Source organism: Bradyrhizobium sp. USDA 336 (genome assembly GCF_044908355.1).
Lineage (GTDB): Bacteria > Pseudomonadota > Alphaproteobacteria > Rhizobiales > Xanthobacteraceae > Bradyrhizobium > Bradyrhizobium yuanmingense.
In genome coordinates this window covers 7884238-7999580 of the sequence record NZ_JBIYDC010000002.1, presented here as the reverse complement: position 1 = coordinate 7999580, position 115343 = coordinate 7884238, and the positions used below count along the sequence as shown (strand labels likewise).

Below are 115343 nucleotides of genomic sequence, written 5' to 3'. Positions count from 1 at the left end.
GTACAGCGCTGTCCATTGAACGAGAGCGCGCCTAGTAGGCATTCCTTTGCTGCGAGTGCGATATCAGCATCAGGCATAACGATCGCCGCGTTCTTTGCGTCGAGACCGAGAATGGCACGCAGGCGGTTGGTTTTTGGGTGGAGTTTTTTAAGGTGGTCGGCCACTCGGCTCGAGCCGATTAGCGTAAGGACATTGATTTGGCCGGTCTCAAGAAGTGTCGGGACGATTTCCGCGCCTTCACCGTAGGCGAAGTTGACTACTCCAGGCGGGAACGCGGCCCGGAACACCTCCAGCAGCGGTTCGAACAAGAGAACGCCGTGTCGGGGCGGCTTGAAGACGACGCAATTGCCCATGATCAACGCCGGAATGAGCGTCGCGAAAGTTTCATTCAGGGGATAGTTGTATGGCCCCATGCAGAGGACAACGCCGAGTGGCGTTCGGCGTATCAGGGCAATCACTCCTTCAACGATTTCGAACCGCGAGTTGGCATTGTCGAGATTGCGCACCGCGTCGATTGTTTGCCGGACGTAGTCCACTGTGCGGTCAAATTCCTTTTCTGAATCCGCGAGCGTTTTGCCAATCTCCCACATGATAAGCCGTGTGACTTCGGCGCGGCGCGCACACATTCCGGCGAGAAATCTTTGCATCGCCAGGATGCGCTCTGAAACACGCATGGTGGGCCACGCGCCGCGCCCGCTGTCGTATGCAGCAACCGCAGCGTCGAGTGCGGTTATCGCCGTCGCGACGTCGCCGGACGGATGGCTGCCGATCCGCATCTGCGTCAACCCGCCATTACTTCCGCGGACCATCACGGGAGACAGAACGTTCTTGACCGGCCCTATCCAGTCCCGCATTTCGCCGTTAACGAGGACACTCCGCTGTTCAATGGGCGCAATGGCGGCCTCGTGCAAAGCCGCGTCATCGGCAGTCGGAAAGAGCAAGCTGAGATTATCGCGGCTCATCATCATGATTCACAACAAGGACTGGTATCCGAAGAGACAACGAAGTCGCGCAGATCACAGTGCCGCGACGGCCTCCCCCTTTTCTGACGGCCTAGCATCAAGACTATCGGCTCACACTTATAGCGCCCTTCGGCGCGTCGCCGCCCCGCTCGAACGGAACCGCAAGCATCGGCAAAATTTCCGCGATCGCAGGGCGGCAATCTCAATCCTCCCTTTAGGAAGCCACTCGTTTCTCGGTATTGGAGGCGGCGAGGATATCCGCCACAGCACGGTAGCTGAAGACGATCGCGGGACCGATTGTGATCCCTGCTCCCGGGTAGATTCCGCGCATTGGCGAAGTCATGTCGTTGCCGCAGGCGTAGAGACCAGGGATCGGCTTGCGCTGTGCGTCCAGAACTTTACCGCAGCTATCGGTTGCGAGGCCCGACGCAGTGCCGAGCGTTGCCGGAACGATCGGCAGCGCAATGAAGGGGCCCTTTCGGATCGGTCCGAGATTTGGGTTCTTTGCTCCGACCGATGGATCCCCAAGCGTGCGGTTGAAGGCCGACTCACCACGCTTGAAGAGTGGATCGATCCCTGTGGCGGCGTGGGCGTTGTGCTCCTCGATCGTTCTCTCGAGCTCGGCTGGGTCGAGTCCGATTTCCCTGGCAAGCTCTGGGATTGTTCGGCCCACCTTGATATATCCAAGCCGCGCGTATTTCCGGATGCTCAGCGTCCATGGCCACGGCAACAGATGTCCCATGCCTCTGAGGCGAACGAAATCGTAATCACAGACGAAATAGAACCGCTTGTCTGCGGGGTATCCGTTTGCGAACATCGCCAGGCAAATGTCATGGTAGGAGTTGGACTCATTTACGAATCGGCGCCCGTTCGGCGCGACCGCGATGACGCCGGGACGCCCCCGATCGAGCCAGCCATACGGGACAACTTGTGAGCTGCTCCTGGTCTTGAGGATCGATACTGGTGTCCAGAACCCTGCGGACGCGACATCCTTATCGACTGCGGCTCCGACCTTCGTTGCAAGCTCAATGCCATCGCCGGTGACATCGGGATGAGCCAGGGTGTCGTCATGCTGATGCGGTCCGCTCAGCTCGGCTCTCAGCTGGGCGTTGCGCGCGAAGCCGCCGGTTGCGAGGACGACGCCATGGGAAGCACGCACGCGAAGCTCGGAATTGGCGTGTTTGATGATTGCCCCCGTGACGCGCCCATCCTCCTTGATGAGTTCAAGAAGAGTAGACGCCGGCCATATTTCGACATTGAGCTTGCGCAAGCTCACCAGCAAGCGAGCGATCAACGCGTTGCCTCCACTGAATTCCGTGCCGCGCCTATAGCTCAAGCGATCCCGTGCGTAGCGGCTGACGCGGCGCAGGACGTGCTTGAGAGACGAGAAGGATTGAAACGGATTCAGGAAGCTTCGGACCTCGCCGGACGAGATCATCATCCCTCCGAGTACAACACGAATGGGATCCCCGATGAGATTGAAGTCTTTGCCGAGAAGGCGCGCATCGTAGGGGGCAGGGCTGAGTGCCCGGCCCTTGTCTACGCCGCCGACTTGGCTCGAGTGATAATCGGGCGCTGAGGCCAGTGTGAACTTGACCTCTGTCCCGTTCTCGAGCGAAGCAAGCGCGGTTGGACCGTCCTCCAGATAGGCTTCGATGAGGTCTGGCCGGTAGTAATTGCCCAGCTCATGCTGAAGATAGGTCCGGGCCTTGGCAAACGAGTCCTCGATTTTTGCGGACCGCGCCTGGGGCGAGCAGGGAATCCAGATCATGCCGTTTGAGAGAGCCGTCGTTCCGCCAAGTCGCGGAGATTTTTCACAGACGGTCACTCGAAGTCCAGCCTTCGCCGCATAGAGGGCGGCTGACAGACCGGCTGCGCCGCTACCGATCACGAGGACATCGGCTTCCCTATCATCCGCCGATCTGCCCGCTCGGGAGAGCGTCACCTTGTTCTGCTTGCCTGATTGGCTGATTGGCTCGTTCATTCCAGCCTCTTTTTTATTTGCGATGAACATCAGTTTTGCTGCGGCAGAGGAACGGCTTTAAATTCCTCTGCCGCTGCCTTCACTGCACGTTCGATTGGAATCCGTTCGATGGAGGAGGCGCCAACGAAGCCGACACATTCGGTCGAGCGGTAAACTTCATACGTATCCTGTGGCTCGGCGATTGCCCCACCGTGGCAGAGGAGAATGATATCCGATCGGACCCCCTTGGCTGCCGCGTTGATCTCGTTGATGCGCCTGATCGCCTCCTGGATCGACTGTCCTTCCTCGTGGCCCACGAGCCCGCCCCGGGTAGCGCCGACATGAGGGACAATGCAGTCCGCTCCGCTACTCGCCATGGCTTTGGCGTCGTCAGGGCTCGCTACGTAGGCGAGCGAGAAGATGTTCTTCTTGCGGGCAGTCGCAATCATCTCGACCTCGCGCTCGAAGCCGAGCCCTACACGACCGCGGCGGTCACGCCATTTTTCTCCCATGGTGGAGATGGTCGGGTAGTTGATCACGCCGGAGAACCCGGCAGCAGAGAACTTGTCCAGAAGAGCATCAAGATCAAGCCGGAGAGGATCCCAAGCTTCAACGCCGCCAATCACCGGCACAGAAGATACGACGTTGCGGATTTCCGCAGCGAGCTTCAACGTTCGGTCATTGGAATCACCGATGCGACTGGTGGGAAGGCCCATGAGCCGCGAGAGACCTGTGCTGTAGACCACCAGCATATCGGCCCCTCCGAGCGCAGCACATTTTGCGACCAACCCACAGCTGCTGGCCGCGGCGAGAATCGCTTTTCGGTCCGCGACTTGGCTTGCGATCCTCGAAACAATTTCCGCTCGATCAAATATTCGCACGAAATAGACCTCCCAGGTCCAAGTGCTCGAGGATCCACGTCACGGCGGCCTCGGCAAATTCGGGGTCGTTGATGTGGCAGCTGAGTTCGCGGACCGCGATCTCTGGCCGGAGACTGGTCTTGATTGCCTGCAGCCAGGCCTGGTCGGCTTCCGTGTCACGAAATACGCCGCCCTCCCGGTCGTAGTCCGACACGCCTTTGGCTGGCCAAAGCACGATGGCAGGCCCCTGGGCCTGCGACAGCCGCTCGGCCGTAAGCTCGCCGATACTGGCATTCTCGGCAGGCGTCGTACGCATCAATGTCGTGTAAGGAGTATGGGAGTAGAACCGGCGGTTTCGGAATTGATCGGGTACGCTGGAGGGCGGGCCGAAATTAACCATGTCAACCGCGCCGGGTGCGATGACTTGCGGGATCTGTTGGTGCGAGGCCGCCTTGAGCCGATCGGGGCCGGCGCTGGCTGTGCCTCCCACGAGTTCATCGGCCAACTCCGTTGTAGTCAGATCGATCACGGCATCGAATTCGCCGGCAGCGATCAGCTGCTCCATTTTCCGGCCACCGGCTCCGTTGGCCGGAAACACGATCGCGTGCAGGCCGGCATCGGCAAGCAGGGACACGCACTGATTTGCTGCAGGCGTCGTCACGCCGAAGGCCGTGATCGCAACGACCTTCCTCTCGCGTTCACGCTTGCTGGGTTGATAATGCATGGCGGAAATAGCCCGCCCTGCATTCTCCAGCACTCGTGCCGTGAACGCGTTGATACCGAAGAGATCGACCAGCGTTGGGTACAGGACGATGTCGTGATGGGTCGCGAGTTCAGCGAGGAGCGCTGGCCGCGCACTCGTCACCAGCAGCTTCGGAAAGCCATAAGGCAAATCAGACGCGATCTCGCCGAAAACAGCGCTCCCCTTGCCTCCCGCAATCGCCACGATCGCGCTGATCTCGCCGGAGGCCAGGAGCCCGGCAACTCGCGTGCGCGTAGTGGCGGCTATCTCTTTCAGGAGCTCGGCTGGTGACGCCAGGCGCGCTCCCGCACCGTCAGCTGGCCGCGCCAGATTCCGATTGGCGGACGTGCCAATATCGATCTGGACGGTACTTCTGCCTTGTCCCTTGATGACATCCGCAAGGAAAGAGGCTTCCTTCCCCTTGGTGTCCATTGTGGCCACGACCGCGACCGCGCCCAAGGCCGCAGTCGCTGGCTCGAATAGATGGCCATCCCGGACCGACCTCTGGCCGTCCGCGCAATGGTGAGACACGGTTGTCCTCCCGGACCATTTGTAACAGCAGGTGGTCTAGACCGGGCCCAAACCGGGTATAAGATCGACGAAGCGCGTAAATGGGTAAGATTGGGTAGAAGCCGTGAGAGCGACAATTATCGGCAAACTTGCCACAGACCTCTTGGTTCGCCGCGGCATGTCCCTGCAGATCTATGCCCCGTCGCTGCGCAGCCTTCCTGAGGACGCTATGCTCGTCATGGCGACCCTGCCTGTCATCGACTGGAACAACTGCCTATTGCGGGACTTGCACATTATCAAAAAGAGGACGCCCGTTCCTGCTTATGCGGCGATCGTCATGATCGATCCCTTTGCATGCTGGGAGGATTTCGCCGACTTGTTGAAAAATGCTGAGATCACCGGGATCATAAACTTTCCACCTGCGTCGATACTTGAACGGTCGAGCGGAGGCGTGCCCGTCGACACCGGACAGGAGCTCGAGCTTCGGCGCATGGAATGGGTTCGCAAGCCTCGGGTTCAAGGCGTTGTTCGCGGCCGCCAACGAGTCGGACGTCACGGCGGCGGAGCGGCGGTTAGGTTCGCAACTGGATGGCGTAGTCTATTTGCCCCCGGAGGCGCTCGCTCTGACGATTGGAACCGACATGGGGCTGGTAAGCCTTGGACCTCAGGGGTCGCCGGTACCGAAGTTCGCGCTCCTGGAGGCAACCGCTTCAAGGCGGCCACTTCCAACGTGAGAAGCGCAGCGCTATTCGAGGATCCGCAGCTTCTTGATCTTGTTATATAGCGTTTTTCTTGAAAGCCCGAGAGAGCGGGCGGTCTTGCCTCGGTGAAGCCGGTTTCTTTTCAGGCCTTCAATGATCCACTCGCGTTCGGACAGCGAAGCCGAGGGCTTGGCATGTGACTGGGCATCCAGAAGCGGTCTTAGCACATCGGCCGTGATGTGGGTTTGCCGCAGGGTCACGAGCTGGTTTACGATCCGGCGCAATTCCCGCAAATTGCCCGGCCAGTCATGACCGGCGAGCGCCAGGAATGCTGAATTTTCAATTGCAAGCGTCTGGGCCCTCGAATCTCCCTTCGCCTCGACCGTGAAGTGTTGAATCAGCTGCGGAAGATCCTCGAGCCGGTCTGGCAAGGAAGGCAGCTCAATATCGAGTCCCGCAAACAAAGCGAGCAGCCGGGGACATAACACAGTTTCAAGGCCAGCCCCCCGGGAGACGGTGGCGGTCGCGATGATCCGCGCCGTGGAGCGGACAACCGCGATACCGTTCAAAGGTGTGAAACCGCCAGTCTCGAGGTAATCGGCAAGACGCTCCTGCCCCTCGCGCGAAAGCTGGTCCACATGCAGCAGCAAGACCGCACCATCGCTTGACGTTTCCAGGAGCGACAATTGGCGCCTTCTGGTCTCATCGCGCTCGGCGCCAAACAACGCTCCCAGCGTATCGATCGCGGGGCCTGGCCGGCACTGAAACAGCGCCGCCTTGGCGTGCTTTCGATCGCTAAAGGCGAGTACGAGACCTGCTATTCTTCGTTTCCCCGAGCCGGCTTCGCCCCAGACAAGCACTGGATTGGGGTTGGCGGCCAAGCGTTTTGTCGTCTCGAGGATGCGCTTCATCGAAGACGCCTGGGCGATGACCCCGTGCCTGAATCCGCTCAACTGGAGCTGCCGTTCAAGCAGATCGACCTTCTCCCGCAATAAGTGGATGGTTTTGAAGCCCGAGGTCACCTCAAGGACGGACATCTCCAACGGCACGCGGTCAAGCGAAGAGCCTCCGATGAAACCTTGGATACCCGTCTCTCGGCAGATATCCAACAATTCGTCGGGCTTTGTAATCGGTCCGCCGCCAAGCAGGCAAATGGCACTCTTGTCGATGGATTGAGCAACGCGCGCAACAGCACTGGTGCGTGCTGCAAGCTCCGACAGGCTGATCGACGGGTCCGACGTGCTTTCGACACCGCGGTTTAGATTGAAGTTGATGCAGATCGCCTCAGCACCCGCTTCAACCATGCGCCTGGCCTCGGCTTGGGTGCGCGTATAGGCGATGGTCATCAGGCCGCGTTTTGCGGCCTTCACCAGAAGCTCGGTCTCTCGAGCGTAACCAAGGCCGCACTTCTCGAGCAACGACCTCCGGTAGTCATCGATGTGTATGACTGACGGAAAGTTGGTGACTCCGGAAAACCCCCATCTGATGATCCGATCGAGCCAGCGGTCAAGATCGAGCTGCGGATCGAACGTGCAGGCACCGAAGAATACGGGCAGTTTCGTGCTAGGCAGGATTTCGGTCCGTCCAAAGCTGGCCACGAACTCGTTGCAATTGCGGATTGGAAGAATGGATGCAGGCGAGGAGCCGCCCATCGCACGAAAACGGCCCGCATTGAGCGCAAGTACGAAATCTGCGCCCGCCCGTTCGGCCGCTCGTGCGGTCATGCCTGAACCGATTCCCGCCCCAAGTACAAAAGAGCGGGAATTTCGGAAGAACTGCCTGATACCGGCTCCCTTCACCTCATCCGTCCGCTATCCAAAACTCGAGCCCGGCTTGAGCGAAAGACTAGCTCCAATTCGCCGGCGCATGCAACCGCCGAAGCGCCCTGCCGTTGCTCATGAACAGGTGGCAATCCGCGGGAGCAGCAGCAAGACGAAGCTTCCCCGCCCTCTTGAGCGGCTCTTTTGGCGCCTTGGCGACGACAGCTTCGTTTCCGGCGTTGCCGTAGATGTAGGTAACGCTGCCGAGATGCTCGACGAAATCGACATCGAGCTCGATGGCGATATCCTGCTGCGTCTGCGAGGACGCGGAGAAATCGTCGGGCCGAATTCCGAGCGTGATCGCCTTGCCGACCAATTCTTTGTCTGGTTGGACCGGGACGCAGACGCTGGTGCCGGCCTGAAGGCGCACGTCCATACCTCCCTGGTGCGCCGCCTCGACCTCGCCACCCAGGAAGTTCATTTTGGGCGAACCAATGAACCCTGCCACGAAGCGCGATGCCGGATTGTGGTAGAGGTCGTGCGGGCTGCCGACTTGCTCGATATTTCCGTCCTTGAGCACGACGATCTTGTCCGCCATGGTCATCGCCTCGACCTGGTCGTGTGTTACATAGATCATCGTGTTGCCGAGCTGCTTATGAAGTTTGGCAATCTGAACCCTCATCTGCACCCGCAATTCCGTGTCCAGGTTGGAGAGGGGCTCATCGAACAGGAACACCTTTGGTTCGCGCATGATTGCGCGCCCGATTGCGACGCGCTGCCGTTGTCCCCCTGAGAGTTGTCGGGGCTTGCGGTCCAGCAGATGATCCACCTGCAAGAGCGAAGCAGTCTCCCCTATCCTGGTGGCGATCTCGCCCCTCGCAGCCTTGGCCATACGCAGCGGGAAGGCAAGGTTCTCTCTCACGGTCATATGCGGATAGAGAGCGTAGCTTTGAAATACCATTCCGATGTTGCGGTCCGCCGCGTCGATATCGTTGACGAGCTCATTATCGATCAGGAGCCGCCCGCCGCTGATGGGCTCCAGCCCCCCTATCATGCGCAACAAAGTGGACTTGCCCGACCCAGATGGACCGACGAAGGCAACGAACTCGCCGTGATCTATTTTCAGGTCAATGTTGCGCAGGACTTCTATCGTTCCATACACCTTCCTAACGCCTTGCAGGCGCACATCGGCCATCATACCCTCCTCTGTCGTGACGGCCCCGAGAGAGTCGCGGTCACATCGATCTCGCCCAAGCTCGACACGATGAAATCGGGCGGTTTCAAAGACGGGTCCTCTCGGGCCGGCACACCGGTCGTGACAAGCACGCTCGGTAGACCTGCCCTCTTTCCGGCCTGAATATCGGTCTGAATTTGATCGCCGATTAGAATAGTCGAATCGCGAGCGGTACCAAGCCGCGAAAGTGCCGTTTCGATCATATGCGGTTCGGGCTTACCGGCGATCAACGGTCTCACTTGCGTGGCAGCAGCAATAGCTGCGATCGCTGCACCAGCTCCTGGTTCGAATCCGCTCGCCGTCGGCAGCAGAAGATCCGGATTGGTGCCGATAAAAGCGGCTCCATTCAGGATCGCGTCAACCGCGATCCGCATCTTCTCGTGCGTGATCTCGCGATCGAGCCCCATCACTACGGCTTCGGGTGTTCGCTCGGTGACCTCGAGTCCTGCGCCAACCAAGGCCTTCACGAGGGAGGGAGCACCGATAACATAGACGCGTCTCAATTCTGGGTATTTCGCACGGATGAGCTCCGCGGCCGTGACAGCGCTTGTAACCACCTGCTCGGGCGCAATTGCAAGACCGTGTCCTTCCAGCTTGCGGACGACGTCCTCTGGCGTGTGCGTCGAATTGTTCGTCACGAAACAAAATCGCAGGCCGGCTGTCTGCCACCGAGCGAATGCTCCTATCGCATCTGCGATTGCTGCGTGCCCGCGATAGACCACCCCGTCCAGATCCGAGATGATGCCTTGGATTGGTGGCCAGCTGAGGTGAGAGCCTGCGCTAGCCATTCATCAGCATCCCGCCGTTCACATGAACGATCTGCCCGGTCATGTAGGAGGCTGCGGGACTTGCGAGGAAGACCGCAAGCCCAGCGATATCCTCGGGCAATCCGACCCGCCCCAAAGGAATTCGGCCACTATGCCGTGCCTCGGTCTCCTGCCGCGGACGGCCGTGCATGGGTGTATCGATGATGCCGGGCGCGATTGCGTTGACGTTGATGTTGAGAGGAGCGCATTCGTAGGCGAGGAGCTTGGTTAAGTCGTGGACGATCGCCTTCGACAAGCAATAGTCGGCTCCGCCGGCCTGATAGTTGAAAACGGCGCCTTGCGAGGACAGTGAGGAGCCGACATTGACTATGCGACCGCCTTTGCTGTTCATAAAACGCTCGATGGCCAGCTTCGAGCAGCGCAGCACGGCGACCGAGTTGATCTGTATGGTACGCTCGATCTTGTCAGCATTGCCGCTGAGAAGCGGCTGGGCCGATTTTATGCCGGCGTTGTTGATCAACACGTCAAGCCTGCCGAACAGCCTGGCGATCTCGTCGAGAACCCTTGCAACGTCTTCCTCGCGCGCCACATCCATCGCCATTGGCAGTATGCCGTTCCCGTGAGGTAACCTCGTCAGAATGTCCCGGAGGTTCTCCAGGTTCGCGTCTGTCGCCAGGACGTTTGCTCCGCCTTGGCGGAAGGCATTGGCAATGGAGGAGCCTATGCCGCCGCCGGCCCCGGTGACGAGCACGGTCCTGTCTGCAACTGAGAACTGTTCGGTCATTACAACTCCAAGATCGTTTGGGATTTCAGGAACTCGTCGACGGCCTCGCCGGTCGGCATGGAGCTTTGGGCGCCGCGTCGTGTCACGCACAATGCGGCCACTGCCAGCGCCCTTTTGACGGCTTCTCGCAACGGCAGCCGCTGGGCGAGTGACGCTGCGAAGCCCCCATTGAACGCATCGCCCGCAGCGGTCGTGTCAACGACCTTCACGGGAAATGCCCGCAGGGCAAAAGCCCGCTCCGCATCGGCGTAAAAGGCCCCCTGCGCGCCGAGAGTAATCAGCGCTGCGTTTGGACCGAGGTCGAGTAGTTTTCCGGCGGCGTGAGCGGCACTCTCAAAGTCGTGCACCTCGACCCCGGTTAACTCAAAAGCTTCGGTCTGGTTCGGAGTGACGAAATTGACGTTTCTCCATGCCGCTGATGAAAGCCCGGCTCTAACGGGCGCTGGATTGAAAATGAGTTCAAATCCCTTTGCCCGTTTCATCTCAAAGAGGCGATTAAGAGCGGGAATCGGCATGCCCATCTCGGCAACAACGATCGCGCCGTGCTCAATGAATTCCGCGGCTCTATCGATCATGGCGGGGGTGACGTTCAGATTAGCGCCGGGATCTATGACGATCATGTTGGAGCCATCGTCACCGACCAGAACGAGAGCTGATCCCGATATTTCTCCTGGGCACACTTCGATAGCGTCAGCGCGAACGCCCGCATCCCGCAGGGACAGCGACAGCGATCGACCGGCATCATCGTCTCCGAGCCGCGTGTAAAAGTGTGGGCGCAGTCCAAGCCGAGCAGCAGCAACAGCCTGGTTGGCGCCCTTGCCTCCGGGGTTGCGATTCAAGGCTCCCATGAGGCTTTCGCCCGGTGTCGGAAGCCGCTCGACATTGAAGCAGAGATCAAGATTGGTCGTTCCGAAGAACATCAATGGCCTGGGGCTCATTTCACGGCACCGAAGGTAAGACCACGTTCAAGATGACGCTGGCCGAGGACGATCAGAACGACGGGAATGACCATGGTCACCACAAGTCCGGCGGCCATGACGGGGTAGAATTGGACGCCCGGATTGAGCAGCTTGAGAAGAGCTACCGTCACCGGCGCCCTGGTCGAGCTCAAGATCAGACCGAGCGCGAAGTTGTGCCATGCGAGCAGAAAAATGAGCAATGAGGCGCCTATCAGACCCGGCTTTAAGAGCGGCAGCACGATGTGCAGCACGATGCGGAACGGCTTTGCACCATCCATGGCGGCCGCTTCCTCGATGTCCTTCGGGATGTCTTCGATATAGGAGCGGCTCAGCCAGACGATCATCGGCAGGGTGACGACCTGGTAAACCCAGATCATCCCGAAATAGGTATCGTACAGCCCAATTCTCTGGAAAACGCTAAAGAGCGGGATGACGACCAGCAACGCCGGAGCAAAGCGGAAGCCCAGGATAAAGAAAGCGATATCTTCCTTGAAAGGTACGTCGCGCCTCGCCAGCACGTATCCGGCGGGCACTCCGACGAGCACAGAGATCGTAACGGCGCCAAACGCAATCACTACGCTGTTCGCGATCGGTGTCAGGAAATCAACCTTGATGGTACCGTAACTGGTCGCGCCGGCCTGGGCGACGTCAAAGAGGACGCGAAAGTTCTCCAGCGTTGGCGTGAATATGAACGTCGGCGGCCACGTCATGACCTCGGACTGCTGTTTGAGCGACATCATCACGATCCAGACGAGGGGAAACGTCAGGATCAGCGCGCAAGCAGCGACCAGGACATTCAGCATCAGACTGGTAGAGGTTGATCGTCTCAAACGCATTGGCGACCTCGTTCAGCTTACACGCTGCCTAACGAAGCGCCACAGCTTGACCATGGCAAACGCTCCGACGAGCACTATCAACCAATTGATTACCATGAGCGCGGCACCGCGCCCAAAGGCAAGATTCTGGAAGGCGACAATGTAGGCGCGTACCGAAAGCACGGCGGTGCTATCGCCCGGCCCTCCTTGCGTGGTCCCAAAAATGATGTCGAACTGGTTGAGGGATTCGATCAGCCGAAATACCGCGGCAATCAGAATATATGGAGCGACGAGCGGTAACTCGATATACCGGAAGGTTGCCCAACCTTTCGCGCCGTTGACCCGAGCGGCCTCCCTCACCTCGTCGTTGATGCCCTGTAGACCGGCAAAGATGATCAGTGCGAAGAAAGGCGTGTAGGTCCACACGTCGATGAGAACCAGGGAGAACATCGCCGTCGTTGGATCCGAAATCCATGCAAAGCGGCTGATCCCAACAAGCGAGAGCAAATAATTCAGAATCCCGTTTTGCGGGTCCATCATCGTCGTCCACATGAGGGCGACGCTCATCGGCGGAAGGACGAGTGGCAGCAGAATGACAGGCCGCATCAAACGTGCAAGGAACACCTCCGTGGCGAATAGCTTTGCAAGCGCAAGTCCAAATATGGCTTCTACTAGTACAGCCAATCCCGCGTAGCCGAGGGTCGCGCGAACGCTGCTCCAGAAATCTTCAGTCTTGATCAGGGCTGTATAGTTGTTGAACCCAACTAAGTGGACCAGCGGTCGTCCAAACCGGAGATCTGTAAGAGACTGAAAGATTCCGTAGAAGAACAGGAAAAGAAAGCCGAGCAGGACGACGATAGCGGGTACGACCGCGGCAATGCTCCACCAGTCGAGACGCCACTCGCCGGCACTTTTCACCGGCTCGTCCTTCGACGAGGCAAGTTGACCGGCCGTAGGCTGTAGCGTCACGGTCCCGTTAATCCCTCGAGGATCCATCACTCTAACTCTAGGATGCGAGGCGGCGGCAACTGACCTTGCCGCCCCTTTTCGGCTTCACATTGACGAGCGGATTCCCGAGGCGAGATCGGTCAGCGTCGTTTTCACATCGGCGCCATTGACCATCTTCTGCATGGCGACGGCCCAGGCGTTCATTGCTTCGGCGAATCCGACCCGCGGCGTGAAAGCGAGCGCTGCTCGGTCCTGCACGCTCTTGAACGTATCGACAAAGTTATTGAATTCGGGCTTTGCCGCATATTCCAGCCAAGCCTTGTCGCTCCATGTGGAGGCGCGCGGAGAGTTGACGAGCTTGCCGGCGACCGCGCCGTTCAACTCTACCTGCTTCGACGTTGCCCACTGGATGAACAGCCAGGCGGCACCCTTCTTCTGGGAGGCAGCATTCATCGCCAAAGACCAGATCCAGATGTTCGATTCGAAGTTCTTGCTGTTCGGAGCGTGCAATGGAGGTGCGAATGCGATCTTGCCCGAAGCGGGCTTGCCGGCCACGTTGTTCCAGAACCCGAACATATTGGAATCAATTGCCATCGCCGTACGTCCGGAGCTGATGCCATCGACCACCTGGTACCAGTTGTCGTTGGCGAAGGATGGAGCCGCACACTTCTTGATCATGTCCACATAGTCTTTGTGGAAGACGATCGACTCGGGCGAGTCGAGACCTGTTTCCAGCTTTCCGTCCTTGAGGATAAAATCGTGGACTCCGTAGGACTTGGCGATCGAGATTGCGGCTGTGTGGATGCTGCTCCAAAAGCGCACGCCGCGTACGCCCAATGGCGTGATGGCAGGATTGGACGCCTTGAGTTTCTCGCAAGCGGCCGACATCTCAGGCGGCGTTGTCGGAACCTTGATCCCGTATTTGTCCAAGATGTCCTTGCGGTAAAACAGCTGGATGTTCTCGAATCCATGCGGGATGCCCCATACCTGACCGCCTCCCGGCTCGATCTGCCCTTCCTTCACTTTCCAGGTGAGTGCATTCCGCAGTGCAGGGAAGAAATCCTTGTAGTCGTAGCTGGACGCCGTTAGTTTTGGATCGTTCAGATAGCGATCGAGCGGCTCAAGCAACTGCCCTGGTGCGAGATCCCAGGCGGGCTGAATCCCCGTCCCCACAACATCCCAGCTCGGCGACTTGGTGCTCAGTTGAATGGTGAGCTTATTCCAGTACGCATCATCCGGATAAAGCTCCGGTGTCACCTTGATGCCCGTCAGCTTTTCGAATTCGGGCAACTGGGCCGCGACCGCATCCGCATATGGATGGATGTCGTATGCCCAAACAATCGATGTACCTTCGAACTGCCGCCAATTGAGGTCGTCGGCTTTGGTTGGGCTGAGTGTTCCGACCGCTCCGACCAAAAGCGTCGAGCAGATGAGAGCGTTTCTGGCAAAATTCGTCGAATGGTCGCGAAGAGCGGCGAGCTTCCTTGGCATCAATCCCTCCTCTGGGCTCTTTGGCCCGGAAATCCACGTGCCCCTTCGGTTCCAGGCCGCGGCAGGGGAAGGCTAGCCATCATTGTTTCGTCCGAGCGTCCCTTTCACTCAAAGGTTTGGGTAAGATTGAGTAAGATCAAAAGATTGGCCTCACTAAAAAGCAGCCGCCGATTGGGACAAAGGCAGACACCCGCCAGCTTCAGATAGTTGGAAGAACGGAAGAGCCCCGATAATTCAAGATCTTCCTTTGCTTTTGGCTCATAAACTGTCAGTGACTCGCCGCCCTCGGCCTTCAGCCGCGCGCTCTCGCTGGACAGCAGTTTGGCAAGCGACTGGCCTGAGGCAGGCTCGCGAAGGATGGCGTCACCAAAATGAATATTCCCGACCGGTTCTACCCCTTTCATCGATTGAAAGATGCTTCCGATCAATTCGGAAGGACATGCCAGTGCCAAGTTGAATTTGCGATTGACCCAACTCCGATTTGGAATGGTAGCATTTGACTGAACCACGCGAGTTCGGGTTGCTCTTCGAGAGTGGCGGTGGAATTTCGCGATCTACGCTGGACAATCACCGTTTCTCAGCATCGAAGCCTGCGCCAAGCCGAGGGCACTCCGAATCCAACAGTGGACGCTGAGTCGCTGATTGCGCAACTTCGAACACAAGGTGGGTAGCACCCTCTTGGAGCGCACCAACGGCGGCACGGGACCAATTATCCAAGGTCAGGAATTCCTCAATGCTGCCCGGTGTATCGTCGACGATCCGGAGCACTGACGGCTCTCCTCAATATCCATTCGCGCAGCGAGAACGGCCGATTGATCACCGGCGTTCACACTTCCCTCTTGGCCGGCAATCTGCGGGCCACGCTCCTCGAGCACCGGCGGCGCTAATTTCGATTCTCATCTAGTCGACCGAGCGAGAGTCCAACTGATCTCCGATCTCATCAGTCCTGCAATTGATATTGCTTTCGTAGCAGAGCCCAATCCAATCGGTCTGGAGCGAACGCGTTGTCCCCGCTGTCCCGAGAACCATCCATTTAGGGCGCACAATGTGGTTCATTGGGGGGAGTTGAGGATTGAGACGCTCTTGTTGCCACGGCACGGAGCGGGATCGGAATTCTATAAGCTGCTCATCAGCAAACTGGGGAGTACCGATGCAAGCCTGGGGCTGCGCGATGATGTGGCGCTCGACCGGCTGCTCACGTTGGTTGGCGCAGGCTGGGGTGCCCTGCTGGCTTTGGGAGGTGCGACCGCCGCTGCCTATCCAGGTGTCTCCTTCCGACAGGCCCATCATGCCGGGCTGCTGCCGGTTGGATAGACACCGAGATTAGGTGTGTCTGAAGCCGGAGATGGGCGGTGAAAAGACGGAAGTTTCAATCGTGAGTTCAAAATCGAGGCGGTGAAGCTGGTCAGGGAGCGTGGGTGTTTCGGTGGCGCAGGCTGAGCGCGACCTGGATGTTCATGAGAGCGTTCTGCGCGAGCGGGTGAAGGCGTTGGGCTCCGATGCAGTGCAGGCCTTTCCCGGCCACGGGCAGTTGAAGCCGGCAGCAGGAGATCGATCGGTTGCGCCGTGAGGTCGCCAAATTGAAGGCCAAGCGGGATATCCTAAAAAAGGCCCGCAGCCTTCTCGCGGAGGAAGCGACATGAAGTTCGTTTTCATCGCAAAGCACCGGGCGGTCTGGCCGGTGGAACGGCTACGCGATGCGCTGAGGGTTTCGCGCTCGGGCTTCCATGCCTGGCTGAACCGCTCTCCCAGCGCCACATCCCGCGGCGACGAAGAGCTCGGCGCCAGGCGGTCAGTTCGCGCAACGATCCAGCGACGGCTGCCCGCAGAGCGGCTTCAACCGGTCTGCCTGGTCACGCCCAACACGAGCGATCGGCGCCTCGCCAAGTCGTGTCGTAGGTACGCACGTTCGCCACCTTACGTTCCCACTTGGCGAGATGCGCCTCGAATGCCTCCCAGCCCGCGAAGGAACGCCCGCGAGCGCGTTCTTCTTCAAGTCGCCGATGCCATTCTCCGTCTTGCCTTCGTGTACGCCCGACACGGCGCACAGGCGCGAGGACAGAAGCCCAATGCTTCGCGAGCGCGATGAACTTGCGGCTAAACTGAATCGACTCTTCGCGGCTCGAAACGCACCGACATGCAGCCGCCGCGAATGCCCAGGCGTCGCCAGATACGAATGCCTTGATCTACACCTCCCCGATCTCGACGAGACGCTCGCCGACGTCCATCTGCCGCTGCCCGTCTCGAAACCGCGTCGTCGCCAGCGCTTCGGCCTTCAGCACCTAACGATAGGGCTGCACGGCAGGGTTGCCACGTTCGCGGGCTGACAGCCACGCCTTTTCCGACCAACAGGTCCTGGCGCACCAGATCCGCATCGCCGCCGTGCCGAATGAACCTCTTGCGCAGCCTACCCTCGAGTCCATGGAGCCATTTCCGGCGCTCAGGCGACCGCCGCCCGCCGCCACGTAGTCCTTCACCCTAACGCCCGTCGCCCAGCTGTGGCGCAATCCGCTACAGACCCCACCCGCACGCCACTTGGCGCAACATCTCCACCACATCATTCGATGTCTTCGTCAGCTCCCCCGGTGGATCAATCCGAGACGAGCCTTCCGTCGTTCGTTCTCGTTCCTTCGCTCTCTCCCGCGCTATCCAAGCAGGGGCAATTTCTCGTGATGCCGAGGGCCAGTTTTCCATGGCCCGCGACGCGCTTCCCATGATCAGCCTACGGTCGCTCTCGATAGTCGACCGTTGCGTTCTCCAGCTTCTACTTGAGAGGGCACATCGGATGCCGGCGGCGGTCTCGCGCCTTGCGTGCCAGAACGTTCCCTCTCGATAAACGTATTGCAAACTCTCGCCGAAAACATACGCCCAGATGTCAGAACTCTTACAAATTGTCTGTGATCACTCGATGCAGCCGTGAAATCGCAAACAATTCTCCAACTCGACTGGCCTCAATTTTGCTCTGCACCTCGCGCGGCACCTACTAATCGGATCTTTGCGATGAGATCAGCGTCCCCTAACGGTGGAACAGACGTGAACTTGGAGTTTCAAGCGTTGATGGAAGTCCCCGCGAGCAGTGCCTTGGGCGGTGACTACGTACCCGCATACTTCCGAAGCGGCTCTGATAACTTCAAAATCATGGAGGCACTATGCGCATCTGCGGTATCAAGCTGACGCATGACGGAGCTGTCGCTCTCGTCGAGGACGAACGGCTTATCTTTTGTATCGAGCAGGAAAAGCGTAACAACAACCCTCGGTATCAAACGATCGACAATCTCGATGCAATCGTCCTTGCCTTGGCGGAACACGGCCTGCATCCAGGGAAAGTTGATCAGTTCGTCGTCGACGGCTGGGTAGGCAAGCGCGAGTCGCAATTCCGGGTCCTCAGCGGGACAGCACCCATCGCCCTCAAAGGCGGTCCCTATGTTGAAAAGGACGCAGTGAGCGTCCTTGCTTCACATGAGGGCTTTGGTCTTAGACTCGACGGCGCGGACTATCCATACATAAGTTTTCCACATGTGACGAGCCACGTGGCCGCCGCATATTGCACCAGCCCCTTTGCCAAAGCTGGGCAGCCCGCTTTCTGCCTTTTATGGGATGGCGGCACATTTCCACGTCTCTATCACGTAGAACGCAGGAGCGCTCGATTCGTCGAATGTCTTTTCCCTATGATCGGGCACGTCTATGCCGCTGCGGGCCTTCACTTTGGACCATACAAGCAGGTGAAGCGCGCCAACTGGGACTTGGGTGATCCCGGCAAGCTAGACCCCGGCGGTGCGGGCAAACTCAATTTAGGTGTTGCCGGGAAACTGATGGCCTATATCGCGCTCGGGTCTGTTAATGAAGACATTGTCGCGGTCTTTCAAGATCTCTATCATAAGGTCTTCGCGGCTGAGACGAACCTTGCCAAACTACCGCACGGACGTTCCGAGCATGGAGTCCGCACTTGCGACCACGCATGAGTTCTTTGATGCTAGCGCGCGTCGCTTGGAGACTTCGTCCCCCGAGGATGTGCTCGCATCCTTTCATTGCTTCCTCGAACGTCTGCTCGTCCAGGAGATGTCGAATGCAATACAGCGCCATTCGGACTTTTCAGCACGCAATCTGTGCATTACTGGTGGCTGCGGTCTCAATATCAAATGGAATAGCGCGTTACGAGCGGCAGGCCTGTTCGATGCTATCTGGGTGCCCCCGTTCCCAAATGACAGCGGCTCCGCAATCGGTGCGGCTTGCTGTGCGATGGTGGCGGATAAAGGTTTCGCGCCCTTAGATTGGTCGGTGTATAGTGGGCCGGCCTTGGAACATTGTGATGTACCACCAGAATGGAGGTCCACGCCGTGCAGCTTGCATGAACTTGCTACCATCCTCGCGAGCAACAAGCCGGTGGTTTTTCTTTCCGGCCGCGCCGAGCTCGGACCTCGCGCATTGGGCAGCCGAAGCATTCTCGCAGCCCCAACATCATCGAGAATGAAAGATCATCTCAACGACATCAAACTTCGCGAACACTTCAGACCAGTGGCGCCGATCTGCTTGGAGGATCGTGCGCCCGATATCTTTGATCCTGGAACGCGGGACCCTTACATGCTTTTTGATCACGAGACGAGAGCAGAGTGGCGAGACAGAATCCCGGCCATTGTACATCTCGACGGCTCTGCGCGGCTACAGACGATTTGCAGAACCTCTCAGCACAAAGTCGCCGAGCTTCTAATCGAATACGAAAAGCTGACTGGCATTCCGCTGCTTTGCAATACAAGCGCCAACCACCATGGACGTGGATTCTTCCCAAGTGTCGCAGCGGCTTGCGAGTGGGGGCGCGTTGATCACGTATGGTGCGATGGTACGATGTGGACGAAAGCCCCGTAGGCGAGTCACTGGGAGCTAACAAGGTTGTTCACGCCAAACGGTTGACTTACGGACGCATGAAGTCTTACTACGCGGATTGTTGTTGACGTTCCAGCAGAAGCGCGCTCCTGCCAGTTAGTAAGGGAATTCACGCTCATTGGAGAGCACTAGCCAGTCGTCCGTTAAGAAGCCGTATTGAGCTTGGCTGGACATGCGGTCGCCGTAGGGGTCCCACGGCGCGGCCAGGAATTCTCTGAGAGGCGTCAACGCCGCGGAAGTTGTTGCGGACAGCCGAGAGGAGCACGTTGGCACCCTCGCCGGCCCGTCATTTGAGCTAGCCGCGCCTGGATGACCTCGGCCTCCGGTGACCTGATGATGATGGAGGAGCGTGACGCAGCTCTGGATTGATGATGCAGAATCTGGCCCGAGATGAAGACCCCGGCTTGAATTTTGCGCAATGCGGCCGACCTACCATTGCCGACATGCGCCCGCTCGATCGACAGAGGCGGCAAGCACTTCAGTGCGGACGATAGCGTCCGCAACGCGCGACCATCACAGGGATGGCCGAGTGGCCCTCTGGCGCGTGGCAGGAACCAGTCATATCTCTGACCGATCGCTTCATTGGAGCCTCGATCAGGAGCCGTGATCGCCAGAAGCTGCGGCGGCTCTCGGGTTCGATTTCACAATCCAAGCGACTCTCGGTCTTAAGGCCACCGGCACTACCCACGCCGCCATTTCATGGCCTGAGGCTGTTATTCATATCGATGTCTTCCGTGTGATGAGATCGGACTTATGGTTCTTCAAGACTAAGGCTATTCAGCGCTTGAACGATACGCTTCAGTCCGATAGCCACTGCTTCAGGCGGACTGCCGAAGGAGAGACGCAGGCCGTTGACGTCGCCAAACGTGTCACCGGCAACGCATCCTACGTTAGTTTCTTTCAGAAGCCGCCGCGCAATATCATTCGTCGCTCCAATTCGACCGTCGGCCTGCAAAGCTGATGCAAGCCTATTCAGATCGAGGTAGAAGAAGAACGCACCATCGGCGCGAGGCGGGGCTACGTCACGTAAATCAGAAAGAATGTGAAGACCAATGTCGCGAGCGCTGACCAGCCAGTTGTATGTCTCCCGCTCAACATGGCCCTCGGTTACTTTAAGGTGGTAAAGAGCAGCCTCCTGGACGGCTGGACTTGGAGTTGTCCCTGCACGACTCTGAAGCTTTCCCACAGCTCGCGCGATAGGCGCGGACGCCGCCAAATAACCCAAGCGAAATCGAGCCATTGCTAGGCACTTTGAACGTGGATTGACGATGATTGTCCGCGACCGTACGCCAGGGTGGACGGTGACGATCGATTCGTGGCGATGGAAACCAGTGAATACGAAACTAGAGTAGCACTCATCCGAAATGATCCATATCCGGAGTTCGATAGCGAGCTCGCCGATATTGTGCAGTGTTGTTCGGTTGTAGACTGCGCCAGTCGGATTGTTAGGGGAATGAATAATTATAGCTCTCGTTCGTGGTGTGACAGCAGCTCGAATAGAGCTGACATCAGGAGTATATCTTGGTCGTTGAGCATCGACGAACACTGGTACTGCGCCAAGGGCAAGAATCAGGGGAGGGACCTCCGGCTGCCAGGGGCGAACAATGATAACCTCATCGCCCCCCTTCAGGACGGCCAAGGCAGCATAGAGCAGTGCTTTGTTTGAACCTGCAGTGATTACGATCTCTTCCGCTGTCCACTCAATGCCTGTTTGGGCGGCGAGCCTTTTGGCGACAGCTTTCCGGAGCGGCATGAGGCCGGTAGGATCGAAGTAGCCGCTCGGCCGTGAATTGACCGGCTCCATTGTCTTTTCGCGCGCTGATAAGAGTGGCTGGACGATTTCGTCATTTCCTAGATCGATGAATCGGCCTCCGATAGCGGCAGACCCCGTAACCACGTACTGGTCACCGGGCATATACTTTCTAGAACTGAACGATGTCGAGCGCGACAGCATAGTGTGACCTCCTGCAGTCGTCGAAACTGATGGGAGTGAACCAAGACACGCTAACGCCTTTATCTTAGTGGTTTGGCAAACCGGCCACACTCGGCGGGGTTGAAAGGTTCACGTAAAACGGCACATTTTTCCTCCATCACCAGCAGCCTTGTTGTCGCGGCTCACAGTCCGATAAGATGAGAGACAGCGTGACGAACTTTCCGCGGCGGCACCGGACTTCTCCGAGGCAGGCGAGACAGATTGTGCCGAACACTAAATAGTGTGATCATTGATCCGACTGTCGTTGCACAAAGCGCCAGCCTGTCTTCGCCCGCGAAAGAACAAGGTTCTGCCCTCCTCGAAGTTGCTGAGCTTTTCGCGCAAATGAGATTGCGCACGATTACACAGCATCAACACCTTGTGGATTGTGTAACTACCAGGGTTACGCTGCCCCGCCTCGGCAGGGCCCGTCGAGGATGACACAATGCAGCTCGCCTTCTATGCTACGCTTGTAGACGGTGCCTGGTCTTGCGTCTCACTGAGAAATGCCATGCACTATTCCGCTGATCAATCGCCATTATTAGTAGTTGATCCGGCCAGCGTCGACGACGTGCGTCCAGGGCTCGCTTCGGTCGATGCAATCAAACACTACGTCGTGGTGATGGCAAAGATGCCATGTTCGAGTTGAATAGAAACGACACTTACAATGGCGTGAGTTGGATGGTCTCACTCCATCGCGCCAAAGATTAACGAAGCCGATCTGCTCGACATTCCACCGCCCGGCTCAGACCAGCGCTCGTGTATATCAAGTCCGACTGCCTTATCTCGATTTCTCACCTATGCGAGAAAAGAACATCACCAGTGCCGCGATTGGACTTCTCAACCGATATCCCCCGGAGCCGCTAACACGATCCATTCCTAACTGCGCCCGCCGAAAGCTATCGCCACATCGCGCAAGATAAGCTCTAGAGTGTCTCGCATTTTGACGGAGGCATAACCGGCGTTGGCGAGGTCGCTTGCGCATTCGCGAGACAGAATACCCTCGATGAGGTGACCGATGTAGCGTCAAGTGTCCTCGATGGTGCGGTTCTGCGCTTGCCGCAAACAGTGTTTGGTCTTTGGAGAATGCCTGCTCGATCAGGTTGAGGTCTGGCGGGTATAGCGGAGAGTACCAGAGCCTGCCGTCGCAGCCTGGATCATCTGCCTGACGACTTGTGGCTTCCGAGAACATCGAGACTTGACGGTGTCGCCTTCGCTCAGGGTTCGTAGGAGACGGTGCTTGACATAAGCAAGCGCACCAGGAATCACCCTTGATCGGGCCGTCGTTCCGTCCACCAGATAGCCCTCATCAAGCATCTGCCAGTGATAGTCCCAGCCTTCGGACCTTCCCCCGCCCGTCACCAGCGTAGTCGATGTTCGACTGAAATAGTGAGCGTGAGCGCGGCCGACTTTTCGTGACGCGAAGAGACCGCTCCAGATGCATTTGGACCGTTCGAGCGAACGGCATGAACATGCGCTAGCCTTCTCTGCACACCGTCTTGGGTGCCTTTCATCGGTCTAGATCTGCTCTTGCTCGGTATTGACGAGACACGGCGGCACCTTTTCCTCGTCATCTCTGCCGATGCTTGCTCGAAAAAACGAAATGCCGCCGACATTAAAGACCTGCTGGGATGTCGTGACTCCCATTTTTGATCCTGGGTCTTGCGTGAAGACCGCCTCGGCTCACTGCAAAATCGAACGCACAAGTGGCAAATCAGAAAGCCTCGGGCGGCTTGCACATGTCCGAGGAAACTGCCTGGCACCCGAGCTCGCGGCAGACTTTGTCTCTGGGCTCCGGAGGGCGCCGCCCTGCGTGGTGCTTTTCGTACGACCTTGTACCATCTCCGACAAAATGTCTGGACCTGAACGACCCATAGTAATCGTTGCCCGACTAAGATGGCACTTATCCCGATTCTTCGCGATCTCGAGGTGGCGAAGCAATGGTACGACGCTTGCTTAAGGATGAAGCGAAGTCCCGGCTTCATAAGCACATTAGGCATGGAAACGACCCGCCAGATCGGCTCCTTAAAAAATTGGGTGACTATATGTCCGGTGTCGCCGGTGCGTTTCTCTGCTCTTCAACCGAACCATCGCCGCGTGTTGTAAATCAGTTGAAGACTATGATTCCGACACTTGCACTGCGTGGGCAAGCAGGTGTCGTAGTCGCTGCTTTCATGCAAGAGCGTGGGATCCGATATGGAAGGGCATTTCAATCGGCCGATAATTCAGTACGCATTGACTGCATCGAACAAGATCCGCGCTTTCGGCCTCATGTTGCAATCGCGCAGATCCGTAGCAGATCCTGTGGATCTGGAGGTGATGGCGATATGCAGCCAATTCCCGCCGGTACAGGCACCAGCGGCTATTTTGCAATTTCTCTGGATGGTGCTTTTGTCAATGCTGATGAACTAAGGGACGAATTATTGGCGCACGAGCAACTGACAGACGCCAACACAGACTCCGATCTCTTGCTAAAGTGGATTGAACGCTTTTGTGAACGAGACTACTGGCGCCACGGTTTACCCGCAAACTACGAGGCCATCTTTCGCGAAATTGATGATCGTGTCGACGGCGCCATCAGCGCGCTCTTGATAGATAGGGACGGAAATCTTGTTGCATACCGCAGTCGAAGTGGTTTGCGACCATTGGAGACTATGCGCACGGACAACGGATTTTTGCTCTTTGCCTCTGAAAATTGTGCCTTCGCCGGCTTGAAAGGTAAGACCCAGCAGCTCTTGCCTGGGAGCATACAGCGTGTGGACGCGAAGACGGGCGACAGCGTTGACCATGCCCTGAACAGCCGACGATATAGGGCCAAACTCTGCGCCTACGAAACTCTTTATTTGGGAAGTCCGAACACGTCGGTCGAGGGCCATTCACATCTTCATACCCGTTACAACATCGGGCTCGCCTTGGGGAGAATCGTTGCCGAGCGAGTTCAAGCAGAGCCACTCGTGACGCCGCCAATCGTGTCCTCCATGCCAAATACTGGGGGGCCGTACGCCGATGGTCTGTTTGACTCTCTCGCCGAACAGGGCGTGCTCGCCGAGCGTGATGACGTAGTGGCAACGCACTTTCTGGAGCGAACGCTCCTCGGCAGACCCAGGGGCCGGCAAGCTCGTATCGCTCAGAAGTATCGGGTGTCGGAACCTGCCGTCGCTAGACGGACCATAGTAGTCGTCGACGAGGCACTCATTCGAGGCGATACCAGCCAAGCCGTCACAACAATGCTCCTTGCCGCCGGAGCCAGAGCCGTACATTGGGCGATCGGTTCGCCACCTATAGTTGCTCCAAACTACTACGGCATGGGTATTGAAACGCTAGATGAGCTCGCATTCTGGCAGGCATTGAAGCGACTGCCGCCTGAACTGCGCGCCCAGTGCCTTCGCTTCCACAGGATGGACTTGCCAGTCCTCAGAACCATTGAAAGCAACATTGCGACAGCGATCCAAGCAGCGACAATAACTTATCTGCCCTTCCGCGCCCTAGTATCCGTACTGGCCGACAGGCTAGAGGGCATCGATTTGTCACCCTTCACGTTCGAGATGCCGACCCCCGCTGGACGGCAGCGCGCGGACAGAAGCTTGGAGGCGTTGCTGGCCGCTCTTCCTGTTAATCCTTGTCTGGGGTCAGGATCATGAAACCCGCCCTCGTATTTGACTGGAACGGAACACTGCTCGATGACACGTACGCGCTGCTCGAAACGACCAATGTAATTTTGGGCCATTTTGGTCATCCGCGCATCGATATAGACACCTTTCGAGAGCATTGTGATGTCCCCCTCTCTCGTCTCTTTCGTAGCCTTGGAATGTCGCAGGAGGAGATTGCGGCAGTAGAGCGTGACGAGGGCGCACTGTTCCACGACACATACGAGCCTCTTGCGGAAAAAGCCGATTTACGTGAGGGGGCGCGCAGAGTGTTCGAGTTAGCGCGCCGGGAATCCGCTCTACTCATCATCGTTAGCAACCATATAGTCGTGCCTCTACAATCCCAGCTGAGGAGACTTGGAGTTGATAACTACATCACCGATGTGCTCGCCTTTGAAAGCCGCGCCACGCAGTACAAATCGATGAGCAAAGGAGAGCGGCTTCGCCTTTATATGCACAGGTACAACCTGAATCCGTCCTCAACCTTCATCATCGGCGATATGCCCATCGAGACTGATATTGCGCGCAATCTCGGGCTGACAAGCATATCCATTACAGGTGGATTTGTTTCGGCGGCGCGCCTGGAAGCCGCGCGTCCAGATTACACCATCAACAACCATCACGAGCTATTGCCCATCCTACAAAGGCATGGCTTTTTTCGGAATGCTAAATCATGAGCAAGGGATCATCAGCATACGCCTCTCCCAATACGATCAAGCAGAGCATAGGCCTAATCGGAGCTGGGCGCATGGGAACAGGTATAGGCATCAGCCTATTACGTCGCCAATGCGAGCTCTATATCAAAGCCAACAGGAACCGGTGTGGTGCTGATCGTCTAACTCGTGCAGGGGCCCGCGAACATACTTCGATCGCTGAGTTGGCGCAGCATGTAGGCGTCGTCATTTTGTCCTTACCATCCAGCCGTGAAGTTGAGGCGGTGTGCCTGGAGCAAGATGGACTGTTTGTCCATATGTCCCAAGGCGGTTTGATAATCGATTGCACGACCTCTTACCCTGCTTCGACGATTGCATTGGCCAAAACAGCCGAAAAGCTAGGTCTGAGCTTTATTGATGCACCGGTAACACGGAGCCCCGAACAAGCGGAACTCGGCCTTCTCAACGCGATGGTTGGCTCGGATCCAAAGCTCTTTCCTATCGTTGAACGCATTCTCGCTGCATTTTGCGAGACCGTTATGCATGCTGGAGATGTTGGAGACGGCCACAAGCTCAAGCTTGTTTACAACAGCATGACTATGGGCATAGCTGCGGTCGCCGCCGAGGTCTGCCAATTTGCTAATAGTCTTGAGATGGATCTTGTAACCCTCCGCTCTTTGGTCGGACGCGGCTCCACAAACAGCGGGATATTCCAAGCTTTCGCGGCCTTTCTGCTGGGTGAGAAACCAGATGTATTGGCAATCTCTATTGCGAATTCTGCAAAGGATATTGAGTGTGCTGTGCGCCTAGCGCGGGAGAGTGCCGTTTCCGTGCCGGTGCTCGGCGCTGCCGCCGAGAAATTGAACCTCTCGGTTGCGGCGGGTAAAGGTGAACTGACCCTACCGCATTTGGCTCGATCGTAAACTCTTACGTAAGAGCGCGAGCAATGCTACTTTCTCACGTTGCGGGTTCGTGTGTCGTTGTGCGCAATTCCCAACCGTGAGCGATGATCTTGCAAAGCTTGAGCGTAAGCTTGAAAGCGGGGCGGTGGCATCATGGGTACGCATCCGGCGACGGCCCCCGGCTAGGCCGTTTTTGGCGGAAGGCTGATCGCACTTAAGCGGCGTGAGCGACGCTTTGAGGCTGCCACTTCCAAGGCAGCAGTTCGTCAATGCGCTTGGTAGGGTGATCCGGCAGGCGCGCCAGCACATCGGCAAGCCAAGCCTGCGGGTCGATGTCATTGAATTTGGCGGTGGCGATGAGACTGTAGATGGCAGCCACACGCCGGCCGCCCTCATCGGACCCGGCGAAGGTCCAATTTTTTCGCCCCACGGCGACCGCCCGTAGCTCACGCTCAGTAGCATTGTTCGTCATGCAAAGCCGTCCGTCATCAAGGAAGCGGCCAAATGCATCCAAGCGGTTGAGACAGTAATTGATCGCTTTGGTCGTATCGTTGTTCCTGGAGAGCTTGGCGCGCTGCTCGCGCAACCACGACTCCAGCTCGACGATCAGGGGCCGGCTACGCTCCTGGCGCACACGCAAACGCTCCTGCGCAGTAAAACCATTGATTTCGCGCTTGATGGCGAACGGAACATCGATGCGCTTGACCGCCTCGGCCGCGATCGGCGCCTTGCCGAGCCGCGCGAGACCAAAGAACTTGCGTCTGCCGTGCGCCCAGCACGCGGCCTCGATGGTCGGGCCGCCCTTGCGATTGGCCTCGTAGAGCCTGCCAAAGCCGGCGTAGGCGTCGGCCTGCATCAGTCCGGCATAGCCTGCCAGATGCTGCTCCGGATGCGCACCGCCACGGTCGGGCGAGTAGAAGAACATTGCCGCCGGCGGGTCTGGGCCGGCAAACGGACGTTCGTCGCGCACGTAGGTCAGAGCCGGCCGGTTCGGGTCAACGCTCACGACCGCGCCTCTTAAGCGAAGCCGCTTGAAGTGATTTGGGACCTACTCCTGAAAGTCGATCCCGAGGGGCCTACCCTCATCGCTGCCACAGCTTGTGCAGACAGATTTTCAGATTATTTCGATCATCCTTTCCGTGTGCTCCTGCAGCACACTGTCGTCCCCGTGGATGCGCTCGGCTGCGAAGACATGGCTCCGGATCGCGTCGACCAGAGGCATCAGGGTTACCGCGGAGGCACCTACCCAGTCCGCGAGCGTCGATACGTCGAGATCGATGCCTTCACGCTGGTAGACGTCGCCCTGACGATGAAGCGGCAGGTGCAGGCCGTACTTGGGGCACCATCTAAGCTGTTGATATTTCTCGATGTAACAGTCATTCCCGCTCCTTTTTTTTCCAGTGTTCGGGGCTGCGCGCCGCTATGGCTTATGTGTCAGGGGTTCGAGCCAGTGGAATCGCGTTTCCCGTGGCGCATGTTTGTCGTCACGTTCGTGTAGCCAGCCGCAATCGCGGAGACTATCTCCACTGGCTGCGCAGCTTCTATTCGGAAAGCACCGGGCGCGTCGCGCGTCGGCCGACCGTTGCGCTCCGAACGCAAGGTCACACGTTCGAACCGGTGTCGGGTGCGCCAATTCCCTAGGTTGTACAATGCGATATCGCGCCGGTACCGAAACTTCAGCTTCGCCATATTCGAGCGAGCAAGCAATCTGGAGAAAAATCGCACTCCTGTCCGCACTGCGCTTGCACAACTGTCTGCGCAGACTCGATCATTTCTCTAAGACTGCGGCCAATGAAATGGCCCGAAAAAGAAACGAGGGCCGAGGGCCCTCGCAGTTTGGGAGAAAGAGAAACATGCAGCTTCGAGACGCCGTCATGACATGGTTGGCATGACAAATTCAGCACCTGCTCGTATTCCTGTCGGCCAGCGGCTGGTCACGGTCTTCATTCGCGTATTGAAGCGGACGCCTTCAGGGCCGTGCATGTGGTGGTCGCCGAAGATCGATGCTTTCCATCCACCGAAGGAGTGAAAGGCCATCGGCACCGGAATCGGAACGTTGATGCCGACCATTCCGACCTTAATCTGATGGGCGAATTCACGCGCGGCATCACCATCACGTGTGAAGATGGCGGTGCCATTGCCGAATTCGTGTTCATTGATCATGCGCGCGGCTGTCGTGTAGTCCGGCGCTCGAAGGACTGACAGCACCGGTCCGAAGATCTCTTCCTTGTAGATCTTCATGTTCGGCTTGACATGGTCGAACAGGGTACCGCCCACGAAGAAACCATTCTCATAGCCCTGCATCCTGAACTTGCGTCCGTCGACCAGCAACTTTGCACCCTCGGCGACACCGGCATCGATATAGCTCCTTACCTTCTCCAGGTGCTGCCTCGTGACGAGAGGCCCCATCTCCGCTTCGCGGTCGGTACCCGGCCCGACCTTCAGGCCTCGAACCTTGGGTTCGAGCGCAGAGATCAGCTTATCCGCCGTCCCCTCGCCGATCGGCACGGCAACCGAGATCGCCATGCAGCGTTCGCCGGCGGAACCGTAGGCGGCCCCCATCAACGCATCCACCGCCTGATCCATGTCGGCATCGGGCATCACGATCATGTGGTTCTTGGCGCCACCCAGCGCCTGGCAGCGCTTCCCGGTGTTCGCGGCCGTCGAATAGATGTACTGCGCGATAGGCGTGGAGCCCACGAAGCTGATCGCCGAAATATCTGGGTGATGCAGCAGCGCATCGACAGCTTCCTTGTCGCCTTGCACCACGTTGAACACACCGTCCGGCAGACCGGCTTCCTTCAGCCACTCCGCCATGATGAGCGACGCCGATGGGTCGCGCTCAGATGGCTTCAGAATGAACGCATTTCCGCAGGCGAGAGCCACCGGGAACATCCACATCGGAACCATGACCGGGAAATTGAAAGGCGTGATTCCGGCGACAACACCGAGCGGCTGGCGAGTAGAATAGCTGTCGACGCGGGTACCGACATTCTCGGTGAGTTCGCCCTTGAGGAGCTGCGGAGCGGCCGTGGCAAACTCGACCACCTCCATTCCGCGCTGAACTTCCCCGAGAGCGTCAGAGTGAACCTTGCCGTGCTCGGAGACGATTACGTCGGCAAGCTGATCTGCGCGATCCTCGACGATCCGCAGAAAGCGATTGAGGACGCGTGCACGCCGAAGAGGCGTCGTGTCGGCCCAACCCTGCGCCGCCCTCTTCGCGGCGGATACCGCGTCCGCCACCACGGCCGCGTTGGCGGCCACAACACGGCCCGTCTGCTCACCCGTTGCCGGGTTGAAGACGGGCAAACTGCGTTCAGTGCCGCTCGGGACCTGCTTGCCATCGATGAAATGATTGATCTGCGTGACCACGAACGTCTCCCTGTTGATTTTGGTCAGATGCGCGCCCTCGAGTCAGGCCGCTTTCATTCCCGCCATGTATTTGCCGATCACGCGCTTGTCGGCGCCTTCGGCTGACACTTCATGGACTATGCGACCCGCGCTCATGACGAGGACCCTGTCGACTAAGCCAAGCAACTCGTCGAGATCCTCCGAGATGAGTAGCACTGCGGTTCCGCGATTCCGCGCCTCGAGGATCCGGCGGTACGTTTCTTCGCACGCAACGAAATCAAGCCCGAACGTTGGATTGGACGCGACCAGCAGGCGAACGTCCTGCGTGAGCTCCCGCGCCAGTACGGCCCGTTGCACGTTGCCACCGGACAGCGTGCTCATGCTTGCGGTCAGGCTAGGCGCCTTGACACGAAATTGAGCGACCAGCCTCTCGGCCTGCTGGGCGAGCGCGCCGTAGTTCATTGCGATACCACGGCAGAGCGGCACCCGATCGAAATTACGCAGGGCAAGGTTCTCGGCCAGCGACATGCGGTCGATGCAGGCGTTCTTCAGGGGCTCTTGCGGCAGTCCATAGACGCCGAGGCGGGCGATTTCCCTTCGCGTACCGTTGAACGGCGAGCCGGACACGGTCATCGTACCGCTTCGATCCCGCTGCCCCATCAGGGCCTCGACCAACTCCAACTGTCCATTTCCGGATACCCCGGCAATCCCGACAATCTCCCCTGCCCGCACCTCGAGCGAGAGATCTTTCACAGCGGGAAGACCATTGTCGCCGTTCACGCGGAGGTCGCTGATGGAGAGGATAATATCGGACCTCGGCGGCGATTTCGGCGCGTGCTGCACCATCTTGCTGACGGGCTCTCCGATCATAGCTTCCGCCAGAGCGTCGTCCGTCAAATCGGCGACGGCGCCCGTTCTCACCGACGCGCCTCGACGCAATACCGTCACGTCGTCGGCGAATCGGCGCACTTCATGGAACTTGTGGCTAATCAGGATGGCGCTGAGTACGCCCGTCCGTGTCAGGCTGCGAACATGGCCGAGCACTTCATCGGCTTCTGCCGGCGTCAGCACCGACGTCGGTTCGTCCAGGATGAGTAGCTTGCGCCCGAGATAGAGCTGCTTGACGATCTCGGCCTTCTGCTTCTCGCCCGCAGAGAGCTGTGAGACGCGTACATCGAGTGGCACGTGAAACGGAAGCTTCTTGGTGACTTCGGCCAGCCGCCTCAGCTCGCTTTGCCAGTTGATATAGGCCGGCAATCTCGCACCGCTGACGACGAGATTCTGCGCCACCGTCATCGACGGCACGAGAGTGAAATGCTGATACACCATGCCGATGCCGAGCGCATCGGCATCCTTCGGCGAGTTTAGCCGGTGCTCGCGCCCATCCACCTGGATGTGACCCTCGTCCGGATGATAAAAGCCCACGAGGCATTTGACCAACGTGCTCTTGCCGGCGCCGTTCTCCCCTAGCAGCGCATGGACGGTGCCCGAGCGGATCAGTAGCGACACGTTGTTCAAAGCGAGATTCGCTCCGAAACGCTTCGTCATGTTCCTGAGCTCGACTTGCGGAGCGGTCATCGGACTATCCTCCCAGGATGAATTCCCGTCACGGCGCTTCTCACCGGTGCAGCTTGAGTTCGCCCGGCGCATCGGCGAACGGAGCGGCGCGCGACGTCGAGGCAACCATGATCGCCAGCGTCAGGATGTAGGGGGCTGCATTGAACAGGTAGTAATAGCCGGTCACGCCAATGCCCTGGAGCGCAGGACCGAGAGCGCCCGCCCCGCCGAACAGCAGCGATGCGCCCAGCGCGTTGACCGAACGCCAGCGCGCAAAGATGACGAGCGCGACGGCCATGATGCCTTGGCCACTCGACAGGCCTTCGCTCCAGCTTCCCGGATACGAAAGCGACAGGAAGCTGCCGCCGATGCCGGCGAGAAAGCCGCCCGCCATGGTCGCGATGATTCGTACCCGCAGTACGGGAAAGCCAAGCGCGCGTGCGGCATCCTCGCTATCTCCCACCGTACGCAGCATCAGCCCCCAGCCGGTCCTGTTCAGGAAAAGGTAGACCGCAAAAGCCAGTGCAATTCCGACGAAGAACAGTGCGTTGACGTCCAGCGCAGCTCGCACCTGCGGTACGGTCGACCAAAATCCGAGTCCAATCGAGGGAAGCGGCGGCGCTTTGGGCTCGATCAAGGGTTTGCCCAGGAAGAACGCGAGGCCCGTCCCTAGCACGATCAGGCTGATGCCGATCGCGGTGTCATTGACGCGCTTCACACTGCACAAAAGGCCATGCAGCAGCCCGAATGCCATTCCGGCAAGTCCGGCCGAAAGCACGCCGAGCCAGGGCGAGCCGGAGAGGTAAGAGATCGCGTACCCCGCCATGGCACCGAGCATCAGAGTGCCCTCGAGGCCCAGATTGATACGGCCCGATTTCTCGGTGATCAGCTCACCGATGCTCACGAAAATGAAGGGTGTCGACACACGGATCGCCCCACCCAGGATCGCGAGCGGCAGCGCAAGCCAGCCGATTGATGTACCGTCCATGCCTTTACCTCCGCGTCGTTTCTCGGAGTTGTTGCGCAATTGCATCCGCGACGAGGACGCAGACGAAGATCAGCCCCTGAAACACCAGCATTGTCGCATCCGGCAGTCCAAGACGTCGTTGCAGCAGGCTGGCGCTCGCCTGCATGCCGCCGATCAACAGCGCGACAGCGACAATCGCAAGCGGCTGGTGCCGCGCCAGGAATGCGACGAGGATTCCGCTATAGCCGTAGCCGACGATGAGCGAGGAGTTGGCCGTCCCCTGCACGGCCGCCACCTCGATGGCGCCGGCAATTCCCGCCATGCCGCCTGCCACGACCGAGGCACCGATGATCCAGCGGTTAACGGCGAGGCCCATCATCTTCGCGACTCGGGCACTTCCACCGACCACCCGCAGCGCAAAACCCCAACGCGTGTAGCGGAGCACGACGTGGGCGATGACGGCCAGCGAGAGACTTGCCGCAAGCCCCGCGTGAACGCCAACACCGGGCATCACCGGCAGCATGTAGGAGGGATCGATCGGGTGGGTCGATGGCTTGTCGAGGCTTGCCGGGTCGCGGAGCAGACCTTCCGTCAGATGATGAAAGATTGCGATCCCGATATAGGACAGCAGCAGACTCGATATCGTTTCGTTGAGGCCGCGATACTGGCGGAGCACGCCCGCCAGACCGAACCAGAGTCCTCCAATCAAGGCGCCGGCCAGCGACATCAGGAGCTGCATGGGAAGCGCGTGCGCCCCCGCGAACGGCAACGTCACAACGGCACCCGCGAGCCCGCCCAGCACCAAGGCTCCCTCGCCGCCGATGATCACCAGCCCCGCTTGGGCGGGGATCGCAACGGCGAGTCCCACGAGGACAAGAGGAGCGGCGCGCGACAAGGTATCCTGCCAGGCGAAGCTACTGCCGAAGCCGCCCTGGACGATCAGACCGAACACCGTGACGGGGTTCTGTCCGTACAAGGCGACGAACGCCGCGAAGATGGCCGACGCAAGCAGCACCGCCAGCACAGGCAAGGCCAAACCGAGTTGGGCTGCGGTTACTGGCGGACTCGATGGCCCGGGTTCGATTCCGGAGATCGAAGACAAGGGCGCCTCCTAGACTTGGCCAATGATGCCTTCGACGAGATAATTGATGCCATCCAGCACACGGTCGTTGCTGCTCTGCGTAGTTCCGGCAGGGATGACGACGTTGCCCTTGTTGTCCTTGAGCGGGCCACTGTAGATCACGCGCGTGCCGCCGATGAGGTCTGCCCGCGCCGTCTCGGCCGCTGCGCGCGCCTCAGGCGTAACGAGTTTCCCGAACGGGCTGTTCTTGACGAAATGATCGCCAAGCCCGGCACGGAGATAGTGCTCCGGCTTCTTGCCGGCACGCACGCTGCCGGCATAGACGAGGTAGGGCGTGATCCAGTTCCACTCGGCCCCGGTGAGATAGCCGTTGGGAGCGACATCCGCCTGACTCGAGTGGTAGCCGCATGACATGACGCCGCGCTTCTCCGCCGTCTCGATCACGACCTTCGGGCTATCGACCTGGGCGGCGATGACGTCGGCCCCCTGGTCGACCAACGTGTTCGTCGCTTCCGCCTCACGCACAGGAAGCACCCAGTCACCAGTGAAGATGACCTGCACCTGAATGGCCGGATCGACCGAGCGCGCGCCAATCGCGAACGCGTTGATGCTGCGCAGAAGATTGGGCGTCGGCTTCGCAGCGACGAGGCCGAGCTTCTTGCTCTTCGTCATGTGGCCGGCGACGATTCCCGAAATGTACTGCGCCTCGAAGATGTAGGCGTAGAACGTGCCGATGTTCTCGGGCATGCCAGCCGTCCACACGCCGCCGGTGTGAGCGAAGGTGACGTCCGGATACTTGGCCGCCATCTCCAGAACGTGCGGCTTGAAGTAGCCAAAGGACGTCGCCAGGATGAGTTGAGCGCCGTCCTGACGGATCATGCCTTCCATGCTGCGCTGGGCCGCAATCGTTTCCGGAACGCGCTCCTCCTCGACCAGCTTGATACCAGGCTGTTTCTTGAGCGCCGCGGCGGCCTGCGCGTGGGACTGGTTGAAGCCGTAATCCTGCTTGGAGCCGGAGTACAGAACTCCGACGGTGAGCGGCGTCTCCGCAAGAGCAACGCTACTCTTGAGAACGAATGGTGCGGAGCCGGCAGCGGCCAGCATCTGGAGCACCGAGCGACGGTCGACAGGCTTCAAAGTCATGTTCCTCTCCGTTGAAGATTGCAATCAGCACGTCACGACGAAATTCGTTCGGCAGCAGACAGCAGGCCGGGCGCACCACATGCGATGAGATCGGCTTCAAGCTCCCGTCTTTCAGCAGCGGACAGCGGCGTGACTGGCGAGCGCACGGCGCCGCCGGCAAGGCCGATCAGATCGCACCAATGCTTGACCGCTGCGTTCGGCATGTGACCGCGCTTCAGCGGGTCCATGATCCATTTGTTGAAGATGATCCGCTGCGGCGCGAGTGAAGCACAGATGCGTGCTGCTTCTTCCGTTCGTCCAACCGCCAACAGAGCCACGTATTCCGCGATCGGGCGAAACTCGCCGCGTTGATAGAGGTAAGGCTCGGGGTCGGCAAAGAGGATCGACTGACCCTCGGCCTGCATGTTGGCGAAGAAGTTCTCTTCCAGCGGGTCCGACACTAGCACGCCGTTTCGCGCAGCCTGCCGAAGCGCCGCGTTCTCGGCTACATTGCCTGTCGTCTTCAGGAGCTTGAGATTGGATAGCGAGCAGAGCTGCGTGAAAACGCCGGGATCCAATGGACTGCCCGCGGCGGTTCGCGCGTTGAAGATGACGATCGGCATCTCCAACCGGACACAGATGTGGTGCAGATACGCGAACTGCTGCGCAGGGGATCGCGGCCCGGAGGTTGGGACCATGAGCACAGCGTGGCTGACGCCAAGCCGGCGCGCGTGCTCGCCGAGATCGATGGTTTCTTCCACCGAGGGACCCGAGATCACCACGGAAACCCCAAGGCGCCCCCCCGCCTCGTCTGCAATGACCTCTATGACACGCTTTCTCTCCTGCAGCGTGAGCGACCAGACTTCGCCGATCAGCCCATTACAGAACACGCCCGCCAATCCGGTTGCGATGTAGTGGCGGACGTTCCGGCGGACTCCGGCCTCGTCGATGGCACCGGAGGCCTCGAAGGGCGTGTGAATCGCCGCCCAGATTTCCGGGATGTTCTGCCCGATCGACATGCTCGCTCCCTATAAACCGACCGGTTTATTCTATTTATCATGATAAACCGGATTTGCATGAATATGCCTATTATGCGAGAAGTGTCAATCGACGAATCGGGTTCTTTGCCTGGTCCCGCGCCAGTTCGCCCCCGGAGCCGATCCTGGAACCTATTGTTAGCTTTGGAGAATTCGGGAATGACGGTCGAACTGGAAAAATTGCCGCGGCCGGGGGGGCGGCTGAAAATTCAAAAGCGGGCCGATCTCGTCACCGAAGAGATCAAGCAGCTGATCACCCAGAAGAACCTTCGTCCGGGCGACAAGCTTCCCATGGAGAAGGAGCTTCAGCGGCTGTTTTCGGTCAGCAAGAGCACGATCCGCGAGGCTCTTAAGTCCCTCGAGGTGCAGGGACTGATCACCATCAGCACCGGGCCGACCGGCGGGGCGACGATCATGGAGGTCCCGCTCGAGCGCACCTTTCAGCTGTTGCAGAACTATCTGTTCTTCAAGGAAGTCAGCATGGAGGACATCTATGCGGCGCGGCGCTTGCTGGAGCCGGAACTAGCTGCCGGCTCGGTCCCATTTCTGTCGAACGAGCAGCTCGACGCGCTGGAGCACAACATCGAAACGTGCCAGCCTACCTCGCAGGAGCCGTCTCTTCTGGTTCGTCAACGCCAGGCGGATCTCGACTTTCACGACATCCTGGCTGCAGCAAACCCCAATCCCTTCCTGCGCTTCGCATGCGAGCTGATCAACGAGATGCTCCGTCGGCTGGTTGTCTTCAGCACCCAGACGCCTCCGGAAGAGCACACGCGATTTGGATGCGCCAACGTCAAGATTCACACGGAGATCGCCAAGGCCGCCCGTGCACGCGACAGCGAGCGCGTGCGCGCGCTCATGAAGGCGCATATGGAGGAAGCTTCGGAATACGTGAAGCGGTTGGATGGCCGTCTCGACGGCCGACTGATCCTAGACTCGGAAATGGCGCCGCGCCCGCGACCACTGTCCTGAAGCGCGGCCTGTTCCGCCACGATTGCACCGGCGCGAGCTTGCGCGAGCATTGCGTCTGGACAGTCCTGTGAGCCTGTTCTTCTGCCCGATCTAGCAACCGCATGATTGGCTCGCTTTGCTTCCGAGAGACCTCAGCAGATAGGTGACTGCGGTTCACCGATGCTTGCAAAGTTCTCATTTGTCGGCCAGTTCCGCCTCGACGCAGACTAGCCCCAAAGTCAACGCTCTCAAGCGTTTTGGGGAGGATCCGTGCTTCTACAACGCCAACTGGCGTCCATTCAGGTTGCGGGCAACAAGCCCGGACCCGCGATGCGCCTGCACCGCAAATCCTCGACATAGATGAATTTGTTTCTCTCGGCAGGTCGCCGCCGACAGCGTCCGTTCACGCCGGCGGCTGGCTAACCGGGCAGGGATCACGTGAGAAACGCTCCGGAGCCGGCTCTGCCGGACTCCGGACGTCCAAGAGAGGAGGAGGAAGGGATGAAGTTCAGGACGTTTCTCGGCGCGGCCGCTCTGCTAGCGCTGGCTGCAGGTTCAGCGCCGGCTGCCGACAAGGATGCAGCCGACACAGCGGTGGAAGCCGCGAAGAAGTACGCGGGTACAACGATCAGCATCGTCTGGGAGGCCGGTCTTCAGTCTCTGGACCCGCTGAACTATTCCGGGCCGCAATGGGAGAAGCTCACCGGCATCAAGGTGAAGGTGGTCGAAGTGCCGACCGACCAGATGTTCACCAAGATCATGCAGGATTTCAAATCGGGCGCCGGAGCGTACGACGCGCTGAACGTCATCCCATCTTGGATGCCGGATCTTGCACGCGCCGGGGCGCTCGAGCCCCTCGACAAGTATGTCGACAAGTTCGGCTACCGCGACGAGCTGCAGGACATCGCGGCCGCCTATCGGGACAACCAGATGCAGTATAACGGGAAGATCTACGGCTTTCCGGACGACGGCGACGTGATGCTGCTCTACTACCGGAAGGACATCTTCGAGGATCCGAAGATGAAGGACGAGTTCAAGGCCAAGTTCGCCTACGAGCTCGCGCCGCCAAAGGACTGGAAACAATTCGGCGAAATCGGCCAGTTCATCACCGACAAAATGGCGCCGAAAGTCTACGGCGCGGGCTTCTTCCGTACCGCGCCCTATCCGCAATACATGTTCCAGGAACGCTTCCGCATGGAAGGTGGCAAGTTCTTCAACGCGGACACCATGAAGGCCGCGGTGAATGGCGACGTCGGCCTCAAGGTGTTCAAGCAGATGCTGGCGGAAAACAAGTTCATGCCGCCCGGCGTGGAGCAGTGGAATTTCGTCGACAATCTCGCCGCATTCCTTCAGGGCACGACTGCCATGACGATCTCCTGGCCGCCCTACGGCCGCTGGGCCGCGGGCTATGGCTCGGGCGAGGAAGCACTGAAGTGGGTGCCAAAATCGCAGGTCGCCGGCAAGGTCGGCTATGCGCTCACGCCTCTCGGCCGTCCCGAGCTCGGCGTCGGCTTCGACTTGTCGGTGTCGGCCACCAGCAAGAACAAGGAGGCCGCGTATCTCTTCATCCAGTGGCTGAACAGCAAGAAGACCAGCCTCGCGCGCGTCCAGCTCCCCTATACGCTGCGCGATCCGTTCCGCCTCTCCCACTACGCGAGCGAAAAATACCGCGGGCTCTGGCCTGATGCTGCCGCCTATCTCGACACCATCAAGACCTCGGGCGAGAAGGGCCTGCTCGATCTCTCACTGCTGCAACAGGACAAGTACGACGAGGCGATGACCAAGGCGATCTCGAGCCTGTGGGCGGGCGAAGATCCCAAGGCCATTCTCGATCGCATGGCACAACAATTCGACGCGATCACCGCGAAGGTCGGCATCGAGAACCAGAAAGCCGTCTACAAGGTCTGGGCCGCAAAGCCCGGCGCCTACCCGCAATAACTGACTGGATACCGCACGAGAGGCATCGCCCTCCCGTGCGGTGCCGTTTTCCGGACTGATGATGACACTTTCCGCAAGTCTCAACGCTGCCGAGCAGCGCCACCCCAGCCGCTTCGGGCGCATGCTCGAGGACCGCCTGCCCTATCTCATCGTCGCGCCGGCCATTCTGATCCTCCTCCTAGTCGGCCTGTTTCCCCTGGTCTACTCGCTGATCGTGAGCTTCCAGCGCATCACGATGACCGAGAACGACACCTCCTTTGTCGGCTTGTTGAACTATGCGGAGCTGTTCACGGATACCCGCCTCTGGGCCTCGCTCGGTCATACCGCCATCATCACGGCGATCGCCCTCCCCCTCGAGTTGCTGATCGGTTTCCTGATGGCACAGCTTTTCATCGACCGCATGCCAGGTCGACAGATCTTCGTCGCGCTGCTGGTGCTTCCGACGGTGATCTCTCCGATCGTCGCGGGCGCGACCTGGCGTCTGATGTTCGACGTCCGCTTCGGACCGATTGGCCAGATTCTGAGTTTCTTCGCCGGCGAGCAAGTGCGGATCCTTTGGACCGTCAATCCCGCCTTCGTCTATCCGGCGATCATCATCTGCGAGGTCTGGCAGTGGTCGCCGTTCATGTTCCTGCTGCTGCTCGCCGCGCTGTCGAACGTGGACCAGTCGCAGCTCGAGGCTGCCGAGATCGATGGGGCATCGTACCTTCGGGTACTTCGCGCGATCGTTCTGCCGGCGATCGCGCCAGTGATCGCCGTCGCCTGCCTGATCCGCGGCCTCGATCTGGTTCGCATCTTCGACATCATCTGGGCCCTCACCGAAGGCGGGCCGGGCTCGATGACCGAGACCATTTCGCTCTACACCTATGTGCAGGGCTTCTCGCAATTCGAGATCAGCTACACGGCCGCGATTTCCTTCCTGGTGATTGCGTTGCTGACGCTGATCACGACCCTGGTCCTCAAGCGCATGGAGCTTGCGCGATGAGGATCGGCAGGCTTCCGGCCAGAAAAACCCGTATTCTCGCCGTCCGCTATCTCGGCGCCTGCGTCGTGACCCTGCTGTTCCTGTTTCCAGTTTACTGGCTGTTCATGATTTCGTTCAAGACAGCGGACGAGATCTATCACGTCCCGCCCTTGTGGATTCCCGGACAGATCCAGTTCTCAAACTATTACGTCTTGCTCAAAGATGGCGACGTCCTGGCGATCCTGAACAGCCTGATCGTCGCCGGCGTCAGCTCCGGCATAGCAATCGTTCTCGGGACGCTCTGCGCCTACAGCCTCGCCAGGTTCGGCACCGGCGGCGAGAACCTCGCGATGTGGATCATCTCCCAGCGCATGATCCCACCGATTGCGGTCGTCTTCCCGATCTTCCTGATCTACGTGTATTTCGGCCTCGTCGACAGCTATTTCGGGCTGATCCTGCTCTACACGGCCTTCAATCTTCCCTACGTGATCTGGATGATGCGCGGCTACATCGTCGACGTGCCGCTGGAGCTCGAGGAAAGCGCTCTCGTCGACGGCCTCAATCGATGGGAGGTGATCTGGAAGGTCGTCTTCCCGATGGTTCGCCCCGGCCTCATGGCGACGTCGGTCTTCACCTTCGTGTTCGCCTGGAACGACTTTCTGTTCGCACTCGTGCTCACGCGCACCGAGGTCATCACCTTTCCGGTCATGCTGACGCACTATTTCGGCGGCCAATCGAATTTCTGGGCGAAGATCGCGGCGATGTCGGTCCTGGGGACGTTGCCGATCTTCGTCGCGGTCTCGGTGATGCAGCGCTATCTCGTGCGCGGCATCTCGCTGGGCGCAGTCAAGGGTTAGGGAGAGCGGAGTGGCTGACGTCAAGCTGTCCGGAGTACACAAATATTACGGCAACGTGCATGCAGTCAGGGGAGTTGATCTCACCATCGCCGATGGCGAATTCGCCGTGCTGGTGGGGCCGTCCGGCTGTGGCAAGAGTACTCTGTTGCGAACCATCGCCGGCCTCGAGGATCCGGATGGTGGAACGATCACCATCGGCGGCGCGGTGGTCAACGATCTGCGCCCGCGCGAGCGCAATATTGCGATGGTGTTTCAGAACTATGCGCTCTACCCTTATCTGACCGTCAGCGAGAACATCGCCTTCGGTCTGCGCGCGCGCAAGACTCCCGAGATCGAGATCAGGAAGCGGGTCGGTGAAGCCGCCGAGATGCTCGGCATCGGCAATCTCCTCCAGCGCTATCCGCGGCAGCTCTCCGGAGGACAGCGTCAGCGCGTCGCCATCGGCCGCGCCATCGTCCGCAAGGCCGACCTGTTCCTGTTCGACGAGCCGCTCTCGAATCTCGACGCTCAGTTGCGTGACGAGATGCGCACCGAGATCAAGCGCCTACATCACGAGATCACGACGACCATGATCTACGTTACCCATGACCAGGTCGAGGCGATGACGCTGGCCGACCGCATCGTGTTGCTGCGCGAGGGACAGATCGAGCAGCAAGGCGCTCCGCTCGAGCTGTTCGAGCAGCCGCGCACGGGGTTCGTTGCCGGCTTTCTCGGCTCTCCCTCGATCAACCTCATCCCCGCGACCCTCAAGACAAACGGCCGCGACGCCGCAGTGGTGTTTCAGTCCGGCGGTGAACTGACGCTTCCGAGCGCGAAGGCGAGGCCGCTGGCCAGTATGGATAGGCGAGAGATTCTCGTCGGCATTCGGCCCCAGCACTTCAGTCGGGCCGGCGGGCCGTTGCGCGAAGGCGCGGTCTCCTATTCGGCCACTGCCGATCTCATTCAGCCGACGGGAACACGCACCTTCACCACCATCAAGATCGGCGGCGTCGATGCGGTTGCCGAGCTGCAGGCCCACGACGTCAGCAGCCATGGCGAGCAGGTCGACCTCGCCATCGACCTCAATCGCGTGGTGCTGATCGATCCGACCAGCGGCCTGGTCATCGCATAACGAGAGCAACATTCGAGAACGGGAGGGATGAATGGCGTCGAGACTGTTTGCAACGGGAATTGGCGCGCCGGAGGGTCCGGTGTGCCTGCCCGACGGCTCGATGTATGTCACGGAGATGTCCGCCTCGACCCTTTGCGTCACGCGGCTCGATCCTCGCGGCAATCGCCGCGTGATCCGAACGACGGGTGGCCGTCCGAATGGACTGACGACGGATGGCCACGGCCGCATCTGGATCGCGGAAGCTGGTTTGCGGGCCCTGATCTGCATCGACGAGGGCGGAAACGAGATCCGGCGCATGCAGGGCGAAGGCGCGGAGCGCTTTCTGTTTCCGAACGACCTCTGCTTTGGTCCGAACGGATTGCTGTACATGACCGACTCCGGAATGGCCGCCGAGGATTTCATCAACGGCCAGGCCTTCGTCGACGGTTATATGGACTTCGACTGGGACGGCCGTGTGTATGAGATCGATCCGGCAGCCATGAAGATGCTCCGCGTGCTCGATCGCAAGATCCGCTTCACCAACGGCATTGCCTTCGGCCCCGACAACCACCTCTACGCCAACGCGTCCTTCACCGGCGAGATCTATCGATATGACGTGCTCGGCGAGGCAGCGCCAAAACGCGTCGTCTTCGGAAACGTCCTGCAGCCGGATTCCAATCCGGACTTCAAAGGGCCGGACGGGATGGCCTTCGGAACGGACGGCCGGCTCTATTGCACGGTCTACAACCAGAAGAACGTTACGGTGCTCGACCGGCGGGGTGAGGTCGCCGATCGTCTGGTCCTGGATGGAGCCCAGCCGACGAATTGCGCCTTTACGCTCGAGGGCAGAAAGCTACGGGTGACGGAGGTCGGCAAGGGCCAGGTCGAGGAGATCGATATGCCCTGTGACGGCCTGCCGTTGCATTTGCCGAAATTCGCCTGACGGGATGCCCGCGCGATGTTTTCCGCGAGGGCGCCTCGCCCGTTATCAAAGGAAGCCGATCGATAGCCAGGGCACGGCGGCAACAATCAGCGTGCCGATCAGGAGCGCGATCATATAGCCCACGATCGGCTTCATGCCCTCGTCCGGATTTATGCGGCTGATGGCGCAGGCCGCGTAATAACCGACGCCGAACGGCGGCGCGAACAGGCCGATGCCCATGGCGAGAACGACGACCATCGCGTAGTGGACGTCGTTTACTCCGACCTGCCGCGCGATCGGGAACAGCAACGGACCGAATAAGACGATCGCCGGAATTCCCTCCAGAACACTGCCGAGGATCACGAAGGTCACGATCGTCACGGCCAGGAAGACGGGAACACCTCCGGGAAGGCTGGTCATGAACTTTGCCAGAGATGCGGAAAATCCCGACTGAGTCAGCGCCCAGGCCATGCCTGTCGCCGCGCCGATGATAAGCAGAATCGCCCCTGATAGGGAGGCTGTCTCGACCAGCATCGGATAGATGCGACGCCAGTCGAACTGGCGGTAGATGAACAGACCCGCGCAGACCGAATACAGGATGCCGATCGTCGAGACTTCCGTTGCCGTCGCAACGCCCTCGACGACCGCCGTGCGGATCACGAACGGCAGTGCGATAGCAGGTATCGCGATCACAAAGGCCCGCCCGATTTGCCGGCCGGTAGCCCGTTTGACGTGAGACAGGTCTTCGCGGCGGTATCGCCACCAGACCACGGCCGCGAGCATGACCGCGAGCACCACGCCCGGGAGCAACCCGCCAGTGAAGAGCGCCGAGATCGACACACCGGTCACCGAGCCGATCGTGATCAGGACCAGCGAGGGCGGGATCGTTTCGGTCTGCGCGCCGGTTGCCGCCAGAAGCGCAACGAGGTCGCCCGGCTTGGCCCCGCGCTGCCGCATCTCGGGAAACAGGACCGGAGCCACCGCAGCCATGTCGGCCGCTTTGGACCCAGAAATGCCCGAGACCAGATACATCGCTCCCACCAGCACGTAGTGCAGTCCGCCACGCACGTGGCCCAGCAGGCTCGCCAGGAAGCCGACCATGGCGCGCGCCATGCCCGTCATCTCGATCAGGAGGCCAAGAAAGACGAAGAGCGGCACGGCGAGCAGGATCAGGTGGCTCATGCCCTCGTCCATCCGTCCGATCACCACCACGTCAGGCGTACTGGTCGTCAGGGCGAGATAGCCGACCGTGGCGAGGCCGAATGCGAACGCGATTGGTACGGCTGCGAAGACCATCGCGCCGACCACGAACACGAAGAAGATCAAGAGATTCAGATTGCCTAGCGGCTTCAAAACGGGAGCGAGCAGAACGAACGCCCCGATGATGCCTGTGACCATTGCGACCGAAGCTAGCAAGCTGCGCAGGCTCGCGATGCGGATGAGTCGGAGGACCGCTGCGATCAGCATCAGTCCGATCCCAACCGGCAATGCTGCCGCACGCCAGCTGTTGACGATCTCAAGCGCCGGCGTCGTCACAAAGGCTTCGTCGGCCGCGAATTCGTAGGCCGGCCAGACCACTAGCACGAGAAAGGCCAGCGATGCTGCGGCCGCCACGACATCCAGGAATGCGCGAACTTCCGCACTGAGGACGCCGACGATGGCGGTCATCCGCATATGCTCGCCGCGCTGAAACGCGATCACCGATCCGAGCATGGCGAGCCAGAGGAAGAGAATGCCGGCAAGCTCGTCAGACCAGACGATCGGCGAGCGGAACACATATCTGCTCACAATCCCCGCGGACAGCACCGCGATTTCCGCGAGCACGAGCAGTGCTGCAGGTACAGCGACGATATGACCGAGCATACTGTTCGCCGCGACCACCCAGCGGCGCGAACCCGCTTGAGACGCACCGGTCGCCATACCGGCATCGACGTGGGGCGTATGGCTCACGCTGGTCATGATAACTGGCCCGCGGCTTTTTCGAGCTGCGACCATGCCTCCTCGCCAAACTTGGCTTTCCAGTCGGCGTAGAAGCTGGTCTTCGCCAGGGCCTGGCGGAAGGCGGCGCGATCGACGTCGATGAATTTGAGGCCCTTGGCCGAGAGATCGTTGCGCAGCGACTGGCTGAGCTTCGCGATGTCGGCACGCTGATCGACGGCGGAGCGGTCGAGCTCGCGCGTCACGATCTCCTGCACGTCCTTGGGCAGGCGCTCGAAGGCGCGCTTGTTGCCGAGGATCCAGTAGCCATCCCAGACGTGCCCCGTTAGACTGCACGTGCTCTGCACCTCATAGAGGCGCGCGGTCGCGATGATGGGCAACGGATTCTCCTGGCCATCGACGACCTTGGTTTGCAGCGCGGAATAGACCTCGTTGAAGTTGATCGGCGTCGGGCCGGCGCCGAGCGCCTTGAAGAGCGAAGTGAGCAGCGGCGCGGGCGGAACGCGGATCTGGAAATTCTTCAGATCATCCGGGGTGCGCACCTCGCGGCCGGACGAGGTCACCTGGCGGAAGCCGTTGTCCCAGGCCTTCGAGACCGCCATGATCGGTGTCTTGGCGATCAGCGCCCGGATGTAGGTGCCGAGGTCGCCGTCCATCGCCTTCCACACGCTGTCGTAGTCGGTGAACGCGAACCCGGTGTTCACGATGCCCGCGCTCGGCACCAGAGTGGCGAGGATCGAGGAGGATTGATTGAAGAACTCGACGCCGCCGCTGCGAACCTGGGTCAGCAGCTCGGTGTCGGACCCGAGCTGATTGGCCGGGAACAGCCTGATCTCCAGCCGGCCGCTGGTTGCTTCGCGGATGCGGTCGATCGCCTCTTGCGCGCGGACGTTCACCGGATGGGTCGCGTCCTGTCCGGTTGCGAACTTGTAGACGAACTCGGCGGCAGACGCTGGACGGGTCAGAATCGCGCAGAGAGGTACGGCGCTCGCCCCCACCAATAGCGAACGGCGGCTGATGCGTCCGAGCTTCGAGACAGTCATGTTTTCCTCCTGATCCTGTATTGACGTTGTGCGGCTGCATGAGCCTGCGCTGGCTTTCAGCTCTCCGGGCTCTTCGACCGCCCGCATTCGGGCAACAGCCATCGCTCGCCCACCGCAACATGCAGCGGGCGGAACTCTTCACTCGGATTCGGCGTGACTGGCGCTTAGTGCTGGTGCGCTAAAGCCACTGCTTGATCTGCCTTGCGACCTCGGCGGTGGAGATCCCGTAGCGGTCGTGCAGCGTCGGAAGTGCGCCGGCGTCAAGAAATTCGTCCGGCAATGCGATCTGGCGGAACGGCGGATGGATGCCTGAACGCAGCAGGAGTGCGGCAACCGCCTCGCCGAGACCGCCAATCGTCGTGTGGTTTTCGGCGACGACGACCAAGCGGCCTGACTTGCCGGCTTCACGCAGTATCGTCTCGGCGTCGAGCGGCTTGATGGTCGGAACATGGAGCACCGCAGCATCGACGCGGTCGTTCTTCAGAGTTTGCAAAGCCTCGAGCGCACGCATGGTCATGATGCCGGATGAGATGATTAGAACATCCTTCCCGTCACGAACCAGCTTGGCTTTGCCGAGCTCGAACTTGTAGTCGTATTCATCCAGCACGACCGGCACCTGGCCTCGCAGCAGGCGCATGTAGACCGGCCCCTGATGCGCCGCGATCGCGGGCACCAGCTGCTCGATTTCATGAGCATCGCAGGGATCGATGACCGTCATGTTCGGCATCGCGCGAAACAGCGCGAGATCCTCTGCGGCTTGATGACTCGGGCCATACCCCGACGTCAGGCCGGGCAACGCGCAGACGATCTTCACGTTGCGGTCTTCCTCCGCGATCGTCTGATGGATGAAGTCGTAGGCGCGGCGCGAAGCGAAGACCGCGTATGTGGTTGCGAATGGCATGAAGCCTTCGGCGGCAAGACCGGAGGCCGCCCCGAACAGAAGCTGCTCGGCCATGCCCATCTGATAATAGCGGTCCGGAAATTCCTTCGCGAAGATGTGCAGGTCGGTGTATTTGCCAAGATCGGCCGTCATGCCGACCACATCGGGACGGCTGCGCGCGAGCTCGACGAGCGCGTGTCCAAACGGCGCCGGCTTCGTCTTCTGCCCCTCCGCCGCGATCGAAGCGATCATGGCTGAGGTCGTCAGGCGCGGCTTGCCCGGCTGGGGTGCTGATCTGACGGTCTTCATGCCTGCCTCCCGGCTTCCAGCGCGGCCAGCGCGAGCTGCCATTCGTGCTGCTCGACCCGGATGAAATGGTTCTTTTCGCGCTGCTCCAGGAAAGGAACACCCTTGCCCATCAGCGTGTCGGCGACGATCATGCGCGGCTTGGGCGCTGGGTGAGACTTGGCGGCATCGAATGCCGCAACCACGGCATCGAGATCATTGCCGTCGATCCGCTGCACAAACCAGCCGAAAGCCTGAAGCTTCTCGACCAGCGGCTCGAACGCCATCACCTGCGTCGAAGGACCGTCCGCCTGCTGATTGTTGACGTCGACGATGCCGATCAGATTATCGAGCCTGTAATGGCCCGCCGACTGGATGGCTTCCCAGACCGAGCCCTCGTCGAGCTCGCCGTCGGAGAACAACGTGTACACCCGCGCCTCGGATTTCTTGCGCTTGAGCCCCAGGCCCATGCCGACGGCGATACTGAGCCCAAGCCCGAGCGAGCCGCCCGACATTTCCATTCCGGGCGTGTAGGACGCCATGCCAGACATCGGCAGGCGGCTCTCGTCGCTGCCATAGGTTTCGAGCTCGTCCTCGGGGACGATCCCCGCCTCGATCAAAGCCGCATAAAGCGCGATGGCGTAGTGCCCGTTTGATAACAGGAAGCGGTCGCGGTCTTCCCAGGAGGGATCTTCCGGCCGGTAGCGCATTGCGTGAAAATAGGCCACGGCAAGGACGTCGGAGATGTCCAGCGCCTGTGCGATATAGCCTTGCCCCTGGACCTCGCCCATGCGCAGCGCATTGCGGCGAATGTTATAGGCGCGGTCCGTCAGCTTGGGCGTGTTGGTCAGCGTTTCCATCGATCTGGACCTTGTCTTGCTGGCTCAGTGGATCAGCATGCCACCGTTGACGTCGATCACGGCACCAGTCACGTAGGCGGAGAGATCCGAAGCCAGGAAGGTGTAGATGCCAGCGACGTCGTCTGCCGTGCCGAGGCGATTGAGCGGAATGCCTTCCAGGATCTTCGCCCTCATTTCGTCGGTCAGCTTGCCCGAGGTGATATCGGTGCCGATCAGGCCCGGCGTCACGCAATTGACGCGGATGCCGTCCGGGCCGAACTCACGGGCCATCGCCTTTGCGAGACCGAGCACGCCAGCCTTGGCCGCCGAATAATGCGGGCCGCCAAAGATTCCGCCGCCGCGCTGGGCCGAAACCGAGGACATGCAGGCGATCGATCCGGACTTGCGCGCGCGCATGTGCGGGATCACCGCCTGGGAGAGGAACAGAATGCCCTTCAGATTGACGTCCTGAATGCGATCCCAATCAGCCGGCGAGATATCCAGGAACTTCACCGGCTGGGTGATGCCGGCGTTGTTGATGAGAATATCGATGCTACCGAAGGATTCGATCACGCGAGCGACGGCCTGCTCGCAAGATGATTTGTCAGCGACGTCGCATCGCAGCCCAATGTGGGACGTGCCAAGCGATGCCGCGGCGTCCGCCGCCGCGATCGCATCAATGTCGAGAATGGCGACCCGGGCGCCCTCGGCGGCGAACCGCCGTGCCGTGGCAAGCCCGATGCCGCGCGGCGATGCCGCGCCCGAAATGATGGCCGCCTTACTGCTGAGCAGCATCAGTTCCTCCCGCAATTCTTTTCTTTGGCAAGGCCATGAATGAACCGCGGAGGCGCAACAGACAAACGCACAGTTGTCACGGATCGATGAATCTGGTTCACTTATGGACATGCTGTCGAATGTCCCGATATCGGCAATTCGCGCCTTTGAAGCCGCTGCTCGCACGGGATCGTTCCGTGATGCCGCGAATGAGCTTCACCTGACGCCGAGTGCGGTCAGTCATGCCATCCGCAAGCTGGAGGACACGCTCCGCACCGTTCTGTTCGAACGCAGCGCGCGATCAGTGCGGCTCACGCCGGCCGGCGAAAATCTGATGCGCCACACGGGAGCGGCCTTCGATCAGCTTCGCCGTGGCCTCGAGGAAGTCGCCGCACGCGGACCACAATTGGTGCGCGTCCATTCGGCACCCAGTTTTGCTGCGCAGTGGCTTGCCCCCCGGCTTGCACAGTTTCTCGCCGCTTATCCGAAGCTCGAAGTCCGCCTGGCTGCAAGCACGGATTACGCTCGCTTCAGCAACGATGATTTCGATATCGATATCGTCTACGGTCCGCCGCGCGCGGAAGGCGTGGAGGTTATTCCCCTCCCGGAGGAGACGGTCACCCCGCTCTGCTCGCCTGCCCGCGCAAAATCGATCAAGAAGCCCGCCCATCTCCTCGATCAGACGCTGATCCGCTCCGACGTGAAGCAGGTTCAGTGGCACCAATGGTTCACCGCCAACGGATTGGAGGCCCCTGCACTCCACGGCATGAGATTCGATCGCAGCTTTCTCGCGATCGCGACAGCCGCGGAGGGTCTGGGAGTCGCGCTGGAATCAACGCTTCTGGCCGAACGTGAACTGGCGAGCGGACGATTGGTGGCTCCGTTGTCCGGACGCGCCAACGATATCCGCTACGTCGGCCATCGCCTGATCTACCCGCGCGCCAGCCGTCAGAGATCGGCGGTACGTGCCTTTGCAGATTGGCTCGTGGCGCAACTCGATGGCGAAAATGCCATTTCCCCGCGCTGAAGTTCTTCGCACCACGTTGATAGTACACACGCCCGCCGAAAGAGCAGCCAGCGGGCGGCTCAGGATATAGCTTGCTCAAATGTGAATGGCGCCAACTAAGTCATGGGAGCGGCGTGAACTTCAACTGGCTAAGCGGCGCGACCTTGTCGGTGCGTGTCATCTTAAACTCGGTGCTCGGACCGAGCCACTTGTCCCAGAGTTGGTTGATCTCGCCGGCCTGGTCCATCGCGAGTAGGGTCTCGTTGATCTTTGCGAGCAGGTAGATAGCGTGCGTTGCAGGTTCTTTTCCTTCCGCCATCAAATGGTTTCGTTGACCTGTACTTTCGGGGTGCGCGCCAACGCCTGCTACACACTTCGCTACACTTTGTGCCGCTGAGTTGCTCCTCTCCTCTGAATAGATCGGCGCAGTTGCAAGCGGTCTCACAGACGGCATCGGCGCCCTTTGCAGCGTCTCCTTGCTTCTCTGGTGGTGACGGCAGGGAAGCCGGCCGGCGCAGATCTCTACCTGCAAAACCGCTTTGCGAGCATGATCGCCATGCCGCTGTGGCCGCGCTCGCGCGCCAGCTTCTCGGCCGCCGCGACGCTGCGGGCCTCGCGCACCAGGCTACCGGCCGCCGCACAGATAGTCGGCCGGTCGGCGACGCCGGTCTGCCTCTACCCGGCACGTCCGAGCGGAATTCTCCCCTCGGGCGGACGAGTACCGAGTCGGCGCCAACGGATCGGCCCCGGGAAGCTATTGGCGATGCTCAAGACCCGTGCCTCATCCGTTTCAAGAGCTATTTTTTGGGCGAGCATGACATCGCCCAGGACCAAGCCACCCACCGGAACGAAGCACCACCCGGTGCCGAGCCGCCCGTACTCGTCGATCTCGTTGACGTTGCCGGACGTTCCCAGCCGGATGCGGTACCGCTTTCCGGTATCGCACCCCACGACGTCGAAGTACCCCTTCCTTTCGAACTCGACCCTTTGCTGGGGTGAAAGCCAAGAACGCAGCAGTCGCAGCGCTCGAGCCTGGACCGTTTTCTCTTCGTTTACTGCTTGATAAAGTCTGCCAACAGCCAGGCTCCGAGGGGTCCACGGGCCGATGCGACCGATCCTTCTCTTCACCGGTGCTCACCCGCCCACGAGCCGCGGGAAGAACAATGTCTCTTCGGCCGTCGGATCGAACGCGGTGATCCGGGTTACCTCACCGGGCCTCTTCCGCACGGCCGCGGTATATCCTTTGCTGGTAAATTGGAGAAAAAGTCTTTCCGCCTCTACCAATGCTTCTGCATTGGAGTTGTCGAAGAAGTACCGGCTGTCGCCGCTGTGATCCATCACGATTTGCACTGCCATGCTGAGACTCCCGATTGCATCTCATAAGCAATGTGGAATCCGAGCCCTCGTTCCTAACTGACCCAATCGCGACTGCGACACCTTCTATCGCTCTGCATCATGGGCATAGGACGGTGCAGTGGCTTTCTCCGACGTCCCCTGACGATCGCCTCAGCTTGGTCGAGCTCGACCGAATATCGACATAACGGTGTCGGGCCATGGCGAGGAGTGGGGGTTCTCAACCGATCGCTGCCGTGCAGCCTGTCACTGCCGCACCACTGTTGAGTTCACCCGTCTCTGGCCCGCATTGTGACCCGTGTACTAAAGACCCCCACCGAGGCTGACCGGCTGGCTTTCTGTCGATCACAACAGCTTCGAGGAGATTGCGATCGACCACCGCAGGTTCCTGTGATTTTTCCCGGATTACTGTCAGCTAGTGAACACACAATCGGGCCCCACCGAAGAGCGGCCTTATGGATCGCTTATGACCCTTCACGGGCCGCTCGGCGTGCTTGCAAGCAAACGAGCAAACCGCCACCGATTTAGGACAGATTGAGCGCGCCCCGTGGAGCCGGATGAGCACAACAGCGAAGTCGCTCGCCGAGGTCGAGTATCGGGCAAAGCGGGCGCAGGTGCGGCACCCGCCTTTCAAGGACTACTCGAGGGCCTTTGACAGGGCGCGTGTGACAGCCTTGGCGGCAGAACTATCGGCGGGAACAGGCGTTTCCCGATCATGTCAGACGCATTCGACTATTTCCGCGCCTACGCCGTCCGAGCTCTTTGCAAGGCCCGATCGATGCCGAAGGGTCGGATGAAGCACCTGCAGCTTGTGGTCGGCCGGATCTATAACCTCCTCAAGAAGGAGGCGGCTTACGGTCCGAACACGCAACACCTGGAAGACTTCCGGGCAGCGCAGAAGCTCGAGAGATCTCTGGAGAGTCGGCCCAACGACGACATGGCCCCTCGGACTCGCTTTGCCGCAACGAATCCTCATCGCGCCGGGCAGGAGGTTCGTTGAGTGACTTCCCTCGACGCTCGCACCGTAGCAGGACTCCTGCGAAAATATGCGCAGCGCACCGCGTTGCGTGGCGGCAATCCCTACCGGGCAAAAGCCTATTCTCGGGCCGCCGATAGCTTGGGCGCCCTTTGTCGTCTCGCTGGACGCGGTCATCGCCGAAGATCGTCTTACGGAGATCCCGGGCGTCGGCGATGCTATCGCCGACATTGTCACCGAACTTCACCAGACGGGCACTCATCTGAGCCTCGAAAAGCTGCGGAAGGAGATTCCCGAGGGGGTGCTCGAGATGCTTGCCGTTCCGGGTCTGCGTCCGGAGAAAGTGCTGCGCCTCTACAAGGATCTCGGCATCGGCTCGCTCGCGGAGCTGGAGCCCGCCGCCAAGGAGGACCGCATCAAGAAGGCCAAGGGGCTCGGAGCCGCGCTGCAGACCAAGATCCTGCAGAATCTGGCGATCGCCAAAAGCGGAGAAGGCCGCCTCCACCTGCACCGTGCCGCCGCTCTGCTTGCGCAGGCGAAGGATTCGATCCGAAAGGCCCATCCCGAGCTGAAGCGCGTGACGCTCGCAGGCGACTTCCGGCGCGGTTGCGAGCTCGTCCGCGAACTAACGATCGTTGCGGAAGCTCCCAGGGGTGGCAAGACATCGGAGCCTGCTCAGACCGATGGGCTGCGGATCCGCCTGTCCGGCCGCAAACACTTCGGCGCCGCCCTTCTCTTCGCCACCGGCTCAACCGCTCACATCGAGCAGCTCCGAGAGATAGCCTCTAAGAAGGGAATGCGGTTGGAGGCCGACGGCTTGCACAAGGGCCGCACGCTGATCGCCGGCGACGAAGCCGACATTTACCACGCTCTCGGGCTGCCCTTCATTGATCCCGAGCTCCGGGAGGGGCGCAACGAGGTCGAGCTGGCTCTGAAGGGCAAGTTGCCGAAGCTCGTCACCGACCAGGATCTGCGCGGAATCCTTCACTGCCACAGCGATGCTTCCGACGGGACAGAGATCCTGGAGACGATGGCGAAGGCCACCCGCCAGCGCGGGTTCGAGTATTTCGGGGTCGCCGACCACTCCAAGTCCGCGCACTATGCCGGCGGTCTATCCCTGGAGGAGATCGCGCAGCAGCACCGGGAGGCCGACCGGCTGAACAAGCGCTTGGGTAAGGATTTTCGAATCCTCAAAGGCATCGAGTCCGACATTCTGGCCGACGGCTCGCTGGACTACGCGGACGACGTGCTGGAGCGCTTCGACTTCGTAGTGGCGAGCATCCATGGCCGCTTCAAGCTGGACCGCAGTGGCTGCTTCGGGCGATCTCCCATCCTCGCACCACCATCATCGGCCACATGACCGGCCGACAACTCCAGCGTCGGCCTGGCTACGAAATCGAGGTCGAGAAGGTGCTTCGGGCATGCGCGAAGCACGACGTGGTCGTCGAGATCAACGCCCACCCATGGCGGCTTGACCTGGACTGGCGCTGGCACCAGGCCGCCCTCGAATTTGGCTGCATGCTGAGCATCAATCCGGACGCGCACTCGATTCCAGAGCTCGACCACATGCACTGGGGCGTCCAGATGGCCCGAAAGGGGGGCGTCCCTGCCGACCGGATCCTGAACGCGATGACGTTGCCAGAAATCACGCGCTACCTCCGCCAGAAGCGGCGCTCGCTTGCGCGCGCTGCCTGATGTCGCACGCGCACGACCTCTCGCTCGAGGGAAGGGTGGTGGCGGTCGCCGCCGATCGCGAGCACCACTTCAGCAAGCCGTCACGGGATCGGATCGTGCTGGTAGAAGGCCACGGAGTCGAGAAGGCGACGCCCATGCCGGCGCGTTCGTTCGGCACCGCCATCTCGCCCGGCGCCGACCCCGGCTTCCCAACCTGCGGCAGGTCCACCTGATCCCATTCGAGCTCTTCGCATCCCTCTCGAAGGCTGGTTTCGTGGTCGGACCCGGAGAGCTCGGCGAGAACATCACCAATGCAGGCCTGGACCTCGAACGGATGCCGCTCGGGACTTCATCGAACTCGGGCCCACAGCCATCGTCGAGTTGACCGGCCTCCGGACGCCCTGTGTCCTGATCGACCGCTTCCGGGCGGGCCTTAAGCGGCGCGTGCTCTCGTCGGCGGAAACGGGCCCTGCATTCAGATGTGGGGTGCTGGGCGTGGTGCGGGTCGGAGGGGCGGTCGTGGCCGGCGATATCGTGCGGGTGCGCCTCCCGCCCACTTCGTTTCAGGCCCTACCGGGCCTGTAAGAGCCCGGTGCACAACTCGGCCGCCTGATGACCCAAACGAAAAGCGGTCGGTAGATCGGGCCTGCATGGCCTCAAACAAGTAACGGCGGTACGCTTTGGGGCTGGGAAGGCAATCGACAGTCCGGGACTATTGAGCCGCCGAGCTCCGCTGGCGGCTTTTTTCTTTGACTAGGAGGCGTTCGCCCTGGCTCGTTCGCGGGCTTCGCGGCGGCGTTCGCGCCGCAGCTTCGCACGGTCGGCGGGCTGCGTCAGTGGAGGAACCGCCGCTATTTCGGCTACCGGCGGGGTCGTCTCGCTGGCCGCCGCCGCTTGGATTGGCTCCGGCATCGGTCGGGCTTCCATAAATTCAAGCACTTCCCGCCCTTTGGAAGTCAGCCTCCAACCACCGCTTGTGCGTTCGATGAGCCCTTGTGACCAGATGTCGAGATCCGGCACCCGCGCCGCGAGGCGTCTGGTCCGGTCCGCCCAATCGCGTCCGCTGGTCGCCAGGATGGCCATGTCCCTCTTGAGGTCCTCCATCACGGCAAACCCATCCGGATATGCCACCAGGATCTTGAGGACCGTGACTTGGAAGTTCACGTCCGCCCCCCCCCCGATCAACGCCACATCGTGGGCGCGTGCGAAAGGGCATCTCGCCCAATCTGCCTAAGCCTCTCGCGAAAGACTTCGCCCCCGGTTTCCAGGATCTTCGAAGCAACGTGCGTACGTGCGCCGATCTGTCGTCCTAAGACGCTTTCGCACACTTGATCAAGGACCGCGCGCAAAAGCGCGATGGTTGCCGTATCGAACATGAGGTGCCCCCAGAAGGGAAAATCCAATCTTAGCCCGGTTTTGCCGGCGTGTGGATTCGGGCATGTTAGCCTTTGTGGAAAATACGACCGAACTAGAAACGGGTGCAAGATTACGGGTGCCGATGCCCCGCCCGCAAACCTATTGGGTTCGAAGCCGCGTTCGCGCAAAACAACGCGCGGTAACGATTCACGACAACCCACTCTCACTGTAATTATCGTGTCTCACTGCAGGGGTGCAGTCCAGTCGTGGGGACAGCGCTAGCTTTAGGCGCCACCGCTGATGAACCACTTTTTTGTAGGCCCTCTTGATGACTCGCACATCCTTTGTCGCCAATGGGACCGCACACCGTTTAGCTAAAGGTGCCGAAGGCACTCGTCCCGCCCCTTCCATCCACAGCCCACAGTATTTGTCGATCGCGCCGCGAACAAATTCATTCGCAGCTGGAAACCCGGTCCGTTCGAAGCAACGGATCCGCATGGAGGAGGCGGACTCTAAGCTCATCCGGCCTTAGAGCGACGCCTCGTCGAGGGCAGAACGCGGCTTCGCCCAATCTCTCCATCGCTAGCCTAAGTTTGGCGAAAAGCGGCTCAGTCAGGCTTCTTGCTCCATTTCGCGCATTATACGCTCGTTTTCGGCGATCCGCTCTGTTTCGGCGGCTTTAGCTTCATCGCTGGTCCGCCAGCTGCCGGTCAGAATTTTCGGCAAAACGTCATCGAGCTGTGTCGGAAAACCGACAAAGGCGATGCGGCCGTCACGGTCGACCACGAACGAGGTGGGAATCCCGACAGACAAGCTGGCATCCAGCCAGAGCTTTTCCATTTCGCCTGTGTAGTCGAACCCGATCCGGTAATTGAGATTCGGTACCTTTTCAGTCAACCAGGCGTCCAACTTGTCTCGGGCCTCGTCCTCTGTTTGAGCGCGTTCAAGAGCCGCGAGTCCGAGGACCTCAATGCCGCTGTGTTTGTATTTCTCTTGCAACTGCACCAGTTCCGGGACCGCCGCGACACACGGTCCGCACCAAGTTGCCCAAAACTCGACGATGTACACCTTCCCAGGCTGGAAGCTCGAGAGGGGCTCGCCACGGAGCCAGTTCTCCACTTTTATCGGAGGAGCTGGAGATTCTAATCCGAGCACCATGTTACTCTCCAAAACTTAGTGCCCGACCTTGGGCGACTTTTTGTGTAGCTGATCTCTGATCGCAGGCGCGACCGGCTTGCCGCATGGGGGCTTCCCAGCGAGATCCGCGGCGAATGTCGGTGCCGCCGCTAAGCGCGAGGACGATCCAAGTCACAAGCAGGAAGGTTTTCCCTCATGAGGGGTTACATCCGTTCAAGGAAGCAGAGCTTCGGGTGGTGCGCATCTGTTTGCACCAGCACTCGTTCGCTATTGCCGCACTCCAGTAGCAAGGTCTGTGAGCAAGGTCTGTGCCATGTCGTCTGCGTGCATTGTCCTGAACCTATTTGCGGCGCACTTTCCCGAGGTTTGGACGATTTCCTGCATCGCATAGAATTTCACGGCGGAATTCACCTCAGGCGGGAGCTGATCATGCGATATGATCGAGTAAACGCCCACATCCTCGAGATTGTGCGAAAGAACAACCGCCTAACTTCCGAGGTGCTCGGCGAAATGGCCGGGCTTCCTGCTACCGCCCTGTCAACGACGACTGAAGAGGCTCCGCTCTGAGGGCATCATCGAAACCGACGTCTCAATCGTCTCGCCGAAGGCGGTGGGAAGACCTATTCAAATGCTTGTGCTGGTCACCCTGGAACGGGAGCGCGCCTCCCTTGCGAAATCGATCCTATCTGCCATTGCTACATGATGCGTTAGGGCGGCGGCAGTCCTAGACACGAGATCTTGCCGGATCGGATCGCATGCAAGCGCTCACCCCTCTTGGATTCCGTGTCCAACGTCTGACACGGGACAAATTTGTCAGGTTCAAAACACCGGCTGCGTTTGGGGCGCCTTGGAGTTTTCAAAGCGTAATCAGGCGCTTGATGGGTGCTGACCGAGATGGCACGCTTGTTGCTATTTGGATGCAGAAACACGGAGTGAGGGCTGAGCGCACATCAGATGCGCAAAACGAGTGATGCTCTCCTTCTCTTGAAGGTGTGCTCCGTTTCTGAGAGAGACGGGCTAGCGCACAAAGTCGCGCAACGAGTGGCAATAGTTTTGGAGAACAACATGGTGCTGCGCATGGAGTCCCCGGCTCCTCCGATCAAGGTGGAGAATTGGCTGCGCGGCGAGCCCCTGACGAGCTTCCAGCCCGGGAAGGTGTACATCGTCGAATTTTGGGCAACTTGGTGCGGGCCATGTACGGCAGTGATGCCTCATCTAGTACAGCTGCAAGAGAAATACAAAGACAGCGGACTTGAGCTGCTCGGCGTCGCAGCTTACGAACAAGCTCCAACGGCGGACGAGGCCCGAACAAGCTTGGACGCGTGGTTGACCGACAAGTTCTCGAACCTGAACTTTCGGATCGGGTTCGACTCCACAGGCGAAATGAACAAGCTTTGGATGGATCCCAGCTTTTCTGTCGGCATTCCCACCTCGTTCGTCGTTGACCGTGACGGCCGCATCGCCTTTGTCGGTTTTCCGACACAGCTCGATGACGTCTTGCCGAAAATTCTTAACGGCAGCTGGCGCACCAGCGATGAAGCTAAAGCCGCCGATACAGAGCGGATCGACAGCGGACGACGCGAAATGCGCGAAATGAAGCGCAAGCGGGCGCTGATTGAGCCTATACTCGCCAAGCTTCAGCCGGCGATGGAGGCGGAGGATTGGGCAAAGGCGCTTTCGACGGTTGAAGAGGCCGTCGCGGTGATGCCGGACGATCTCCGCTTCCGCGCGCTCCATGCGGAACTGTTGCTTCACAAACTGCGCAACTTGCAGACCGGCTTGCCGGTTTTGAGGCAATTCGCTCGCGACGCGATCGACAAAAACGATGAGCAGTGGATGGAGTGGGCGCTGCGCCAACTCTTTGATCCGGCGAATGACAACTCCCACTTCCCGTCAGCCGAGCGCCTCGCGATGGGCAAAGAGTTGTCCGAACACATTCTTGCGCTGAATCCTCCGCAAGGGGACGGTGGCTTTAAGTACCTGTCCTATGGGACGGTCGCTCAGTATTATTATGAGAGCGGCAACAAGGATCGCGCGATCGAATTGATCGAGGTGGCGTTGAACTCGCTAGGAGGTCCTGAGCCTATCCCCGACGAACTGAAACAGGACGTCATGTCGACGTTGGTCGAAGCGCTGGCCAACTACAAGGGTGAGAAGGCTTGCTATGGGACTGTTTGTGCAACTCCGCAAGACGGGTTTCCGACAGCGTCAAAGCGCAGGCAACGGAGCAAACAACAAAAAGAAGGGTGAGTGTCGGAATTGCTCGCTGGCCATCATCCATTTCTCTGGCGGCCAGTGGTCGTTCAAGGTTCATCCAGATTTGCACCTTGCCTCGGCTGGAGTGTTCCTTCGATCAAGATTTCAACATTGCCGCCGGCGCCTGTTAAATGCCGCGCCTTGACGAGCAAGGCCTAGATGATGCGCGGCAAATCTTGTTAGCGAGTGCCACGGATGCGACCATGATCGGTGGTCTTTGCAGTCCGAATGCAGAGCGGCGCATTCAACTCGTCAAGCAACTTGAATCAAGGTCGCACCAACGATCAGCAACGTCCGAAGTCGTCCATTCCGCCCTTTGATGTCGCCCCAAGCCGCTGCGTTTGGACACCGACAACGAAAACCTCGTCCCGCCTAGCGGGCCGGTTGTCAGTTCGGCAACAAAGTGTCACCAAGTGGACGATACGTAGGGTCAGAAAAACGAAAATCAACAATCTTCAACGCCTCTTGCCTTGTTCACGGCGTCGGTACCGATCGCTTGTGAGCCCGAGATGGCTGGCGACTTTGAGCAAAGGCACGGAGACTGGCTGTGTCGCGAACTGACGTAGAGCGATTCGTCGACGATCTGGGGAACGAGGGTGTCTGCTCGAACGCGTAAAACCAACTGCTACCGGCCTTGCATCGATTGTCGCGATCCGAAAGAGCCTCGGCTACAGCTTCACACTTGATGAAGCTAACAGTTGCATTCGAGCTCGACAGAAGTTGACGACTAAACGGCTCGCCGGTGGCACTGTTTATTCGATTGATACGATCTCGACCGGCGCTGTGCAGGCCGTTGCGGAGGTGGCCACGAGCGGCGCGCAAGCCGCGGAAGCGGCCGCTGCCCACGCCAACGCAGTTGATCTCGTTGCAGTTGTTGTGGTTGTTATTGTTGCGGTCGTGACCGAGGTCTGACATGGCTTCGCTCCGACCCGCATCGGCGGGTTGCTCGAGGAGGCCATGAGTGCGATGAGAACATGAAGTAAGCTTCGTCAAATGACACACGCTGCCGCCGAACACTACCGACAGATTTTTGACCGGCGTACCTCGGAGCAACTGTGCACGCTGTCGCACCTCAAACGCTTCATGGAGCGGTTAGTCGGTGATGTGGAGTTCCGCAGGGCACTCGCGGAGGCAATCGCCACCCCTCGAGCGGTAACAGAGCGGTACGGCATCAAAGTGGATCCAATGGAGGTGCTGCCGCTCTGGCGCGGTGGCTACCAACAATACAGTTTCAAACCGGAGTCTGCGCCGTGGCCGCAGGCTGTGATGTGGGATGAGTATCTCCGCGAGATGTTGCGTCATCGCGACCTTCTTGCGCGACGAAGGCGAGATGTCAACGATCAATCCTCGCTTTCATGCCTGGTGCGAACGGCAAATCCGGCGGTGCAATGACCAAGCTCAGCGGAGGATGGCAGCCAGGCGACTTTCTTATTTCGCGAGGAATGACGGCGCAGCCGGCAGGGGAAGAAAGTCGATCGGCGCCGTTGCGCCAAAGGCGGTCGAGGCGTCAGCCGTCATTCGGCCAGATCAATCCATCGAAGAGGCCGTTTGGTTGCGCGCGGTCCGAACAGAGCTGACATCAAGGAGGACGTGGCGATCTGCGAGTCCACTGAAAGAGTTGGCTCAACCGAATCCAATGGTGATGAGCTCTCTTTATTGCAGGTGGACGGATCTCCGCTTCCACGATCGCGCGTCGACAGCACACCACATTCACGAGAGCGGCTGGCCGTATCTGTGATCCGTCGCCGTTTGGTCGATGCCGCATACGACCGCCACGAAACTGCCACTCTGCGATGATCGGTCGAGGCTCGACGCTTGGGCCGCTCTGAGTGTAGCTCAAAGATAACAATCACGAGCACGCTGGATGCCTGATCCGCCCTTTCAATGTGACCTATCGGCCGGCGCGAGGCCTTTCCCTGAACGGCGCAGAGGTCACGACATATTAGCCGTGCAGCCCGGGGAGGATCTCGTGCAGGACGGCACCCGTTAAGAGCTCGAGGGAGAAAAAGAATCGGATGAGCGACAATAGCAACCTCGAAGACAGAACCATCGAAGCGATACGCACTATCGCGAGGCCCTCGCCGTGGTCGACGGCCTGGAGCGAAAAGAACGTTCCGCGCATCGAGCGCTGACCAGGATACTGCCTGAATTGGGGCGCGCCTTACGCAGCCAAGACACGCGGTGTCTTAAGAATAGCCGTAAGATCGGCTCGGCAGCTGTCTCGCGGCAGAACGAAGCGTGGGCCAACCTAACTGAGGCGACCGCACGTTTGGATTCAGCCCGCTCGACTTTGGCCGCCCTCGAGCGCCAACTGGGACATCTTCCAAACGTCTCAAGAGCGCGAGATTCGGACTAGCTCAAAGAACGCCAGGACGTCGAGCCCCGCCTCATCCTAGGCGGAGATTTTCTGCGGCTTGTTTGCCGCTGAGGTTCGTCACCAGCTCGTAGCTGACCTTCGCGCCTTCAACAAGCGAGGTATAGCCCGCCTTCTCTACCGCAGAGATGTGCACGAAAACATCTTTGCCACCATCGTCCGGCGCAATGAATCCATAGCCTTTCGTCGGATTGAACCACTTAACAGTCCCTAACGCCACGTCATTTGCTCCAAAAGAAAAAACACCTTCTCATCTAAATCAATCAAGGACCGTGCGGCAAGTCTCTGCGCGAGGTGGCAAGGGATCTGTTGTCTCGCCTGGTCGTAGGCCTTGGAATGCCCGGCGTGATCGTCGTGCGAAGTACAAACACCTTGAAATCCGCCGATATTCAAGAACGACGACGCGAAGGTCACATTTTCTTCGAAAACCGCGTGCTAACTGTCGCTTGGTTGTCGCGGCCGGATGTACGCCGTGGCATCAACGGGAGCCCCGGCTTTCATGCCGGGGTTTTTCGTTTTCGGCGCGAGAAGTCCGGCCAAATCAAGATGCCTTTTGTGTAGCTTGATTTGAGTAGGATCATGACGCCTCGCAGCCCACCGCGACAATTCTGTTTTGATCTGCAGGAACCGTCCGGGGCAGAGCGAAAAGCCGAGTAGTAGGCAGACATGGCGCAGAATATTTACGACGATCCCGATTTCTTCGCTGGCTACGGCCAGTTGCCCCGACAGGTGCATGGGCTGGACGGCGCCCCTGAATGGCCCGCGATCCGGGCTATGCTGCCCGATCTGGGCGGCAAACGTGTCGTCGATCTGGGATGTGGCTTCGGCTGGGCCTCGCGCTGGATGCGCGAGCAGGGCGCGGCCTCGGTTCTGGGTCTGGATCTGTCGCAAAACATGATCGAGCGTGCCAGGAGAGACACAGCGGATACGGCCATCGAGTATCGCATCGCCGATCTCGACACGCTGGACCTACCTGAGACGGCTTTCGACCTCGCCTACAGCGCGCTGACCTTTCACTATGTTCAGGATTTTGGCCGCCTCGTGCATGTGATCCGCAAAGCACTGGTTCCTGACGGGCATTTTGTCTTTACGATTGAGCATCCGATCTTCATGGCAGCGGCGCATGCGCACTGGATTTCCGATGAGGAGGGCCGCAAAACTTGGCCGGTCAATCGATATTCCGTCGAGGGTGAACGTCGGACGGACTGGTTCGCCAAGGGCGTTCTGAAATACCACAGGACGCTTGGCACTACCCTGAATACGCTGATCAGCGCGGGTTTTCAGATTCGGCAGGTCGAGGAGTTTGCCCCGACACGCGAGCAGATTCAGCAGGTGCCGCAATTGGCCGAAGAACTGGAGCGTCCTATGATGCTGATTGTGTCTGCGTCCACATCGATCGCCGGTAGTGCTTCGAAGTCTTTGTAATATACGGTCTGACTAGGTCTTGCCGGCCAGTACTGATGTCAGCCCCGCGTCACGCGTTGTCTTGCTGGTTCGTCTGCGGCCATCCCGGTGAAGCGAACCAAGGCCGTGTTGCTGACGGCAACAGTCCCGACGACTGCGAAAACCGTCTGCCACGGGGGTGAAGATATCCCCATCTGGGCGATTCCGTGCGTCGCGCTGTAAGCGGCGAAGGTAGCAGGCGCGACATAGATGAGGATGATCAAGATTCTAAGCCAAGTCCATGGGAGGAAGGCGAGCGCGAGTTGGCCAATGCAAATGGTTGCACCGCCCGCCATGAGCCTTGCTACTGCGCCACCGAGCACTCCGGCGCCGGTGTGGAAGGTCCAGGTGCCGATCGTCAGGCCAACGAAGAAGGGCAGTGCGAAGACAGCGAGCGTAAACAGCAGCCAGCAGAAAAAGCCGATGCCGACGAGGCAAGCAGTGGTCCGAAGATGATCATGGTGGTGGTCTCCGTGAGATAAAAGTCTGACGGTCGCGCCTTCCATACGTGATCGGCTAGAATGGATAGTGAGTCGATGTGCGGTTGGGCGGCCGATCTGGCGGAGTTCAAGGGCACACCAACCGCTCGCTGATCACCATGCTGGAGATTGCCGGATGTGGTGCTGCTGCACGACGGAGGAACGGGCAACGAAGGCGAAGCCTGGCGCATCGTTCCGCGTTTCCTTGAGCAGCGCCTTCTGATTGGTGCCGAGCAGGCGCAAGTAATTCGTTCTGCCACGTTCCATGAAACGCAAAAAATTTGCGTGATAAACAATCTGGCCGGCGTCGGTATCTTCAAAGTAGACACGGACCTGCATGTAGTGCCGTCCGTCTCGAACTTTGCCGTCAAGAGAGACTGTCACAGCGCGGTTCCTCTTATTGCGCGTACAGGGACCCTTGTCTCACACAGAGGCGGTCTTCTGAGCAAGCGCCAAAATCTTGAGCTTGGCTCGAGCTGCCGGAAGCTGAGTCAGGGGCCTGAATGCGGCAGGCGTTGCGCTGCTGACGTCGACTTCGGACGAATATATCGAAGATCTATCGTCAACGCGTATTGCGGGCATCCAACCACAGCGCGCACAAGGCGGAGTTCTGCTGCTGCGGAAGCCGCATCTCTGGGATTTCGCGATGAGCGATGGCAGCCCCTTTCATCGGCAATCCATAGACCAACTATCCGCTTCCCAAGGCCTCTCTACCACTGCGTGTTACATGGTGAACAACGAGGGCATCCGTCGCATTGGGCGACGGTGTTGCGTCGGATCGGACCGACGGCAGCACGCGCACGCCGCCGCCTCCCGCGCGTTCAGGCCGGCGCACATTAGTCTCCTCCCGCAGCGTCGCTGCGGTAGCGGCTGGTCGAGGTCTGGTAGTACTGCGCGCGGATGGCCGCCATGGCCTCGATCAACGGTGCCCAGGGCGCGGGAAAGCGTTCTTTGGCTATCACCCGATCCAGCATGCGCGTATGCCCGGCCAGCTCGTCGTTGAGGAACTCCACCACAGGCATAGCCGGATAGCGCTGCAGCAGCAGGATCGCCGCGTTGTCGGCTTCGCCGGCCGAGCTGTCCATGTCGCGTCCATGCAGATCGTTCTGCAGACGCCCTATCACGGAGATGAGCCGCAGGACCTGGCGAAACGCCGGACGCGCGCGCAAGGTCGCCATGTCCAGTCCCCACAGCAACGACAGGCAACAGAACACGTTCGCGTAGGCGATCGAATCGATGCCGTTGTGCAGGTACTCGGCGTAGGACCAGCGTCCCGCCCCTGCCGCCTGCGCGTGTCCGGCGCGCAGCGCCGCGCAGTAGCACCGAGTATCGTCGAGAAGCTGAGCATAGTCGCGACGATCGTAGGCGAGCGCGGCCAACGAAGCGCGCAGCACAGCGCAACCCTCGAATCCGGGGAGCGCGCACGGCACGCCCTGCCCCAGTGCCTGCTCCACCGCGGCGAGCTGCTCCGGCGCGATCAGGCCAAGGTCGTTGCAATCGTCGAGCCAGAACAGCAGCGCCAGTTCGCGATAGAACGCCACGGTCAGCGTTTCGTCCTGCGGATCGCGGCCGGTGCGGGCGCTGATATCGTGCAGGCTCGGGTGGATGCGCTGCAGGATGTACTGGCCGCCCCTGACCGCTTCCACGGCGTGCTCATCGGCGAACCCGGTCAGGGAACGCCCCCATTCCAGCACCTGCTGCAGCGCGCGTTCGGTCTGAATCATGGCGCCGCTCCTGTTCCCTCGGCCAGGACGCGCCGCCCCCAATGAAGCGCCAGCCACAACCCGGCGAGTTCGGCCACGCGCACGACCCGGGTGGGGCAATACAGTTCCTTGCCGATCCACAGCGGAGTCTGCGGCAATGCATGCGCCGCATGGCGGGCGAGCATCCGCTCCAGCGCACGCGCCACCGCCTGCGCAATGCGCCGCCGCCCTGCCGGCTCTTCGCTCCCGTCCATCACGTGCAACGCGAATAGCGCATAGGCAGTTTCCTCGAATGTGGACGCGCGACCGGCGCCCCAACCGCCGTCGTCGCGCTGCGCCTGCAGCAGCGCCGCCAGCGCGCGCTCGTCGCGCCACCGGGGCTTGCCTTGCGCCAGCGCTGCGACCGCATGCGCGGTGGGATACAGCCACGAAACGTGCCATTTTTCGTTGTCCCAGAGACCGTGCGGGTTGCGATTGGCCTCGACGTAGGCGCTGGTGCCGGCGGCGGGCTTTCCCAACAGTCGCAACGCATGCAGGGCATGGATGTTGGTCGACACCGAGGCATTGCGCTCGCCGGGGAAGGTGACGAACAGCTCGCCGATTTCGAAATGGCGCAACGCATCGAACGCCCGGTCGCGGCCTGCAAGGCGCAGGACGCACAACGCAACGGCGGTGTCGTCCGCATCTGCCGCGAAGTGCACGGCCGGGCCCAGACCGCGCACGCCCAGGCAGGCGTCGAGCTGCGCGACTATCACGCGCACCGCCCCGGCGAGCGCGGGATGCGCGAACAGACCGGCCAGATGCAAGGTGTACAGCGACCAGCATGGCTCGAACACATTGATCGGCCAGACGTTGGGAACGACACCTTCGATGCCGCTGCGCGTCGCTCGCGATGCCGCCTGCAGATACGCGTCGGCGCGCCCGACCTGCGGCGTGCTCCCCTGTGTCACGGCGTGCGCACGCCACGCGGCGGTGGCCGCCGGACTGATGCCGATGCTGCCGTCATCATCTGGCCATGCGGTGGTCGGCGACGCCCCCCAGGCTTCCCAGGAGTGCAGCAACGGATGGCCGCTCGGCAACGTCGCCACGGCCCCCAGCTTGACCCGCGCTTGCCGCAACGGCAACAGCGCCGGGTGGCGCGGAAACGCCTCGCCGCCCGGCAAGGATGCGGCCTCGTCGCAAAACCGCGGCAGGATGAGCTCCGCGCCGATCGGCGCGTCGTCCGGCACCGCATGCGCATAGGGATCGGGCTGGCGCTGGAGGAACCGCGTTGCAGCCTGGACAGCGTCGGCAGCACCGGGAAGAGAGTCGACACGCTGCAAAGCCAGCAACGCCGCCCACGTCGGCGCATGACGGAACAGCGGGAAGTCCGCGCTTCCCCATCCGCCATCGGCCTGTTGCTGCGCGATGAGCCACGCGTATGCGTCCTGCCGACCGGTGACGTTGCCGTGGAACTGCAGAGCTCGCGCCGTGTCGTAGACGGATGGACCGACGCTGCCGCCATCGCGCATCTCGCTCAGCAGGTGGCGCAATTCGGAAAGGATCTGTTCAGCCAGCGCGTTCACGCGGGATGTTCCTTCTGCAGACGGTTGACGGGGAACCAGATCGGGCAGACGCCGCGCACGTCGCCGCAGGCCCGTCGCGGCCGTGCTGGGCAACCGCTGCGATCGGCGCCGCGGACTCGGACACAGTGCAGCATGCACCGCTGCCGCCGGCCGATCGCAGCGGCACAGGGCCGACGCCATGCGGACGGGTGCGCTCATGCGCATGGCGCGTGCTTGAACAGATACGCGTTGGCCCGCTGCAGGATCTGCGCCAACCGTTCCGCACGCGGCCCCAACGGGGCGACGGCCTCCCCCGCGTCGCGCAACAGATCCAGCACGAACTGGCGCGCCGCCTGCAGCCCCATGATCGACGCGCAGGTCGGCTTCCGCGCCGCCGCGTCCTTGCCGGGGGTCTTGCCCAGCGTCGCGGTATCCGCTGTCGCGTCGAGAATGTCGTCGATCACCTGCAACGCCAGGCCGAAACAGGCGCTGTAGCGATCGAGCGCACAGTACAGCGCAGCGTGCGCGGCATCCTCCGCGATGGCGCATAGCGCGCCCATGCGAACGGATGCGCGCACTAGCGATCCGCACTTCATCCGGTGCATCACCAGGATCCTGTCCAGCTCGACGTGCTTTCCAACCAGCGACAGATCCATGGCCTGCCCGCCCGCGGCACCCTCGGCGGACACCGCCTGCGCCAGTTCGCGCACGAGCGCGATACGGTTGTCGCCCGGCGCATCCAGGCTCGCCAGGGTCAGGAAGGCGTGCGCCTGCAGAGCATCGCCGACCAGGATCGCGGTGGCTTCGCCGAACTTGACGTGCACGGTCGGAAGGCCGCGGCGAAGCACGTCGTCGTCCATCGCGGGCAGATCGTCGTGGACCAACGTACAGGCGTGCATCATCTCGATGGCGGCACCGACGTCGTCGAGGATGTGCGCCGGCGTGTCGGCCAGTGCGCCGGCAGCCAAACAGAGCAAGGCGCGCGTGCGCTTGCCGCCATGCAAGGTGGCGTAGCGCATCGCCGCCATCAGCTCGGTCTCACCGTCGTCTTCGGCGCCGAGAAGACGCGCCAGCGCCTGTTCGACCCGCTTTGCGCCGTCCTGCATCCAGATCTCGGGCAGCAGCCTGCCGGATGCGCCGCGCGCCTGCGCGCCCAATCCGCCGTTCGCGGAAACGCCAGCTCGGTCGTCGTTTGGCGTGGAACCGGTCTGCATGTTGTTCATGTCCTTGTACCTGCCAGGAGACGGCCACGGCGAGCGGCGAGCCGCCGCGGTGTTGCGGGCCTCGCACCGAGCGCGCGGGCCGAGTGCAGCAATGCCGCGCGTCGCCGGCGCCGCTGCCTCACCCCACGGGGCATGCGATGCCAGCTCATGAGAATCCGATGCGGATAGTCATGGACGGATGTGCGGTCGGATAATAGCGCCGGCCTTTTTCGACGCCGCTCAGCAACCGCGGTCGCACCCCGGCCTCGTGCATGGTCAGCGCCAAGGCGATACAGAACTGCACCAGTTCCAGCCATGCCAGGTGGTAGCCCATGCAGACGTGTGGGCCGGTACCGAACTGCAGCATGTCCACCGGCCGGATGGGTTCGGTGCGTTGCAGCCACCGCGCCAGCCGAAACTGATCGGGCGCCTCGTGCAGCAGCGCCGAGGTCGAGAAATGCAACAGCGGGATGCACAGATCGGTGCCCGCAGGAATGCGCCGTTGGCCGAGTCGCAATTCACGCAGTGCGCGACGCACTAGGAGCGGCGTCGGCGGATGCACGCGCAGCGTCTCGCGGAACAGCGCCTCGGCGACCGGACACTGCACCAGGTCCGCGTGCCGGGTCGGCACCCCGCCTACGCGTTGCGCCTCCTCGACCAGGGCGTCCCACAACCCAGGCTGCCGCGCTAGCTCGATCACCATCCAGGCCATCGTCGAGGCGGTGGTGTCGTGACCACCAAGCAGCAGCAAGCGGATATTGGCGACCAGAACGTCATCGGAAAGCGCATCGTCGCTGCGATCGAAGGCGCTCACCATGTCGTTGATCAACCCGGTGCGCGAGGCATGTTCGCGCGCGGCGCGGACGAACTCGCGCAACCGCGCATCGATCCAGTCGCGGGCGGCACGGCCGCGCCGCAAGGGCAGTCCGGGCAGGTCGACCGGGGGCGCGACGATCAACTGCAGCAGTTGCCGGTACTTGCGATGCCATCCCGGCAGGTCCTGCGCGGGGATTCCCATGAGACTGAAGATGAGCTTGAGCATCAGATCGCCGGTTTCGCGCAGGATGGTGACGTCGCCCTGGTCGCGCCACCTCTGCACGCGCGCCCGGATGACAGGCGCGAACAGCTCGCCGATGCCGGCTTGTGTCAGCCCCTTGGGCAGAAGCGCCGCCTGGATCGCATCGCGCGCCTGCCGGTGCGCGATGCCGTCCTGGGCGACCAACGTTCCGCCAAACAATTCGGGCGCGATGTCTTCGATCAGCGCCGAGGACACGTCCTTGTGCCGGAGCAGTGCGAGAGCATCCGGATCCATGCAGGTCATCAGGTGGCCGACAGGGCCAAAATCCAGCCAGAACTGGCTACCCAGCGTCCGTTCCGCGCGCCGCAGCAGGCGCGGCAGGTCTCTGGCGACGGCGGGAAGATGCCCGACCAGCGGGAAAGCGCCGGGCACGACCGGGATGTCGTGCCGCAGCCGATGCCGACGGTTCAGCGGGTTGAGCAGCATGTCCATCAGCAGCGCGGCGCCGCGTCCGCTTCGGCGGTCTCGCCGGCAGGCCGCGCGGCGCGGCTGTTGCCACCGTCGGCGTATGTCGGCACATGCGCCAGCATGCCGCCATCGATGCACACGACCTGGCCGGTGATGAACGCAGCATCGTCCGAGAGCAGGAACGCCACCAGCGCTGCCACATCCTCGGGGCGGCCGACGCGCGGCAGGAGCTGGTGGCGCCGCAGATGCAGTTGCATGCACGCGTCCAGCTTGGCGAGGAGTCGCTCAGTCATGATGAGACCCGGCGCAACCGCATTGCAGCGGATCTGGGCATGACCGTACTGGGTGGCGAGTGAGGCCGACAGCATGTTCATCGCCGCCTTCGACGCGGCGTAGGATGTCAGCGCGGTGTCACCGCTGAGCCCCTGGCACGACGACATGTTGACGATCGCGCCACCGCCGCGGGCGATCATCCGGGGGATGGCCTGCCGGCAGCAGAGCAGCGTGCCACGCAGATTGGTCGCCATGGTCTGATCCCAGACCGCTAGGTCCAGCTCAAGGATCGCGCGGTCGCGCGGGGTCAGATGCATCGCGCTCGCGTTGTTCACCAGCAGGTCGACCCCACCAAAGTGCCGCTCCGCCGTCTCGAACAGCGCTGCCACCGCCTGCGCATCGGCGATGTCGATCGCCAGGGCGAGCGCGTGGCCCGCTTCGGCCGCGATCTGCGCGGTGCAGGCGATAGCCGCCGAGCCCTCAATGTCGGCCACCACCACTCTGCCGCCCTCGCGCGCGATGGCGAGGGCGCATGCCTTGCCGATGCCGGCGCCGGCGCCGGTCACCACGGCCACTTTGCCTTCAAACCGTCCCATCGTGTCATCCTAGATTGTGCTGGTCTTTCGCGGCATGCCGCTCGGCCTCCGCTGGAGAAGGCGCAGGGTCGGCACTGGCGCGCTCGCCATCGCCAAAGTCGCTTTCGATGACCCGAATGGCGGCGACCGGGCACTGGCTGGCCGCGAGCCGCACGGCGGCGTGCAGCGCCTGCGGGACCCTCGCCACGCACACTTCGGCCACGCCGTCCGGTTCGCGCTGGCGAAAGGTGCCCGGCAGCGTCAGCACGCACTGCCCGCTGGTTCCGCACAGATCCTGGTCGACTGTGACGCGCATCTCAGCTCCCCTGCGCATGCAGCCGCACCGGCAGCGCGCGGAACGTCCGAAGGAAGGCCGAGGGCTCCCGGGTCGGCTGCTCGGCCAATGCCAGCGTGGGGAAGCGGGCCTGGATCGGCGGCAGGCTCTCGGCCAACTGCACCCGGGCCAGTTGCGCACCGAGGCAGAAGTGAATGCCGTGGCCGAAGCTCAGCATGATCTTCCCATCGGTCGACATGCCTGGACTGGTGCCGTAGAACCGCGCGGGATCGAAGCGATCGGGATCGGCGAAGGCGTCCGGATCGCGATTGCCGGACGCGATCAGCACGCGCACGTCCGCGTTCTTCGGGATCACCACGCCGCCCAGTTCGATGTCACGCTGGGCGATACGCGGAATGGAGCTGAACATCGCGGGCGCGTCGCAGCGCAGGACTTCTTCGACGAATGCCTTCACCCCCGCGGCGTCTGCCTGCAGCCAGTGCCGCTGTTCGGGATACGCCAGCATCGCCAGGACCGCATGGTCGATGGTCGCAGCAGTGGTGGCGAAGCCGCCCAGCAGCATGCCCCACAACATGCTGATCAACTCGGCATCCGACAGCGTGTCGGCATCATCATCATGTGCGCCGACCAGCATCGACACGATGTCGTGGCGGGGATCGGTGCGCTTGCGCTGTATGAGGCAGCTGAAGTAGGCCTGCACTCTGGCACTGGCCTCGTCCGCCGCGGCGAGTTGGGGATCGCTGGCGTGCGGGCTCAGGCCTTCCAGAATGCCGCCGATGCCGGCGGCGAGCCCGAAAATGTCGTCCTGGGGCATGCCAAACAGTTCGGCGAAGACCAACATGGGCAAGGTCAGCGCGAATTCCCGATGCAGGTCCACCGCCTCCCCGCGCTCCAGCGCGGGCGCCATGCGGTCCAGTCGCGCAGCGACGATGCGCGCTATGCTCGGCCGCAGGTTGTCGATCTGGCGCATGGTGAAATCGCGCGAGATCAGCCGGCGCAGACGCGTATGCGTCGGTGGGTCCTTCATCGCAAGCGTGGACGCCAGCAGATTGAGCGACAGGCTTCTCGCCGCACGCGGGAAATAGCGCGCCAGTTCGCCAGGCGCCGGTCCCCGAAACGCATCGCCCGTGGCCTTGAACGCCCAGGAGATATCGGCGTGGCGGCTCAACAGAAAGAGGCCCGACGCCGCGCGATGCACCGGATCGTGCTCGCGCAACCACCGCATGAACGGATACGGGTCGTGGATGCGGGTTGGCGACGCCAGTTCGGCGAAGGCGTCCCGGCATGCTGCCGTGGTTTCTTGCACGTTGATGGTTACCTGTTGGCTGGCTGATCTGACGGGCGCGCGCCAGGCGCGCCGGCAGTTGCGGAGAAGATCGCGATCCGCGGCGCATCACCAGAGCACCGGGAACTCCTCGAACCCACCAGTGATGATCTCCTTGCGCAACTTCAGTTCTTCGGGCGCTACGGCTAAGCGCAGCGCGGGAAAGCGCTGGAAGATCGAACCGAACACCACCTTGAGTTCCAGCCTGGCCAGCGCCGCGCCGATGCAGGAGTGAGACCCGGAAGAGAACGCCAGGTGCGGCTCTCCGTCGCGCCGGATGTCGAAGATTTCCGGGTCGACGAAATGGCGCGTATCGAACGACGTCGCCGGCAGGCCGACCAGCACCTTGCTTTCCGGGGGAATATGCACGCCCGCGATGGTCACATCGGTCCTCGGATAGCGCATGATGCCGTCCCAGCCCGCGCCCGGCGGGTACATACGCAGGATTTCCTCCACCGCCTTGTCCACCAGCGATGGATCGCCGACCAGGCGTTCGCGCTGTTGCGGATGGCGGAACATGGCCAGCAGGCCGAATTCGATCTGCGCGACGGTGCTCTCGTGGCCTGCCACCAGCATGCCCGCCGCCAGGCCGATCGCCTCTTCCTCGGTCGCCTTGCCCTGGTCAACCGCCGCGAGCAGATCCGTTAGCAGATTGTCGCCCGGATCCTGGCGCTTGTCCCGCATCTTGCCGCGAATGTAGGCGCGCAGTTCTTCCCAAGCCAGGCGCGACGCGCTGCGCGGGCCGCTTTCATGCTGGTGCGTCATCACCTCGTCGGACAGCCCGGCGAACAAGGCGTGATCCTCGTAGAGCACGCCCATCAGCGCGCTGATGACCATGGCCGGAAGGGGAAATGAGAGGTGGCGCCGCAGGTCGGCGGGCTGGGGCTGGGCCGCCAACGTCTCGAACAACTGCGCGGCGATCGCCTCGACATGCTGGGCGAGCAGCTTCACCCTGTGGTTGCTGAAGGCCGGTGCCACGATCGTGCGTAACCGGGCATGCTCGCCCCCCTCGTGCGAGACCAGCCAGCCCGGCGAACCGAGAATCACCGAATCTGGGGTGAATGCCGCCGGCGGCATTCCCGCGGGCCGGAACGCCGCGTCACACAGCACCGCCTTGGCCTCGTCGTAGCCTGTCACCCACCAGCCTTCGTGCCCGGACGGGAAGCGCACGCGGTGGATCGGACCGTTGGCGCATAGCACCAACATCTCGGGCGAGGGCTCGATGTGATCGACGCGCCACATCGGCAGCGTCGGCAAGGGTTGCTCGGACATGGTGGCACTTCACTCTCTGAGCGATGGAAGGGCGGAAGGTGACCGGCGGGCGCTGCGGGCAGCGAATGACGTAAAACGGCATGTAGACGACGTCCTCCGCGGCGATGATCAGCGCTAGATCCTCCAGTCGCACGAACAGCGCGGGGACGGCGCATCGCAATTGCAGGCGGGCCAGCGCAGCGCCCAAGCAGAAATGCGGCCCGTGGCCAATCGACAGGTGCGGGTTGTGCCGGGTGACATCGAACCTGTCGGCATCGCCATAGATCGACTGACCGCAGGGATTGGTGAAGGAGGTTCGACCGTACCTGTCCGCCAATATAGCCCCCGGACCAGTCCCACACCGCCGGTGGCAGTTTCACTCCGGGCTCAAGGTTCGCCGTTTTGGTTGCACCGCTTGCGACGGGCGCAATTTTTGCGGCTCCCAAAAGAAGCACTCTAGATCGCATCCAACACTTGCCTGCATTTTCTCGGTCAACACCGAGCGCCAAGTCACTGCCACAGCAAACCGTCGGAGGGGACCAGACGCGAACGCGGCGGTCGGTCCCCGAAGACGATCGCAGTGCGATTGGCGACGATGCCGTGAACAGAGCAAATCGCGTGCCGAAGTGAATTCGCAGGCTCAGCAGACACTTCGTAGCGGCGCGTAGTGTCAGGTTTCTGGCATTGAGTCTCAATGTCGACAACCGGCCCAGCAAGTGCCCGACAAAGGCCTGCTCTCGCGCTGAGTATGCGGGGCAGCCCTTGCGCGAATTTCAAGCATGCGGATTGGCTGCAGCAGGTGTGGTTCGCCGGAAGCCACTCCGATGTCGGCGCTAGCTATTACGGAAAACGAAGCCCACCTCTCCTAGCGGTTGCGCTGCGCCAGCCGCTCGGGATCCTCCTGGCCGTAGGCCGCTCCGGTCTGGCCTTGCACTTCCAGCTCCATCAGTAGCTGGGCGGCAAGCCGATCATCTCCCGCCGCAGATCCGCATCAGGGGTCTTCTCCACGAGCGTCCGAGGTTCATCATCTCGTCGGTCATCGGTAGTTCCTCCAATCAGCTTGGTGTCAACAACCCGACCCTACCCGCGAATCGCCGGACCACCGGCCAGCGCGGACCTTTGGTCCCTTCGCCGGACGCCGAGCGGGGCCAGGCCTTCTTGGGAAGGCTCTGCGCGATCGCGGAGGCGGTGCCGGCGACAGGCTGCTGCTTGCCCCAGGAACGAACACGTGATTGTAAGAACCCCAGATCATAGCCTTTTCCCGCCTTGCGCAGCAGGGTTTCGATCTCACCTGTGCCATACACGCTGTCCGCCGCCGCGAACGAGAACGGCACCTTTGCGGCGACGGCGCGAGCGACCATTCGACGCGCGATCTGCGGCTCCGTCGCAAAGCCCACATCGCTCGGGACATGCGCCGCTTTCAGGCGAGCGGGGTCGTCCGTCCATTCATTTGGCAGATAGAGCGCCCGGACTCGTTGTTGCCGGTCGTCTTGAAGGTGCCGATGGTCGCCATGGTAATCCTCCTTGGCCTCTGTTTTCCGAGCCCGCACTTTGCGGCCTCGATGGTGATCGACAGGCCGGAGGCGATCGACGGCGCACCCCGCAGGGGCTCGACAGCAAAGGAGTAACTTTCTTGTTTCTCGAGGAATGACGGCGCAGGCGGCAGGGGATGAACGTTGTGACGCCTCTGTTGCGCCTTCGGCCAGATCCACCGATCGAAGAGGCCACTTCGTGCGCTCGATCCGAAACAGAGTTGACATCAACGAGAACGTGGCGATCCTCGCGTCCCGCAAAGACCGGCGAGAAACCGGATCTCGGCCGGATGGCTACGACGAATCAAAACCTCCGCGACCGCACTCGAGCAATACGCCCGCCAAGTCGAGTCGGCCGTACTTGTGATCCGCCGCTATTCGGTCGATCGCTCACGACATTCACCACGTATCTGCCTCACTGCGGTCGAGCCGCGGCGCTGCACTGCCCTGAATGTCACCTCAAAAAACGATGACGGCGTGCGCTCCGGCTGCGTGATCACGTCAACCTCACGCGACGGAACGTTATCAGCCCATCGGCCAAGCCTTGCCCGCCTGGTCCGGGCGCGGTCAGTCGCCGCCTCTGCATGGGCAAATCCGTCCACAGCATGGCGTCTCAGATAATGTAGCCGCTTGGCGAGCGATCACGGTGCGAAGCAGGCAATTTCCTGTGGCCTGCGCCCCGTACGCATCCTGTCAGAATACAAGCGCGCTTCATGTCTAAAACCTGCCTCCAACTGTCTTCGAAAGCCACGTTGCGCCAAAGGACACGAGCATGCCCCTTCTACAGTGCTGGCCCAAATCCTGCACCGCCTCTCCGCGTCAGGGCGCGGCGGCAGCAAGATGGGAGTCGTGTTTGGGCCTCGATCTGTCAATCGACAATGTGGTTGCCGCACCGGAGGTCGCCTGTCTGCACCCCGCTGGCGGAACGCAGGACGCTCCTGCTTGCCACGGCCTCGCGCGGCTGACGGTTGCTTGCTCACCCTGAAGAGAGGCGTCAATACATGGTCGATGAATTGGATCTGCGAACCTTCACGCCACATCCGCAACGCGACGCCGTGCTCGGCGAAGTGCACGCGCGCCCTTTTACGCGCCTTGTTTCGCCATTCAGCGTGATCCACTTGGCTTTTCTTGCGCAGGGTGAGGCGGCCACAAGCGATCGCTGCCGCTTTATCGATTTTTGCCTCGAGCGCAATCTTCCGCCACCTGAGCAATCGGCGAAACTTCATCAGATTGTCATCGGGCCCGCTATGCTACGCTGGGAGCAGCATTCGGAATTCACAACATTCACCTGGATCTGGAGTAACACAAATGCTTCCACCGCAGACCGATTTGACAAAGTTGATGGTACCGTCCGATCGCTGATCCGCGCGTTGCGTCAGACCGGACAGTTGCTGGTCGCGATCAGGCTAGAAGTGGAGCAGGACGCCTCGCCGACCAGGCGCGCCGAACAGGTTTTTGACAAGAACAGCCTGGCCATGGTTGCCACAAAGAGCGGCGCAGGCGTTGCCGCCTCAGACTTCCGCGTAGACGAAAAAGGCTTTACGAAAATCCTCGTCTGCGACCTCGGATTGACGTCGCACGATCTCGGAGCGCTGGTGCAACGGCTCCTGGAGATCGAGACCTACCGTCCACTGGCGCTGCTTGGCCTGTCGGCGGCCCTTGAGCTTGCACCTTCCGTTGATCGCATCGATCGCCGGCTTGTTGAGGCGCTCGAAAAAATGCAAAGCGGTGAGGGGCTGCAGTTCAACAACCATCTTCTTGCTGAGCTGACGGCGCTGGCCGCCTCCTTCGAAAAAGGCGCGACCGGCAGCCTGTTTCGCTTCGGCGCCAGCAGGGCCTACAACGAGCTGGTCCAATCGCGACTGTCCATCATTGAAGGCAACGATGTCTCGGGCTATCCAACCTGGTCGTCGTTTCTGGCGCGCCGCATGGCGCCCGCAATGCGAACCTGCGCGACCGTAGAGGATCGTCAGGCAGCTCTGTCGGTCAAGCTCGCGCGTGCCGCCGATCTGTTGCGAACCCGTGTCGACGTCGAAATCGAACGACAACATCGTGACCTGTTGCAGGCTATCAACGAGCGCGCGAGACAGCAACTTCGGCTGCAGTGCACGGTCGAAGGATTGTCGGTCGGGGCGATAGGATATTATGTGGTCAGCTTGTTTAGCTATCTTGCCAAGGGCGCGCATGACGTCGGACTGCGAGTAGAGCCCTCGTTCCTGACCGCAGCCTTCGTGCCGATCGCGGTCGGCGTGATCTGGCTCGTGAGTTACAATGTCCGAAAGCGACACCTCAAGCACGACAACGCGCCCTCGGTTGCTTGCGACTGAAGCTCCTTAAGGGAACCGGTGCGTCCATCCTGCGAAGCTCGCATGGTCGGTGAGACGCCGCCGCAAGATCGCAGCCGGCTCCTGCGCAAGGTAATGCCCCGCCCGGACTAACCGGGCGAGGCATTTTTGGATCCGGTCAGTCGCCGTTGCGACGGCCGGGGCGGGACCAGATCAGGCCACGAGACGCTGTTTACCTCGCTGGCCCAGGCCGGTCCATGTCGAAAGTGGCGAATACATGAATAGCTGCTTTGTGAGGAAGCGGTATCTCAAGCTGGTCCGCCAACTGGTTAACGCCGACATAAGCGCGAAGCGATATACCTTTGCGCGCGAGCCGCTGATGGCGTGGTGCGAGGACAACCACGTGGATTATCTGTTCGGGTTCGCCCGCAACACGCGGCTACTCGCCATGATCGCGGACGAACTGACGGCGGCCCAGGCTACGGCCGAGAGGACCGATCAACCCGCACGCCGCTTCAAGGACGTTCAGTGGAGCTTCAAAATGAACGCCTTCTGGGCGCCCGAAAACTTCGAGCCTTCATCGTTCTTCGCTCCTCCCGGCCTGGGAAATCGCGAAAAACTCTAACCAAAAATGGTCCGGTTCGCCGGCGGCCTCAGATCACGTCGGTGAGCTATTTAAGGCTCTTGATAACGAGCGTGCCAGGACTTTGCGGTTTTCTGGAGTGTTCATCATCGTCGCGTGATTGCCTGGAATCGGTGTGGTATCAATGGCCGCTGCACTCAAAACCCTGTCCCAGCCTCGCATCGGCGAGCTCATCTCTGGAGCTATTGAGCTCTTGTCTAGTCGTGCGCGACAACTTACGAAAGAATCCGTCGCGTAAAACTGATGTACCTCAATTGGCAGCGACGGAGCCCGATATAGCTGCAGCGCCCTTTGAAACTGCTCAATTCTCTCGTACATCAAAGCATCATTGTGATCCGGAGGTATAGCTCCTATTTGATGAGCCTTCTCAAGTAGTTGAGCAATTGAACTGTGCCGTGCAAAGCCGCTTTAATAGTTTAAAGTGCTCGTCCTCAAGGGGTTCAAGAGTTTCCAGCACCACTTCGCATACCATCTGGGTGGGCGTCATGCCGGCTGGCTTTGCGGGTAGCCTAACATCAATGAACGCCATAAATGAGACAGTTTCATTGAGGCTCAGTAAGTGCTCGGCTATGGCGTAAGCCAATATTCCGCCTGATGAGTATCCAGCAAATCGATATGGACCCCGGGACCGTATCTCCCTGATCGCCGGAATGACTTGCGAGGCTATCGCTTCAAGAGTTGGTGAACAAACTTCACTGAAAGAAGGCCACGGTAGACCATAGATTGGACAGTCCGCGTCCATTTCCTCCACCAAGTTGAGGATATAGGAACAATCTCCTAAGCCTGTGGGAACAAAGAACAGCGGCGGCCCGGGGCGATCGGCGCTGGGCGACGATGCGGCGAGGCGCAATGTGTATCCGTCTGGTCTTTAGATGTAGATGTCGTCTAAATGACGTTGCAGTGAACGCCAATGCGCCCCGCGTGTCTGAACTCGGACACCGTGAACCAGCGAGACTTCACTGCCAGTATACGATCCTCAATCGCTATGATCGCCGCCACTCTAGAGATTGGTCTAAAGCAATGAGGAAGATGCATTTATCGAGCACGCACCTGCATCGATAGCCGAAACAAGAACGGCATGATGTTTGCCTCACCTGGGGGGACTCTTTCATCAACATGCTCATTCCTACCCTTCTCTAAGGACAGCGTCCGGAGGATTCAGCGCCAAACTCTGTTCGGAGAACTCTTTTGCTATCGCAAGGCGCTCGGCAGACGGGAAGTCGTAGTTGTCATTCGCCGGATTAAAGAGTTGGCGCAGCGCCCCTTCCATCCACAGCTCGCAGTGTTTGTCGACGCGCATCCCGAACAAATTGACTCGTAACCGGCAAACGGTCTGCAAGACGCGCACTTTTTCGAAGCAACGGATCCGCATGGAGCACGCGGAAGCTAAACTCACCCGGCATTAGGTGTTTAGTCCCGGCATCTGCTGGAGCGGATTGAGCTTGAATCGTTCTGGCTGGGATGTCCAGCATTTGCAGATGTATTCGTAGGGCGTGAGGCCCTTCAGGGTCTTCATCCGCCAGATAACCGCGCTCGACTAGAGCGATCGAACATGAATGAGGCGGTTGGCCTTACGGCGCGCGTGCGAGTACTTCCACTCGACCGAATGGCGCGGTGCGCCTGCGATAGCTCTCGACGTCCACCTCAACGATGGTAGGTTGGTGAACGAGGCGATCGATGGCGGCGAGCGTCATGGTGGGGTCGCCGAAACAAAAGTCCCCCTATTCGTAAGCGGGTCGTGTCTCACGTCACGATCACGGACCCGCATCATTTTCTGTTTGAGCACCGGCTGAAGTATCGAAGGAGCGTTCGGGCGCGGTCCAGCCTACGTCTCCTCCGGAGTGCAAAACCTGGACCCTAATTGAATCGGAAGTTCTTGGCCGTTCATGGGTGCTGGGACTATTGACGGAGGTAAGCGATTCAATGCAAGCCAGACGGCGATCCTTGAGAGTGTGTCGTCGCCGCTTTCAGCGGGAGGCCATGACGGCTGAATGCCGGAAGGAGCTGGCGCTCGTTGGCTCTACCGTTTCCGTGCGAATCAACCGTCAGAGTAGTAGCTTCAGCTTCAGAATATGGAAAAGACACAGCAGCGAGACGTCTCATAGCAAGCTGCAACAAGTTGAGCTGACGTATCAAGTCTCAGCCCAATCTATGTGAGCAAATTGTCGTTATCGCGCGCCGGGCCAGTCTGGTTCGTGGGCAGATGCGGCTTTATCTGAGCCCACCGCTTGTGGTTGAGCCAGAACAGCCCTTTGCGCATCGAAGTCTCCGCCGAATCAACTCGGTGCGAAGGAATCAGAGTTCGCTAATTAGGTACAGACCTAGGAGGCGCCGGCCGAGCGATGGCTCATTACCGGCGCCGCTTTTCAAGGCGCTGGTCGGCATGCGAGGTCTGTGCCGACTTCCCTTGCAGCGCGCTGCCTGAGTATCGAAAGGTCTTCAGCCCACTGCCACTTTGCCTCCACTGAGAAGTTCTCAAAGCTGCCGAGGGCTGCACGAGCTGATGTTAGTCAGCGTTGGTGAAAGTAACAACTGACGAGCAGATCGTGCTCCACTTCACCCACCATCGACAAGCCGCCGATGTGCATAGATGTAGATGAGCGCATCCTGGCGAGCACTTTCGATAGGAGTGGCGGGCCCATGTCCGCCGTTGAAATCCTCATAGTAGAAATACGGCTGGCCAAGCGCACGCAGCCTGGCGGCTGCCTTGCGGCCGTGTGCTGGATGTACGATGTCGTCGTTAGTCGCGCTGAGAATGAACGGAGCCGGATAGGTTCTGCCTGGCACCAGCTTCTGATAAGGCGAGTAACGCTGGATCCATTCGCGTTGGTCGGGAATGGCGGGATCGCCATATTCACCCCTCCAGAGCGCGCCCAATGTCAGCTTGGTGAACCGAAGCATGTCGAACAACGGTACTTGCGCGATCGCTGCATTGAAGAGATCGGGGCGCTGGGTCAGCGCGGTTCCCACCAGCAGGCCTCCTTGGCTGGCGCCGAACACTCCCAGCCGGCCCGGACTAGTGACCTTCCGCCTGATCAGGTCCTCCGCAACTGCGATGGCGTCCTCCCATGTGCGCTGCTTCGATGCTCCTTGGGCAGCCTCGTGCCAGTGCCGCCCTAGCCCGCCGCCGCCGCGCAGGTGCGCGACGACATATGCGTTGCCCTGTTCGAGCCAGAGTCGTCCCATGACCCCATCATAGGACGGCAGCTCGGGAAGCCCAAAGCCGCCGTAGCCATAGAGAAGAGTAGGAAGTGAACCGTCGAGACGGGCGTTACGGGGCCGCACCAAAAAGTAAGGAATACGCGTTCCGTCGCGCGAGGTCGCCTCGAATTGCTCAACGACATGTTGAGACGCGTTGAAGCTTTCACGCGCGACCTTCAAGGACTCAAGGTGTTCGGTCTCGGCGTCAAAGTACCAGAGTGATGTCGGCTTAAGGTAATTGGAGACGGTGAACACTACTCGATCGGAAGCATTGGAAGCGGTTGACAGGCTGACATCCGCATTCTCTGGAAGTGCGATCGACGTGACCCGCCAAGCGCCGCGGTCGTACCTGTAGGTGAATGCCTTGCCCTGAAGATTGTCAAGGACTGTGAGTATCAACAAGCTCTTGCTGATGTGGAAGCCGCGGAGTTCCTGTCGAGGCCCGGGCTGAAAGACAAGCGAAGGCCTGGCATGCAGCGGATCCCGCTTCCATTCCGCCAAATCATACGAGATTATCGAGCCGGCCCTGAAGCCGGCGCCACCGAACGGCGCCCAATCTTCATCGAGGTCATTATCAAGTTTAACGAGCAGGCGGCCAGCGGTGATGCCGCCGATCTCCGCGCGCTTGGGCAGACGGAGCTTGATTGGCCCCTTGGGTCCCAGGAGTATATACTCCCGCTCATCGCAGCTCGTGTATCGTACGGCGCCGGTCGCATGGACCGCGCCCTCATTGTCTCGCAGCACGAATGGCTCAACCCTATAATCGGTCCGTTCGCCGCGAAAGACCTCGCGTGCTTGCGCGAGCGGCTGAGAGCGCTTGACCTCCTTCAAGACGAAGGGATGACCGGCACGTGTCATGGTGCCTTTGCCCCAATCTCGCGCCACCAGAATAGTATCGCGGTCTACCCAGTCGAAGTCCTGCTTTCCCTCAGGGAGATTGAAGCCGGTTTTGACGAAGGCCTTCATATCTTGGTCAAACTCGCGTACAAATGCAGCTTCCCTTCCGCCATCGAAAAGTTTGACCAAGCACAGCCGCTCTTCGGGCTGCAGGCATCTGGTGTCTCCGTTAAAGACCCAATTCTTCTTCTCCTTCGCAGCTAACGCGTCCACGTCCAGAATAGTTTCCCATTGCGGCTCTTTGGTGCGATAGCTATCAAGCGTGGTACGACGCCAGACGCCGCGCACGTGCTTCTTGTCTCGGGTGAAATTGTCTAGGCCGCGCCGTCCCAAGGAAACCTTCGGGATGTCGTCTTGGGCGTTCGTGATGGCGAGCGCGTCCTGGCGGAAGCGCTCATAGCGCCAATCCGATTGTAGGATCTGTAGTGTCTTACGGGTCTCGCTGCGAGCCCACCTCAATGCGCGCGGCGCCTTCCTCTTCTCAAGCCAAAGAAAAGGATCACCTGCCGGCACGCTGGCCACTAAGGCATGGGAAAACGCCGGGGAGAACAAGCAAGTCATGGAGAGTGATGCGGCGAGGAGGAGCGACTTATTTAGGGGCATGTCCTGGACTGGGTTGGCCGGCCAAGCTCTTGCGAACTGGACGGAAGCTACGAAGGGTTGGATTCGGTCTCAAAGAGTCACATGGGAGATCGCGTCTGCGACTTGCCTGAACTCAGCAAGAGGCGGGCCAATCAAAGCAGATGGAATCTCCAGTCGCCCGAGGCAGAGAAGCACCTGAACTTGGTTTCAAGCACGACAATCCCACCAACTTTGTCGGTATCGTCTCAAAACGGCAGTCCCGGCCTTGTTAAGCACATAACCCGGAAGGCTCCTTGCAATTCAGTCGGCGATAGACTTCATCGAGACCGATATTGGGTCACGCCGGAATACAGACGGTCAGCAGTTCACGGAGCTTGTTTTGCGCGGCCACCTCGATTGAACCAGCTTGGTTTTGAAGCCGAACGGGCGCAGACTGGTCTAACCAATAGCGTTCTTGGTTAGGTTCATATGGTCCAGATTAAGGTGCCACACCGTGTCGGGCAGATGGGAGCGCGTCGGATCTATGAAGTGCTCAGGGATCAGATCCTAGGGCGCGTATACGGCTCGAATGGCTCGCTGCCCTCGTCCCGCGCTCTCGCCGAAGAGCTGGGAGTATCACGCGGGACGGTGACGGTCGCATACGAACAATTGGCGGCTGAGGGATTCATCGAGACCCGCCATGGCGCCCGCCCACGGGTCGCAAAGGCTGTCGTCGGGACCGGGCGCAAAGGCACGAAAGCACGGTCGTCTACACGCAAGGCACGAGTCTCGCGGTATGGTGAACGTTTGCGACAGGTCGTCGCACGCTCAACCGAGCAACCTCGTAATCTCGTTGCCGACTTTCGCTATGGTGATCTCTCACCTTTGGACTTTCCCGTACTAGCATGGAAGAGAGCCGTAACCGCTGCGATCACGCAGCGACCCCGAACCTTGACTTACGATGATCCACGTGGCTCGCTGCGCCTGCGGACGGCACTACAGGGCTATCTCTGGCGTTCGCGGACCGTACGATGCGAGATCGATCAGATCATCGTCGTCAACGGGTCACAGCAAGGGCTCGATTTGTGTGCTCGGCTGCTGCTTGACGCTGGAGATCGGTTCGTCATGGAAGATCCCGGCTACCCTATGGCGCGGCACATCCTCTCGGCGACCGGAGCTATTGCGGTGCCAATTCCGGTCGACGCAAACGGGCTGGACACGGCGAGGCTTGCAAGGGCCGAAGCTCGTCTCGCTTACGTAACGCCCTCGCACCAATTTCCACTTGGCGGTGTCATGCCGATCGGGCGGCGGCATCAGTTGCTCGCCTGGACCAAGAAGGTTGAGGCCTACGTGATCGAAGACGACTACGATAGCGAGTACCGCTACGACACGAAACCTGTGCTCCCGCTGCACGCTCTCGAAGAGAGCGAGCACGTCATCTATCTTGGGACCGTCTCCAAGACACTCTCGCCTACCTTGAGGATCGGCTATGTCGTGGTGCCTCCTGAACTGCAGTTCGCGTTCAGCGCCGGCAAGCAGATCATGGACCGGCACACATCTCTCATCGAGCAAGAGGCACTAGCGACGATGCTCGATGCGGGCGCCTACGACAGCCATGTCAGGCGCATGCGGCGGCGCAACGACGAGCGCCGGCGAGCCCTGATCGAGGCATTGCGGCGGAGATTTGGCGACCGAGTCCGAATCGAAGGTGACGCTGCCGGCTTGCATCTGGTCGTTTGGTTCGACGATCTGCCCAAGAAGTCCGAAGCAGCATTGATCGAAGCAGCCCGCGCAAAGGGGGTTGGCATCTACCCCATCTCGCTCCTGTACGATCAACGTCAGCCGGACCGCCGGCGCGGACAAAACCTCGTCGGGCTCATCTTGGGTTATGCTGCGCTGGAGGCTCATCAGATTGAGCGTGGGTGCCAGCTCCTGGCGCAAGCGAGGGACCAGTTTCGTTCACGGTGATAACTGCGAAACAACTGGACCAGCGAAATCGTGACGAACTGGCCTTTCTAAACGTAGCAGGCTTGGGCTATTCCGGAGCGGAGAACGGAGAACCGCTATGTACGTGCCCCCCGCCTTCCGGGATGATAACATCGAGAACATCCGATCGACCATCAGCTCCGCACGCTTGGCGAACCTAATCACAGCCACGGCAGAAGGGCCGCTCGCAACACCACTTCCGCTATTCCTGGACCCGATGGAAGGCGAACGGGGAGTCCTGTACGGCCACCTCGCCAAGGCCAATCCGCAATGGCGCGCGGCTCCGATCGGCGAAGCCCTGGCCATTTTCATGGGTCCGGAAGCTTACGTGACCCCCTCATGGTACGCCACCAAGCAGGAAACCGAAAAGGTAGTGCCGACATGGAACTACATCGCCGTCCATGCTTACGGTCCGGTTGAGTTCTTCGAAGATAACGAACGTCTGCTTGATGTAGTTACCCGATTGACGAACATCCATGAGGGCTCACGGGTGACACCTTGGTCTGTCAGCGACGCTCCGGCAGACTTCATCGGCGCCCAGCTGCGTGGGATTGTCGGCATCCGCATTCCTGTCACCAAGTTCGAGGGCAAGCGCAAGATGAGCCAGAACCGTCCTCTTGCCGACCGTATCGGTGTCGTCACCGGCCTTGCTGCGAGCCAAGAACCGCGCGATCAGGAAGTCAGCATCATGGTCCCAACGCTGGCCTGAGCCACGACGCTTCAGACCGCAACGCCAGGCCGACCTGTGTTCGGGTACCAGTTCTTCATTTTTCCTGGCAGCGGCGATGCTCGTGGCCGGCACGCCGGGACCTCGCATCTTCTCTATCGTCGCGTGAACGCTTGCTGGCTGCAGGGGTGAAGGTTTGGCGTCGAGCTTGGGTCTAGGGTTTCGGTGGGCTTGTTCACGTACCGGCTCGCGCCGCCTGCCTCACCGGCCTCGTCATGGCGAGCGCGGACGCGTCAAAGCGGCCTGGTCTTATAATGCCAGCAATTGCACCTACACCACCCAAGGCGCCATCGGTGGCACGTCATCCTATGGCAGCGTACCAAGCTTCACCAAGCTCGCCAGCGCGAAATTCCTCTCAATCGTTGGGATCGCCGTATCTGGTAGATGCCAACGCGACGCTACACTGATGGACTCTACCCGTTGAAGATCGCCGCCAACTTTGGTGCGCGTTGACGAACGGACCGGCCGACCTCAGGGAAGGGTTCTCCAGCGACTTTGCGATACCGCGGAGCCTTCCGATCGCCGCGTCAAGCTCTTCGATCAGATCTTGCCGGTTTTCTTCTTTTCTCGCGTTCATGGTCTTCAATTGAGCGCTGACCTCCTCGCAATGCCTGGACGGCAACCTGGGGGCCTGCTTTTGATGGTCCTGGGAGTTGTCTTAAGCTCGAGCCGCGTGCTGCGACGTCGTGTTGAGCCAAGTAGCCGACGGGGCTGCACCAGCGGTATAATGCCCCAGCCGCAGGGCTGATTCGTGGCTAGGACCAGTCTACTCGCATCCATCGCTGGCGGATGCTCCCTCTCTAACATCGGCGGCACGCCTTGTTCGATTTAGCTTCCGCTCGGATCGGCGGCCTTCCTCAATCGCGCACGTGGTGGTGCTCGCAGCCGGTGGATGGTACCGCCTCCGATCTCGCAACCGCAGTTGACTTCAACAACGTCGAAGCCGGCGGGGTTATGACAGCAAACCTGCCACATGCTCCTCGTCGCCGACGGCGCTAAGGACATTCAGTTGAAGAGCCGCCCAGCATCGGGATGATGTTTCGCGGGGAGCGCCCGCGCGTTGAGCCTAACCCAAGACCAGAGACAAATCTGAACCAACGCCCTGGATTGACCAACAAATATTTTGAACCCGCGTTTTGCAAGCTCACGTCGATGTTTGGAGAGCGCTTGGCCCGAAGCTCTCAAGTGAAAGCTGATACGCCGCGATGCGGAACTTAGTTCGGGGCTGCTCAGCTGCCAGGCCGCCTGAGTGGAGTTGCTCATGAGTACTGAGCGAAATCCCGACGCTGTGATCCTGTTGTTCGCGATTGCCGTGATCGTCGCCGCCTTCGCGGCATTCGTCACGACGTTTGAGCGGGTTGGGAGCACCACAGCTGGGGGCGAGGCTCCCTCCCCGACCACGGGGCTGGGCAAGCCTCGCCGCCTCTTGAGCGGGCACCCGGCCAATCAGTAAGGAAGTAAGCACCCCACCTGAACCGACAAAAGGTGTCCAACCTTGTGCTGCGGCATCAGACCCGCAACCTGGCCCAAGTCGACCGACTTTCGAACGAAGTGACCCGCAACGACGACCCCTCTGGTGTCAACGGGTCCTTCCACGTTTACACTGCCCTCTTTTTTAGCTTGTACGATCCTACCTCCGATTGCATACTCTTCCCGTTCTCGCCTGCATATTGTTTCAATAGTGATTGTTCGAGGCAGTAATGAGTAACCGAGGTCAAGTTTACAACTATTCGGCTATTCTGCGTCAGCGGGTCGAGGGGCTTATCGCACTATTTGGCGAACTGCAGGCGCTCCGGCGACGCCTGCGAGCCGCTAACGCGAGAAGGATTGGTCGGCGTATCCAGAAGGCCGCGCGGAGAAGAGTTGTTCGGCGGTGATAGCTACCGTTCAATGCAACGATCGCCCGTCCCCGCTTCGACATTGATACGAAGCCGGGTCAGGTCGCTTCACGAGCAGCTGCCGTCTGCAGCCATTGGCCGGAACACCGAAGCATTGGAGCAACAGTTTCCCGGCACTTTGACCAGTGCGCGATTCTTAATTTGCGCCGCGTGGGCGACTCAGACCCGCTCTCTGTACGAAGCAGACAGAATGGGGCGGGGGAATGATTGTACGCGCGGCGGCCATTGTTGCGTTGCTGCTGATGCCGCTGGGGTCCGAAGCCTTCGCTTCGCGTCACCACAGGCCCACAACTCGCATACCTTGCAGCGAGGTCAGATATTACGTCGCGAAATATTCGGCACCGGTGGCATCGCAATCTCACCGCGTGCCGAAGCGAGCGGCGCTTAAGATGGAGAGCATCCCCAGCATCATCAGCAGTGCGCCGAACCAAGTTGCCGTCCGGCTCGCCGCTTGTGCTGAAGCGCGCTACACTGGGCAGGATACCTGACGCGCCGGTGTGACGGAAGAGTCCAGGCGACGGTATAGCCGAGTGGCCACACGTACAAAGGTTCCGCGCGTCTGCGCTTACTTTGGCGCTGCTTTACACGAACATTCGACTAGGATGACAGGCTCCTTTCGGATGGGACTGTCATCATGCGGTACAGGGTGCTCGTGGTGGACAGCAGCAGGCGAGTGATATGCGCCGCGAAGCTCGACTGCGTCGACGAGAAGGCTGCGAGATGTCGGGCCGAGCAAATGTATGGCGAGCACGACGTTGAGCTTTGGGAAGGGGATCGGCTCGTTGCCGTCTTCCCAAGTGCAACGTCGAATGAAGATCGAAGCGACCGCTTGTCCTGATTAGAGTCCGCCACGCCGCCGAGTTTGGGCGTGTACTCATTGCGCGGCCGAACGATGACGCCCGATTACCCAGAAAAGCGATCCAACCAATCTCGTAGTTGCGGTTAATGGCCGTCTCGGTCCAACTCTCGCAACAATCGATGCAGGAAGTCGCTGGCGTGGTTGTATTGTGCGCCGTCGTCCAGGATCTGATGAGCCAGTGGTGACATTATGTTGCCAACGGCCTCAGGGCCAATCAGCTCGGTCCGTGACGACCACAACTCCAGCAGCCCGTCCGGAATGTGGTCGCTCGATCCAAATAGCTTCAGGAGCCGGGCTTCGGCGACACCGTTATGATCATGGTGGGCCTTGGCCGCATAAAAGGCGAACAAGCTACGAAAGGCGTCACGGGAAACGGAAGGCTTAGCCATCGCAATGTCCCCCACAGAATCCTTCAAATGAATTTGCTTAATCCGGAGCTGAACGGAAGCTATTCCCTCGAAATCCTCACACGAAGAAGATTCTACAACGGACCAGGAAAAAGCGGCAAGCCCTAATCCGTGTTAGATAGGACGTATTGACACCAGGCTTTGTTCGTCTTTTAGAAAAGTTGCCGTTGTTAGCGTGCGGTTCACACTCAACAAAACGTCTGCTTTCAGGGGACAGTGCTCTCGGCGGCTCCGCCGCGGTGTGCTGCTCAGCCGTCCGAAGCCGGCCGTCCCTGGCCCGTTCCCGCTTTCCGCCGGAATGCGCCTCCAGACGACCATGACCATTCCACCTAGCGCATAAGGCATCACGAAGGGAGGCCGACTCCAGCGCAGTCAGGTCCCGCAATACGAGGCAATGGTCTGAGGAAGCCAGAAGACCGTTCCAGAACTTTCGCAGACCAGGAAGAACAAGAATGCAGAAATCAGCAGGACTTTGCCGTCGGTTATTCCCTCCAACAAACGAGGCGGGACCATCGATCGGTCTGCGCGACTGCTCTTCGCCAGCAGCCTCCGCCAAGATGCGCTTCGCTTCGGGTCGAGGGCCTCCGAGAATGCGTTGCTGTCGCCGGTCAGGTTCATCATCTCCAGGTCGGCGGTGGTAAGTTCTCGAGACCAACCTGTCGCCCGCGCGAGACTCCAGCAACACTCAGGCTCATGGATCCAGGTCCTGGTCCTGGTCCTGGTCGGCCGATATACGCCGTGCAGCTTAACCGCTTACTTCACGCCGTCGACGATCCAGTTCCAGCCTTCCCGTTTTATTTCTTTGCCGAGGAATCGCGATAGCTTCCTCGCTCAGATAATACCAAGCCGTGGTGTCGGAATTGGCTCGGCCGTCGATCGTCGTTTCGGGAGCGGGCTTACTGTCGAGCTGCAGCATCAGGCCTGTTGGTTCGGCCGCAACGTGAACTGGTGCGTTCCTTGATTGGAGGCGCAGCGCTTCCCATGCGGAGGTGATGACGCCACAGCGCGATGCTCCGCGGCCCCCGCTTCAAACCCGCAGCTTTCCCGGAGGCGTTCGAGCGGTCGATGAGCGCTGCGCAGGTTATAGTCAACACCGACGAGCCGGGATCATCCGTGAGGCTCGCAGCGTAAGATCCTGGCCAGCGGAAAGCGAGTTGGGGGCCGTCCGTGAGGAGCGCACACACGAGATTGGGCCCGAGGGATCACGACAGCGCAGGGTGGACGCGAGCAAAGTCTTCCACAGATCACGGCTGTCAAAGCGGACCGGTTGCGGAAAACGTCGATGTGGATGATGCGATGGCCGATTTCCAGATATTCCCAGCACACCCATTTCGTGGACAGCTCGTCTTGTAAGCTGTAGGACTCGATCTGCTGGCTGTCGAGCTGCCAACGATGATGCTTGCACCTGGAATGAGTTGCCGCAACTCTCTCGCCGAAGCTGTTGGTATAGGAGTCGAGACCACAACGAAGTTGCCGAGAAGGCCGTTACAGTCCCTCGACGCACCCGAGATCACGAACTCAATCGAAGGATGGTGATCGCGGACGTGCCTGACCAGAGCATCATGCGTGCTCCAGTCGAGCGCGTATTCCGGGCAGAACGATCCCGTTCGCAGGCTTTCGCTTACGACGCGCCTCTGCGAGCAGCCGATCGACGAAGAAGGATCACGTCACCCCTCTTCAGTGCTCCATTCCTCATCGGTGGCGCTCGGTGTGCCTCCCTCCGGGCGGAGCCACTTTTCTCGACGCGAAAACGTCCCCAACGATTCTTATTTCCCTTCTTGTCGCGATTCACTCGGCCGCGGAAGCAACCTGCAGGGATGGCGTAGGGAAAGGGCCCCAGGAGCAGATTGAGCCTGGTCTGATTGTTGCCGTAGTTCGCTTCGGGTCGATCTAGCGCTTTGAATGCACCGACCGCGTGGCCAAAAAACTGCGGTAGCAAAAGCCAGGCCAAAGAATTGTGCGGCTCGTCTTGCTTCTTGGAGTGGAATGTCGTCTTCGCGACAGGACGGGGACGCGGTTGCCGTCGGGGAGCTAGCGGTTGCGAAAGCGCTAGCCCGGGCTGGCTGATGCGCAACAGCCACCCGAAGGTAAATATCTGCACAACGTTGAGTGAGATGGTTCACTCTTCAGACGCTCGGCATTTACCCCGCGAGGCTTTCAATGATGCTTCGCTCTCCTGCCGCCGCGGAGCCCCGCGAACTGCCGGTGAGGTGCGGGAGCCGCGCCGCGGGATGATCCTGTTGAGCTGGGCGGATCGCTGGCCGGGCAGAACAGCCGCCGAAGCCGGCGATCCCTACGAATCTCTCCGACAGCCTTCTCGGCCCACAGGAACGCTCGGCCCATATCGTGTCAAAATCTCACGGCAAGCAATTCCCGAAGACGTGAAGCCACCTCGCGGGCGATTGCAGAGGGCGCTTAGCGATTCCACCGGACGTTGGTATGGAATTTGCTGTCTCCGCTCGCGCCGCCGCACGCGATTGCGCCATCGCCACTGATGCCTACGCAACGCGCGCGATCGCAGTGCTCTGCATCAATTAAAGCGTAAGGTTTCTAACATGAAGGCGCTCGTCAAGGCTAAGTCTGAGCCCGGACTCTGTCTACGCGACGAACCCGTGCCCATGATCGGACCGACTGATCTCTTGATCAGGGTCAAGAAGACCGGGATTAGCGGTACGGATATTCATATTTTCCGCTGGGACGAGTGGGCTCGTAAAACGGTGCCTGTGCCCATGGTGGTGGGCCACGAGTTCGCGGGCGAAAGAGTGATCTCGGCTCGGCCGTTCAAGGCCTTGCATGCGGCCAGCGTGTGACGGGAGAAGACCATGTAATCGCAATGCACGGTCTGGCCTAGGCCGCCGGACCCGCATTTCTGAAGGCACGTAAATTGCTGGATAACGAGCAGGGGCTGGCGCAAAGAACGCAGGCCGCAGCGACTATCTCGGAATTCTAATGAGGCTGATCCGATTTATCTTGTTCCACCTGGCTTCGATGCTGCTTGCACCTGAACTTTCAGACGCAACGAGTGCTGCCGCTGGCGCAAGTCCTTCGAGCGTCAAAGCTGTGGCGACATTCAAGCAGAATGGTCCCCGAGAGGTGCTACCAAGCTTCAGGAATGGCGGCCCCTACGACAGCCAAACGACGCTAGCCGCACCCGGTCAACCGGCGGACAACCTCCAGCCCGTCAAGCTGCCTGGCAATTCCGCGGGGCTGGAACCCAGCCTTAGATGTATGATCCGCACGCACCAACGCCCGACAGTCAATATCCTCGATGGCGCTGATAGGCTCAACCTCCCCCTTGTGACGTACGGGATGTGCAATCCTGCCGCCCCGCCTTTTAATCTCCTAGCTGCAGAGACGCCGCGCTCAAATACAGCTATCCCCCATGGGGTGCTGATTGTCGCCTTTCTGACTGTTCTTGTCGTTATTTTTGTAGAAGTAAACGGTCCAGGTGCGGGCACGTGAGGGAGCAGAGCTGGGTTATATCGCAGTCGCCGTTCAGCTGATCTCCCGAAACTGTTCGCTGGTTGCGATTCAGCGTTCACGCCAAGGGACTCACGGGAATTTGTCCGTCCTCCAGGGTGCGGCAAGACCACACTCCTACGCTGCATTACCCGGATGCAGCGTCTGACGAGTGGAGTCTGCTGGGTCGACGGCGAGATTTGGCAGGATGAGACGATGTTTCAGCCGCACTCATCTACGTCCCATCGCGGGTGTATTTCAGCGGCCGATCTTTTCTCATTTGTCTATCAAAGCGTATTCTCCTGTAGAGCCCGTCAAAACCGAAGGCGGCACTGATCGACTTTGACGGTGTGGTCGAACCGCTAGTCTTGTGGCACTGCCTGACGGTGGGCCCGTCACATCTTTCTGGGGCGCAGCAATGTAGCGCGCTGTCGATCCCAACTCGGCTACTTTTAGTGGCGACCCGCTCATTTGGACTCAACTGCACCGCCAAGAGCGAGCTCTGCCATGTCTTTAAGGCTTGGCTAGCTTGGCACGATTTTCTCCAAGCTTGACGGCACCCATCAGGACAGCCGCGGAGACGTCGCTCAAGGTGACCGATCAGAAGGACAGGGGCGAGACGACCATTCAACTCACCGAGAGATCGCATCCCACGACGGTCCGGTCCTGGCGCGCGTGCGTCACTCACGCTGCTTGATCGCAAATCGGCTATCCAGCGAAGGCGGCCTCACCGGGGGCCCTCACCGGAGGAGTACTTTCTTACGGCCTTCCCTAAAGCTCTTTGGCCTTTCGCGTGATGCGCTCACCCGTTCGAAGCCGATGAAGGCAAGATCATTGTTGCAGCCTTTGTACGCGCGCATCCCAAGATCTGCTGGGGCGGTTCTGCGCGATACCCTCGTGCGGCGCTTGAGGGACAATCCTTTACGCATCTTCGCGAAATAGACTGCGCAGCATTCCTCGCTCTCATGAATCCAGGACCAAAAGTGATTGGCCCCTCTTCGCCGGCAGGGAATTCAGAGCGCCGCTCGGAGCGCGTCCTGGCCAGCACTGATCTACCCCAACCTCGTCTCGGGCGCGGGGCTCCGCGGTTCGGCTACAGCGTTGCGCGTCACTGCTCTTCGGCTTCGGCCCACTGGACAACTATTCCCCTTTCGCCTTCCTTCTTGAAAAAGTTAGCACAACTTACCTGCATCACATCGAAGCAATCGCAATTGCGGCCACAGAGCAGTTGGCAGCAGACCTCATCAGCTCCACGCCCCCTTCACATGGCTGCGAGAGGAACGAGGCACAGAACTGTCAAGACAAACTAGATGATCTCGAAGTATCTCCGACGTTCAAAGTCGGTCACTCGATTTTGAACGGCGTCCCATTCCCAACGGCGCGAGCAAGAGAATGCTTCAACAAACCTTTCTCCGAAAACCTCGTTCGCTGCTGCTGACTGTGCAAAACGAGAAGTTGCCTCTGATAGGCTTTGAGGTAGTCTCGCAGTCATCTCCACGCTTGCATCACCGGCGATCGACGCGGGTAGTGCCACACCTGTCTCGAGTCCCAATATTCCGGAACCAATGGCACATGCGAGCGCAAGATATGGGTTCACGTCTGCGCCAGCCAGCCGATATTCCAGACGATGGACGGACGGCTCTCCCGAGATAGCGCGAACCGCGCAGGAGCGGTTGTCAACACCCCAGCTTGGACAGATTGGTGCCCAGCAGCCAGGCACCAACCTCTTGTAGCTATTGAAGTTCGGCGCAGCGAGCACACAAAACTCGTTCATGTAGTTCAATTGTCCGGCGATGAATTGCCTCATAACCTTTGAGAAGTTGCCAACCGCATTGCTGTCGTAAAACGCATTCTGACCATCCGAGGACATCGAAATGTGAATATGGCCGGACTGGCCCGGCCAATCCTCGGAAACCTTGGCCATGAATGTAGCCATCAAGCCTCGCCTTTGCGCCCATGCTTTTATCATCGACTTAAATATGGTTGCTCGATCGGCAGCTTCCAACGCATCACAATGACGAAGTGACGCTTCGACCACTCCCGGTCCCGTTTCGAAGTGCAGTCCGCTGAGAGGTATTCTAGCTTTCTCACAAAGCGCCAAGATCTCATCGAACAGCTCATGTTGAGCAACGGAGCGCATAATCGAGTAGCCGAACGGGCCCCGTGTTAAAGGAGCCCATTCGCTGAACGGCTTATCCTCAATTGTATCGGCGTTCTCCTTGAACAACATGAATTCAAACTCGAACCCGACAGCGCATCTGTATCCGAGGTCAGCAGCCCTTCTCAGGACCTTACGCAGAACACCCCGCGGGCAGATGTTCTCATGTGCGCCCGTGAACTCGGCGAGGTAGAGATATTGATAGCCGACATCAGACACCGAACGGCCGGTGGCAGACAGAATACGCAGGTCAGCATCCCCAAATGCTGATAACGGCTGCTGCGTGACACTGATCGGAATGACCCGATCCGAACAATCCCACGCCAGCACCGCTTCAGAGAACTTGATGACTTTATCTTGACCCGAGAGATCTTCACCTAAGACGTGCTTGCCTCGCAGCACACCGTCGAAGTCGCTTACGCCGATCATCGCCGCGCGGGCTGGACTCGCTCCGGTCAAGGTTGCTTCAGTTGTCATCACTGGCTATCCCGCGCCACCAGTTCGAACACCTGGTCCATCCGCATTGCTCGCAACTTGTGATAGTCATCATTAAGCTGATTCACGTCGCTATTCACGAGATAGACGATGCCTGGTGTCGACGCCAAATCGATGGTCGGAACCAGCTCTTCACCAATTGGAACGAATGCAATGGCATCCGCAAAGCTCGGGAGCTTGCGAATTGCTTGGAGTCCCGGGTAGCCGGCAACGACACCGCCCCTGTTGGAGATCAGGGAGACACATAGTGCGTGCGCCTTCCGGTTGTACGGCCCGCGCATCCTCATGTACTCCCCAAAGCCCTCGGGATCTGCGTAGCGCCAAGCGGTCAGCGTGATATGGTTATGCCCCAACGCCATCATTCGTGCTTTTGCCGACATAGTCCCTTGAAGCCTCGCCCCGAAGTCCACCAGAACGGGCCCCCGATGATCGACAATGATCTCGGCATGAGCCGGTCCCTCGAGGATCTGAAGTGCCTGCAACGCACGTTTCAGGTAGTCGGAGAGCTCCTGAACGATTGGTTCGCTGCCGTCCAACAATCTCTCGAGTGAGCAGACCGATGATGCCCCCTCGATAGGAACGGTGTCATAGGTCCAGGCCTCCGTAATGAAGGCATCTCCGTGGATCGAGACGGCGTTTACGGTGTATTGTTGACCGTTTATTTTTTCCTGCCCGAGGGCAAAACGATTCAATGCTCCGACACGGTTCGTCTTCCCGACAATCGCGCTTAGAGCACGCTGAATATCGGCATCTGTCGAGCAAAAGAATACATCCTCGGTGCCCGTACTGTTCAGAGGTTTGATCACGATCTCGTCGAAGTTCGCTTCGCGCCTCCAGCTTGCGATCTCTACAGCATTGTCAGACACGACTTGTCTGATCGATCGCACACCGGCATAGGTCAGCGCACAAGACAATCGTGCTTTGTCACGCCGAGCAGCCGATAGAGCGGTCCCGTTTGAAGGTAAGCCCAGCCGCTCGGACAACGAATCGGCGAGTTCGACTCCAGACTCGCAACCCGCGATAACGAACTCAAATTCTCTGCCCTGGAGAGCCTGAAGATGATATTCAACGATGTCATCATACCCCATGCGCTCGCCGGGGCGAATGAGTTCATCGTACAGATCTGCATTGAAATGCGCTTGGAATATCGGTGGAATCTGTGCGGCCGACATCACATGCACGGTCCCAATTCCATAGCGCTTGAATTCTTCGGGTAGGTAGCGGCCCGTAGAGTATGCGTCCACGACTACACATTTCCGTTCTTTCATGCGGATCTCCGATACTGCAAGTAGATGTTGCTGACAGCGATAGCCGTAATGAGGACATTTCCAACGAACGTGTGTGACGAAGGCACGATGCGAGAATCGAAGTACTGGAACAGGAAGGTGACGATGGGGGCGGTGGACAGGACCATGTTGACGGTGAAGGGCTCTACGCGGCGAATGCCCTCCTGAATCAAGAGCAAAGGTAAAACGATCGTCGACAGCCCAATTGCTGCGATCGCAAACCAATGCTGCGAGATCTCCGGTACGATAGATGAATGGTCGACCAGCCCCAGCAGCAAGAGAATGGTTCCATAAAAGCGATGCGCCAGCACCTGTCGGCCGGAAAACCCACGGTCGAACAGCACCTTGACAAGTATATTTGTGAGGGCGAGCGATAGGCCGGCCACGATGGCCAAGACGATGCCAATGGACGATCGAGCCCCCCACTCCACGCCCGCATTGCCGCTGGCCGAGATCCAAATCATGTAAGTCCCGATCGTCGCAATCGCGGCGCTCACGACAATATCGGATGCTGGTGGGGCGCTCCTGCGCCTGATCAGGGCGTTTAACCACACTGTTGCGGCGGGCCCCAACGCCACCATGAAAGCGACCACGATCGCAGGTTCAGCGTATTTCAGTCCTATAAATAGGCCGATCCAGCTGATCGCCGTCACGACGTTGAGTGCGACGAAAACCAGGAGCGACCATTTTCCGGCTCTTGCTTCGCCTCCCTCGTGACGAGCCAAGAAGTTGAACGTTATACAAACCACCGCGAAAGACAGCAGGAGCGCCACGAACACATCCGCTTTCTGAAAATACGATGCCGCATAAACCTCCCCTGCCGCGCTCAGAACGACATAAAGCGCCACAAAAAACACTCCTAGAGCGAAGCCACTCGTAGATCGTCCACCCTTTTTGTGCCCGCGAGGCCGGGCGGAGCTCTCGGAAGCCCAGGCGCGCGCGTCGTTTTCGGAGGACTGCCCTTTCGGCTCGCGCGGGCCACGTTTCGTTTGCAAAATCACGATCTGCCTCTAGCCCTTCTTAGTCCGGCAGTACCCAACACACGCCTCTCCAAATGCTTTGAACAGTTGCTTGCTGAGGAGGTCGGTTGAGACGTGCCATTCGGGGTGCCATTGCACACCGATTTGCAGCGTCGGAGCGCCAATCACTGAAGCTGCCTCGACCAGACCGTCAGGCGCCCACGCCTCGCGCCTTAGCGCTGGGGCAAGTGCCTCGATGCCTTGATTGTGCAGCGAGTTGACTTGCGCTTCGATCGTCCGCGCGATTGGAAACAGTGCGCCATAGGATGATATCCTGACGCAGTGCGCGGCATCGTACTGACGGTCCCTGGGACGATTTGGCTTCTCGGCATGCATGGCGCCGCTTTCTCGGCTCCACTCCGCAAGCGATGGGCGGAGTGTTCCGCCGAAATAGACGTTGAGTTCCTGAAGCCCACGGCAGATGCCCAGAATAGGCATTCCGAGGGCGATGGCGCTCTCTATGGCTACGGCAGAGAGCCTGTCCCGGGGACGGTCAAGGATCCCAGGCTCAACATCCCGCCGATCAGGATCCGCAAAGGATGCGGGCGCTGACAGGACTGCGGGGTCCACGTTTGATTCATCGCCTGTCAAGACCAGACCGTCGAGCCGGCGCATGATGGCCGGGGCGACCTCCTCCATAGCATCTTCCGCGTCGACGGTCGGCAATATGACACAAGCCACTCCAGCATGACGATGGAGTGCCTGCACGTACTTGCGCCGTAACCAGTCGCGATGCACACCATCGACCAGAAGACGGTTCGAAGTGACGGCGACAACGGCTTGGGTGCGCTCGGGCTGTTGCAACCTCACGCCACCTTGCCTCGCGTGCGAACCCCGGCAACGGACTGCTCATACAGCCGTCGATTTCGCTCTTTCAACTGAGTTATGACGCTAGGTTGACCTTGAGGTCCCTTGACAAAGAGCCCGCCCCAGGTGGCGGCGACCTTCGCGTAGTTCGGATCCTGCATTCGGATTTTCTGAGCCTTGCGCAACAGCCAAAACGGGATGCCGGGTGAAAGGTGATGCTCAAGGTGGTACTCATCCAGATTCTGTCCCAGGATGGCTCGTTCGAGGAAGCTTCCTTTCCTATTCCTGGTGAGATAGACGTTCTGCGTCTCTGTTTCGCACATGGGTGAGTGCTCAGCGAGTTCGATAAACCAGCCGAGAACCTGAAACGTCGTGAGATAGGGCACGATCCAAAACAGGACGACGATATGGAGCAGACCAAGAGCATATGACCCGGCCAGGATGCTGAACCAGAACAGATAGAAGCCATACCTGTCGACAAGTATGCCTGAGCGGCTCTGCTCTTCGGTCTCCTCGATCGAAAACCGATTAGTCCAAAGATACTTCAGATACGCTACTGTCGCGCCGCCGAAGATCGGCTTCCAGATGATGTTGAAAGCGTATCTCTCTGGAGGCTGCACATCGTAGACGCCGCTGGCCAGGAAAAACTTCAGGTCGGGATCCTTGTCCGGGTCGCCGAGATAGGGATGATGCAAGTAGACATGTGAGATCCGGTAGGCCCAGTGGCGTTGGAACAAGGGATAGGAAGCGAACAGAATGCCCAGCACATAATTCCAGGTCGTATTCTTCGCGAGCGTGCGGTGAGCCGCATCGTGAGCGATGGTTGTCAATCCGCGTTGATAGGCACCGATCAGGAGAACGGCCAGCGGGTAGAACCACCACGAGACAGACACGGTCGCAAGCGTGCACGCTGTGATGACAGCGTAATCTTTCGCAATGTAGGCGGCCCCCGTGATGTTGTCCGGCCTTAGCTCCGAAAGCTGCTTATTGATCTCCCGACTGAATTGAACGGCCTCATAGCGTGATGACCTCAGTTTCCAAGCGTCTGCCTGATTCATGAGAACCTCTTCCTGATCGCCTTGCAGGTTGTCAGATTGCGGAAAGCGCCTTGTCCAGATCGCGCAAGATGTCGTTAACATCTTCGATGCCGACACAAAGCCGGATTGAGCCGCCAAATATGCCGGCCGCTTCGCGCTTTTCCCGCGGGACAGTGGTGTGGGTCGTCGAGACAGGATGAGTCACGAGCGTGCGGGCATCTCCCACATTGGAAACGTGATACATCAAGTCGACGTTCTGGATGAACTTGCGCCCGGCCAGCTCGTCTTCCACTTCGAACATGACCATCGCCCCATGTCCGTATTCGGCGTTGAGTGTCTGATCGACGATTTCCCGATCGGCGCCCTCAAAGAGCCCCGGGTAGAAGACGCGACGCACTTTAGGATGCTCCTTTAGAACGCCGGCGACGATCCTGGCATTAGCGCAGTGCTGCTTCATGCGAAGCGGCAGCGTTTCAAGCCCTTGGATCAGTTGAAAGCTCGCAAACGGGGCGATGGCTGCACCCGTATCGCGCAACCAGGTCATGCGAGCCTTGAGGAGAAACTCGCTCTTTCCTAGATCATCGACATCGCGCACAGCGTTGTGCCAGACAATTCCGCCATGCGCTTCGTCGGGACCGTTGAACAAGGGAAAGCGGGAGGCTCCCCGATAGCTAAATTTGCCGCTGTCAACGATTAGTCCGCCGAGGGTCGTGCCATGACCGGATATATATTTTGTTGCAGAGTACGTCGTAACTGCGGCGCCCAGGTCTGACGGCCGACATACCAGCGGCGTGGTCGTATTGTCTACGACCAGAGGCACGCCGTACCTTCGGCCGATTTCCGCCAGCTGTTTGACCGGGAGCGGAATCAGACAGGGATTCGAAATTACCTCTCCGAACAGGCAAATCGTGCGATCATCAATGGCACGTTCGAACGTCTCGGGCCTTCGGGGATCTGCTGTCCTCACGCTGATTCCCAAACGCTTTAAGGTGTTGTGGAGCAGGTTCCAGGTATTGCCATATAGATACGGAGAGGCAACAATATTGTCCCCTACTTCGCCACTTGAAAGATTGATGATAGCAAGGAACGTCGCCGCTTGACCTGACGCAACGGCGAGCGAGTCGCTGCCCATGTCGACAGCGGCGTAGCGCTTCTCCAGCGCGCGGGTCGTCGGATTGATAATCCTCGTGTAGGTGAACCCATCCGCCTTGACGTTGTAGACGTCAGCGATGTGATTTAGATCGCCATCGAGTTCATAAGCTGTATTCTGGTAAATCGGCACTGCGACGGCTTTTGTCACCGGGTCGCGTCGATAGCCCGCATGCAGAACAGCAGTCTCGGGGGAAAGCCGCAGCTGCCGGTCCCCAGCTGATTGAGCCGGCATCTTTACGCGCGCCCCATATACCTCTTGGCCCGACGCCGGCCTTGCTGACCGGGCCTGACCGGACCGGAAATATGTACGAAAGGCGCATCCCAACTGCTCAATCCAGCTGGATTGGATTTGCCCAATGCAACCGACCCGAAAGCTCCGCGTCGCAAGATGCAGCTTCGAGTAGACGTAAAGATTATGGGCCGCCAAGTGGCGATACAGCCCATCGAATCCTGGCTGGTCCACTATTCCGGACGGCGCACTGAACGCAACACAGACCGGCGACTGCAACTCGGGGGACAACAGCGGAGCCACTATCCCTTCGAGTTCCTTGATGAGGTCGTCTCTGACCTTCTCGTACCTGAAGCGCCTGGCATCGATGCCTTCCTCGTGCAGAATCTTCAAAGCCATTGTCGTTGCCTGAACGACGTGGGTTGGAGGGGTCGACCGCCACTCACCCGTGCGCTCGAGCGAGCGCCATTGATCTCTCACATCGAGCACAAACGATCTCGGTTCTTGAGTCGCATTCTCCAGCAGCTCGCGCGAGGCGATGACAAACGCAACTCCCGGCGGCCCTTCTATGCACTTGTTGCTCGATGTGACCAGTACGTCAGGTCCACGCTGGCTCAGATCGATATTGAGGGCGCCGAAGGAACTCATCCCATCGATGATGGTCTTTACGCCACCTCGCCTCGCCACCTCCACGATCTCGTGCAGCGGATTGACGATTCCGGTCGTCGTCTCACAATGCACGAAACACAGGTGCGTAACGCCGGGATTTCGGCTCAGATACTCGCCGATCTCTTCCGGATCCAACGGATCGGTTGCGCGCTTGACAAGCTTCAGTGCTTCGACACCCCACAGCCGCAAAATTTGTAGAATGCGCTCGCCATAGATGCCGTTTACGCAAACGAGCGGCCTGTGGGCTCGGGACACAAATGAAGAGAGGGCCGCCTCCATTGCAAAGGAGCCACCTCCTTGAATAGGCACCACCGAATATTCCTCAGCGTTTCCCAGCAAGTTGAGCATCAGCCGCCTCATGCAGGCGGTCACCTCCTTGAACTCGTCATCGCGAGACGCGAGATCAAGCTGCATCTGGCTCCTGACCGCCAGCGATAACGATAATGGACCAGGCGTCAGCAAAGACCGCTGTCTTGTCAAACCATTCCTCCTAACATTGTATTGGTCGATGACCTGGAGTACGCACAGCAGGGAGCGCCGTGGCGCGCGCCCCGTTTCTCATCAACAGCTTCGAATGAAGCGACATGTATCGTGGACGCGTTTCGCGTCGGCGCCCGAAAAGGCTGTCGGATGACAACCTCCATATCTCATCGCGGATGGAGAGCGATGTTTCACAAAGCTCCTCATTGATGCCCTTCAGACCTCCCAAATAGCCTTTGGCACTAAGCACTCGGGCGCAACCGGCGCCGACGCTCGCTCTCATCCACTGTCACGTCTGTGCAAGCTTGAGCGCGATCGCCCTCTTGCAGCTATGAAGCGCCAGTCTGCGGACAATTTACGTGTGAGCCTGTCCGGGCGATGCAGCCAGGAGACGACGTGCCCGGATTATCAATGCCTGGCACACTCGATGATCGTGGTTCGCAGCGGGAGTCTAATGCGTTGCTTTGGACTTGATACATTTGCACTCCGTCGCTGGTTGGAGGATCTGGGACGCTGATGTCCATTTCGGAGATCGTACAACTTGACGTTACGGGCGGTTCAACCCTCTCCGGGGATTTTCTCACGTAAATTTTCCTGACGTACTCTCATTTGGCGGCGACAAGCTGACGTAAGCAGCAGAGGACAGAGGATTCACAGCGGGGTTGAATCGTTTGAGAGTTCAATTTGGACCTATCGTAAGCATTCCGCCTGCAAGCGCGAGCTGGACCGCAGTGAGGGCTAATCGGCCCGTTTACGGTAACCGATGTTCCGCTCCCACGTTGTCCTCGCCGCCGTGATCTGTGATCGCCTATCCATGGACGAGCAACGGGAATTTCTCCATGGAGAGTACATTGGAGTTTCTCACGACCAGAAAGTCTGGACGTGAGCCGCATCGGCATTGGCCGGACGAGATCAAGGCGCAGATCGTTTCGGAGAGCCTTCGGCCCGGAGCGTTGGTGAATGAAGTCGCAGAGCGCTACGGCCTGAAGCCGAACCACCTTTCCACCTGGCGGACGATGGCGCGGCAGGGCAAGCTGGTTCTGCCACAAACCCGAGGACGCGGCGGAGTTCGCAGCGGTCATCGTCGAGCCCCCATTTCGGAGCCGCCGCTCAAGAAAGCCAACCGCCCCGAGATTCTCTTCGGCTCTGTGACGATCCGTCTGGAAGAAGACGCATCTGCCGCCCGGATCGCCTCTGTCGCGCTTGCATGCGCAGGTTCCTCATGATCTTTCCATCAAACCGCGTTCGGATCATAGTGGCGACCAAGCCCGTCGATTTCCGCAAGGGTCACGACGGATTAGCGGCGCTGGTAAAGAACGAGCTGCACAAGGAACCGTTCACAGGAACGGTCTTCGTATTCCGATCCCGCAAAGCGGACCGCCTGAAGCTGATCTAATGGGATGGCAGCGGTCTGGTGATGGCCTACAAGCGGCTGGAGGAGCACACGTTCACTTGGCGAGATATCAGGGACGGTCTGATGACCCTTGGGCTGCCCAGTTCGAGGCGCTGTTTGCGGGCTCGACTGGCGTCGGGTTCGTACCGTTGAGGCAAGAGCACCGACCGCAATCGAATAGGTGCGGCACGATGACTCGAGCGAGAAATCCGGACGGCAACAGAGGTAGAGTTTGACAAACTTCCGGCATGTTGGACGCCGCCGATTTGCCGGACGATATTGCTGCCTTGAAGGCGATGCTGCTCGCAGCTCAAGCGCGTGAAGTCCGCAAGGATGATCGGATCGAACGGCTAGACAAGCTGGTCGCCGCCTTCAAGCAGGCTGCCTTTGGGCGCAAGTCCGAGAAGTCTGATCCCGAGCAATTCGATCTCGCATTGGAAGACCTGGAAACCGCCATAGCGGCCATCCATGCCGAAGATGAAGCCGATAGCCCCTCGGGCAAACCGAGCCCCAAATCTCGCGCCGCCAATCGTGGCTCTCTTCCCGCCCACCTTCCTCGTGTCGAAGAGATCATCCAGCCGGAGAGCTTGATCTGCAACTGTGGCGGTGGCCTGCATTGCATAGGGGAGGACGTATCCGAGCGGCTGGATGTCATCCCTGCGCAGTTCCGCGTCATCGTTACTCATCGTCCAAAATACGCCTGCCGTGCCTGTACCGACGGCGTAGCGCAGGCTCCAGCACCTGCACGATTGATCCATGCAGGATTGCCAGGCGACCATCGCGCATGTGCTGGTGTCCAAGTATGCCGATCATCTGCCGCTCTACCGCCAGGCCCAGATCATGAACCGCCAGGGGATTGATCTCGACCGCTCAACACTCGCCGACTGGGTTGGTCGGGCAGCTTTCGAACTGCGTCCGGTTTTCGATGCCTTGCTTGCGGACCTGAAGCGGTCAACGAAGCTCTTCATGGACGAGACCCGTGCGCCGGTGCTTGATCCAGGTTCTCGTAAAACCAAGACAGGATACTTCTGGGCGCTGGCCCGTGATGATCGACCGTGGGACGGAGGTGCGCCGCCGGGGATAGCCTTCACCTATGCACCCGGTCGCGGCGGGCTACATGCCGAGCGGATATTCCGAGGATTTACGGGCATCCTTCAGGTGGATGGTTATGCCGGATATAATCGGCTGATCGCGCCGGATCGTGTTGGGCCGAACATCCAACTTGCCTATTGTTGGGCGCATGCTTGTCGTAAACTGGTCGAGATCACTCGCACCGGATCAGCGCCGATTGCCGACGAAGGCTTGAAGCGGATCGGTGAACTCTATCGGATCGAGGCAGAACTGCGCGGTTCCGCACAAGCTCGCTCGCCGGGCGGCAGGAACGATCAGCGCCGCTAATCGCGGACATGAGGGTTTGGCTGACGCATCATCGCGCCCGTGTCGCGGGCAAGTCGCCGCTCGGTGAGGCGTTGGCCTATATCGCCAAACACTGGGATGTCCTTTGCGTCTTCCTGACTGACGGCCGGATCGAGATCGACAACAATACGGTTGAGCGCACCATCAGGCCGATTGCGTTGAACCGGAAGAATGCCCTCTTTGCCGGACACGATGCAGGAGCGGAGAACTGGGCGACCATCGCCTCACTCATCGAAACGTGCAAACTCAATGCCGTCGATCCGTTCGCCTACCTGTCCTCCACACTCACCGCCATCGTAAACGGGCACAGGCAGATGCATATCGACGTGCTGATGCCGTGGAACTATTCGCGGCGGACAAATGGCTAAAGTTTGCAGGATGCCCTGATCGAACGAGCAGTCACCTGCTGAACTGTGATAGCTGTTCGACAATAAGCACGATTGCGATAGTGATCATCGCGACACCGGAAGCTTGTGCGACCAGCCGAGCAATGCGTGGTCTGGTTCGAAGGACAGCACGTGAGGTGGCCGACACTGCTGTGTAAATCACGGCACAATTGATTATGTGAACTACGCCCAGCAAGGCGATTTGTGCCGATATCGGCCACGTAGACAGACGACTGGTGAACTGCGGTAGGATGGCCAGGAAGAGCAGCAGCGCTTTAGGGTTGATGCCGCTGATACCAAAGCCGCGCGTCAGCCACTGATACCAACTTCCTGTCTGCTGTTGACCTGCTTCCGGAAGGGGCGGGCTCCGTGAAACCGCAAGCCCAAGATAGAGCAAGTAGGCCGCGCCGATCAGTGTAAGCCCAGTTAGGACAGACGGCACGCTGGCGACGATGGCTCCCACACCAGCGACTACTACTGTCGTGACTGCTACGTACCCCAGCAACATTCCAGCCACGGCAGGCACTATCGCACGATCCTTCATGCCTGCCGATATCGCGTAAGCCCAATCGGCTCCTGGTGTCAGGACAAGTGACAGCGACAAAGCCCAAAAGGCGGCGACCAAACCGATTTCCATCTCATGCACCTCTGATTGCGAGATGCGGATTTTTACGGCGTCGCTGGCGAAATGTGCTCCCAAATATTGCAATGAACGAGCGATCTGAGGCATATTCTCTCGCATGGACGCAATTGACCGCAAGATACTTGCTATTCTTCAACGCGAAGGACGCATTTCTGCTACCGACTTAGCGGAGCGCGTCGGTTTAAGCCTTTCGCCTTGCCATCGTCGATTGAGAGCGCTGGAAGAAGCCGGAGTGATAACGGATTACAGAGCCTCCGTAGAGCCATCGAAGCTGGGCCTTGGGTTTGCGGCTATTGTTTATGCGACTCTTCGCGAGGGGAGCAGAGAAAACGTGTTGGCGTTCGAGAAGGCGCTGCTCGGGGTGCCCGAGATAGTCCAAGCCCAGCGACTCTTCGGTGAGCCTGATTACATGCTTCACGTCGTCAGCAAGGACCTAGCTACATTCCAAAGACTGTACGACGACAGCCTTCTCGCCCTGCCACACGTCATGCGCCTCAATTCGACGTTGGTGATGAAAAGTGTAATCCCGAGCCGACCATTCCCGATCTGATCTCAGGTGGGAGGAAAACACCGCTTACGCTTCTCCGCGTTGCCGGCGAGATCACTCCTGCATCGCTTTGCTGTTATCAGGTCCTTGCGGTTGACTCGAGAGGACTTTGCTGCCTGCGGTCGAGTTCGACTTGATGATGATTGAGCGATCCTTGCTGGCCGCTTAGCAAGGATCAGTAGGTACCTTTCGGCGAGCGGCCGTGCGACAGAGCATGTTGTCCTGATTTGCTGGGAGTGCGTCGAGCCGAGTCCAGATGAGTGGTGCAGGTCCATCTTTCAAATCGATCGTCGGCAGAATCCATTGTTCGCTACTACACGCCGCTCGCCGCGAGACATCTCACCGGGCGATCATGGCGGCGAAGGTACGGTGATTTACGGCGCTCAAACGCCTCAGCCGGCGAGCCACCCATCACCAGCACTCGGTGAGCGCAAGTACCTCGCCCATGAGGCACTCTGGTTCGAGGATAGTCACTTCCGAGCCGTTCTGCTCGCTTTGATTCCTCCGCAGGCCGCTCGTTGATGTGCACTCGCGTTCTACGCGGTCTAAAGTGCGGTCGAGCGCGTCGATGGCTGACCAGAGCGGCTCATCGAGAGATCATTCTTTGTCGCTTGGCCAGCGATGAGCTCCCTTAACTTTTCGGTCGCGTCAATGGCCGCCTTCATGGCAACACGATGGAAGGAGGACTGGAGCATGACGCGAACACGCAACGGAGCTCCGTAGCACAGGATGGCTAATGGTCGCGGCAGCGTTGCCTCGCGATGAAGGTGCTGGGCGTACGCCGACCGTGTTCGCCTACGAGCGGCGGCCAAAAGGAAGCAAGCTTGCCTGACGTTACCATAGGTCACGACAGGATGGATCGCGACCGATTGCTCGCTTCAGATTGATCAATATACCTGGAGTAAGCCCAGGCTCGCCGGATAGCCAGCCCCGGAAAACCGCGGCCCGCGCTTCGTACTCTGCGGGAGAGTAAAGCCGCCCGAGTCCGCGGCCCCGGCGCGGCTTTAAAGGCAGATCGGCGTGTCCTTGGCCGCACGCGCAGCAAGAAGCGCGAAGCACCCCCCTCAACCTAGTGGAAGTCGGACTTCCTCTCTGGCCTTTCTCACCGCATCGTAGACTCTGATCTGCAGCATGGGACGGCGTCTCTTGAGCTCCACCGCTCCATCCTTGCTCGCGTACTCGGTTTTGAATTGACCATCCACTTCGAGCACATAACCGGAAGCTGGGAGTACACGAGAGGGTGCGACCATTCTGTTCCTTTCGAGCGAAAAGTTTGACCGCAGGTCCCGCCTGAGCCGCGCCGGCAGGATATTGTGCGAATTGATGACGTGGCGCGAGCACATCTAACCATCAAGAATTGAGCGCGCTATCAAGACATCCACTACCGCTTTCGCTGAATGCTCTAGGTTCTGCTCCATGGTCCTGAGATGAATATCCGGTGTTTCTGGTGCCTCGTAGCAGGCGTCGATTCCGGTGAAGTTCTTGATGTTGCCTGATTTCGCCATTGAGTACAGCCCTTTCGGGTCTCGCCGCGCGCATTCCTCGATCGGCGTATCGACAAAGACTTCTATGAACTCTTCGTCGCCAACAAGGATGCGCACCCTGTCCCGTTCGGCTCTCGTGGGCGAGATGAACGAGCAGATCACAATCAAGCCGCTGTCCGCCATCAACTTGGCAACTTCACCGACACGCCGAATGTTCTCCACGCGGTCCGCCTCCGAGAAGCCCAGATCGGCGCTTAATCCGTGTCGGAGGTTGTCGCCATCCAGCAGCATTGTATGCCGCGACATCGCAAACAGCTTTTGATCAACGAGGTTCGCAATCGCCGACTTTCCCGCGCCAGACAGGCCGGTGAACCAAATGACGCAAGGCTTCTGATTCTTGAGCGCGGCACGTTCCCTCCTATCCACGGATAGGGCTTGCCTAGCAATATTGGCGGTCTGCCGTAGCGGAACGGCAATCATGCCGGCCCCCGCCGTACGATTGGTGTAACGATCGATGACGATGAATGATCCGGTCTTCCGATTGACGTCATAAGCATCGAATACTGCGGGCATTGTGGTCGCAACATTACAGAAGGCGATCTCGTTCAACGAAACCATCCCGGCGGCCAGATGCGCACAAGTGTTGACGTCGATCCGATGCCGAATTTCGGTAATGCTGCCGGAAATCGTCTGCGATCCGATCCGCAGGATGTAATTGCGTCCGGGAGCGAGCGGCTCCTCGTCCATCCAAATCACATAAGCAGCGAATTGGTCGGCGACCTTCGGTTGATCGTCCGGTCGGGACAGAATGTCGCCGCGGCCGATATCAATTTCGTCTTCCAGTGTAATGGTCACCGCATCCCCGGCTTCGGCGCCGACAAGGTCGCCACCGTGGGTCACGATCCGCTTGATGCGCGTGGTCCGTCCCGACGTGGCGACAATGATCTCATCCCCCGCCGAGATCCTCCCCGAAACCACCGTCCCGGCATAGCCCCGAAAATCCGGATTTGGCCGGTTCACCCCATTGTACCGGAAAGCGGAAAGCCTGGCTTGCGGTGCCGGACTGGATGTCAATGCTCTCCAAATATTCAAGCAGGCAGGGACCACGATACCAGTTGGCACGCGCGGAGCGGTCTACGACGTTGTCGCCGTATCGCGCCGAGATCGGGATCGGAACGATCGAGGTGAAGCCGAGACCGGCGGCGAAGGCCATATAGTCGCACGCGATCCGATCGAAGCACTCCTTGTCGTATGCGACAAGATCGATCTTGTTCACTGCCAGCACGATATGACGAATACCGAGCAGCGCACAGATAAAGGAGTGGCGGCGCGTCTGAACCATCACGCCTTTGCGGGCATCGATCAGGATAATGGCGAGCTGGGCTTGCGAGGCGCCGGTAGCCATATTGCGGGTATACTGCTCATGGCCGGGAGTATCGGCCACCATGAAGGAGCGCCGCGGCGTAGTGAAGAAGCGGTAGGCAACATCGATCGTAATGCCCTGCTCCCGTTCGGCCTCGAGGCCGTCCACAAGCAGCGCGAAGTCGATGTTATCCCCGGTGCTACCGTACTTGATGCTGTCGCGTTCCAGCGCCGTGATCTGATCGTGGTAGATCATCTTGCTGTCGTGCAGTAATCGGCCGATCAGCGTCGATTTACCGTCGTCCACCGAGCCACATGTGATGAATCGTAGCTGATCCTTCGTCCGGGCCGGAACCGGTTCCGTTGTCGGCTCTGTAAACATCAAAAGTAGCCTTCCCGCTTCTTCTTCTCCATTGAAGCGGCTTCATCGGTGTCAATTAGGCGCCCCTGGCGCTCCGACACGGTCGCGGTCTGCATTTCTGCGACGATACCTTCGATCGTCGTCGCATCGGATTCGATAGCCCCGCTCAAGGGATAACATCCAAGGGTGCGAAAGCGGATCATCCGCATTTCCGGCGTCTCGTCGCAGTTAAGCGGCAATCGCTCGTCGTCAACCATGATCATCGCACCATTTCGATGAACTATCGGTCTTCGTTTTGCGAAGTAGAGCGGAACGACCGGAATTTTCTCGATCATGATGTATTCCCACACCTCGAGCTCGGTCCAGTTTGACATCGCAAACACGCGCATGGTTTCGCCCTGGCGAATCCGTGTATTGAACAGGCTCCAGAGCTCCGGCCGTTGGTTACGGGGGTCCCATACATGTCCAGCCGAACGGAAGGAGAGTATCCGTTCTTTCGCGCGACTCCTTTCCTCATCGCGCCGGGCTCCGCCAAAGGCGGCATCAAATCCGTGGAGGTCGAGCGCCTGTTTCAGCGCGTCCGTTTTCATCACCTGGGTATGTAGCGCGGAGCCGGAATCGATCGGATTGATCCCACGCGCGCTGCCGTCCTTGTTGACATGGACAATCAGGTCGAGGCCGAGCCGCCTGGCTGTCGCGTCTCGGAAGCTGATCATCTCGCGGAACTTCCAGGTCGTATCGACGTGAAGCAGGGGGAAAGGTATTTTTGCCGGATAGAACGCCTTGATCGCAAGGTGTAGCAAAACGCTTGAATCTTTTCCGATGGAGTAAAGCATGACGGGCCTTTTGAACTCGGCGACCACATCACGCATGATTTCTATCGATTCAGCTTCGAGACGGTGCAGATGTTTTGGCAGCATATATCTTGTTTTCGGTGCAGGATCTCTGTTCTTCGCCGCTCTATGGCTCCAGCCCAGAGCGGGGAATATCCGCGGCAGAAATGGCCGGCCAAGGCGCACGGCTCGTCAATGAGGCCAAGACCCGTTCGACAGCACACTTCGGACGCGGCAGCATATCGCATTCTGCCGCTCGTACGGCCGGCGTGCGGCACACCTGATCGGAGATCAGCGTGCCGGTTAAGTTGGCTAAATCAACCAGCGTGGCTTGATCACAAGCATTCAGAGTCCTTAGGAGCTCCCGAGGATCTGCTCAAGCCGCGCGACCTCGCCTCGCAACATCTCGATAGCTACGTCCCGGTTCTCCGAAATGTTCCAAGTAGTGTGGGCCGACTCTCCAGCGTGAGATAAGCCGGACAGTCCTCCCGCCTTGGCACTTCGCAAATCCCACCAGATTCGGAATATCCGACGATAGAGTTCGGTTACTTCCCGTCCCCTGTCCAGAACTCCGGCTTTCTGGGCATGCAGCAGTTCCTGCTCATATCCGAGTTCCACCAAAAGCTCGGCACCGACCAGATCGGTCACGGTTTGCATCTCTTCGACGCTCAATTGAGATTGCCATGATTTGACAGAGCTTTCGTCGATGGTGTTTCGTTCCAGGATTTTTCGGTCTCCAAAGCTGCTGGACTGAAGATAATCTACTCGTCCCATGCTCGCCGATGCGACGCCTCCTGGATCACAGCCGAGCGCTGTCAGTAGACGCTGGATTTCCTCGTCCGGGTGCGCCACGAGCAGTTCGTATTGCACCAAATGAGTCTGCGGGCGAATACGTTGCGCGGCGAGCCTAGGAAGACCAAAACCAAATCGGCCAGTGAAGATATTATGCCATCGGGCAGTCGAAGCATGAGGTCAGCGAGACTGGATACGCTCACCGGCTGCGCGCTTTCTGCCCGCAGTGGGATGCCCCACGTCGATTTCAGTGAAGCGGCGATGGCGTAGGGATTGCGCATCAGAAGGATGTGTGGCGATTCCGGATAGACGGATTCAACAAATTCAAGTGCCGTCCAATAGCGTGGTGTCTTATCTATGATGATGCGCTTACCCGCTTTTGCCAGATACTGATCGTATGCTGCATCTGCAAAAGCGCGGCTAACGATCGTGCGATCTATCCGTCCCAGGAATTCGGAGGTGGCGGCCTCAATTAGAGAGCTGCCGGCCGGATGACGCCGATCCAGCTTGCCAATTGCTTCAAGCGCCAGCATTAACCAGGGTTCGGGCGGAGCCACAATGTCTGGATGGAGCTGCAGCAAATGTGCCAGGAGTGTGGTCCCGGATCGTGGAAGACCAAGGAGAAAGCACACCTCAGGTGAACGACCAAAACGTCCGCTCATCATTCAGACACTCGTGCTTGGCAAGCGCCATCTGTCGGCGCTAGCTCGATTGGGCGAAACAAAGCCGGCCGCCGGATCACATGGGGGCAACCGCTTGCGTACAAGGAGTCGAAAGGACAAGAATTTTGTCTGCCACTCATGACTTGAGACCCGTTCAGTCCGATCGGGCGGGATCACAGAACGATAACTGCAATCGCTTCCCCGATTGCTCGACCGATAAAACAGAATCAAGCAACAGCTCAATTGCACGAAGATTGACTGCAAATATGGCAAGGTTGAAAAGAACTATACGGACGTTTGCCAAAGACCGCGCGCGGCACATCATGCGCTGGGGCATTGAAGAGGTAACTGCGACATGCACGTTGCTGAGGCTCGGCATACACAAACAATTTAGGCATATGAGCGGAGTGCTGCAAAGAAGCAGACTATAACGCGGACATCACACATGGCAGGATGCAGCAATCTTCTCAGCGCGGTAGCGATCCAGACGCTACTTCCAGTGAGCACCGCCGTTGGTCGGCCAACACACTGGATCGGCCGTTCATGTGGGAGATCCTTGATTGGGCCATCACCAAGGTAATGTCTTCACTGCCGATTGGTCACAACCGTTGAGACCACGTCTAAGATAGTCCGTCAATAATGAGAGGATGCTGGAGCTCCCACCGCGACAGTGAACCAGGATCCAAACACTCTCTCAGCGCGGATCCGTAAAGCTAATTTCCGACAAAATTTCTATGGGTACTGAGGGCGGCCCAGCGAGCCGCCCTATCGCGCCAGTACCAGCGCTGCTCAAAACTACCGTTGGTGTCCGAGCCCGATTCCAAGATGCAAGGCCTTCTGGCGGAGCGCACCGACGCTGCGTTTGGTCATCTTTGCTATTTTTATGACCGGGGTTCGGGCCTTCGAATGGACTTTGAGCTCCTTGATATCTGCCCTCGTCCATTCGCGCCGCTTAACGCGTTTCTTGGTTGCTTTCTTCACGATGAATGCTCCTTTTGAGAGGAGCGGCTTGTAGCATAGTTTTCACGGCACGACGACCGCAAAAAACAGACAATATGATAGAAGTGGCGCCAGCGTATAACTTGGTCATGCCTTCCAAACGCGAGACGTCTGGGCTAGTACAGCTGTGGAACTGTAAACTTCATATACACCTCGCGCTCTGAGAACGTTCCAATCAACGCCCTTCTATTCGCAGCTAAGCAACTGACACTCTCTGGAATGAGTAAGCCAACCCCGAGATCAGTTTAGCCGACCGTCGTCTCGACCACGCTGATGTGCATGAAGAGGCCAGATTCTCCATCCCTCAGGTTAAATCAAGCCAATATCCCTAGCCGCGTTGAACAACTTCGCAATACCCATTACAACGCCACTGTTTCCAAATGTGAACTTCGAGGTGTAGTTGAGTACATCACCATCAGCAAGGGGGTGATCGGCTGACCGTCACGCCGGCAGCGGTTTACGTGGGCTCAATCGCTTGCCGTGGGGCGCTTTCTGCCCGCGTTCGTTCCCACCTGCGAAGTCAAAGGGGCGGTTGCTCAGCTTTAGGCTGTTGCGCGATTTGTCGCCCAACCTACGCCTGCATAGCACACCGATCTAAGTGTTCGAGCGTCTCAAAATATTCCCTTCCCTCCTCGGTGAGGATCCAGCACCCGGCCTCCCGCATCAGCTTTGGCCGAAAATGCCGAGTTGGGGCGCGCGGCTGCGGTGCGCTTCATACGAGCTGGCCACTCCGGGCCGCTGCTATACAGATAGCCAATGCTGCTTAACGACTTCGATGCTTGCCCGACCGTGCGGCTGGCCGGCAGCATCTTGAGGTAGACAGCTGAAAACTCACGCACACGCCCTTGACCCAAGGAAAAGCCCGACAACGCCTATTTTGCGGTAAGCTCCAGAGGCGCGCCCCGCCTTCAAAAGAAAGCTTCCTCCTTAAGCCCAATGCGCGACACCCGCCTGCTGTCGCCGCGGTAAGCACCGCTTTCGACGGCATCGGCCACATCCTGCCCGAAGTTTCCGAAGAACGGTTCAGCATTAGATAGCTGCGTTGACTAGGAGTGTGACGAGGTCTCAAGTGTCGCCTTGGACCGGTACGAGATCAAACGACGTCGGTGGTAACCACGCTGTTGTACATCTTGACGAATGACGTCGCTCACGGAACGAACCGCCCGCTTCTTTCTCTTCCAATTGCCGTCCAATCCCGCGGGGATCCCAAAGCCTGTCGGAATGACCAAAAGATCGTGTCTTTGGTTCAAATAGATATCGAACATGTGGTGTCTTTTGTCGCACGAGCGTAGACCGGCCGTTCATCGGTTTGGTGACATCGAAGCAACAGTCTCCCTTAAAGTCACTGGACGATCAAATGACATTCGAAAGCTCCCGTCCTGATACGTCAAGACCGTCACGGGCACGATGGTGGCGCAAGATGTGAGCGTGTTCACGTCCCAACTTAGGGTCCGCTGACAGGCGCACTCGCCGATCGTCGGCCTGAAACGTGGCGAGAGTACATCTAATTGACTCAGCTACTTTGCGGCTTTGCGGAACCTACGCTACAGTTTTTTGGTTCTGGCAACTAGTTGATGCAGCATAACCTTGACCAGTCCTAGCGAGCACACCCTCGCCAGCTATCAGGCTTCCCAAGCAATGGCTTTACGAGGCGCCGCCTCGGGAAGCAGACGATTACGTTTATCGCCGGTATAGTTGAAGAAATCCTCCGTCCCGTCTTCGCGGACCGTGTCGAGAGTAAAGCAAATAAAGATCCACCTATGGCGGTGCCGAGCCGGTATGACCGGAAAGCGACTGTGTTCAAGGATCCGGGCCAGTTCGGGGCAGGCGTCGTTGACTAAAACGACGTCAGGAGGGACCGAAAGGACGTTGATATCTATGGAAAGACTGGACAACGGCAGATCGTCATCGTCGTAAGCTGGGAACCATTTTTGAGTGGTTCGGGCGCGACTATCACTTGCGCATTGCTTCCGGCAAATAATCAGCCACCTTTTCAAGACCGCACGAGCAAAGGGTCATCGGTCGATGCACCTTCACGTTAAGCTCCCGCAACGGGTTCACAATTCCTTCGACGTCCTCATTCAGTTCGTCGAGATAGCGGTCCTGGATTCGGTGGCGGACCCGTGCGCCAGCTTGCGTACCTGCTGCCGCCGACGAGAGAACGCGGACAATACCACTCCCAGCGAAGCTTAAGATTGATATAAGAGAATAGATCGCAAGAGAGTTCGCGATCGTGAGCCGCATGATTGGTGGCCGTACCCACCACGACTTCCTTCACTCTCGACCCCTCGTCGTACGAATTTAAGGTCACGCTTACCGGTATTGGCCGTGCCTTCAGGATTCCACAGACCGACTGCCGATCTGTGCCGATTGTGTAAGTGGAGCGTCTGCCATAGTAAGGCTACCGCACGGAATGGCAGCGGCCGGAAGTAAGCTTGATCCGGAGCGCCGCCGCCAAGGCTCGAAGGCGGACGCCGGCCATTGTAGAAGGCGAGGTATCGTCCGCCCGAGACGCGGGCGTCGGACACAGTCTCATAGGCATGCTCGACGAATTCGTTGTCGCGCCGGGCAAGCAAGGGGGATGCCATGACTGGCGAGCACGCTGGTGAACGTCGCGCCCGTGAACTACGAGCCTTGGTCGGTGAAGATGTCCCGCTTCCGTGGAAATCTCAGGAAGGGCGAAACCCTTGCTTGCTCATGAGAAGCTCGTCCTTGGGGATCCTCGAAAGGCTGATTGGATGGATTAGCTAATGCAGGTGAGGTTCGAAGCTCCAACACATCGGCGAAGATTGTCCAATCGCGGACACTCTTTTGCTTGCAAAAATCAGTCTCCGCCTGCTGAGCAGCAGCACTCAGGGAGGCGGCATCGACCTTGAATGCTGCCTGGCACGCACGATGCTCGCCGCCAGTATCGTCACAAACGGTCTTAATAAACCGAACATTAAATGAAGGCATGCCCCTCTCTTCCCGTGGTTCGCTTATCTACTATTCTGCCATTCGCACCGAGAGTACTTGATCTGCCTCAAGCAGCACCCCAAGAGGTCTGTCCGCTCGTCCGAAGATAGATCCAGATGTAACAGCGCGGCGCGAGCCGCTTATTGTCGCGAAGAACAGGGATGGCCTGTCTGTCCTACCTGCCTTATCGCACGACGCTTTGAGCCGAGGGGCAGCGCCTCTCAGGAGCCTCATGCCGACGACCGGGAAAATCAAGTGTTTGATCGAGGATTGTCTCGCAGAGACGATCGAGGGCAACATGCACTAGCATTGCAGGCGCGCGCGTGCAGATTTTCCATATGCGGCGGCGAGGCACTATACGCGCAGGCGATCGTGCAGCAATCAGGCAAGGAACCCCGATCTTGCATCCGACAGTCCACCAGCCGCCGCCACAGCAAAGCCGATCATAAGGCTTGTCGCAGCCCACGTTTCCACGAGCCCAGGTCCGGACTTCAGTGCCAAACCCTAAGGGTGGGATCAGCCCCGGCAAGGCTACCGACAATGAAAGGCGAACAATCGTTTGACCATCCGCGTGCACGGAGCAATGAGGAAAAATGCTGCCGTAGCCCTTGGAGCGTGAGTTGCGCCTCAAATCAACACGCTGGCGTCTTGCAGAGAGTGCGAGGCCCTGGCGGACTCCCGAGTTCGGACATGTCGACTGCCAACGCGGGCGTCTGTGGCACGTAGCTGCCGCTCGAGCTCAACCACTCCGGATGGACTGGCCTTTTGACCCGCATCAATGCTGCGGCGGCTCCGTCCTGATAGCAGTCATCTTCTAGTAAGGTCATACGCATGGCGGAAAGAACGACTTGAGCCCATGATGCTTTCATGTCCGGGTACCAGCGATCACTTTTTAGGACTCCTTCCGGACGCAGCCGAGCCGCGGGTCGATGACCTGCACATGATAAGTTGCGCCGCTTGCGATGGCGTCTACTTTATCGACCTGCGGACAGGCCCGATTATGGGCTCCGAGCGAAGCTACGTTCATTCTAATGGTGTCAACCGAATCCGGCGTCTTCGCGCGCTCGCTGGAGCGCGTGGTACGCGCGCGAGAGCGCGGCTGAGGTCGCCCGCACACCCACGCCATGACGCTGCAGAACACGGAGATGTGTCACCAACAAGAGATGTGACATGACGGAAAGCCGGACCATCTACCCCGCCGCGGGCCGGATTGCTGGAGCTGCAGACCGGTTTAGTTCGTGCAGAACAGTTACAAATACCAACAGCCGAGGTCTTGAGCTGACCCAGATCGATTCGACTGAAGCTCAGGCCTTGTTTCCCGGCGGAAATCTAAATATTTCGGTTCGCGAGCGGACCGTGTTCCGTACCAACGATGCGACGGCCGATAGCCCTCTGCCGCGGCTCACGCCATCGATACCGCGCGCCGTCCGGTCTAATCGGGCAGAGCCTGTTCGCGCGGAAACCAAGCGATGTTCGCAATGTTCACAAGGTTGTCTAAATTTGTCAGCTCGCAGCGATGAACTTCGTCCAGGATCTAATGGCGATTCGATCTGGGAGCGGCTCGAAATCATGCCGCCCTTCGATCAGGATCTGGAGATTGCCGTGATCGAGGGCAATTCAATTCACCGGGTGGTCTTTCCTTGTCGCCGGGTGTTCGGCGGATGGATCAACGCGAATACCGGAGAGCACGTCGCCGTGCAGCCGACGCATTGGCGTATCTGGCTCGGATAGCGGCGGCCATCCTGCACAATAGATTGGCGTGAGTTGAGGCAGGAACTGGGTTCGGCGTCCTCTCGTCGGAAACTATCTAGAGTTTCCTGAATGAGAGCGCCTGACGGGAAACATGTCCGAGCGGACCGATTGTGGTGG

The 115343-nt window shown here is 59.6% G+C and carries 87 protein-coding genes and 16 pseudogenes (1 of these 103 running past the window's edge); 36 read left to right on the top strand and 67 right to left on the bottom strand.

Annotated elements, in window-relative coordinates:
- The 4 genes from ABIA45_RS38110 to ABIA45_RS38095 all read right to left on the bottom strand — a co-directional run.
- Positions 1-968, bottom strand: the 5' portion of a protein-coding gene (locus ABIA45_RS38110) for an NADP-dependent glyceraldehyde-3-phosphate dehydrogenase (RefSeq protein ID WP_225133358.1). The gene continues 664 nt to the left of window position 1, outside the view; 968 of the gene's 1632 nt are visible here — the first part of the coding sequence; its start codon is at positions 966-968; its stop codon lies off the left edge, out of view.
- A gap of 208 nt (positions 969-1176) precedes the next feature.
- Positions 1177-2976, bottom strand: coding sequence for an FAD-dependent oxidoreductase (locus tag ABIA45_RS38105; RefSeq protein WP_225125238.1), 1800 nt, complete (start codon positions 2974-2976; stop codon positions 1177-1179).
- Positions 2976-3806 carry a phosphoenolpyruvate hydrolase family protein gene (locus ABIA45_RS38100; RefSeq protein ID WP_225133360.1) on the bottom strand — a complete coding sequence of 277 codons (831 nt, stop codon included), beginning with the start codon at positions 3804-3806 and terminating at the stop codon, positions 2976-2978. The genes ABIA45_RS38105 and ABIA45_RS38100 overlap by 1 nt, the downstream gene beginning before the upstream one ends.
- Positions 3793-5058 carry a Tm-1-like ATP-binding domain-containing protein gene (locus ABIA45_RS38095; protein WP_225125237.1) on the bottom strand — a complete coding sequence of 422 codons (1266 nt, stop codon included), beginning with the start codon at positions 5056-5058 and terminating at the stop codon, positions 3793-3795. The genes ABIA45_RS38100 and ABIA45_RS38095 overlap by 14 nt, the downstream gene beginning before the upstream one ends.
- A 157-nt stretch (positions 5059-5215) precedes the next feature.
- On the opposite strand from ABIA45_RS38095, the gene ABIA45_RS38090 reads away from it, so the two are divergent.
- Positions 5216-5821 (top strand): hypothetical protein, encoded by a 606-nt coding sequence (locus tag ABIA45_RS38090; RefSeq protein WP_404655443.1) that lies wholly within the window; start codon positions 5216-5218, stop codon positions 5819-5821.
- On the opposite strand, the gene ABIA45_RS38085 is transcribed toward ABIA45_RS38090, so the two are convergent.
- From ABIA45_RS38085 to ABIA45_RS38045, 9 genes are all read right to left on the bottom strand, one after another.
- Entirely contained in the window at positions 5783-7537 is a 1755-nt protein-coding gene (locus ABIA45_RS38085) for a phosphoenolpyruvate hydrolase family protein (RefSeq protein WP_404655442.1), read from the bottom strand. The two genes, ABIA45_RS38090 and ABIA45_RS38085, sit on opposite strands and share 39 nt — an antisense overlap.
- A 46-nt stretch (positions 7538-7583) precedes the next feature.
- Entirely contained in the window at positions 7584-8693 is a 1110-nt protein-coding gene (locus tag ABIA45_RS38080) for an ABC transporter ATP-binding protein (protein WP_225133362.1), read from the bottom strand.
- Entirely contained in the window at positions 8693-9520 is an 828-nt protein-coding gene (locus tag ABIA45_RS38075; RefSeq protein ID WP_036008283.1) for an HAD-IIA family hydrolase, read from the bottom strand. The genes ABIA45_RS38080 and ABIA45_RS38075 overlap by 1 nt, the downstream gene beginning before the upstream one ends.
- Complete coding sequence (locus tag ABIA45_RS38070; RefSeq protein WP_404655440.1) at positions 9513-10283, bottom strand: SDR family NAD(P)-dependent oxidoreductase; 771 nt, start codon at positions 10281-10283, stop codon at positions 9513-9515. The genes ABIA45_RS38075 and ABIA45_RS38070 overlap by 8 nt, the downstream gene beginning before the upstream one ends.
- Positions 10283-11203, bottom strand: coding sequence for a ribokinase (locus ABIA45_RS38065; RefSeq protein ID WP_225133415.1), 921 nt, complete (start codon positions 11201-11203; stop codon positions 10283-10285). Before ABIA45_RS38065 ends, ABIA45_RS38070 begins: the two co-directional genes overlap by 1 nt.
- Positions 11204-11217: 14 nt before the next feature.
- A complete protein-coding gene (locus tag ABIA45_RS38060) occupies positions 11218-12045 on the bottom strand; it encodes a carbohydrate ABC transporter permease (RefSeq protein WP_225133364.1) in 828 nt (275 codons plus the stop codon).
- A 45-nt stretch (positions 12046-12090) separates the two neighbouring features.
- Positions 12091-13026, bottom strand: a complete 936-nt coding sequence (locus tag ABIA45_RS38055; protein ID WP_404655439.1) for a carbohydrate ABC transporter permease — start codon at positions 13024-13026, stop codon at positions 12091-12093.
- Positions 13027-13110: 84 nt separating this feature from the next.
- Positions 13111-14496, bottom strand: coding sequence for a sugar ABC transporter substrate-binding protein (locus ABIA45_RS38050; protein WP_225133366.1), 1386 nt, complete (start codon positions 14494-14496; stop codon positions 13111-13113).
- 104 nt (positions 14497-14600) lie between these two features.
- The gene (locus tag ABIA45_RS38045) at positions 14601-14900 is read right to left on the bottom strand and encodes a hypothetical protein (protein ID WP_225133367.1); all 300 of its coding nucleotides are present in this window, start codon (positions 14898-14900) and stop codon (positions 14601-14603) included.
- A gap of 679 nt (positions 14901-15579) precedes the next feature.
- On the opposite strand from ABIA45_RS38045, the gene ABIA45_RS38040 reads away from it, so the two are divergent.
- The 3 genes and pseudogenes from ABIA45_RS38040 (at position 15580) to nodU (ending at position 19359) form a co-directional block, all read left to right on the top strand.
- Positions 15580-15810: a hypothetical protein gene (locus ABIA45_RS38040; protein WP_404655438.1), complete on the top strand. Its 231-nt coding sequence runs from the start codon at positions 15580-15582 to the stop codon at positions 15808-15810.
- A 72-nt stretch (positions 15811-15882) separates the two neighbouring features.
- A pseudogene (locus ABIA45_RS38035) lies at positions 15883-16276 on the top strand (transposase); the annotation flags it as partial.
- Between the two features lie 1369 nt (positions 16277-17645).
- Positions 17646-19359: pseudogene (gene nodU, locus ABIA45_RS38030) on the top strand (nodulation protein NodU).
- Positions 19360-20128: 769 nt separating this feature from the next.
- On the opposite strand, the gene ABIA45_RS38025 reads toward nodU, so the two are convergent.
- The gene (locus ABIA45_RS38025) at positions 20129-21331 is read right to left on the bottom strand and encodes a pyridoxal phosphate-dependent aminotransferase (protein WP_404655437.1); all 1203 of its coding nucleotides are present in this window, start codon (positions 21329-21331) and stop codon (positions 20129-20131) included.
- A gap of 463 nt (positions 21332-21794) precedes the next feature.
- Between ABIA45_RS38025 and ABIA45_RS38020 the strand changes: the two genes are divergently transcribed.
- From ABIA45_RS38020 to ABIA45_RS38005, 4 genes are all read left to right on the top strand, one after another.
- The gene (locus ABIA45_RS38020) at positions 21795-21998 is read left to right on the top strand and encodes a hypothetical protein (protein WP_404539012.1); all 204 of its coding nucleotides are present in this window, start codon (positions 21795-21797) and stop codon (positions 21996-21998) included.
- A gap of 1291 nt (positions 21999-23289) precedes the next feature.
- On the top strand, positions 23290-24990 hold the full coding sequence (locus tag ABIA45_RS38015; RefSeq protein WP_370157822.1) for a hypothetical protein: 1701 nt from the start codon (positions 23290-23292) through the stop codon (positions 24988-24990).
- Positions 24987-25673 carry an HAD family hydrolase gene (locus ABIA45_RS38010; protein WP_404655436.1) on the top strand — a complete coding sequence of 229 codons (687 nt, stop codon included), beginning with the start codon at positions 24987-24989 and terminating at the stop codon, positions 25671-25673. Before ABIA45_RS38015 ends, ABIA45_RS38010 begins: the two co-directional genes overlap by 4 nt.
- On the top strand, positions 25670-26572 hold the full coding sequence (locus tag ABIA45_RS38005; RefSeq protein WP_404655434.1) for an NAD(P)-dependent oxidoreductase: 903 nt from the start codon (positions 25670-25672) through the stop codon (positions 26570-26572). The genes ABIA45_RS38010 and ABIA45_RS38005 overlap by 4 nt, the downstream gene beginning before the upstream one ends.
- 193 nt (positions 26573-26765) lie before the next feature.
- Here ABIA45_RS38005 and tnpC (ABIA45_RS38000) read toward each other — a convergent pair.
- The 8 genes and pseudogenes from tnpC (ABIA45_RS38000) to ABIA45_RS37965 form a co-directional block, all read right to left on the bottom strand.
- Positions 26766-27527, bottom strand: a pseudogene (tnpC, locus tag ABIA45_RS38000) (IS66 family transposase); the annotation flags it as partial.
- 138 nt (positions 27528-27665) lie between these two features.
- Positions 27666-27830: a transposase gene (locus ABIA45_RS37995; protein WP_404655851.1), complete on the bottom strand. Its 165-nt coding sequence runs from the start codon at positions 27828-27830 to the stop codon at positions 27666-27668.
- Between the two features lie 593 nt (positions 27831-28423).
- Positions 28424-29923 (bottom strand): CoA-acylating methylmalonate-semialdehyde dehydrogenase, encoded by a 1500-nt coding sequence (locus ABIA45_RS37990; protein ID WP_036008310.1) that lies wholly within the window; start codon positions 29921-29923, stop codon positions 28424-28426.
- A 42-nt stretch (positions 29924-29965) separates the two neighbouring features.
- Entirely contained in the window at positions 29966-31480 is a 1515-nt protein-coding gene (locus tag ABIA45_RS37985) for an ABC transporter ATP-binding protein (protein ID WP_036008313.1), read from the bottom strand.
- A gap of 40 nt (positions 31481-31520) precedes the next feature.
- A complete protein-coding gene (locus ABIA45_RS37980; protein WP_225125409.1) occupies positions 31521-32447 on the bottom strand; it encodes an ABC transporter permease in 927 nt (308 codons plus the stop codon).
- A 4-nt stretch (positions 32448-32451) separates the two neighbouring features.
- Complete coding sequence (locus tag ABIA45_RS37975) at positions 32452-33450, bottom strand: ABC transporter permease (RefSeq protein ID WP_240538142.1); 999 nt, start codon at positions 33448-33450, stop codon at positions 32452-32454.
- 87 nt (positions 33451-33537) lie between these two features.
- A complete protein-coding gene (locus tag ABIA45_RS37970; RefSeq protein WP_036008372.1) occupies positions 33538-34650 on the bottom strand; it encodes a BMP family ABC transporter substrate-binding protein in 1113 nt (370 codons plus the stop codon).
- A 32-nt stretch (positions 34651-34682) separates the two neighbouring features.
- A complete protein-coding gene (locus ABIA45_RS37965; RefSeq protein ID WP_036008374.1) occupies positions 34683-35648 on the bottom strand; it encodes a dihydrodipicolinate synthase family protein in 966 nt (321 codons plus the stop codon).
- A gap of 81 nt (positions 35649-35729) precedes the next feature.
- Between ABIA45_RS37965 and ABIA45_RS37960 the strand changes: the two genes are divergently transcribed.
- From ABIA45_RS37960 to ABIA45_RS37935, 6 genes are all read left to right on the top strand, one after another.
- Positions 35730-36638: a FadR/GntR family transcriptional regulator gene (locus ABIA45_RS37960; RefSeq protein WP_404655433.1), complete on the top strand. Its 909-nt coding sequence runs from the start codon at positions 35730-35732 to the stop codon at positions 36636-36638.
- Positions 36639-37118: 480 nt separating this feature from the next.
- The gene (locus ABIA45_RS37955; RefSeq protein ID WP_036008375.1) at positions 37119-38555 is read left to right on the top strand and encodes a sugar ABC transporter substrate-binding protein; all 1437 of its coding nucleotides are present in this window, start codon (positions 37119-37121) and stop codon (positions 38553-38555) included.
- 61 nt (positions 38556-38616) lie between these two features.
- On the top strand, positions 38617-39540 hold the full coding sequence (locus ABIA45_RS37950) for a carbohydrate ABC transporter permease (RefSeq protein ID WP_404655431.1): 924 nt from the start codon (positions 38617-38619) through the stop codon (positions 39538-39540).
- Positions 39537-40376 (top strand): carbohydrate ABC transporter permease, encoded by an 840-nt coding sequence (locus ABIA45_RS37945; RefSeq protein WP_051056940.1) that lies wholly within the window; start codon positions 39537-39539, stop codon positions 40374-40376. Before ABIA45_RS37950 ends, ABIA45_RS37945 begins: the two co-directional genes overlap by 4 nt.
- Positions 40377-40386: 10 nt before the next feature.
- Positions 40387-41487: an ABC transporter ATP-binding protein gene (locus ABIA45_RS37940; protein ID WP_036008379.1), complete on the top strand. Its 1101-nt coding sequence runs from the start codon at positions 40387-40389 to the stop codon at positions 41485-41487.
- A 31-nt stretch (positions 41488-41518) separates the two neighbouring features.
- A complete protein-coding gene (locus ABIA45_RS37935) occupies positions 41519-42409 on the top strand; it encodes an SMP-30/gluconolactonase/LRE family protein (RefSeq protein ID WP_036008381.1) in 891 nt (296 codons plus the stop codon).
- 45 nt (positions 42410-42454) lie between these two features.
- On the opposite strand, the gene ABIA45_RS37930 is transcribed toward ABIA45_RS37935, so the two are convergent.
- The 5 genes from ABIA45_RS37930 to ABIA45_RS37910 form a co-directional block, all read right to left on the bottom strand.
- Positions 42455-44347, bottom strand: coding sequence for a TRAP transporter large permease subunit (locus ABIA45_RS37930; RefSeq protein ID WP_036008384.1), 1893 nt, complete (start codon positions 44345-44347; stop codon positions 42455-42457).
- Entirely contained in the window at positions 44344-45369 is a 1026-nt protein-coding gene (locus ABIA45_RS37925; protein WP_036008387.1) for a TRAP transporter substrate-binding protein, read from the bottom strand. Before ABIA45_RS37925 ends, ABIA45_RS37930 begins: the two co-directional genes overlap by 4 nt.
- A 178-nt stretch (positions 45370-45547) precedes the next feature.
- On the bottom strand, positions 45548-46558 hold the full coding sequence (locus ABIA45_RS37920; RefSeq protein ID WP_193374973.1) for a transketolase family protein: 1011 nt from the start codon (positions 46556-46558) through the stop codon (positions 45548-45550).
- Positions 46555-47394, bottom strand: a complete 840-nt coding sequence (locus ABIA45_RS37915) for a transketolase (RefSeq protein WP_036008392.1) — start codon at positions 47392-47394, stop codon at positions 46555-46557. The genes ABIA45_RS37920 and ABIA45_RS37915 overlap by 4 nt, the downstream gene beginning before the upstream one ends.
- Before the next feature lie 24 nt (positions 47395-47418).
- Positions 47419-48168: an SDR family NAD(P)-dependent oxidoreductase gene (locus ABIA45_RS37910; protein ID WP_404655429.1), complete on the bottom strand. Its 750-nt coding sequence runs from the start codon at positions 48166-48168 to the stop codon at positions 47419-47421.
- 109 nt (positions 48169-48277) lie between these two features.
- On the opposite strand from ABIA45_RS37910, the gene ABIA45_RS37905 reads away from it, so the two are divergent.
- A complete protein-coding gene (locus ABIA45_RS37905; protein ID WP_036008429.1) occupies positions 48278-49174 on the top strand; it encodes a LysR substrate-binding domain-containing protein in 897 nt (298 codons plus the stop codon).
- Positions 49175-49274: 100 nt separating this feature from the next.
- Here ABIA45_RS37905 and ABIA45_RS37900 read toward each other — a convergent pair.
- The 3 genes and pseudogenes from ABIA45_RS37900 to ABIA45_RS37890 all read right to left on the bottom strand — a co-directional run.
- Positions 49275-49433, bottom strand: a pseudogene (locus tag ABIA45_RS37900) (ABC transporter); the annotation flags it as partial.
- Positions 49434-49828: 395 nt separating this feature from the next.
- Complete coding sequence (locus tag ABIA45_RS37895; RefSeq protein ID WP_051056943.1) at positions 49829-50281, bottom strand: hypothetical protein; 453 nt, start codon at positions 50279-50281, stop codon at positions 49829-49831.
- 6 nt (positions 50282-50287) lie between these two features.
- Positions 50288-50509: a hypothetical protein gene (locus ABIA45_RS37890; protein WP_036008401.1), complete on the bottom strand. Its 222-nt coding sequence runs from the start codon at positions 50507-50509 to the stop codon at positions 50288-50290.
- A 790-nt stretch (positions 50510-51299) separates the two neighbouring features.
- Here ABIA45_RS37890 and ABIA45_RS37885 point away from each other — a divergent pair.
- The 3 genes and pseudogenes from ABIA45_RS37885 to ABIA45_RS37875 all read left to right on the top strand — a co-directional run bounded on the left by ABIA45_RS37885 (position 51300) and on the right by ABIA45_RS37875 (position 53389).
- A complete protein-coding gene (locus tag ABIA45_RS37885) occupies positions 51300-51506 on the top strand; it encodes a PXA domain-containing protein (RefSeq protein ID WP_240538139.1) in 207 nt (68 codons plus the stop codon).
- Positions 51507-53177: pseudogene (locus ABIA45_RS37880) on the top strand (helix-hairpin-helix domain-containing protein).
- Positions 53177-53389, top strand: a complete 213-nt coding sequence (locus ABIA45_RS37875) for a hypothetical protein (protein WP_338076616.1) — start codon at positions 53177-53179, stop codon at positions 53387-53389. The pseudogene ABIA45_RS37880 and the gene ABIA45_RS37875 overlap by 1 nt, the downstream one beginning before the upstream one ends.
- A 520-nt stretch (positions 53390-53909) precedes the next feature.
- On the opposite strand, the gene ABIA45_RS37870 is transcribed toward ABIA45_RS37875, so the two are convergent.
- Complete coding sequence (locus ABIA45_RS37870) at positions 53910-54320, bottom strand: hypothetical protein (RefSeq protein ID WP_036008440.1); 411 nt, start codon at positions 54318-54320, stop codon at positions 53910-53912.
- Positions 54321-55124: 804 nt separating this feature from the next.
- Entirely contained in the window at positions 55125-55670 is a 546-nt protein-coding gene (locus ABIA45_RS37865) for a TlpA disulfide reductase family protein (RefSeq protein WP_240538140.1), read from the bottom strand.
- A gap of 408 nt (positions 55671-56078) precedes the next feature.
- On the opposite strand from ABIA45_RS37865, the pseudogene ABIA45_RS37860 reads away from it, so the two are divergent.
- From ABIA45_RS37860 to ABIA45_RS37845, 4 genes and pseudogenes are all read left to right on the top strand, one after another.
- Positions 56079-56343, top strand: a pseudogene (locus ABIA45_RS37860) (winged helix-turn-helix transcriptional regulator); the annotation flags it as partial.
- Positions 56344-56714: 371 nt separating this feature from the next.
- The gene (locus ABIA45_RS37855) at positions 56715-57899 is read left to right on the top strand and encodes a TlpA disulfide reductase family protein (RefSeq protein WP_085969022.1); all 1185 of its coding nucleotides are present in this window, start codon (positions 56715-56717) and stop codon (positions 57897-57899) included.
- Between the two features lie 726 nt (positions 57900-58625).
- Positions 58626-58817: a hypothetical protein gene (locus ABIA45_RS37850; RefSeq protein WP_240538141.1), complete on the top strand. Its 192-nt coding sequence runs from the start codon at positions 58626-58628 to the stop codon at positions 58815-58817.
- A gap of 81 nt (positions 58818-58898) precedes the next feature.
- Positions 58899-59297 (top strand): hypothetical protein, encoded by a 399-nt coding sequence (locus ABIA45_RS37845; RefSeq protein ID WP_225174435.1) that lies wholly within the window; start codon positions 58899-58901, stop codon positions 59295-59297.
- A gap of 995 nt (positions 59298-60292) precedes the next feature.
- On the opposite strand, the gene ABIA45_RS37840 is transcribed toward ABIA45_RS37845, so the two are convergent.
- The gene (locus tag ABIA45_RS37840) at positions 60293-60499 is read right to left on the bottom strand and encodes a cold-shock protein (RefSeq protein WP_036008407.1); all 207 of its coding nucleotides are present in this window, start codon (positions 60497-60499) and stop codon (positions 60293-60295) included.
- A gap of 116 nt (positions 60500-60615) precedes the next feature.
- Between ABIA45_RS37840 and ABIA45_RS37835 the strand changes: the two genes are divergently transcribed.
- Together ABIA45_RS37835 and ABIA45_RS37830 are read left to right on the top strand one after the other, a co-directional pair.
- Complete coding sequence (locus ABIA45_RS37835; protein WP_157784026.1) at positions 60616-60840, top strand: hypothetical protein; 225 nt, start codon at positions 60616-60618, stop codon at positions 60838-60840.
- Positions 60841-60945: 105 nt separating this feature from the next.
- Positions 60946-61704 carry a bifunctional 2-polyprenyl-6-hydroxyphenol methylase/3-demethylubiquinol 3-O-methyltransferase UbiG gene (locus ABIA45_RS37830; RefSeq protein WP_050992071.1) on the top strand — a complete coding sequence of 253 codons (759 nt, stop codon included), beginning with the start codon at positions 60946-60948 and terminating at the stop codon, positions 61702-61704.
- 38 nt (positions 61705-61742) lie between these two features.
- Here ABIA45_RS37830 and ABIA45_RS37825 read toward each other — a convergent pair.
- The 12 genes and pseudogenes from ABIA45_RS37825 to ABIA45_RS37770 form a co-directional block, all read right to left on the bottom strand.
- Positions 61743-62182 (bottom strand): annotated as a pseudogene (locus ABIA45_RS37825) (hypothetical protein).
- 169 nt (positions 62183-62351) lie between these two features.
- Positions 62352-62585 (bottom strand): annotated as a pseudogene (locus tag ABIA45_RS37820) (4-hydroxybenzoyl-CoA thioesterase); the annotation flags it as partial.
- A 452-nt stretch (positions 62586-63037) separates the two neighbouring features.
- Positions 63038-63925, bottom strand: a complete 888-nt coding sequence (locus tag ABIA45_RS37815; protein WP_036008413.1) for a hypothetical protein — start codon at positions 63923-63925, stop codon at positions 63038-63040.
- Positions 63922-65469 carry a hypothetical protein gene (locus ABIA45_RS37810; RefSeq protein ID WP_036008415.1) on the bottom strand — a complete coding sequence of 516 codons (1548 nt, stop codon included), beginning with the start codon at positions 65467-65469 and terminating at the stop codon, positions 63922-63924. Before ABIA45_RS37810 ends, ABIA45_RS37815 begins: the two co-directional genes overlap by 4 nt.
- A 194-nt stretch (positions 65470-65663) precedes the next feature.
- Positions 65664-66662, bottom strand: coding sequence for a polyprenyl synthetase family protein (locus tag ABIA45_RS37805; RefSeq protein WP_036008452.1), 999 nt, complete (start codon positions 66660-66662; stop codon positions 65664-65666).
- A gap of 154 nt (positions 66663-66816) precedes the next feature.
- Complete coding sequence (locus tag ABIA45_RS37800) at positions 66817-68160, bottom strand: cytochrome P450 (protein ID WP_036008417.1); 1344 nt, start codon at positions 68158-68160, stop codon at positions 66817-66819.
- Positions 68160-69005: an SDR family oxidoreductase gene (locus tag ABIA45_RS37795; RefSeq protein ID WP_036008420.1), complete on the bottom strand. Its 846-nt coding sequence runs from the start codon at positions 69003-69005 to the stop codon at positions 68160-68162. Before ABIA45_RS37795 ends, ABIA45_RS37800 begins: the two co-directional genes overlap by 1 nt.
- A 4-nt stretch (positions 69006-69009) precedes the next feature.
- Positions 69010-69300 carry a ferredoxin gene (locus ABIA45_RS37790; protein WP_225156284.1) on the bottom strand — a complete coding sequence of 97 codons (291 nt, stop codon included), beginning with the start codon at positions 69298-69300 and terminating at the stop codon, positions 69010-69012.
- Between the two features lies 1 nt (position 69301).
- The gene (locus ABIA45_RS37785) at positions 69302-70591 is read right to left on the bottom strand and encodes a cytochrome P450 (RefSeq protein ID WP_036008460.1); all 1290 of its coding nucleotides are present in this window, start codon (positions 70589-70591) and stop codon (positions 69302-69304) included.
- 81 nt (positions 70592-70672) lie between these two features.
- Positions 70673-71875: a cytochrome P450 gene (locus tag ABIA45_RS37780; protein WP_036008462.1), complete on the bottom strand. Its 1203-nt coding sequence runs from the start codon at positions 71873-71875 to the stop codon at positions 70673-70675.
- Between the two features lie 850 nt (positions 71876-72725).
- Positions 72726-72894, bottom strand: a pseudogene (locus ABIA45_RS37775) (IS256 family transposase); the annotation flags it as partial.
- Positions 72895-72963: 69 nt separating this feature from the next.
- Positions 72964-73323 (bottom strand): annotated as a pseudogene (locus ABIA45_RS37770) (transposase); the annotation flags it as partial.
- Between the two features lie 1064 nt (positions 73324-74387).
- Between ABIA45_RS37770 and ABIA45_RS37765 the strand changes: the two are divergent.
- The gene (locus ABIA45_RS37765) at positions 74388-75713 is read left to right on the top strand and encodes a DUF3422 family protein (protein ID WP_036008464.1); all 1326 of its coding nucleotides are present in this window, start codon (positions 74388-74390) and stop codon (positions 75711-75713) included.
- A 235-nt stretch (positions 75714-75948) separates the two neighbouring features.
- Complete coding sequence (locus tag ABIA45_RS37760) at positions 75949-76296, top strand: transposase (protein WP_036008476.1); 348 nt, start codon at positions 75949-75951, stop codon at positions 76294-76296.
- Between the two features lie 385 nt (positions 76297-76681).
- On the opposite strand, the gene ABIA45_RS37755 is transcribed toward ABIA45_RS37760, so the two are convergent.
- From ABIA45_RS37755 to ABIA45_RS37735, 5 genes and pseudogenes are all read right to left on the bottom strand, one after another.
- Entirely contained in the window at positions 76682-77164 is a 483-nt protein-coding gene (locus ABIA45_RS37755; protein ID WP_081494549.1) for a thioesterase domain-containing protein, read from the bottom strand.
- A gap of 276 nt (positions 77165-77440) precedes the next feature.
- Complete coding sequence (locus ABIA45_RS37750; protein ID WP_157784027.1) at positions 77441-77584, bottom strand: hypothetical protein; 144 nt, start codon at positions 77582-77584, stop codon at positions 77441-77443.
- A 132-nt stretch (positions 77585-77716) separates the two neighbouring features.
- Positions 77717-77833, bottom strand: a pseudogene (locus tag ABIA45_RS37745) (IS481 family transposase); the annotation flags it as partial.
- Positions 77834-77924: 91 nt separating this feature from the next.
- A pseudogene (locus ABIA45_RS37740) lies at positions 77925-78023 on the bottom strand (ATP-binding protein); the annotation flags it as partial.
- 847 nt (positions 78024-78870) lie between these two features.
- Positions 78871-80973, bottom strand: coding sequence for a prolyl oligopeptidase family protein (locus tag ABIA45_RS37735; protein ID WP_404655423.1), 2103 nt, complete (start codon positions 80971-80973; stop codon positions 78871-78873).
- A 489-nt stretch (positions 80974-81462) separates the two neighbouring features.
- Here ABIA45_RS37735 and ABIA45_RS37730 point away from each other — a divergent pair, with 489 nt between their 5' ends.
- The 3 genes from ABIA45_RS37730 (at position 81463) to ABIA45_RS37720 (ending at position 85139) form a co-directional block, all read left to right on the top strand.
- Positions 81463-82941 carry a PLP-dependent aminotransferase family protein gene (locus ABIA45_RS37730; RefSeq protein ID WP_036015987.1) on the top strand — a complete coding sequence of 493 codons (1479 nt, stop codon included), beginning with the start codon at positions 81463-81465 and terminating at the stop codon, positions 82939-82941.
- Positions 82942-83038: 97 nt separating this feature from the next.
- Positions 83039-83668 (top strand): FMN-binding negative transcriptional regulator, encoded by a 630-nt coding sequence (locus ABIA45_RS37725; protein ID WP_036015989.1) that lies wholly within the window; start codon positions 83039-83041, stop codon positions 83666-83668.
- Positions 83669-84947: 1279 nt separating this feature from the next.
- Complete coding sequence (locus ABIA45_RS37720; protein WP_157784126.1) at positions 84948-85139, top strand: hypothetical protein; 192 nt, start codon at positions 84948-84950, stop codon at positions 85137-85139.
- Between the two features lie 1387 nt (positions 85140-86526).
- Here the strand turns inward: ABIA45_RS37720 and ABIA45_RS37715 are convergent.
- Entirely contained in the window at positions 86527-86832 is a 306-nt protein-coding gene (locus tag ABIA45_RS37715) for a hypothetical protein (RefSeq protein ID WP_036015997.1), read from the bottom strand.
- Positions 86833-87595: 763 nt separating this feature from the next.
- On the bottom strand, positions 87596-87766 hold the full coding sequence (locus ABIA45_RS37710; protein WP_210161159.1) for a hypothetical protein: 171 nt from the start codon (positions 87764-87766) through the stop codon (positions 87596-87598).
- A gap of 1639 nt (positions 87767-89405) precedes the next feature.
- Between ABIA45_RS37710 and ABIA45_RS37705 the strand changes: the two are divergent.
- Together ABIA45_RS37705 and ABIA45_RS37700 are read left to right on the top strand one after the other, a co-directional pair.
- Positions 89406-89689, top strand: a pseudogene (locus ABIA45_RS37705) (alcohol dehydrogenase catalytic domain-containing protein); the annotation flags it as partial.
- A gap of 674 nt (positions 89690-90363) precedes the next feature.
- On the top strand, positions 90364-90645 hold the full coding sequence (locus tag ABIA45_RS37700) for an ATP-binding cassette domain-containing protein (RefSeq protein ID WP_157785272.1): 282 nt from the start codon (positions 90364-90366) through the stop codon (positions 90643-90645).
- Positions 90646-91615: 970 nt separating this feature from the next.
- On the opposite strand, the gene ABIA45_RS37695 is transcribed toward ABIA45_RS37700, so the two are convergent.
- The 6 genes from ABIA45_RS37695 to ABIA45_RS37670 all read right to left on the bottom strand — a co-directional run bounded on the left by ABIA45_RS37695 (position 91616) and on the right by ABIA45_RS37670 (position 99575).
- Positions 91616-92944 carry a glutamine synthetase family protein gene (locus ABIA45_RS37695; protein ID WP_036016006.1) on the bottom strand — a complete coding sequence of 443 codons (1329 nt, stop codon included), beginning with the start codon at positions 92942-92944 and terminating at the stop codon, positions 91616-91618.
- On the bottom strand, positions 92944-94230 hold the full coding sequence (locus ABIA45_RS37690) for a hypothetical protein (RefSeq protein WP_036016009.1): 1287 nt from the start codon (positions 94228-94230) through the stop codon (positions 92944-92946). The genes ABIA45_RS37695 and ABIA45_RS37690 overlap by 1 nt, the downstream gene beginning before the upstream one ends.
- Entirely contained in the window at positions 94227-95096 is an 870-nt protein-coding gene (locus ABIA45_RS37685; protein WP_240538284.1) for a DMT family transporter, read from the bottom strand. The genes ABIA45_RS37690 and ABIA45_RS37685 overlap by 4 nt, the downstream gene beginning before the upstream one ends.
- A gap of 162 nt (positions 95097-95258) precedes the next feature.
- Positions 95259-96077: a gamma-glutamyl-gamma-aminobutyrate hydrolase family protein gene (locus ABIA45_RS37680; protein ID WP_036016012.1), complete on the bottom strand. Its 819-nt coding sequence runs from the start codon at positions 96075-96077 to the stop codon at positions 95259-95261.
- Positions 96074-97132: a dhydrorhizobitoxine desaturase gene (gene rtxC / locus ABIA45_RS37675; protein ID WP_036016014.1), complete on the bottom strand. Its 1059-nt coding sequence runs from the start codon at positions 97130-97132 to the stop codon at positions 96074-96076. Before rtxC ends, ABIA45_RS37680 begins: the two co-directional genes overlap by 4 nt.
- A gap of 31 nt (positions 97133-97163) precedes the next feature.
- Positions 97164-99575 (bottom strand): 2-aminoethylphosphonate--pyruvate transaminase, encoded by a 2412-nt coding sequence (locus ABIA45_RS37670; RefSeq protein WP_338076646.1) that lies wholly within the window; start codon positions 99573-99575, stop codon positions 97164-97166.
- Between the two features lie 917 nt (positions 99576-100492).
- On the opposite strand from ABIA45_RS37670, the gene ABIA45_RS37665 reads away from it, so the two are divergent.
- The 3 genes and pseudogenes from ABIA45_RS37665 to tnpC (ABIA45_RS37655) all read left to right on the top strand — a co-directional run bounded on the left by ABIA45_RS37665 (position 100493) and on the right by tnpC (ABIA45_RS37655) (position 102818).
- Entirely contained in the window at positions 100493-100867 is a 375-nt protein-coding gene (locus tag ABIA45_RS37665) for a transposase (protein ID WP_240538287.1), read from the top strand.
- Positions 100849-101037, top strand: a complete 189-nt coding sequence (tnpB, locus tag ABIA45_RS37660) for an IS66 family insertion sequence element accessory protein TnpB (protein WP_404655419.1) — start codon at positions 100849-100851, stop codon at positions 101035-101037. Before ABIA45_RS37665 ends, tnpB begins: the two co-directional genes overlap by 19 nt.
- 245 nt (positions 101038-101282) lie before the next feature.
- A pseudogene (gene tnpC, locus ABIA45_RS37655) lies at positions 101283-102818 on the top strand (IS66 family transposase).
- Positions 102819-102849: 31 nt separating this feature from the next.
- On the opposite strand, the gene ABIA45_RS37650 reads toward tnpC (ABIA45_RS37655), so the two are convergent.
- Positions 102850-103566 (bottom strand): LysE family translocator, encoded by a 717-nt coding sequence (locus ABIA45_RS37650; protein ID WP_202801510.1) that lies wholly within the window; start codon positions 103564-103566, stop codon positions 102850-102852.
- A 10-nt stretch (positions 103567-103576) separates the two neighbouring features.
- Between ABIA45_RS37650 and ABIA45_RS37645 the strand changes: the two genes are divergently transcribed.
- Positions 103577-104029 (top strand): Lrp/AsnC family transcriptional regulator, encoded by a 453-nt coding sequence (locus ABIA45_RS37645; RefSeq protein WP_036016017.1) that lies wholly within the window; start codon positions 103577-103579, stop codon positions 104027-104029.
- A gap of 1340 nt (positions 104030-105369) precedes the next feature.
- Here the strand turns inward: ABIA45_RS37645 and cysN are convergent.
- From cysN to ABIA45_RS37605, 8 genes and pseudogenes are all read right to left on the bottom strand, one after another.
- Positions 105370-107254: pseudogene (cysN, locus tag ABIA45_RS37640) on the bottom strand (sulfate adenylyltransferase subunit CysN).
- Positions 107254-108210: a sulfate adenylyltransferase subunit CysD gene (gene cysD, locus ABIA45_RS37635; protein WP_085969306.1), complete on the bottom strand. Its 957-nt coding sequence runs from the start codon at positions 108208-108210 to the stop codon at positions 107254-107256. Before cysD ends, cysN begins: the two are co-directional and overlap by 1 nt.
- Before the next feature lie 210 nt (positions 108211-108420).
- Positions 108421-108936 (bottom strand): NoeE-like protein, encoded by a 516-nt coding sequence (locus tag ABIA45_RS37630; RefSeq protein WP_404655417.1) that lies wholly within the window; start codon positions 108934-108936, stop codon positions 108421-108423.
- Complete coding sequence (locus ABIA45_RS37625) at positions 108882-109523, bottom strand: sulfotransferase (protein ID WP_338076647.1); 642 nt, start codon at positions 109521-109523, stop codon at positions 108882-108884. The genes ABIA45_RS37630 and ABIA45_RS37625 overlap by 55 nt, the downstream gene beginning before the upstream one ends.
- Positions 109524-110315: 792 nt before the next feature.
- Positions 110316-110501 carry a hypothetical protein gene (locus ABIA45_RS37620; RefSeq protein WP_074448398.1) on the bottom strand — a complete coding sequence of 62 codons (186 nt, stop codon included), beginning with the start codon at positions 110499-110501 and terminating at the stop codon, positions 110316-110318.
- A gap of 1640 nt (positions 110502-112141) precedes the next feature.
- Positions 112142-112414 (bottom strand): hypothetical protein, encoded by a 273-nt coding sequence (locus tag ABIA45_RS37615; RefSeq protein ID WP_202801511.1) that lies wholly within the window; start codon positions 112412-112414, stop codon positions 112142-112144.
- 58 nt (positions 112415-112472) lie between these two features.
- Positions 112473-112763, bottom strand: coding sequence for a hypothetical protein (locus ABIA45_RS37610; RefSeq protein WP_202801512.1), 291 nt, complete (start codon positions 112761-112763; stop codon positions 112473-112475).
- A 155-nt stretch (positions 112764-112918) separates the two neighbouring features.
- A pseudogene (locus tag ABIA45_RS37605) lies at positions 112919-113177 on the bottom strand (IS3 family transposase); the annotation flags it as partial.
- Between the two features lie 1467 nt (positions 113178-114644).
- Here ABIA45_RS37605 and ABIA45_RS37600 point away from each other — a divergent pair.
- Entirely contained in the window at positions 114645-115205 is a 561-nt protein-coding gene (locus ABIA45_RS37600; protein WP_162131197.1) for a hypothetical protein, read from the top strand.
- Positions 115206-115343 lie beyond the last annotated feature (138 nt).

What these genes read in the sequence shown, in the direction of transcription:
- ABIA45_RS38020 (WP_404539012.1), top strand. Translation starts at nt 21,795, where the DNA reads ATGCAGCTCGCCTTCTATGCTACGCTTGTAGACGGTGCCTGGTCTTGC.
- ABIA45_RS37720 (WP_157784126.1), top strand. Translation starts at nt 84,948, where the DNA reads ATGAGTACTGAGCGAAATCCCGACGCTGTGATCCTGTTGTTCGCGATT.
- ABIA45_RS37780 (WP_036008462.1), bottom strand. Translation starts at nt 71,875, where the DNA reads ATGTCCGAGCAACCCTTGCCGACGCTGCCGATGTGGCGCGTCGATCAC.
- ABIA45_RS37965 (WP_036008374.1), bottom strand. Translation starts at nt 35,648, where the DNA reads ATGTCGATCGGGCAGAACATCCCGGAAATCTGGGCGGCGATTCACACG.
- ABIA45_RS37790 (WP_225156284.1), bottom strand. Translation starts at nt 69,300, where the DNA reads ATGCGCGTCACAGTCGACCAGGATCTGTGCGGAACCAGCGGGCAGTGC.
- ABIA45_RS37855 (WP_085969022.1), top strand. Translation starts at nt 56,715, where the DNA reads ATGGTGCTGCGCATGGAGTCCCCGGCTCCTCCGATCAAGGTGGAGAAT.
- ABIA45_RS37750 (WP_157784027.1), bottom strand. Translation starts at nt 77,584, where the DNA reads ATGGAAGGGGCGCTGCGCCAACTCTTTAATCCGGCGAATGACAACTAC.
- ABIA45_RS37970 (WP_036008372.1), bottom strand. Translation starts at nt 34,650, where the DNA reads ATGACTTTGAAGCCTGTCGACCGTCGCTCGGTGCTCCAGATGCTGGCC.
- ABIA45_RS37815 (WP_036008413.1), bottom strand. Translation starts at nt 63,925, where the DNA reads ATGATTCAGACCGAACGCGCGCTGCAGCAGGTGCTGGAATGGGGGCGT.
- ABIA45_RS37910 (WP_404655429.1), bottom strand. Translation starts at nt 48,168, where the DNA reads ATGCTGCTCAGCAGTAAGGCGGCCATCATTTCGGGCGCGGCATCGCCG.
- ABIA45_RS38070 (WP_404655440.1), bottom strand. Translation starts at nt 10,283, where the DNA reads ATGACCGAACAGTTCTCAGTTGCAGACAGGACCGTGCTCGTCACCGGG.
- ABIA45_RS37905 (WP_036008429.1), top strand. Translation starts at nt 48,278, where the DNA reads ATGCTGTCGAATGTCCCGATATCGGCAATTCGCGCCTTTGAAGCCGCT.
- ABIA45_RS38065 (WP_225133415.1), bottom strand. Translation starts at nt 11,203, where the DNA reads ATGTTCTTCGGAACGACCAATCTTGATCTCTGCTTCAATGTCGAGCGG.
- ABIA45_RS37845 (WP_225174435.1), top strand. Translation starts at nt 58,899, where the DNA reads ATGACACACGCTGCCGCCGAACACTACCGACAGATTTTTGACCGGCGT.
- ABIA45_RS37955 (WP_036008375.1), top strand. Translation starts at nt 37,119, where the DNA reads ATGAAGTTCAGGACGTTTCTCGGCGCGGCCGCTCTGCTAGCGCTGGCT.
- ABIA45_RS38010 (WP_404655436.1), top strand. Translation starts at nt 24,987, where the DNA reads ATGAAACCCGCCCTCGTATTTGACTGGAACGGAACACTGCTCGATGAC.
- ABIA45_RS37600 (WP_162131197.1), top strand. Translation starts at nt 114,645, where the DNA reads ATGACGGAAAGCCGGACCATCTACCCCGCCGCGGGCCGGATTGCTGGA.
- ABIA45_RS37980 (WP_225125409.1), bottom strand. Translation starts at nt 32,447, where the DNA reads ATGGACGGTACATCAATCGGCTGGCTTGCGCTGCCGCTCGCGATCCTG.
- ABIA45_RS37625 (WP_338076647.1), bottom strand. Translation starts at nt 109,523, where the DNA reads ATGATGAGCGGACGTTTTGGTCGTTCACCTGAGGTGTGCTTTCTCCTT.
- ABIA45_RS38050 (WP_225133366.1), bottom strand. Translation starts at nt 14,496, where the DNA reads ATGCCAAGGAAGCTCGCCGCTCTTCGCGACCATTCGACGAATTTTGCC.
- ABIA45_RS38080 (WP_225133362.1), bottom strand. Translation starts at nt 8,693, where the DNA reads ATGGCCGATGTGCGCCTGCAAGGCGTTAGGAAGGTGTATGGAACGATA.
- ABIA45_RS37765 (WP_036008464.1), top strand. Translation starts at nt 74,388, where the DNA reads ATGGTCGATGAATTGGATCTGCGAACCTTCACGCCACATCCGCAACGC.
- ABIA45_RS37735 (WP_404655423.1), bottom strand. Translation starts at nt 80,973, where the DNA reads ATGACTTGCTTGTTCTCCCCGGCGTTTTCCCATGCCTTAGTGGCCAGC.
- rtxC (WP_036016014.1), bottom strand. Translation starts at nt 97,132, where the DNA reads ATGAATCAGGCAGACGCTTGGAAACTGAGGTCATCACGCTATGAGGCC.
- ABIA45_RS37985 (WP_036008313.1), bottom strand. Translation starts at nt 31,480, where the DNA reads ATGACCGCTCCGCAAGTCGAGCTCAGGAACATGACGAAGCGTTTCGGA.
- ABIA45_RS38025 (WP_404655437.1), bottom strand. Translation starts at nt 21,331, where the DNA reads ATGCTGTCGCGCTCGACATCGTTCAGTTCTAGAAAGTATATGCCCGGT.
- ABIA45_RS37725 (WP_036015989.1), top strand. Translation starts at nt 83,039, where the DNA reads ATGTACGTGCCCCCCGCCTTCCGGGATGATAACATCGAGAACATCCGA.
- ABIA45_RS37715 (WP_036015997.1), bottom strand. Translation starts at nt 86,832, where the DNA reads ATGGCTAAGCCTTCCGTTTCCCGTGACGCCTTTCGTAGCTTGTTCGCC.
- ABIA45_RS38060 (WP_225133364.1), bottom strand. Translation starts at nt 12,045, where the DNA reads ATGCTGAATGTCCTGGTCGCTGCTTGCGCGCTGATCCTGACGTTTCCC.
- ABIA45_RS37890 (WP_036008401.1), bottom strand. Translation starts at nt 50,509, where the DNA reads ATGGCAGTGCAAATCGTGATGGATCACAGCGGCGACAGCCGGTACTTC.
- ABIA45_RS37650 (WP_202801510.1), bottom strand. Translation starts at nt 103,566, where the DNA reads ATGCCTCAGATCGCTCGTTCATTGCAATATTTGGGAGCACATTTCGCC.
- ABIA45_RS37885 (WP_240538139.1), top strand. Translation starts at nt 51,300, where the DNA reads ATGAAGCACCTGCAGCTTGTGGTCGGCCGGATCTATAACCTCCTCAAG.
- ABIA45_RS37830 (WP_050992071.1), top strand. Translation starts at nt 60,946, where the DNA reads ATGGCGCAGAATATTTACGACGATCCCGATTTCTTCGCTGGCTACGGC.
- ABIA45_RS37865 (WP_240538140.1), bottom strand. Translation starts at nt 55,670, where the DNA reads ATGGTGCTCGGATTAGAATCTCCAGCTCCTCCGATAAAAGTGGAGAAC.
- ABIA45_RS37610 (WP_202801512.1), bottom strand. Translation starts at nt 112,763, where the DNA reads ATGCGGCTCACGATCGCGAACTCTCTTGCGATCTATTCTCTTATATCA.
- ABIA45_RS37875 (WP_338076616.1), top strand. Translation starts at nt 53,177, where the DNA reads ATGTCGCACGCGCACGACCTCTCGCTCGAGGGAAGGGTGGTGGCGGTC.
- ABIA45_RS38015 (WP_370157822.1), top strand. Translation starts at nt 23,290, where the DNA reads ATGGTACGACGCTTGCTTAAGGATGAAGCGAAGTCCCGGCTTCATAAG.
- ABIA45_RS37915 (WP_036008392.1), bottom strand. Translation starts at nt 47,394, where the DNA reads ATGGAAACGCTGACCAACACGCCCAAGCTGACGGACCGCGCCTATAAC.
- ABIA45_RS37935 (WP_036008381.1), top strand. Translation starts at nt 41,519, where the DNA reads ATGGCGTCGAGACTGTTTGCAACGGGAATTGGCGCGCCGGAGGGTCCG.
- ABIA45_RS37920 (WP_193374973.1), bottom strand. Translation starts at nt 46,558, where the DNA reads ATGAAGACCGTCAGATCAGCACCCCAGCCGGGCAAGCCGCGCCTGACG.
- ABIA45_RS37950 (WP_404655431.1), top strand. Translation starts at nt 38,617, where the DNA reads ATGACACTTTCCGCAAGTCTCAACGCTGCCGAGCAGCGCCACCCCAGC.
- ABIA45_RS37690 (WP_036016009.1), bottom strand. Translation starts at nt 94,230, where the DNA reads ATGAAAGAACGGAAATGTGTAGTCGTGGACGCATACTCTACGGGCCGC.
- ABIA45_RS37670 (WP_338076646.1), bottom strand. Translation starts at nt 99,575, where the DNA reads ATGCAGCTTGATCTCGCGTCTCGCGATGACGAGTTCAAGGAGGTGACC.
- ABIA45_RS37835 (WP_157784026.1), top strand. Translation starts at nt 60,616, where the DNA reads ATGCCCGGCGTGATCGTCGTGCGAAGTACAAACACCTTGAAATCCGCC.
- ABIA45_RS38005 (WP_404655434.1), top strand. Translation starts at nt 25,670, where the DNA reads ATGAGCAAGGGATCATCAGCATACGCCTCTCCCAATACGATCAAGCAG.
- ABIA45_RS37760 (WP_036008476.1), top strand. Translation starts at nt 75,949, where the DNA reads ATGAATAGCTGCTTTGTGAGGAAGCGGTATCTCAAGCTGGTCCGCCAA.
- ABIA45_RS37925 (WP_036008387.1), bottom strand. Translation starts at nt 45,369, where the DNA reads ATGACTGTCTCGAAGCTCGGACGCATCAGCCGCCGTTCGCTATTGGTG.
- ABIA45_RS38075 (WP_036008283.1), bottom strand. Translation starts at nt 9,520, where the DNA reads ATGGCTAGCGCAGGCTCTCACCTCAGCTGGCCACCAATCCAAGGCATC.
- ABIA45_RS38105 (WP_225125238.1), bottom strand. Translation starts at nt 2,976, where the DNA reads ATGTTCATCGCAAATAAAAAAGAGGCTGGAATGAACGAGCCAATCAGC.
- ABIA45_RS38090 (WP_404655443.1), top strand. Translation starts at nt 5,216, where the DNA reads ATGTCCCTGCAGATCTATGCCCCGTCGCTGCGCAGCCTTCCTGAGGAC.
- ABIA45_RS37805 (WP_036008452.1), bottom strand. Translation starts at nt 66,662, where the DNA reads ATGCAGACCGGTTCCACGCCAAACGACGACCGAGCTGGCGTTTCCGCG.
- ABIA45_RS37800 (WP_036008417.1), bottom strand. Translation starts at nt 68,160, where the DNA reads ATGGACATGCTGCTCAACCCGCTGAACCGTCGGCATCGGCTGCGGCAC.
- ABIA45_RS37710 (WP_210161159.1), bottom strand. Translation starts at nt 87,766, where the DNA reads ATGCTGCAGCTCGACAGTAAGCCCGCTCCCGAAACGACGATCGACGGC.
- ABIA45_RS37930 (WP_036008384.1), bottom strand. Translation starts at nt 44,347, where the DNA reads ATGACCAGCGTGAGCCATACGCCCCACGTCGATGCCGGTATGGCGACC.
- ABIA45_RS37695 (WP_036016006.1), bottom strand. Translation starts at nt 92,944, where the DNA reads ATGACAACTGAAGCAACCTTGACCGGAGCGAGTCCAGCCCGCGCGGCG.
- ABIA45_RS37945 (WP_051056940.1), top strand. Translation starts at nt 39,537, where the DNA reads ATGAGGATCGGCAGGCTTCCGGCCAGAAAAACCCGTATTCTCGCCGTC.
- tnpB (WP_404655419.1), top strand. Translation starts at nt 100,849, where the DNA reads ATGCGCAGGTTCCTCATGATCTTTCCATCAAACCGCGTTCGGATCATA.
- ABIA45_RS37795 (WP_036008420.1), bottom strand. Translation starts at nt 69,005, where the DNA reads ATGGGACGGTTTGAAGGCAAAGTGGCCGTGGTGACCGGCGCCGGCGCC.
- ABIA45_RS38045 (WP_225133367.1), bottom strand. Translation starts at nt 14,900, where the DNA reads ATGAAAGGGGTAGAACCGGTCGGGAATATTCATTTTGGTGACGCCATC.
- ABIA45_RS37730 (WP_036015987.1), top strand. Translation starts at nt 81,463, where the DNA reads ATGGTCCAGATTAAGGTGCCACACCGTGTCGGGCAGATGGGAGCGCGT.
- ABIA45_RS37645 (WP_036016017.1), top strand. Translation starts at nt 103,577, where the DNA reads ATGGACGCAATTGACCGCAAGATACTTGCTATTCTTCAACGCGAAGGA.